This window comes from Dictyobacter alpinus (assembly GCF_003967575.1).
GTDB classification, from domain to species: Bacteria; Chloroflexota; Ktedonobacteria; order Ktedonobacterales; family Ktedonobacteraceae; genus Dictyobacter; species Dictyobacter alpinus.
In genome coordinates this window covers 519,042-634,384 of sequence record NZ_BIFT01000002.1, presented here as the reverse complement: position 1 = coordinate 634,384, position 115,343 = coordinate 519,042, and the positions used below count along the sequence as shown (strand labels likewise).

Genomic DNA, 115,343 nt, shown 5'->3' with positions numbered 1-115,343 from the left:
TCAAGCGAGACAAAAACGACTCCATCAGCAAAAGCAGGCAAAAGCTTTCTCGCGATATGCAGGGCCAGATGCGTTTTCCCTACTCCTCCCATACCCGTCACCGTCACGATCCGCTTCTCCTGCTGGCAGAGCATCTCCTCTAATTGGGCAATCTCTTGATCGCGCCCAATGAGGGAAATGAGAGGCAAAGAAATCTGGGACCCGTGAGCTATCGCTGGCACCGGAGCAGCATGCCTGTGTTCTTGCTTTCGGTCGTCAAGAGATCTGATATCAGCAAGGCGTTGCATCACGCCAGTTACGTGTTCCCACGTCAATCTCTCCGTCTTACCCAGATAGGCCGAACGCAGTTTCCCCTGCTGGCGATGATACATTTTCCAATACCAGCCACCTCGTTTTGAACCGGCACGTTCCTTACGAGCCGTGAATGAACCAGCAGCGTTCGTGATCGTAAATAACGAGGCGCTTGAGAGCCAATCGTACCACGCCTGGGTCCCAACACGCAGGAGCTGTACGCGCCCCTGCTGTTCATACAGAAGCATATCTTTAAAGAGACGTGGAGAACTCTGAGTCACGATCCTGGCTCCTCTACTTTTGACTATCTGTTACCTAACAAAAATATAGACGTTGTCAGGTAACAAAAATTGCTTATGGTTTGATGTACTTTCATCGTATCATTTCAGACGCTCAACGAGTAGAGATGGCATACTCCTGGCGCAAATAGTCATTTTTACCTATGTGAACGTGCTTGAAGATGGCTATACTCTAGTGCGCGATCGGTTCTCGCAGAAGATGGTTACCAATCTTATCCTCACCTCCATCCATTGCCCCGGTCGTGTGGGACTTTATTCCCATGCGTAGTGATTTGTTTGGCAGCAGAGATGCACAGAGCATATGAAAAGAGGAACATCTCTGCCAGCTGTCTAAAAAACAATGGAGCAAAAAACACATGAACAAAAAAGAAAATCCCCTTTACCAAGAGAACGTGCATGCAAACCATCCTTTTTCTCCTTTCATCGTCTACGTTCTTCTTTTTTATGGCCTCTGGATTGGATGGGTGTATTTCATCTATCCATCTATGCAAGGGTTGGGGTCGGCAACCCTGGTATATGCGCTCGCCAATATTGGAGTCAGATTGCTACTCTGGGTCCTCCCGGTGTTTCTTTATCTGCGCTATATTGATCATGTCAATCCCATCGTCTATTTGAAACTCAACACATACTGGAAAAGAGGCATACTCATAGGCCTCACGCTTTCCCTGCTGAATTTTTTGGGGATGGTGCTGCGCTTCGGGTGGCCGCATCTCAGTATGCAATATGTCACCTGGAATAGCATCCTCAGTACCTCCATCTTGATCGGATTGATCGAAGAAATTCCTTTCCGCGGTTTTATTTTACAGAAGCTGCAAGAAAAGGTTTCTTTCTGGCTCTCGAATCTCCTTTCATCGTTGCTCTTTCTGGGTATTCATTTGCCAGGTTGGATAATGCTGCACGCGCTGACATGGTCGAATGTGATCTCCATTTTTGTGCTTGGGGTCATTTTCGCCACCATTTTTCACTTCTCTAAAACGCTCTGGAGCAGTATTATCACCCATAGCCTCAATGATTTCCTTTCTGCGGTCCTTTTTCATATCTCATAAAGGATAGTTTGAGCTACCATACTCATGTGAAGAGCGAGCGAGCGGGCGGAAGGTGAATTTTTTATTGTTTCGATGTATCGTTCTAAATGGAAAAGAAAAATGATGACGACCCAACCTTTACTGATTCTTGTCGCAGGTCCCTACCGGTCGGGGACAAATGATGATCCTGAATTGATCAATGCGAATTTGCGCGCGATGAACGAAGCCAGTTTGCGTTTGTTCCGCGCCGGACATATCCCCATTACCGGTGAGGCAATGGCGCTACCTCTGATGGAGGTAGCTGGCTCTCAGCAGATTGGGGATGCTGCTTTTAACGAAATAATGCATCCATATGCACGCCTCCTCGTTGGACGCTGCGATGCCTGTCTGCGGATCGGTGGCCCTTCGCAGGGAGCCGATGAGATGGTCGCGCTGGCACAAGCACATGGACGAACGGTGTTCTATCACATTGAAGATGTGCCGGGTCTGTAAACGTCGCGGATAAGGTTATGAAGCCTGGTTCGATTACCGATCATTTGCTATCGAGGATCCATACATCGGGGTTCTAAAGAGAGGAAGATCCCACCAGACCAGATGGTCTGGTGGGATTACTCGTGCAATCAGCAACATCTTTCCTCGTGGCTTCATCGCCACAAGGTAGGTCTGGAGGATGGAGTTGAGCCACTGTTCATGTCCGTGTTGGACTAAGCAAAGTGCCAGACCTGGACTTTTCCGAATGCATCCCCAAAGGCGATCGTTTTCCCATCAGGAGACCAGGTAACAGATCTGATATTGCCAACATTCTCCTTATAAAGGACCAGTGAGTTTTTAGGATCGGCCACCGTCCAGGTTTGCAGTTGCTCCCCGTTAGCAATTGTACTGCCATCGGGGGACCATGCCAGGGAATAGACCAGACCCAGATCATCCTGCGTGGCCTCGACTGCTCCAGTCTGCGGATTCCAGACCTGCACAGTTTTATCTTCGCTCCCTGAGGCTAGCGCTTTGCCATCAGATGACCAGCCTATAGTGTCCACCGTCGCTTTGTGGCCTTTAAAGGTCAGTATATTCTGACCGGTAGTAGCATTCCAGACCTGGACCGTTGTATCGGCTCCCCCTGAAGCCAGACGAGTACCATCAGGGGACCAGGCGACAGTATTGACACTATCCGTGTGGTCTTTGTAGGTCGTGATCAATGAGCCGGTAGTGGCATTCCAGACCTGAACCGTTGTATCCCAGGAAGCAGAAGCCAGCTCTTTTCCGTCAGGGGACCAGGCCACGCCCTCCACGTTTCCGCTATGGCCGGTATAGCTGAGGACCTTTTCACCCGTGGTCGCCTTCCAGATCTGAACGGTCATGTCCTCACTGCCTGAGGCAATATAGGTGCTATCGGGCGACCAGGCCAGGGTGCGCACAGGATTAGTATGCCCCTTATAGAGCGTCACTTGCTTGCCTGTATGAGCGTCAAGCACCTCTACAGTATTATCACTGCTGCCTGAAGCAACATATTTGCCATCGGGCGACCAGGCAATGGTATTGACGCTATCGGTATGGTCGGTATTGATATAGAACGTGGTATGTTTGCCAAGGACGCCCCCAAGTGGAACCGTGGGAGAGGAGGAGCCGCCCGGATGAGAACCTACCGTAGGAGTTCCTGAAATTGCGCTGGCAGAGGCAGTCGCATGGATATCAGTCACTGAGGGCGTAGTCGAAGGGATTGAAACGGGCCCGTTTCCGGGACTGGCACAGGCTGTCGCGATCAGTAAAAAGCTCCACATCACAACAAAAAGGGGTATGATACGGGAACGCAGAAAAGACATAAAGATTTCTCCTGGTAGGAATGTAGGCCAAGAGCCTATGAAAGAAATGGAGCTACAAAGGTGTAGTTCCTCTGTGTTTACAGTTGATCAGCACTACAACTCGAAGCGTGTTTCAATACTCCTCTGAATGAACATATGCCAGGGGTCAGGGTTGCCAGGTGATGGGTGATGGTTGAAGCACATGGTCTTACTCTCTTTAGAGGGTGAAACCAAACACCTGTATATTCTCGAACCCCTTTTCAGGTGACACGACCATTGAAGAGTACACAATGGTTGTAAGGGAATGTGTTGCAGTACTATATTCATCTCCTTAAAGAATCCCAACACGTTTCGTATGCTCAGCATAGTCCCGAACCCCTTTTCACATAAGGTGAAAATTACTTACTATCGTGAGGGGAAGCATACTGCATAGGTGAAGTTGGAATAGTCAAAAATGACTAAAAGCAGAGGTCTCGTCAGGATTTGGAGAGAGGCGTGAGTTTGATCGATCAGTGACAAATGGGAGAGCAATGAGGAAATGAAGCGGGCAATTCTCTCTCTCTTCGGAGAAAAACTTCCGCTTCATTGTAGAGATTGAGCTTCACCTCGATCAGTGCTTGCTCGTGCATAGCCTGGACTGGAAACGTTCTAGTAATCATTTCCAGTCCAAGCTATGCGTACACAATTGACCATTCTGGGAAAGAGTGCCTCAGAGAGGAAGCGGTTTTTTCAGACGTATGAGAGAACATTTCTCTGTTTCACACTGATTTCCCAGGTTTTACCTAAAAATTGTCGAACATGCATGCTATTTACGACTTGCCTCTTGCAGCAGTTGTGCTATGGGGATGGGATGTGGTCCCAGCAGGTCGGAGAGAGTCTCCGAGAGCGTGGGAAAGCGAAACTGAAATCCGGTGGAGAGAGCCACTTGTGGCACCATGCGATGACTATCGAGAAAGAGGGCTGCCCGTTCTCCCCACACCATCTGCATCATTCCCCTGGACATGGGAAAGAGCCTGGGGCGATGAAGGGTGTGCGCGAACGTTTCGGCGAACTCGCGACTGGTCACAGGATTGGGACTGGCGCTAATAAATGGCCCTGTAATGGTTTCCTGATCCAGGGCGTGGAGGATCAAGCGAACTGCATCATTGATATGAATCCAGGAGAACCATTGTCCCCCAGGACCAAGCGTGCCGCCAAAGCCGCTACGATACACGGGGAGCAGGGCAGCTAACGTTCCTCCCTCTCGTCCCAGTACCAGGCTCTGACGCAGCAGCACCAGCCGGGCGCCTGTTTCGCGTACGTGCTGCGCTTCGGCTTCCCACACCTGGGTCAACTCTGTAAGGAAGCCTCCAGTCCCAGGGGCCGCCTGCTCATCGACCTGCCGATCTCCCGTATCGCCCGTATACTCGACGGCCGTGGAAGAAATGAAGGTGCGTCCTTCTCCCCCGATCTTGCGGATACCCTCTACGAGCGAGCGGGTCGCAAGCAGCCGTGTTTGGGTGAGCTCCTGCTTGCGTTCCGGACTCCAGGGTTTGGCAAAGATGGGATTGCCCACCAGATTGATCACTGCGTCGGCCCCATCGACTGGAGCTACCGGATCACTGGCCTGCCATCTCCGTAGCTCTACAGCAGACGTGAAGTGCTGTGCCGAAGGCTGGCGCACCAGCGCAATGACCCGATTCCCCGAAGCGTGTAGTGCCTCCACCAGATGGTGCCCAAGCATGCCGTTCGCGCCTGCGATAGCTACCGTGCGAGATTCATCAACTCTTGGTCGTGTTGTCATCGTCTCTTCCTTCCAAATTCTCCGTGTGTGAAATGCATGATTATTGATAGTGTGTAACGGTATGGCAAAACTGGCAGCATCCCATTCATTCCTAGAAAGATGATGCCAATAGGTATGAAAGATGCTAACTGGAACGTACTGGACCTGAAACCCCAGGCGTTTCTCTGTTTGTTGATTACCGTATGTACCATTGTTACGTTTGCTTCTTTTAATACTAACCTTAGGATATTTATTGACCATTGGTAAATAATGCGCAAAAAAAAGTTGTTACTGAAACGCTGTGTGCCAGGCTGCCGCGAAGCGCTCGCTAGTGGAAACAACCAGTTCCGTTCCTCGTTGCGTATCGCCAGCCAATCGGCCAGCCATAGAAAGCGAGACGAGACCATGCAGCGCAGCCCAGAACATATCAACTTCACGATTCACATCGATATGCGAAAGGTCGGCAGACTGTTCAAGAACGCGTACGACAGCCTCGCGTAGCTGGGCAAAAGACTCTCGCGCCTCAATTGGCGTCTGATCCGTCCCGAAGGGAACGCCATCCAGACCATTCATCACCTGATACAACTCAGGGTGTGTGTGCGCGAAGTTCCAGTATGCCAGGGCGACGCCCTGTAACACCTCTTCTGGCGCACCAGGAACACGTTGTGCCCTTCTTAACTCCTCTTGCAAAAGCGCGAAACCCTCGATCAAAAGCGCAAAAAGAAGCGCTTTTTTATTGTCGAAGTAGGCATAGATAGCTGCGTGGCTGTATTCAATGCGCTCTGCGACCTTGCGGACGGTGACAGCCTGCCATCCTTCCTGACTCGCTATCTCGCGTGCAGCCAGCAAAATGTGCTGGCGTAACTCTGCCCGTTCACGTTCACGTCTCTGTTTCGTTGCCACATTTTTACCTTTGTTTATTTATTTACCAATGGTTAAAATTAGTATACAAGATAAAAGCACCCCTGTCAAGGCTTTTTACCGGGGGCTGTTGCTACGTTGAGCAACTTGTAACTGGCAAGGGAGTGTAACGCCTTCTCGGCCCATGCCTTGCAACACTCCTGATGAGGAGTTCCAGGGGTAGATTCGTTGCTGCTCCTTCCTGTTTCGTTGAGGCCTATCTTTTATGGCAATTGCCTGAAATTGGGACATCTCATTCATTGAGCGCCAGGGCCACCGCTTGTTCCAGGGCTAGCTTACGGCCCTGGTCCCAGAGGGTCTGGAAGGTTGTCTTATCAAGTTGGGCATGTAGAGCGGTGATTATGCCATCAATCTCCAGTTTGTCATTGAGCTGGTGGAAAGCCCCAAACCGCTCCAAAGCACGTTCCGAAGCGCCAAGGAAACGTACTGCGTGCTGTGCCTGACCCAACGTACCAATTGCCCCTGCGAGTGCTGTCAGAGCCTTTGCCATTTCCAGTCTATTGTGCATGGTGCGTGCGAGCTCTAGCCCCTGGCGTCCCAAATCTCTGGCACGCTCAGCATCGTCTTCATGGAGAGCAATAAAGCTAAGGTTCTGGTATATATAGACAATCCGGCGTGTTTCTCCCGTCTGCTTCAATACTGCCAGGCACTCCTCATATGCGCCCCGGGCGCGATCATCATCACCACTATGACGGGCTATTTCTCCAATGATATTGAGCGCTTGAGCAATCCCTGGTTGATGCTTTAATGCGCGGAAGAGCGCCAGACTTTCTTCAACGAGAGGCAGTGCGGCTTGAGGTTCTGCTACCATCGTGTAGCCCAGAAAAGCAAGAGCCCAGGCTACCTGTTGCCTATTTCCCAGGTCACGGGCACAAGCAAGCATGCGCAGAAACAGCTGCTTTCCAGCATCGAGGTCACGCAAAAAGGCCATGTGTCCGGCACTGAGCAGGAACCAGGGATGATACACTAACGGCACGGCATCAAGTCGCGCCAAGAACCGCTGCGTCCATTGGTATCCTTCAACATGGTACCCATTGCCATACCAGAACAGACACAAGGCAGCCGCTAAGCGTACCCCTGACACCACATCCCCGCTGCCGAATGAACCTTCCAGGACCGCACGCATATTGTCCAGATCCACTTCGAACCGTCTGGCCCAATGATCGTACCCCCCCAACCGCAACTGCGGCTCGGCGCGCTCTGCCAACTCGACAAAATATTTGGCATGTCTGCGCCGCACTGTTGCCTCTTCACTGCTGGCGTTGAGCCGCTCGCGTGCGTACTCATGGATCATTTCCAGCATCAGAAAACGCGGCTCAGCACTCGGCCCCTCCTTTTGCTGCACGAGATTTTTATCGACCAGGGATGCTAGCCCGTCGAATACATCTAGCGACAGGCCCTCACTGCACACGTGCTCAATGGCTTCCAGTGTGCATCCTCCGCGAAAGATGGCCATCCTGGCCAGTAACCGTTTCTCATCTTCAACCAGCAAGTTATAGCTCCATTCAATGGAGTCGCGCAGCGTGCGCTGGCGGGGTGGCATATCCCGCGACGTGCCTGCCAGTAGACGTAAAGGTGTGTTTTCCCCCCTCCCTGCCAACCATTGTAGCAACGCCTGTGGGCTCAAGAGCTTGCTGCGAGCCGCGGCCAACTCAATCGCAAGGGGCAGTCCATGCAGTCGGGTACATATGTGTCCAATAAGCGGGGCAGTCGTCTCACTCACCTCAAAGTGAGGCAGTGTCATCTGTGCACGCCGAACAAAGAGTACCCCTGCTTCGGACGCCAGAAGGTCTTGAACAGAGACCGCCTCAGGGTCAGGCAATGAGAGCGGTGGAACCGGATATTCTTGTTCTTCAGCGAGATGCAATGGTTCCCGGCTCGTGACAAGAACCCTTAAGCGTGAAGGAGTTGCCAGCAACGCGGAGAGCAGTGGTGCCTCCGTGATGACATGCTCAAAGTTGTCAATCAGCAGCAGGAGCTCTCGTTGTGTCAGCTCTCGTTTCAACGTGTCTTTCAGCGGCTCTGAAGGATTTTCACGTATGCTGAGCGCTTCGGCGATCGTCTTTGCTACCAGGGTGTGATCCGAGAGGGGCGCCAGGTCAACGAAGCAGACACCATCTGCGAATAGCCCGGCAACCTCTGCCGCCATCTGTAATGCCAGCCGCGTTTTGCCAATTCCACCAGTGCCGGTCAGCGTCAGCAAACGTGATGTGCCCAGCAGTTGCTTCACTTCAGTAATTTCGCGGCTGCGCCCTATAAAGAGGAGGGTCTGTGCGGGAAGGTGGTACCTGGCTAATGGCAGCGACGATAGAGGTCCATCACTCACGCTTTCCGACAAAACGAGGTCTTTCACGCGTGCGATAGCTTGAGTCCGGCTTTTGACTCCCAGCTTGCTGTAAATCTGACGATTGTACCATTTGATTGTATTCAAGCTCAAGAAAAGTGCGTCCGCAATGTGCTGATCAGACAAACCAGCTGACATGCGCTGCAAAATCTCTTTTTCGCGTTCGTTCAGGAGCCCCGGTGACGTCGCCTTATTTTTCATGTGCCCATTCCCAAATAATGAGGAGCCTTATGCATGCAATGTCTTGACTACGGCTAGTCTACCCCATCCTGTGAGACATGTCTATAGCTTTTTCCATTCGTATCTCCATTCGAAAGAATGGAGATATTCACGCGCATTTTCAGTATGCTTAGAAAGAGGAAAGTGAGAGCAAGGCATCTGCAGAACGACTGAGGAGCATCCAGAGAGCAGATGACAACTGTTGCCGCAGAGACGCCGCCGAAAAAGCAATGTACCCCACCAGGTACAAGGTTTAGCAGAAGAGGAGGAGGATATATGATGGGACAAACTGCTGTCCATATCCGAACTATTGACCATGCCAGTCTTGCCGTAGGCTGGTCCGGACATCGCACGCTTACCATTGACCGCCAGACGCAGGCAGGAGGGATGGGATTGGGGTTTAGTGGAGGTGAGTTACTCTTGCTGGCCATTGGTGGATGCTATTGCAACGATCTTTTCCGTGAGGCGGTAAAACGTGGCATGGTGATTCAAAGCGTCCAGGTGGACGTGGAAGCTGAGTGGGGTGGCACACCGATTCGCGCGCAATACGTCACCCTTACTCCCCATATTGAAGCAGAGGCAGATGAAGCAGCGATCCTTGACTTGATTACCTCCACAGATCGTATGGCGGAGATCCCTAACTCATTGAGGCTGGGGACGCCGGTACAACTCCGAGATCCTCAAGCCATAACAGTGTACAAGTGAACTCAACCAGGAAATCACGCTCCTTGTCATACCAGGAAGAAAGGAAAATAATCATGACAACACAGGACAGCGTACCCGGGAAAGGTGCAAGCCAGATTGTTGCTGACGCCCGCACAACCACACCAGAAATCACCGTTGGACAGGCCAGGAAGGAGTTGGATCAGGGACATGTGAGTCTGCTGCTTGATGTCAGGGAACCTGCTGAATGGGAGAAGGCCCATATTCCAGGGGCCGTACTCGCTCCACGAGGCATGCTAGAGTGGTATGCAGACCCAACCACACCCTATGCCAAACCAGAAATCACGACGAAGCGGGATGCGTACATCATTGTCGCGTGTGCCTCTGGTGGGCGCTCGATGCTAGCAGCTCAGACACTCCAGTCAATGGGCTACACCCATGTGGTCAGTATGGCTGGTGGCTTCAATGAATGGAGCAAGCAAGGATTCCCAATTGAAGGGATACAGGAGAGATGAAATAGGTATCCTGCCAATAGAGATATTGGTGGACACAGTTGTAAGACGAAGGTGGAAGCCTCCATTTTGGAGAGCTTCTGCCTTGTACCGGGCTCCTCTTATTTGTGAGATGTTTTTGCACTACCATGATTCTGCACCAAAATGGATAGTCAATAGTGAAGATCATCTGACCGCCGTGATCGTACGACCCTCATCGCAGGGAATGCAGGTAGGAAAAAGCATTCAGGTACGTGTCGACGATCGAGCGGCGATTGGTCCATGGGTCTCGACCCTGGCTGCCCAACTTGGGTCTCCGCTGGTCGATTCCTTTGGTGCCCCGCTCGCCTATCGGTTGCGTTCGGTCTCTGGAGAGCAGACGTTGCCTCTCACCGGCCGTTTTGCGGATGTACGCTTTCCTTCTGGAAGCGCCTTTCTGCTTGAGCCAGTGCAGCCGGAGGCGTTGCTCTGCATTGCGTCTTTTTTGGCATATTAAAGGATGAGTGTGTTCAAGAAACGTTCTATGTATCGCGTGAATGAGAAAGATCAGCATTTTTTAACTATATATAAATGTATTATAATTGAATTCGTCGTCATTCGACACTAGGATATATGAGTTCGCTCCAGGCCCAGGCTGTTCAATTCCAGGAGCAAATGCCCTCGATCAATTCTTACTATGCTATTTCGGCGTTGAGTGAAGGCCTTGGCAAAACTGCCAGGCATATCAATCATGCCGAGGGCATGGGGAGAAAACAGGAGAAATATGGCGAGCTTGATTACACACTATTTGCACAGACGCTTACATCCCTTCTCTATCCCGTTGCGGCTATTACCCGTTCCTATCACCTGGAAGACGATGTGCAGCATGCCTTTCATCACAGTTATCAGCGTATGACAGAACTTGGTTTTATTTCTTCGTCAATGTAGGTGACAAGGCTTGTGGAACCTTTTGACTCCACAAGCCTTTGATGAGTTGAAAACACCATTATTCAACATCTGTCTGGAGACAGGGACGAATAAGAATGGCCGCCGACGTTGATAAGAGATGTCTATGCAGGCAAAAACATGTAAATAATAAGATCGCCCAAGTTCATGCGGTTTCTCCTCTGAATGTTGTTTAGCTTTTTCTGAGAATACCGCATGAACTTTTACTCAGGCAAGGAAACTTGCACATGGCGTTAACTGGTTACGAACCCATTCATCTTCTGGGCAGGCCACCACCAAGCAGACGCGGCTGGCGCATAAGATGAGTGGCGAGTGACCAAAGCGCAAACGAGCAGGCTGCGCCCTTACTGCCAGACAAGGTGTCCATTGACATTTGCAACGTGTAAGTTTAGATTTACTGTATTGTAATCCCACCAGATCTGATTGCTTTCCAGGCAATGAGCATTCAGATTGCCGTTGTTCGTTCCTGAAAGATAAACATCATCACAACTGCTTCCAAACCCCGATCCTCCTGCCGTCAGCGTTCCATCGACGTTGCCATAGTGGGCATCGATATTAAGGGTGCTGTAGACGAGGCTTCCATGATATGGGCGGCAATCAGCAGTCAGAGAATTGCCAGAGAGAGCTACGCTGTAACAGCTCTGCTGAAAACCACCGGTGGCAGGGATCTGTGCCTGAGAGGAGGCGGCGAACACCTGCGTGGCTGGAACTAGCAACAGCCCGAACAGGAGAAGCCCTCCGAGTGTACACATGAGTGATCGGTTCTGGAAAAATCGTTTCATGAACTTGTCCTTTCCTACTTCCATACCTGGAATGTAAACGCTCGTTGACCAGCGTGCAGCTGGATTGGCATTTGCCGGATGTTCAAAGTGGACCAGCTCATACCCATCGATCCCGGTGAGGTAGCGGACCGTGGCTGGTAAAATACTTTCGTGTCGTTGCGCGGGTGCAGCATATGACCAGGGCCGCGCAGGAACTTTATATTGCTCAACCATCGTTCAGTCAGACGATTGGACGTTTGGAAGAGGAATTGGGTGTTCCTCTCTTTGATCGTCAGGGAAGGCAGATACGGATCAACCAGTTTGGGAAAGCGTTCCTTGAGCATGTCGAGCATATTTTTGCGGAACTTGAAGACGGACAACGCAAAGTGCGAGATATGGCCGGGCTTGACCAGGGGCAAGTATCCTTGATGGTTACTGCACTGCGCTTGATGCCTGATATCCTGAATAAATTTCTTGCCCTTCATCCCGCTGTAAGCTTCCATCTTTCTCACGGTTCGATGTTACAGATGCAACACCAACTTGAACATGGAAACATTGACCTATGTATCTCCGCGCTTCCCATTGTAACTGCGGGAATTTACTGGCAACCGTTGCTGACCGAAGAAATTTTTCTGGTTGTGCCACCAGGACATCGGCTTGCCGGGCGTGGAATCGTTTTCCTGCTTGATGTCGCTGAGGAGGTGTTTGTCAGTGTGCCTGTGGGTGATGGTCTACGAGACCTGATGGACAGTTTGTGCAGGCAAGCGGGCTTTACGCCGCGTGTTCTATATGAGGGGAATGAGCCTGCTGCTATCTATGATCTTGTCGAGGCGGGTCTTGGTCTTGCATTTGCTCCGACCATTGCATGGACACAGGCGGGGGAATCAGGAGAGACATGGCTCCACATTACCAATCCCTGCTGCCATCGTACGCTTGGACTGGCGTGGCACGAAGAACGTTACTTATCAAAGGCAGCGCGCTCGTTCCGCCAGTTTATCATTGCCTACTTTGAGCAGAAGGTCGCTGGCGCAGGATGATGAGGATCGGATGAATGTGTCCATTTGTTTGGATACTCGTGGGAACTCTACAGAAGGCATTTATATTGTTACAGGAAGATATCGTCACGCCTTTATTTGCTGCTGGCTAGTTGGCTGATCCGTTGTCTTTTGCTTTTTATATTACCATTTAATGCTGGCCATACAGGAAATAAATTTCCTATACTATAATCGCCAATAAGATGAAGCAGAGAGGGAAGGAACCATGCGTCGTCTATTGATACTGGTAGCTTTTATAAATGTTGTTGTGTTAGGTTCTGGCGTCATCCTCTATGGTTTGACACATTCAGGCCAACGCGAACCAACCAAAACCGTGCTCCTGGTTGGTTTTTTCTTGATCTTTCTGATGCTTATTCCCCTATGTATTTATATGATCCGACAAATGATAGCGCAAGACAAACAACTGCGTAGATATGGCATTGCGAATATATCTACATGGCAGTTGCTCAGAATGAAATGCGATGGAACTAAACCTTACCAACGAGAAGCGAAGCTGCAGCTTATTCTATTCATAGGCTGTGCCTTCGTAGTGCTGTCTTTGCCAATAATAAGCCTGAGTTTATCCGCTATTATGCCGTATCCTGATGGTTCTGATATAGGGAAAAGTGATCAACAGCTACAAGTTGAATGGCATCAATTGCAGACATACAAGGATACATTGTCTCAAACCGAACATTTTCTAGATGCTGTCTGTTGGCTTGGTGCTCCTATCTGTGTCCTTACCTATGCATTGCTGAGCAAGGACCTTACGACATTGAAAACTGGAAAACTGACCAAAAAAGTGAAGAGAAGGAGTAATTGATGCTTAAGAATATTATTCTTGACACAAAACCAAAGGAATACTGAATTATTCCCGCTGTTCTCTCTGATATTGTTAGTATCGTTGAACAACTGATGATGCGCTATAGGTAATCACTGTATTTGCAGACCTAGCAACGTTTCTCTGTATAGACCATGGCGCCCTTTCTCTCAATCTGCGGAGAAACATCCAGCCAACGAAGATCGTTTTCGTCGCATTGATGATGAAGATAATACATGACTATATTTTACCTGCCGAATAAGGGCTGGAAGAACTAAAGGGGCTATAGATAGTCCATAGCTACTGTATTTGAGCAAAAGGGAGCATGTGTATTTTGTAATGTAAGAATATTTTTGGAGAAAAAAATGGAATATAATCGTAGTTATCTGACATTCCTTGAAGATCCTTAGGAGAAAGTAGAAAAAAGCTATGGAGTTGTTTTCGCTGTCTTGATACGTGTAAAATATAATTTGGGATGTAATAAGGCACTCGTTCAAAGGAGCTACTTATGAAATTAGAAATTGGGTACGGCCTTGAGACATATGGAACTGTTGAGAGCACAGGTAATGGCTTCAGCTATGCTGGTGAAAATCCTGATGCCTTGCGAAATTTAATTGAAAGTATGCAAGAATTGCAGAGTGCTCCTAAAGATCCAGAGGATTTTTTATTGTTTGTCAAGCAGCGTTTAATATCTCGTACCTGGGCTAAAGCTGTCTAGCATCCAGGGTAAGTATCGAGAAAGGTCTGAGCAGCTTCATGCAGAGAAGTGAAATCGTGGGCGTTCTTGACGGGTCGCTCTGGACGACCCGTCAGGGGAATGGACCGGCGTTAGTGTGTTGTCATGGTGGCCCCGGCCTGTGGGACTACCTTGCGCCAGTAGCGGAGATGATCGATGATCTCATGACAGTCTATCGGTATGATCAACGCGCTTGTGGCCGATCTACCGGAGAACCTCCCTACGACGTGGCCACGGCCGTTGCCGATCTTGAAGCCTTACGTGACCATTGGGATCTCCCGCAATGGATCGTCTTGGGACATTCCTGGGGAGCCACGTTAGCGCTTGCATATAGTCTCGCAAATCCCTCCCGCGTCCGTGCGTTGATCTATCTCTGTGGTACAGGTATTGATATGTCATGGAAGGAAGAATATCACCGCAATCAAGATGCGCTGCTCACGCCTTCCGAGCACCGTCAACTTGCCGACCTACGTGCCCAACTCTCTGTAGCGCAAGGAGCCGAGTTTGATGCAGTTGAACGAGCGTATTGTGAACTGTCCTGGTCAACTGATATTGCAGACCGCTCACGTGCAAGAGAATTAGCCCGGCAGCTTTTTGTCGATGGCCTACACATCAATTTCCATGTCAACCGGGTTCTTGGGAAAGATGGGGATCGCTTTACTCAGCAACCGACCATGATTGGGCAGCTTGCCACCTTGCGTATACCGACGCTAGTCATTCATGGTGCACTCGACCCACGTCCTGCCAGAGTAAGCCAGCATTTTGCGAAGCTGGTACCCTCTGCCAGCTATCTTGAGCTTCCTCACGTTGGGCATCTGCCATGGATAGAACGGCCGGATCTCTTGAGAGGAGCCCTCCGGCCATTTCTGACACGGCTCTTTTGAGCCGTGAAAAAGAGGAAAAGGGATATTTACTCATTGAAACGCTCAAACAACGGGGGGGGTGAGATTCGGCGAGCCGTTCCGTTGCTTGCAGATCAGCTGCATATGTCCCGTGCTTCTATCTATCACTATCTCAAGGGGATCTCATCCCCGCAGGCAGATGAAGACCAGCAAAATGACAGGTGAGCCTGCGTATGCAGACCAGAAGACAGAACACACTGGAGCGCGTCAACAGCTTAATGCCTCACCGCTATCGAGAGGGCACAAGAGCACGACAACAATGAGGGAGAAGATAGAGATGCAAACCCTTTCACATACGCAGTCAACCTCTCGTCAGCCATTGCTCGTCCCGACCCTGTTCTTTCTGGGACTTGTCTCTACGGCGGTTGGGAGCCTGGGTGCCCCACTGTTGCCGACCATTGTAAACGTCGATCATGTTTCGCTCGCAGATTCTCAATGGGCACTTACCATTTCTCTGTTGGTTGGCGCGGTAGCAACGCCGGTCATGGGGCGCTTTGGCGATGGGCGGCGACGCAGAGTGGTCATCATCGCAGGAATATTTCTTGTCCTGCTTGGGTGTGTATGCTCAGCGCTTCCCGCAGGCTTTAGCCTTTTGCTAGTCGGTAGAGGGCTGCAAGGTGTGGGATTGGGGCTCGTCCCACTCGCTATTGCTACTGCTCGTGACGCACTTCCAAAAGAAGCATCGGGATCAGCGATTGCCCTGCTGGGAGTGACAACTGCTGCGGGCATCGGCGTGGGCTATCCCGTGGCCGGGGTCATTACGCAGTATCTGGGCCTCAGTGCAGCTTTTTGGTTTGGCACCATTGTCTGTGGCCTCGCACTCGTGTCAGCTGTGCTTGTCCTGCCTGCTGGTCCAGAACGTTCCACCCGCAAAGTGGACATTCCTGGAGCCATTCTGCTCGGTGCTGCCGTGACCGGGCTCCTCCTTGTCTTGAGCGAAGGGCTAGGCTGGGGATGGACATCCATCCGCCTCCTTGCTGTTACGATAGGGTCGTTGGCGCTACTGATTGGATGGGTCATGCTCGAACTGCGTACGCCCTATCCACTTGTGGACCTGAGGCAGCTTCGCCATCAGTCGGTACTGGCTGCCAACGCAACGATGCTGCTTGTCGGTCTGGGGATCTATCCGTTGCTTTCCTTTGCTGTCCGGTTTGTCCAGACGCCTCCGAAAGCTGGCTACGGCTTCGGTGCCTCCGTGGTCGTTGCCGGGCTGATGCTGGTTCCTTTCTCGCTTGCTAGTTTTGTGGCAAGCAAGGTCGCGCTCCCGGTGGCCCGCCGCACCTCTCCAGAATTCGTCGTCGTTCTCAGCTGCGTCGTATTGCTCATCGCCATGGGAAGCTTTCTCATCGCGCGTGACACCCTCTGGGAAATTCTGCTGACAATGGGGATTGCTGGCTTCGGGGTGGGGTGCATCTTTGCTTCAAACCCACTGCAGATTGTGCGTGGTGTCACCGCTCAGGAGACAGGTAGCGCGATGAGCTTCTACCAGGTTCTTCGGTCGATCGGCTTTTCCGCAGGAAGCGCGTTAAGTGCAACAGTTCTGACTGCTTTTACCCCTGCCGGACAGGTATTGCCCACTGCTGAGGGATATAGCGTCGCCGCCCTCGTCAATATTGGTATCCTGCTGGTCGCGCTCGCACTGAGCATCGCACTTGCCCGGGTAGGAGAAAATTGATGAATTGCCCGGGCTTCCTGGGGACACTTTAGTTGTCCCCTGCTTTAGGATTGAGAAGCGCAAATATCCGTTCATCAACAAACTGATGGTCGACATATTGACGATCGCGAAGGCGTCCCTCTTCCTGAAAGCCGAGCTTTTCAAGCAAGCGTGCGGAAGCGAGATTGGGATACGCAACCTGAGCTTCAATACGATGCAAGTGGATGTGTTCGAAGCCGAACTGAATAATCGCCGTCAGGGCCTCGGTCATGATCCCTTTCTTCCAGGAGTGTTTTGAGAGAATATAGCTCAGAACTGCATAGTGGTTATCGGTATCCCATGAATATCCACAGGTGCCGATGATCTTATTCTCTCCCTTCAATACGATGCCCCAGCGTAGCGCTTCCTGTTCAGCAAAGCGCCTTCGATGACGTTCAATACTCTTTTCCGCTTGTTCGAGCCGTGTCATCGGCGCTGGATCGTAGTAGCGCATATTTTCTTCATCGGACAGAAAGAGGAAGGCATCCTGCGCATCCGTCGCTGCGAGTTGCCGTAAGATCAAACGTTCTGTATCTAAGACTGGAAAGGTGTCCAGCTGGATATGTAAGCCCATAATGATTATATTCTCCGCAAGTGTATTTTTCTATCGAAATATATGGATGGTATATAGTATCTTAAAACAGCTGTATTGGAATAGTGCGCAGGCGTTCAAAGGCACAGAGAAGCCGCGCCGCATACTCAGGTTCGCCTGGCAGTCCTTGAGCTATTGCCATTTCATGGTCACGCAATTCCTTGCGTAGTCGCCAACGGATAAAGGGAATGAAGTGTACATATTCTTCACGTGGACAGGGTCCTCCGGCTTCTCGGTAACTTTGAACAAACGCTTTGACGCGATCAGGATGCCAGTTGTCCCCCGTCAAGACCTTGCAGAATTCCCAACTTGACCAGGCGACCTCTTGCATCAGGAAGTCGCAATGAAGGGTATCCCAATCGAGCAATGCAATGAGACGCTCGCCCTGTGCCAGCAGGTTGCGTCGGTAATAATCGCCGTGGATGAGACCTTTGGTCAACGAAGGAGATATCTGCAAAAGGGTCTCGTTCCACCTGTCCAGTTCATAATCAACGAGTGCCTGGGAGTCTGAGTGAGTTGGAAGAGGTGGGGGACCAATCAGGAGATCGCGCTCAAAAGGGAGCGTATCAGGAGTATTACGGAGCAGAGCTAGATGGAGACGTGCGAGAAATGTCGCGGCTTGATGACGGAGCATGGGGTTTTCCCGATCAAATTGCGTTCCGGCTATATAAGGAAAGAGAGCAACGGACTGATTTTCATAGTAGAAAAGGGTCCTTCCATCCCGCGCTTGAAGAGGGATAACGACCTGAGGGATGGTCTTATGGAGTCCATACATGATCTGATGTATCCATGTGAGCCGTTCGGGGGAACGCCATGCAGGACTGAGCCTTATTATGATTGGACCCCGTTGCGTGAGAGCCTGCCAGATGACGCTCTCATCTCCATGCTCGATCCGACGAGGGTGCTTGAGGACGAGCCCATAGCGTTGGACAATAGTCGCCTGAAGATCGTCTGGCATGGATACTTCTGACATCTGTTCTCATTTCTTTTTTGTAGCGCCTTATGTTTTCTGCCACAAGTATACCCAATACCTGCGAAAGATACCAGTTCTTGTCGTATTCTTTGGTTCTTACCTCCTCCTCCGCATGAGATCGCTATAATGCTCGAACCATACCCTCTCTTGAAAGGGAAAAATAGCATGGCAACGAGGATAGGCGTGTCACAAGGAGCTGCACTTTTTCTAAGGAAATAAGCAGAGAGTTTCTCCTTTTATGATGATTTGAGACAACTAGAGGTTCATCTCAGTTATCGCCATCTTCTCTTTTTGACTGTATTCTAGCAATAGAACGTGTTGTAACACTTGTTCAGGAACAGGCATACAAATCGCGTCAAAAATTATGCAGGCAAAGGAGTATTACTATGACTACCACCAGTCATCCTCTCCAGGCACAAAAAAACTATGAGCCTTATTTAGTCAAAGTACAGGAGTATGTGACCTTTCATGAGCAGGGCTTTTTGATTGTCAGGGGTCTGGTTCCTCAGGATGATGTGCAGGAGATGAATGCACATATGGATGAGATTCTGTCAGGAAAAGCGCACTTTCCTGGTGTCAATCCTCCACCGCAAGAGTGGGACTCGGATAAAAAGGTCGCGTACTATCTGCGGGTGCATATGCTGCATCGGGTCCTGCCAATTCATGAGCGTTTTCTTCTTCATCCACGCATTCTCGATGTGTTGGAGGCCCTGATTGGTCCTGACGTACTGGCCCTGCAATCAATGCTCTTCTTCAAGCAACCAGGACAGCCAGGACAGGGCTATCATCAGGATTCTTACTATATTCCAACCTTTCCTGATACCCTGTGCGGGGCCTGGCTGGCCCTTGATACAGTTGATGAGGAGAATGGGTGTCTCTGGATGACGGTGGGTTCCCAAAACGAACCGGTCTATCCTGACAAAGATGGCGTTAGTGATAATGGTCAGGAGAACCTGAGCGATCTACAGCCAATCTATAACGCCAGCAATACTGATGAGAGGGCCAATGGCCTGACTCCAGTGGCCCGCAAATATGCTGGTCGCGAGGTTAAAGCAGAGGTCGAGCCTGGCGATGTGGTCTTCTTTGGTGGCCATATCTTACACCGTTCACATCGCAACACATCACAGACGCGCTCACGCCGTTCATTTGTGGGACACTACTGTAATGCACGTTCCTGGGTTCCCTGGAATAGCGGTGGATCCTACGAAGGACCTTCAGGCAACTATCTACACATCCTGGCTCGCGGTGAGACCCACCTGCCCTATGCCCAGCCCAAATTTGGTACCCCCTGCGCCGCCAATCAACTACCGGCTCCAAAGGCCAGACGCGTCAAAGAGAAACCTATGATGTCGATGATGGGCGACGATGATGGCTTGATGATCCTCGCTCCTCATGGTAATCCAGAGGATGATCACGACTAGATGGAGCCCCACGCTCTGTGTGATAAACGCCGCTTATCACACAGAGCGTGGGATATTCTTAGAATATCCCGATGTACATCTACAGGCCTCACATACATAAAGTTGTGCACGCTCCAGGCCGCTAATGGGTGCCACCATCAATATGAAAGGTTTGTCCAGTAATCCAGCTCGCCTGATCGGAGAGCAAAAAGGTGACGAGGTTGGCAATATCTTGTGGCTTACCGTAGTGCCCCAGTGCGACCATGGCTCTCGTCTGCTCTTCCTCGGAGATGGGCAGGTTAGGATTCAGGTATTGCTTCCCATAGGATGAGGCCATATCGGTCTGTACTCCACCCGGCGCAATAGCATTAATCGTGATGCCACGCGGACCCAGTTCAAGTGAGAGGTTCTTGACCATGACCTCGACCGCCCCTTTGCTGGCTGAATAGAGGGCGTGCTTCATAAATGGCTTGGTGGCGCTCACTGACGAGCTACATACAATATGCCCTCCCTCTTTCATATGCTTTACCGCATACTTCACCGCAAAATATTGTCCACGCGTATTCACCGCAAAAACACGATCAAAGTCCTCCTGGCGTACCTCTTCCAGTGATCCGAAGTACTCAATGCCCGCGTTGCTTGCGAGTAGATCAAGCTTGCCATAATGCTGTACTACTTTTTCCATCATGTGCTCAATTTGTTGTACGTCACCAGAATCGGCCTGGATAGCGATAGCGTCGACCCCCGTTCCCTGTTTTATTGCCTTGACCGTCTCTTCCGCCTTTTCGGGATGTGATGTATAGCTAATGGCTACAGATGCACCTTCCTGCGCTAATTGCAGCGCAATTCCCTGTCCTATTCCGCGACTGGCTCCTGTGACGATGGCAACTTTCCCCTCAAGCTTTGGCATAGTCTGACCCTTTCACTCTTCTCGTGGTTCATAGGAAGGAAACAGTTTTTGACGTTTCTCCTCATCACTTATCACGCTTTCCTGCCTTTTTTGTTGACTCGACGGTATGGAGTCTGACTCACAGCCAGGAGCACGGCAGGGAGAATAGCGTGTTTGCCATCGTGTTTACGACAGTATCAGCAGGGAATATGAGGGAAAAACCTGATACATGGAAGCAAAAAGCTCAAGGCACAAGGACTCAGCGTTTCTTGCTTCCATGTATCTAGTAGTGGAGTTTACTTCTTGAAGGAGCTGATCAAATGGAGCAACTGTTCCCGTTCACTCGCTTCGTCAACAATGGGCACCAGATGCAGCATCAGTTCATCCAGACCGCTCGTCAAAAGCTCCTCTAGACGATGACGCATCGTTGTTTCATTACCTCTTACCACTAACGTTCGGGCCAATGTATCTATCTCTTCCTGATCGCCGTCCACCACTTTGGGAAAGCCTGCTTTCGAGAACATATGGGCGTAAGGGCCGAAGCGTGCTGCCATTTGTACTCCCTGGCGTGCTTTTGCCTGGACTTTTGACTCATCTGTACATAGCGCAACTCGCACATGTGCAATAAGTGGCGGAGTAGGACGACCACTCGCCTCAGCTCCAGTGCGGAGCGCGGGGAGTGCCGTTGAGAGTAGATAAGGAAGTGGGCACATCCAGGAAATCGCTCCATCAGCTATCTCTCCTGCCAGTTGGAAGGCCCTGGGGCCAACCGCTGAGGTGAGTAGAGGGACCGAAGCCCTGCGCAGAGTAGTTGGTCCATAAGCATTTCGAGAGGTATGCTCCACATTGAAAAAGAGCCCATGATAGGAAATCTCTCCCTGCCCTAAAACTCCGCGCAGGATCGAGAGGTATTCTTTGAGATAGGGAAGCGGTGCCGTCTGCGAAAGGCCGTACCAGTCCTTGATGAGCATAGGGTTACCTGGGCCAATCCCTAGCCGCAAACGTCCAGGGGCAAAATCAGACACCGCAAGTGCCTGCTGTGCCATCACCAAGGGATGGCGTGGATAGGTGGGAACGATTGCCGTCCCAAGTTTGATTCGCTGGGTGTGCGTAGCAACCACTGCAAAGAGTGTCAAGAGGTCAGCGTTCCCTGCACCCTGCGCCCAGACTTGTTGAACGCCTGCCTGCTCCGCCTCTTGTATCCTGGTGAGAGCTTCCATGCTATCGGTCGCCTCAATAAACATTCCAATGCGATCAGCTATGGGACGCGCAGTAGCAGTGATTGTATGATGATCTTTCTGTTGCATCCTATGTTCTCTCCTTTTCTATGTGAGAATGCTTGCCTTTTTTTGTCCATTTCATTCGACGAGAGCGCCACTGTGGCGGCTGGACTTTCCCATCTGTCTGGGTTATTATGGAGCAACATTACTGCACAAACCAGGAGTGTGTTGTATCATAGGTGTAGAAAGTAACCGTTTTAGACATTATCAATGAGATCATTGAGGAACAGGTGACAATATGGCGGAAAACGTGCTGCGCCGAGCAGGATTGGCTGATTTTTTGCGCACTCGTCGCGCTCGCCTGCGTCCAGAACAGTTTGGATTTCCGACGAAACCTTCGCGACATACACCCGGACTCAGACGAGAAGAACTGGCCCAGTTGGTTGGCGTCGGCGTTTCCTGGTACACCTGGCTTGAACAAGGTCGCAATATTCAGGTCTCCAGTCAAGTTCTCGAACGCCTTGCGGACATCTTGCAATTGGATGAGGAGGAACGCTACCATTTGTTTACCCTGGCACGAGGCCCAAAGCCGCTGTTAGAGACAAGAGAGCATGAGATCCAAAGCTCTGCACACCAGGCAATTCTCAATGCATTGGGCAGCTGTCCGGCATATCTGGTTGATCGACGTTTGAATGTAGTCGCGTGGAATGAAAGTGCCTGCCGAGTCATAGGTGACTTTAAGAATCGCTCAGAACGAGCACGCAATGTGGTCTGGTTTACCTTTATGCTCCCTTCCTCACGAAAACGTTTCGTACATTGGGAACGTACGGCACGCAGTTGCATCGCGCATTTCCGTGCGCTGAGTGACTGGTATCCCAATGATAGATGGGTGGCGGAACTGATTGCCGATTTGCAGCAGTCCAGTCCAGAGTTTCGCGCCTGGTGGCCTCAGCACGATATCCTCTTACGGTGCAGCGGTTCTGGCGAAATCAATCACCCACTTGTTGGTTCCCTGGTGCTTCAACAAACTAGCCTTGTGGTTCCCGAGCGACCTGACTGGCGCATGGTAGTGCATACACCCCAACTGAAAGCAGATACAGCGGCCAAACTAGAAGCGGTAATGAGGGGGGATGCCCATCTCCACTGGCAAGATGAGACAATATAGTCATGCATCTTTAAGTAGGTATTGCCTTTCGTATACACGTTTCAGACTCAGCTTTGTCCGAGCGGTAGCCTGCTCTCAGGGGACCACGTCTACAACGTGTGGGCTGCCGCTCGGATGATGCTGAGAAACCTGCCATCCTTGAAGGACAGGCGTGTTACTTGTTGATGAGCGTAAAAATTTGTTCCGGCGTTAAAGATGCATCAATAAATGGAACTCCACGGTTTCTGGCATCTGTTTCTAGCCATTGACCCCAGCGAACCTCGTTCATCGCATTTTTTCGGGACGAATGCGTCAGCCGTTCTTTTTGAAGATTGGCTTCAACCTTGAGAAAGTACACTTTTTCGAACAGATCAAACATCGCTGTGACATTGCCTGATCCTCCAAAGAGATACACGTCAGGATATTGAGCTAAAAACGCTTTCAAAAACGTTCTGCTCCAAAGGAAAGAATAGTGTTTCGCAAACACCTCTTCCGCATTTTTAGGCGTAGCCACTTTCTTTCCATCTCGATCGTACCAGGAAGATAAACCTTCTATCTCATCAGCGTCAAAAGCGTTGATACCCAACGTTTTGAGTGCGGATGAGACATAGGTTTTCCCGACTCCCGCAGGACCAAAAATCAAAACTTTCATGCTACTACTATACACTCTTGAAGTGAAACACGTCCATGTTGGCATCTATTATTGCTCAATACATGTTTGCAATGGTGGCTACCCCTTGCCTGAAATATTGTTGGACGGGTAAAACAAGCAGGGAGTCATAGCACTTGGCAGAAAGACTTTATATCGTACATGCTTTTACCAAAAAGGATGCACGTTTTCTCATGATAAGATTAATTCAACTTGATTGTTACCCCCATGCCGATCTGCTTAAGAGCAGATCGACTTTTTAGGAAGAAGTATCCTGAATGTCGAAACGAACTACCTTGCCATCTTGAAAATGGAAGACATGTCCGACCATTTTATCTCGTAGCTCGTGTGCCTGGTTTTGAAGAGGCCTCCCCTCAAGATCGCGTATTGATTGTTGAACCTCTACAACAATTGAGCCATCTGCAGCCGTGTTGAATTGTACTGGCTCGACATGCGGACTGATAATAGACCATTGACGCGTCCAATATTCTCTGACAGCTTCATGGCCATGAACGTAGCCACCATCCATACCATTCGCCCAGGTGATATCATCTGAGAGCGCGACAAGCACTCCATCGATATCTCGTGCGTTGAAGCGACCATAAATGTGCTTGAGGATCTCAATATTGTTAGCTATGGATTTTCTGCTTTCTAAATTGTGGTAAAACATGTGTATCACAATCTTTGTTCCTGCATCAAAATCGGACAGGAAGCCTCCATGACTTCTCCGCTGTTTTGATCTCTTTGCAGCACACCGCACGGATCCGAGGAGTCCGTGTGTGGCCCTAGCCGGGCAAGGAACCTTGTCAAGATATTTATCGCGCTGTTTTCATCACGATCCATGACAAGTCCACATTCCACGCAACAGTAGGTCCGTTTCCACAGTGGCATTGGCTTGAGTGTATGGCACTGGGAACACATTTTTGACGTGTCGCGCTCATCTAGTATCTGAAGCTCTTTCCCAAACAATTGGCATTTATAGGTCAGCATTTCGAGAAACGTGAACAGCCCCCAATCATTATAGACCATCCGATTGAGCCGCTTGTTCTTTTGCTGATGCTCTTTCATCACCATTTGACGTTGCGAAAGATCTCCCACCACAACAGTACTTTCAACCAGTTTGTGGCTGATCAGATGCGATGCCTTATGCAGGCTATCTCGCTGTTTCTGACGCTTCTTTGCTGAAACACGCTTATGAACATGAGACAAGTATGTATAGCGTCTTGATTTCTTGGTGCACTTGTCCCGTTTGGAGCGAATACGGTCAAGTTGCTTGTTGTACCAGCGGGAACCTTTGAAGCCCCCAATGGTATAAATGCGTCCGTGCTCATTGATGCCGGTGGCCAGGATTTTGATTCCCAGATCGAAGGCAATGACACCCGTATCTTCAGAGGAGGCTTCCTGGTGTTCTGAGACAAACGACGCGTAATAGTATCCTCGGGCATCGCGACTGATTGCCACTTCTTGAAAAGCCATCGGCGGTTCTTCGGTCAGGCTGGCGAGAATATTTGGGAAACGTTTGTGCTTCCCTTTGCCTCCCGTGGGCAATTCCATAGTACCATCGTTGACCTTGAGATACATCGCGGGATAACAGAGCGTAAAAAAATCATGGCGAGGCCGAACCCTGGGAAATCCAGGTGTCTCTCCTGCTTTGGCACGCGTAAAAAAGGCCTTCATCGCCTTGTCCAGACGAAAATAGACCTCTTGTAGGAGCTTGCCATAGACAGAACAAAGCTCAGGGTCATACCGTTTGCTTTCTTGCAACGATTTTTTGGCTTCATAGAGGTTCCATCGGACTCCATTCCGTTGCTGCATCACCAGCCAGTTATAAAGCCCTCGGCATTTTCCCTGCATAAATTCCAGCGTGGCGGCATCCTGATCGGAGACCTCAATGCGGATCTTGGTGCAAAGCAGCATCTTTGATCCCCCGTTTATAAGAGCGCAATCCGTGAAGACGGGCACTAAAAACCGTTGTGATCGTGATCAAATCCTGCACCATTTCGTGCTCAGGTGAGAGTGTGTCATCGTTGAGGACAATAATGTCACAATTGTGTCGTGCGCAAAAGGCTTCAAAGTAGCTATAGCCAAAACGGACGAAGCGGTCTCGATGGGCAATGACCAGGCGTCGGACGTATCCGAGTTCAACCATTTCCATGAGACGATTAAAGCCTTTCCGCTTGTAATTGAGGCCACTCCCAATATCTTGGATCCACTCATCGATGGGGATGGAATGGGTCTGACAATAGACCTCAAGAGCTTTCACCTGGTTTTTAAGATCAGGTTTTTGTGCCACGCCCGAGACACGCGCATATCCGATCGTCTTTCCCTGTTCAACCGCTTTGAGCCCTCGGTATTCAAGGTATTGATCATGTGTGTAATAGCGGCGATTCGTGGTAGGAGTGCGGTGGGCAATCAATTTGCCTTGCCGATCCCATTTCTGTAAGGTATTGGTGGTTCTGCCAATGAGTTAGCCAAATGCTTTTGGCGAATATGTGTTTTGCATCCACACATTTTACCCTGTTTTCCTATGTTTGTAAACACTGTTGCGTATCTCCTTTCGGTAGAGGTAGAAGGCGTACTGTCCCTACCCATTTAGACCATTAAGGGACAGACTGTCACTTTCTCAAGTATAGATACGCAAAGCAAAGAAGTACAGAGAAAATCTATGCTCATAGCATACTTTTCAGCCATGAACTCAACGGGATCAGGTTTTGAATTCAGAATGGGAACGTGACGCGCATCATAAAACTTTTCTTAAACTTCGTGTAGCAGGAAGACCGCCCGCTCGAACGGTTGGAGTTGTTCCAGTAACACCAAAAATGCCAGTGAGATTGACTCCTCTGTCTCGACATGCTTTTCAGGATTTGCAGCCTCTGGAAGCTCTCCGGTGAGGATCGGCTCAGGCAACCAAGGACCCATGTACTGCTCTCGTTTCCGGCGTGCAAGCTGGAGGTGATCCAGACATAAACGCGTGAGAATGGTGGTGAGATACGCTTTGAGCGAGTGAATGATCGCAGGCTCCGTTGTCTGATAGCGCAGGTACGTCTCCTGCACAATATCCTCTTTGCCATCGCACTGCCGAGCATGCGGTAGGCGATGGCAAAGAGGTAGTGACGATAGGTTTCAAAGGACTCCACGTTGTTTCCTCACAATGATAAGGTGACTCTGTTTCCAGTTACAGGATGCTTTGCAATAAAAATACCGGATGGCCAGCAGCCACACGCTCAAACTCCTCAAAGGAAGATGTTGCGGTGACCTGATAGTAGCGTGCAAAGGGGTTGCCAGCCTTGATATCTTCTTGCAAAACGAGGGCCGCCTCTCTTTGGGGCAGTTCTCTGGCTTTGACCGTTTCAACATGACGTCCACGCGCAAGGGTGGCCTCTCCCGCTGCTTGCAGATTGCGCACCCAGGCCACGGTTCCAAACGGGGAGGCCAGATAGCGCTCCCCATTGCGCTCAATCGTGACAATCGGGACCGTACGCGGCTCTCCACTTTTGCGTCCACGCACGGTCAGCAGGTACATGGGATAGGTGCCAACGCCATTGAGTTTGACCCCCGCACGCAGCAAAGCCATCGTTAGCGTATTTCCCAACGTGACAAACCACGGAGCCTTCTGTATTTTTGCCATTTGTTTCTTTCCCTTCTCTGGATAGAGATGTTGTAACGACCACAATCTATAATCATCTGAAAGGAAGACGGGGAAGCGCTCTGATTTGGGACAGTTTTTTTGGCTGATCGTGGCTGGCACGCCCATGCATGCAGTATTGTTCTTCTTCAAGGAGACTCGCATACGCGACGAGAAACGCCATGAGATGCGAATTTGCATAGCATGACGATTCTCAGATAAAATGGAGCAGGTTTACGGTGCTTTGTCGCAAAGCTGAGCAGACAGCTTTTCGGCTCGACAAACTGGTTGATAGGATCATGCCGCTTTGGGAAAGGAAAAATCATGTCGTTATCGCCTGATGAGAAAACCTGCATACCCGCCCCATCACATCTCAACACAGCGTGGAAAGCACCTGCCGATTTGGCCCGTCCGCTGACCCCTTTCCAGGAAGCCTTCGTCCTCTCCAACTGCCCAAAGGGCACCCGCATCCTTTCAGCACGCCTTCATCGAACCGTTCAATTGCCCTGTCCCATCTGGATTGACCTGGCTTTACCCACAGGAGAACCATACAAGCTGATCCTTCGTATGAATTATATTCCACATGGAGTTGAACAGGAAGCCGCCGTCCTTCCATGGCTTGCGAAGTGCGGATTACCCGTTCCGGCTCTTCTGGCCGGGCCAGTCATTGATCCCACACAACCGGAAGCGGGAGCTATGACCATCTTGAATGTCTTGCCTGGACAAGATTTCCTGGGATGGGGAAGGACTGCGACGCCAGCGCAGATCCAGTGGGCCATTGGTCTGATTTTGCAGGGTGTTGCCATGATGCATGCCGTCACCGGGCCTCTTCTGCATACCCCCCTTGCCTCTCAGTTGCCACGTAACACGCTGGATGCTGAACTCCAGGCTATCATTCAAGCTGGAGGGCCATGGCTCACTGAACCGATCTTTTCGCAGGCAATAGAAGCCTTAGTGCCAGCTACAAGTCTGATACAGACCCCGCTGGCCTTCTCCAGCGGCGATTACAATCAAGGCAATTTTCTGTTTGAGGACAAGCGCCTAACCGGGATCATTGACTTCTCTGGGCCGTGTTTTGAAGATCCACATATCAGCATGGCGATGTATTGGGTCCACTGCTGGAATCCCTTCGATCGCGCAGGGATCGTTGAACGCTATCTGGAGCAGCAACATCTTTCATCTGCTGAGTTCGCGCCACGGGTAGCCCTGCGCTGTCTACGGACCATGCAAGAGAGACTTCCAGTGTGTGGTGGGGAAGAGATACGTGATGAATGGGACTTTGAAAGTCTGGCCCAGACACGGGAGCGGCTATTGGGATTGCTTGGGCGAATAATGGATACTATGAATCACTGATAGGACAGCGGTTAGCCAGGGTCGCAGAGAATGGATGTGCAGCAGACGTCGTAAAGGAAAAATGCGTTGTAAAAGCAGCTTTAATCTGGCTTATCAATCATGGAATAGTCGAAGGGCGTGTGACCACATTGAAGCCGATCAGGGATCACGCCGGCAGGAATTATGCCTCCCATCTGTCCGGCCTCGAACCATTGGCGTCTCCTGTTCATAAATGGAGCTTGATAACAGATAGCGCAAAAGCGTTGCTTGAATTGAAAGGAAACATGTATGGTTGCATTGCAATGGTATCAGGTGCATGGTTGGCGCCTGTCTCAACACGGCCTCTCCCCACGTTTTCCCTCACAGAATTTCATGCAGGCTGTGATGCGTCCAGCCGGGATTCAGGCACAGGTGATGTCTGCTGCCGAACTGGCGGTGTGTACCCGTGTGGAGGGATGTTCTCCCCACGATGTCCAGGCGGCTCTCTGGCGGGATCACACCCTGGTGAAGACCTGGGCTATGCGCGGCACTCTTCACTTACTCGCTGCTAGTGAACTTCCTCTCTATTTAGCGGCACGCGACTGGCAGCATACTGATAGCTGGTCGAATTATTTTGCTACGTTTGGTCTTTCAGGAGCGCAACAGGATGCCTTTCTCCTGGCTATTCCGCATGTTTTGGAGCAGGGACCACTAACACGTCTGCAGCTAGCTGATGCGGTTGCGGGACATACAGGGATGGCCCACTTGCGCGATTTGATCCTCTCTTCGGGCTGGGGAACGCCTTTGAAGCCATCAGCCTATCGTGGGGACCTCTGCTTCGGGCCCGGTCAGGGGAAGACGGTCACATTTATGAATCCCAGGAGTTGGATTGGTGCGTGGCAGACAATCGAGCCACAACTGGCACAGCAGGAGATCGCCCGTCGCTATCTGCGCGCGTATGGCCCGGCGACCTCAGACGCTTTTGCTTTCTGGTGGGGAGATGGGAAAACCAGCGCTAAAAAGACCTTCCAATCGCTGGCAGCAGAGTTGGAAGAAGTCGAGGTTGAAGGATGGCACGCTTTTGTTCTGCGTGAGACCTTGCCGCTCATGCAGTGCATTGAGCCTGCTGAGCAGATCCACCTGCTTCCTTTGTTCGATGCCTACACGATCGGAGCACCGCGTAATGGTGAACCTCTGCTCGCGCAAGCTCACAAGCGCAAGGTCTTCAATCTACAGGGTTGGACCTTTGCAGTCATTCTAGTCAATGGCACCATCCAGGGAATCTGGAGCCATACCATCCGACGACGCTCACACGTCGTTGTCAAGCTGGATATGTTCTCTCCGGCCAGCAGCGCGATTCGAACAGGGATTGAGGCAGAGGCGGAACGGCTCGGACTCTACTTCAAGAAGACGGTCGTGTTGGAATATGGCTAAGCCAGGAAGCTTTCTTCACATTGGCTTCAGCCCAGATAGCTTTAGATCCTTGGCTTGTACTGTTTTCTGGTAGGAGATGGCGGGGTCGATCCAATGGAAAGCGGTGGCGGAAAATGCGAGATCAAACGCTTCCTCTTCCAATTGCCAGGCTTCAAAATTTCGACGCATGTTTCAAGCCAGCGAGAAGTTCCGCCGCTATCCCATCCCTTCACGATCTCCACTGGCACCGATCTATCCCCGCCAATACGGACGTCACCGTGTCTGCGCACATCGCAGGCATTGAATCCACCAGGGCTGGTGTCCTGCTGACGATGCGCATGGATGGACAAGACGACATCGGTCCATTGTGGACCACCTGGATGGGATCACTCTACCGTGGAGTAGACGTCAACGGAGACGGGGATGTCCATGATGAAGTACCTGCTGTTCCCGCCCTCATGCAACGTCCTGCTGACGATCGCAGTGGGACGAGACGCATCGAAACCCGGGCGCCACATGTGTATTCCGAATGTGGACGACTCTGGAACCCCATCCATACCGATCGCGCTGTTGCACGCGCAGCCGGTCTGGCAGGCGTAATTCTCCAGCAGATGGACCTCTGGCTATGGTACTCCATGGGTTCCCCGACTGCGCGTCATCCTGGCATCAGACCGTTGATTTCCTTGGCGACCGTGGTTTCCACGCGATCGCACCGTGGCAACGAGGTTACACACCAGGTTCGCTGCCCGCTGATGGCATATATCAGAGTGGCGCGTATGTGCGGGACATCAATCGGCTGTACCAGGCCCAGGGTGGTGATACGCGCGGTCCTGATTGGACACTCGGCGGGTGGCGGCACCGCGTATGGAGTAGCCGCGATCGAGCCAGCACGTTGGAGCCGGGTCGTGACGATCTCCACGCCGCCGACTCCAGTACTCCTGCAGATGCTCACAACATACGCACAACTCCGGCGTTCATGGTACATATTCCTGTTCCAGCATCCCGCCATCGAAATGATCCTCCCACTCAACGACTTCGCGTTCCTGGATGAGCTCTGGGCCGAGTGGTCGCCTGGCTTCACACACACGGCCGAGCTCCATACGGTCAATGAAACATTGCGACATCCAGAAAATCTAAACGCGATCGTTGCCTGGTTCCGTGGGGCAGTACACCCGGAAACGGATCGACCAGAGTTGGCCACCGAGCAAGCCGCACTTGCTCAAGTACCAACGCAACCCTGGCTCTATCTCCATGGCGATCAGGACCAGTGTGTTGGCGTCGAGGCGGCCACCCTCGTTGGCGGCAATAGCGTCGTGATACGGGGCGCGGGCTACTTCCCTCACCTCGAACAGCAGGACGCGTTCCATGCGCAGCTTGTGAACTTCCTCCAACCATCCCAATAGCATACTTTCCAGCCACGCCGCCAACGTATATCTATAAACGAGGCAAGGCAGAACAAGACGGGAACACTGGCTCAACCGTTTACTGGCCGGTGTCCCGTCTTGTTCTGTTATGATCATGTGCAGCATATGACAAGAGGTATCCACACGTGTTATTTCATTGAATCACCTTCAGTCGGGTAATAAATTCATAGGCTAAAAAATAGGTTGACAGCGTAGATCAATTAGATTTCTATCTATGCGCGTCTTATCAATCTTCAGAAACGCCACGATTAGGCAGGAGTAGACAATGCGTGACCACCTGTAAGCCCGAGAGGAGGACTCCTTATGAACTGTAGCTCTTGCAATACCGAACTCCCACAGGGAGCATCCCATTGCCCTCGCTGTGGAGCCGCTACGCCATCCTTTTATGCATCATTGTCTAATCCTGATGATCCTACGGTTGTATCAGGATCAAACAATGATGCCTCAACTTCTCCTTATCAAAGTCTTGACACGCCTTCTACCATTCCCTCACCTCCACCAGGTAAGCAAACAAAGAACCGTACTGGAATGATCATCACAGGAGTTGTGCTCGTTTTGCTGATCATCGGTGGGGTGCTTGCATGGCGGGTGTATTCGACACCTGGCCAGCTTTCCCCTTCAACTGTGAGCTCAACCAACACGACACAAGCTGCCCCTCAACACTTTCCCGCGCGAGGAAGTGCGAAGCAGATCAATTATACGACAACTCATACGCAACAAGAGGGGAGCAATAAGATCGATAACCTCACACAACACTGGACCATCTCTGGTGATATTGTAGGATCGTTTACGGCTGAAGAAGTGGTGACGACTTACCAGGACAAGACGGCGAGTTTCACCGGCAAAGTGACCTGTATATGTACGGTCGCGAACAAAGCAGGGACAATCTTCTGGTCAGTGAAGGGCACGCAAAAGGCTGATGGAAACTTCCAGGGTCAATTTTTCGATGTCCTGGGAGCTGGCGATCTCGCAAAGCTGCATGGTCAGGGAACCTTTCAGGGACAGAAAAATGATTTTACTTATACCATGGATCTGTACTTTGATTTGTGAGTCCTGCCGTTCGTACATGAAACTCGCAAGCCGTTCTTCTGGGTCTTGCGGTCTTCCCCTCGCCAGATAAGCCAGTGCTTCCCTATATATGGACATATATATAGGGAAGTTGCGGATAACGGTCGTGTCCCTTCACCTGGCAGCAAACCTGAGCTGCAGCTCCTGTTGGAGGAGCTGAGGCAGGCATTGAGCCTGTTTGAGGGATCCCTTGGTCTGGTGGCTCCCCGATCTGCTTCCCTTGACAAAACCGTTTCCTTATCGTTCAAACCATCCTGCTCTTTCCGCTGCAGAGCAGAAATACGAAGACATTATCACCATGGGGTCAGCGTATCGAAAGGTGAAAACTGTACGCGAAGCCTGACATGTGTGTATCAGTGGGATGATCGAGAACGCGGAACGGAAGCTGGCTGCCCAGCGTTTCTTGCCCCTTGTTGATCCGTCCCTTCTCGTCATCACCACGGATCAACAAGGACACGTTGTCCTGTTGTGGAGTGCGTCTGCCAGGCGAGGTATGCTCACCTCCTGAGCTGTTCAGTGGCTCAAGCTATCAAGCCCTTTTTGCGCATCAGGCGGATCGCCAGCAGAGCGACCCAACACCCGCTAACAATGAGGCCAATCCGTTCAATGAGCCCGGTTGGTCCTCCGTCTAACAATTTGGCGGTGAGCACGAAGGCGACATAAGAGGCAGCGACCAACAGACCAGTGGCAACCGAATACCTGGACCAGCCGTGTCTTTCGAGTGCCGCATCGCGCCGTGCCTGCACGATGCAAGCCGCAATCAGCGAAGTGAACTGAAGCAAGCCAAAGAGGATATGAATGGTTCCGTGAATGGTTTGCGCGCTCGACGCTCCTGGTGGGTAACCAAGCTCCGGGTCGGGAAGGATAAGCCCGATGATGATGAAGGTGAGGCCATAGATGCCGAGCAGGATCGGTCCCCAGGTGGAACCACGTTCTGTACGTAGGGCACGCCTCATCCCGATGGCAAAAGCGAGCAGGAGCGCTCCGGTGACGATGTAGTTTGTGATTTGCATCCACCCACTATTCCCCAGTTCGAGGTTGCTGTCAGGGACTATCCAGGCGTTGTAGCCGGGGCGTATGGCCCCAAGGATGAGAAGGACCACATTGTTGAGCAGCGGAGCAATGACACCGCAAGCCAGTAGCAGTCTCATCGCCGCTGACTGCTCTCCAGTACTTTGTGCTGAGGTCTCCATGTGTTTTTCCCTTTGCAGTAAGATCGTATGACCATTCTCTGAAAACTGTCATACAGACTCTCTTCAAGTTTTAGGAACAGCATGTTTGGTATCGAATATGATATTCTAAAGAAAGAATACAAAGGAAAGCTCTTCCTGACAAGCACACGCCAGGGAAACCGTTCTCTACCGAACATCTGGCGCTAATTGTTTACCAAAGAAAGAGATAACATCCGTGAAACAGCAGAAAGCCGATCGCCGTTCCAACGCACGCAGCGCCTGGTAAGTTCTGCCTTTGCTGAACTTATCGGAGAAAAACCCTATGAGGAGATTCTGGTGCAGGATATTTTGGATCGGGCGGACATTGGTCGTACCACCTTCTATGCCCATTATTTCGATAAAGGTGAACGGTGATTGAAAATGCCGAAATGTACAAGGGTCCCTTGTACATTTCGAATCCTGTTGTCAGCATTCAGGCAGTGTGGGCCGTCAGCATCAGTGTTTGTGTTGACTCAAGAGAGACGTTGACCCATGTTTCCACGAGCATTTCATTCCCGACGAAATGGAATACCAGCGTGTGGAAGAATGGGGTTTCATACAGTCTGATAACCATCGTAAAGCGCTCTTCGGCTGTCCAGGCGCCACTGGCAACGACCGGTGTGGGACCAGAGAGCCAGTCGTGATGAAAGAGTGTGGTCTGTCCTGGTTGCCACATACCATACCCACAAGGGATCAGATCCATACCTGTGGCCGTTTTGCTATGAACCACCCATCCTGACGTGGTTACCTGCAAGGTAATAGTCTGCAAGTGCAGGTCATTGACATCGACAAGATAGGTTCGACCAGCAACCTGTGCCGCAATAGGAGACGTTCGCTGTCCCTGTACCGGAAGCCGTGCCAGACTGGCTACCTTCTCTGCCAGTTGATGCGCTTCTTCGCTCGCCTCGTCAAGCGCTTCCTTTTTCATGGCAGGAAGCAAAAGATCCCAGACCAGATTCAACGGTTGCTGCGCATCAAAGACATCAAGACCACCTGTGATGGCAAGGACGGCATCTTGTTCTGGCATGATGAGGCAGAACTGACCAAATACACCATCTCCTCGGTAAGCACCATGCCGACAGTGCCAGAACTGATAGCCGTAGCCCTGTGCCCAATCGCTGTGTGGATTATCTCCCGATGCAATCTGAACCGCTGTCGCTTCTGTCATCCATGCCTGCGAAAGCAGTTGTCTGCCTTGCCAGATGCCTTGTTGTACATAGAGTAGACCGAAGCGAGCGATCTCTTCAGTGGTGAGACGAAGCCCGATGCCGCCAATGGCAATCCCCTGAGGGGATTCGTCCCAGCGCGCATGTTCAATACCCAATGGCTGAAACAAGCGCGGCTCCAGATACTTGATGAGTTTGGTTCCTGTCGTCTTTTGCACGATAGCAGAGAGCATATATGTCGCCCCGGTGTTATACACAAAGTGTGTTCCTGGTGCATGCACTACCGGCACCTCAAAAAAGCCTTTAATCCAGTTGCCATCTGGTCGATCTATGAGAAAAGACCAGGTATCGATAGCGTGACCAGTTGTCATTGACAGGAGATGCCGTACACGCATCGTTGTAAGATCCATAGGTGTGTGTGCAGGTACTTCCTCTGGGAAAAAGGATAGCACCGCATCGTCGAGGGAGAAGAAGCCTTCAGCCACTGCCAGACCGACCGCCGTTGCTGTCACACTTTTGCTTAGAGAAAATACCATGTGAGGATGTTCGCGTCGATAGGGTGACCACCATCCTTCTGCGACGACACTGCCGTGCCGAAGCAGCATAAAGCTATGTAGCTCGTGAATCTGGCTGTCCAGTGCCTCGACAAAGTGAAGCAGAGCCGATGAAGCGATCCCCTGCCGTTCGGGCGAGGAGCGCGGTAAATCAGGGACAGGCATGGGTGTACCTCCACTCTCATATGGGTTGAGATTTTATCCTCAAGGTGAGCAAGATTCTCAAGATCAGGCTCTTCTCCAGTCAATGTACCATACAGATGAGTCGAATTGACAGCCATCGAGCGCTGCCAACCTCCTCGAGAGCAGCAACAGGCATGGCACCACCCGGAACAGTCACTCGGAGTTGACCGAGCCTGTGCGCGATTTCAGCACCCACTCCGCTCTCCATCGAACCGGAACGACGTTCCAACTGCTCGGAGAAGCGACGACGTTGCGGAGTGTCACAAAAGAACAACCGTACCATTATATATTCCCCTCCTGGTCAATGCTCTCCTCGCTTTTGGACGAAGAAGAAGAAGCCATTGAGATCTATGTTGACGGTCATAGTGGCCCATTGAAGAGATCAGATCGGCTGAAACGATGGGGGATTAAACTAATGGAACCTCCTGATCCGAGTTTATTGACAGGACGAACGACATATGATAAAATGGGTATATGATGCTTAAACGAATGGACAACGTCGGTATTGTGGTGGAATCCCTCGATGCCGCTATCTCTTTTTTCACTGAACTTGGTCTCGAGCTCGAAGGGCGGGCCATGGCAGAAGGCGAGTGGGCAGGACGTGTCACTGGATTGGGCGACCAACGCGTTGAGGTCGCCATGATGCGCACGCCAGACGGCCACAGCCGGCTCGAGCTCTCGCGATTTATCACGCCTCCTGTGGTCGCCGATCACCGGAACGCACCGGTGAATGCTCTGGGCTATCTACGCGTCATGTTTACCGTGGACGACATCGATGATACGCTCGTTCGGCTTCGTAAGCACGGCGCAGAGCTTGTCAGCAGCGAAGTGGTCCAGTACCAGGACGTGTATCGGCTCTGCTACATCCGCGGACCTGAAGGACTTCTCATCGGGCTAGCCCAAGAACTGGGCTGAGTCGCCACGGTTTCACATGATTTTTGAGGAAACAACATTATTTTCCTCCATGCTTCCGGCAGAGGATGCAAATCACATGTTGATCTGGTCGGACGAGAGCAAACGCGATAAATCCACTCGTATAAACCCTCCAGCTTGAGGAAACCTCCTCAGATACCTGGAGTCTTTCGACTGGCACTGATGCCTGCTCTATGATTTGTCGGGCAAGATCATCTTCTTCCTCCTGTTGGGCCATTCCTATGGGGAAAAGAAGATGTTTGAGGTGAGGGAGGTCGAGCGTTGTCTTCTGATCAGCCAATCGCAGATACGGAAGACGATGACCAACCTGCCACCGCCCCAGTCTGGTTCGCGTCTCCCAATTTCTTGTTTTCAGAATATCCTGGGCATGGGCTATTGGAATGACTTGCTCTACCAGTGTTTCGCTTCTCACCAGTTGGCGAGAAAATGCTCCGATATGACCTGCCATCCATAAAAAGCCAGAGCGCAGGGTTGCCAGAGAAACATTGGTCACTGCGAGATTCCGAAAAATGAGGGCATTGGACTGTTGGACTGCCCGTGATGCCGCTTGCTGCTCTCTAGTATAATCTTGCAGGAGAGATTCCCTCACTGAACGGCTCTGCTTGAGGAGTGCTAACCGCCATCCTAATCGCCATACTCCCAGGAGTCCGACCATCATGCCTGCACCGGCTGATGGTCCCATCGCATGGGCTGCGTCTCCTGCGAGCATCCAATGGTCTTTATGGTACGTCGTGCATTGTCCCTGTCCTAGACGAAAGGCACTGGCCCAAAGAAATCGATGCACAACCGCGTGAGGAAGGGATGTTTTGATCAAGGAAAGGACTGCCTCTTCCTGAACCATTCTGTGGCGATCTTCATCCTGGTTAATGCGATAGATCATACGCCAACACCCAGCGGAAAAGTAGAAAAAGCCGTAAGGCTGTGATGGTTCGAGCACAATGCGTGAGATTGTTTGGGGGAGACCGCACTCCATTACGGCACTGTACGTTCCATAATCCTGCCATACCTGTTCAATCTCCAGCCATTTACGGATCTGGCTTGAAGCCCCATCGCAGCCAACCGCCCAGGGAGCGGTGATGAGAAACCTTCCTCGTCTCGTCGATGCAACGCAGCATGCCTCTCACGTCGACATTAGCCTACGCGGCAGCGAAAGCGACTCTCTCTATCTACAGTAAGGGTCTGTCTAACGAAGTCGGTCTGCACGGGATACGTGTCAATTCTGTGGCTCCCGGCATGATCGAAACAGATGCCGCCAGCAGGCTGATTATGCGGTTAGCGAACGAGGCGGGAACCAACTATAATACTGCTCGGCAGAAACTTATGGATGACGCTCTGGGAGGAATTCCACTGAATCGTCCTGCTCGTCCAGAGGAGATTGCCGATCTCATTGCCTTCCTGGTATCAGAGCGGGCATCATATATCACAGGCAGTGAGTATGTCATCGATGGCGGAACCCCGCCAACCATTTGATGCTTTTAAGACGCATGTTTACAATAATTTAGTAATACCCAACACACATTGAACCCAGAGGAGGTCCTATGTCTCTTCCCGAGATTTCTGTCATTATCCGTTACTTCGAGGCCGAGGCTCATCGCAACACCAATGCCCTTGTCGCACTGTTCAGCGATGAGGCTGTGGTTGTCGATGAAAGCCAGACCTATCATGGCCCTGAAGGGATTCGAGGCTGGCGGGAAGGTGCCGCATCCATGTATCAGTACACAACCCAGGTGCTTGATACCAGGAGTTTAGATGCGAAGAGTTACCTCGTGGCGGGCCGCCTCACCGGTAACTTCCCCGGCGGGACTGCCGAGTTGCAATGGCGCTTCATCATTAACGATGGCTTGATCGATCGCCTGGAGATCGAGTAATAAAGTAGGATTGAAATTCCTGGAAACATGAGGCATCCTGAATTTTCAGGGAAGGGATTGAGAATAGAGCAAGCACTTTTCCGCTAGACGTGAAGAAGTTATTACTGAACAAATAGGCACCTGGTCAGCGAGATCTCGCTGACCAGGTGCCTATTTGTTCAGATGCGCTTATAGCTCTATTGTATTGTGATCTACTGCATCCTAAGAATGTGAAATTGGATGCAGATGAAAGGAGATTTATCAGATACACTATGATGTATATAGAGCGTGAAAATAAATAGCATGATTAAGAGATTTAGAAAGGACCAAATGAAAGTAATACCTATACCTCATTGGATTGGCCGCCTCTGTTTATTGGCCATTTTTATGATCTGCACGCTTGTCTTAAGTATACAATTTTCTACGGCAGCACATGCCATGGGTTACTGTCCTGCCGATCGTCCTTGTATAACCGGGCTTATTCAGAATGGTCATAGCGCCGAAATAAAGTGGTCGGGAGACTATGACAACTATAATATCCTGGTATTACAGGGAAGTACCCGAAACCAGAGCCATGAGGATGGTGGGAATCAGACAACTTTTTTCAATATCTCCCCTTATAAGACCTATACCTTCAGCATTGAAGGATGTTACACCAACCTCTTTGGTTCCGATTGTACGCCCTGGTCTCTCAGTGAGCAGATTACGGCGGCAGGTTCGTCTGCGGATGTGTGTATGCAGGGGTTTGTATGGCGTCAGGCCGGGCCCAAAGATTTTGTCTGTGTAACACCTTATGTGCGTTCGGAAGCGGTGTATGATAATAGTCAGGCGAGTGTGCGTCGATCTCCCAACGGAGGAGCCTATGGCTCAGCCACCTGTCTCCAGGGTTATGTCTGGCGACAAGCTTTTGCCAGTGATCTGGTGTGTGTGACTCCCCAGACCCGTTCGGAGGCGCTAGCAGATAATAAGCAGGCTCCCTACCGCGTAGTACCGCCTGTAGTATACTTCTAAAAGACCATATGACCTGTTATAAAAAGTATGTGGAAACGTGCTGCTGGTTTATCTGTCAAAGGATGATCAGCGGCAGTTCTATCGTATTATCAATAGATTGAGCAGTTTCTATAGAGTAAAAGGGCGTCCTTGGAAAGTAGTATACTTTTCGTGCTCGTATAGCTTGACAATAATATTGCAATATGTTATGTGTTTAATAGCTAATGGCTATGACAGCAGACGTATATTTTTGTCATAGATGAAATATGTTTGGCATATTTGAATAGAATAGAGGGTAAAAATAATCGACCATATGACGTAACATTTCCGAAAACAGGCGGAGTATACGGCAAGAGAAAAAATTTTAGAGTATACAAGACAACCGCAAGCTCATAGCACCTTGGGCAAAGATTCCACCTCTGATAAATGGCGGTTTTCCAGGCAAGCATCTGTCCTGGTTTCGCTTGCAGTCATGATCATAATCATCGTTGGCAGTGTTTTTGCATATCACTACTTCTTCCATTAATACATTTTCTTTTGACAATGGCAACTTTCTCAGCAAGAAATTTTGGTATCGAGGGCGAGCATGGAGATGTGGTGACACAACGGTATTTAAATGCTCTTACACGGATGTTACCTTCGCTCTCATATGAAGAATTAGCATGGCGCTTTGAGTGAGCGATTAATCTGTTGTTAGCTCATCAGGGAAAATTTCTTGTCGGAAGACTTGCTTCCAAGGATAGCATGCGTAGTTATGAACGGGCCTGGCTCATTACCTTTTTAGCTGGTGGTTTGAGCGCACCAGCAACCCATACGATCTCCTTTTGAAGTTGTATGCCAGCAGGGCCATTCCTTGCTGAATGCTATCAATGTATTTGACCATGAAACGGGTATCATCTCAAGATGAGCATGTGTTATCTACTCCTGCTATTAAAGACGGAGTACACCGGCATTCGAAACTTCCAGTTTGGCTCCTTCAACTCTTCATGAGCGAGTATGTGTTGATTGACCTTGGGGGTTGAGCACAACCAGGCAAAGTGGGAAATGCAGCAGTACGGAGTTCTCTACAATTTACACGTTATCTTGGAACGCATGCGCAGTGACATGGTGTCGCTGTAGCCTCGTATGATTCCATCCTGTCAACGTAAAGCAGAGCTCGAAGCAAAATGCTTCTTCTAACGAAAATGAATTGAAATATTCCCCAAAATTTCTTGCTGCAAAAAACCAGGATTTCTCCGATTTTTGGTGTATAATAGATGCCTCGCCACCCAGGTTCCAACCCCAGACGGTATTTCCCACTCATGCACTCAATGTAGCCTCAGCGTCTGCTTTTTTAATCTTCAATCGATGCTTTACGAATCCTTACACGTTTTGCATACCATTACGGGCTTGGCTGGTGTGGCACTCTCTACTTGTCTCTCTGCTTTCTTTCAGGAGGAAACTCGTGCTGCGTACCCCCCGATCAAATAGGATTTCTACAATGGGGAACCTCATTCGTATTATCCAGGCTTTTCGTCCGTACTGGTGGCGTGTGCTTCTGATCATCGTTATGATCCTGATAAACGCTACCTTTGGTACCGCTGTTGTCCCTGAAGTCACGAAAATGATCATTGACCAGGCTTTCCCGCGCAAAGATCTTACCCTACTGGCCTGGCTGGTCCTTGCGCTGATCACTCTGCCGATGTTTACCGGTGTGATCAGCATTGCGCTCGATTACGTGAGCGTAACATTGGCTCAGTATGTCATGCACGACCTGCGGATTGGTCTGTATGTTCGTCTTCAAGCTGTTGGCCTGCGCTTCTACACTTCAGAGCGCACTGGAGAGATCATCTCGCGCCTGACCAATGATGTCAATGGAGTAAGTGATGTACTTAGCAATGTTCTGAGTGGGACCCTTTCTAGCTCCATTGCGATGTTGACAACGCTGATTGTGATGTTAAGTTTACATGTGCCGCTGACGCTCCTTTCCCTCGGCCTGACGCCAATCTTTGTTTATCTTGCTGTGCGCGTGGGTAATGTCTTGCGAGGAGCAAGTAAAGAGAAGCAACAGACATTGGCCGATGTCTTGTCTGTACTTGAGGAAACACTCAATGTCAGTGGGACACTTCTTGTGAAGAGTTTTGGGAGGCAACGTGCCGAGACAGCACGTTTCAGTGCTATAAGTGAACGACTTGTGACCATCCAGGTCCACCAGACGATGGTCGCGCGTTGGTTCCTGTTGAGCTTCCATCTCTTTTTCAACATTGTCCCGGCCCTGGTCTACTATCTTGGAGGATTTCAGGTCATTGGTGGTCAACTCAGCCCTGGTTCACTGATCGCTTTTATCGCTCTCCAAAGCCAGTTCTTTCCTACACTGCGTCAGCTGCTTGGCATTCCTCTCGACATCCAATCAGCGCTCGCCCTCTTCGAGCGCCTTTTTGAATATCTTGATCTTCCAATCGAGATTGCCGACTGTTCCAATGCCACAACACTTGATCATATCGCCGGGCATATTCGTTTCCATCATGTGAGTTTCTGCTATCAACCAGAGCAACCAGCTCTAATTGATATAGACTTTGCGGTTCAGCCCGGACAACTTGTCGCCCTGGTTGGTCCGAGTGGCGCAGGCAAGTCCACGACAGCCTACTTATTGCCCAGATTCTACGATGTAGAGCAAGGCGCGGTAGAGATCGATGGTCATGATGTGCGCTCTGTGACGCAAGAGAGCCTGCTCCAGCATATCGGTATGGTGACACAGGAAACATACTTGCTCAACACGACGATTCGTGAGAATATCGCCTACGGGCGGCCCGACGCTGCTGACGAGGAGGTGATTGCTGCTGCGCAAACCGCTCAGATCCACGAACGCATTCTGCACCTCCCCAACGGCTACGAGACAGTGGTTGGCCCACGTGGCTATGTACTCTCAGGCGGGGAGAAGCAGCGCATAGCCATCGCCCGTGTCTTGCTCAAAAATCCGCGCATCTTGATTCTGGACGAGGCGACCAGTGCCCTCGATACGCGCTCAGAGCGCCTGATTCAAGCAGCTCTAGCGGAACTTCAGATGGGGCGCACGACTCTGGCGATTGCTCACCGTCTCTCGACGATTCTCTCCGCCGACCAGATCTTGGTAATGAACGCTGGACGCATTGTTGAGCGTGGAACGCATGCCCAACTGCTCCAGCAAGGTGGCCTCTATTCCCAATTCTACGATGAGCAGTTGAAATCGCGCTAAGACATGCCAGATGTAACAAGGCTCTTGATCTCTTGCCCACTGGTCACTGTTCCGTTTGTTCACAAATGATCGCTTCTACACAAGCGTTGCCGGCCTTTCCGTTGCCATCGCGGTTCCTGTTCTGGCTTGACGGGGTGCCTCAATTCGTCCATGTCTCGCAGATTGTGTGAAAGCCATTTGTTTCCGTGGCTTGTTGAGAGTAAGGCTGGTAGACAAGAGCAGGATAGTGCTAGAGCGCCGGTCCAGTAATAGCGATGATAGGAGACAAGCCAGCAACTACGATGGTCAAGCTATGGCAAGCCATATCTTCTGCTGAGCAGGTTTGTTCTCCTCGGCTCTATTGTACTGCCGGATCGAAGATTGTCCAACTGATGACCAGCGCCGTGGTTTCCATTGTTCCCTAGAGGACGGGAACCGACGCTGGGACCTGCACGTGTTCGCCGTAACCAACACTTTCCTTTTGATGTTGTCTACACAACGATCTGGTGTGTTTGCTGATTGTCGGGCATCAGTGGCTTCCCTTATACTTTCTACAGTGTAGCATACACTAAACTGTTGATTATGCAACAGTGTCGTGCATTCAATGACATCTGTTGAAAGAAGAAAAAGAGATGAATCTATGACAAACAGGCTTTCCGATTGGGCCAGGGAGTTTCTCCGTGGAGACCGTGTGGCAGTGGTCAGTACGTTAAACAAAGATGGGAGCCCCCACGTTACCACGATCTGGTATTGGCTTTCAAATGATGGGACACTGGTCATAACTACCCCTGGTTCCAGCCAAAAAAGCAAGAATCTGCGTGGTGATCCCCGCATTGCATTGTGTGTTGGAGATATGGGTCGTTCTATCAGCCTCTATGGACGCGTTTCCATCATCGAAGATCAGGCACTTGTCCGGCAGGATCTCGTACGCGTGATAGAACGCTATGTGAAAGATGAAGGCAGACGACCGCAAGTAGTAACGATCTTACTCCAGCGGGCTCCTGTGGCTCTGCATTTCTTCCCAGAAAAAGTTACCGAGTTTTCAGGATGGAACATGACGCACACCTAGGAATCCCGGCGCGGGTCACTCGTGAAGGCGCGGAGCGCGGAGCGAGTGACTGATTTGCGCATATGTATCAACGCGAGGGCAGGCTCAAGTCCGAGGGACGAGGTGATGGGAGCAGAGGGGAGAGGAAGACTGGAAGGCGCAGGGTTTGTGAAATTTTGGTAGAGGTAAACGTTCACATGTCCTGCCCAACATTCCAGCCAGGCGCCCCTCTGAAAGGATCAGGTCATGGCTTGTTCTGTCACTCCTCGCAAGAAGGGGATGAACATTAACCAGGTTAACACACCAAAGATGCTGAGAGTAGCCTGCAGGCCAAAGTACTGGCTGAGCAGGCCGCCAAGCACTGGACCGAGCGCCGAGCAGCCAATGGCGAACGTACGATACCCTGCGGTGACACGGCCCTGCAGCTCCGCAGGCACGCTTCGGCCCTGGAGTGCAGCCACTGCGATGGTCCACATAGGACCAACCAGACCGCCGAAGAACATGCTTGCGCCAATTAACCAGAGATTTGTGGTGAGTCCTGGAGTGGCGAACATCAAGCCATTGCCCAGGATATTGAGACCAATGGCCCAGCGGCGTCCCAGCCAGCGCTGCACAGGGATAGTGAGCGCCGCCCCCAGAACGCTGCCCACGCTGATTACTGCCAGGAGCAGACCGTAGGCAGGAGCAGCCAGATCTAAGGGACCCGGCTTGACTGCATAGAGTGCCATCACAATCAGGTCGCCACTCCAGGCAGCATTAATTACCCCTGCCATGAGGCTAATCGTCAGGATCAGCCGTGTATGCCAGAGGTAGCATAGTCCTTCCAACATCTCTGTGCCAATATGTCGATTGACAGAGCGCACATTGCGTAACGGTCCCCGTAGACAAAGCAGCGCCGCCAGTGCGATACCCGCGCAGATCCCTCCCCCACTCAACGAGAGCGCTACGCCCACGCTCACCAGAAAACCGCCCAGAGGGTCCGCTACCAATCCAAGTACATTTTGCGCGCCCACCAGCAAGGTATTGGCTCGTTCCAGCTTGGTCCGAGGGACAACCATTGGCACTACCGAGGCCAATGCAGGCTCCTCCACTGTCTCTGTCATACCCAGGATCGCGGCCAGCACATAGAGCAGCGGGAGGGAAATGTGCCAGAAGAGCACCGTTAGGAGCACCAGAGCAAAGGTGGAAACACGTATCGCGGTGGAGAGGAGCAAGATACTGCGTCGATCATAACGATCACCCAGAGCTCCAGCGCAGAGACCCAGCAACAACGCAGGCAAAAGTTGGGCGAAACCTACTCCTGAAACCAGCAGGGGCAAGCGAGTCAGCCGAATCGCCAGCAGGGGCAAAACCACCTGCATCGCCGCGTATCCAATATAATTAGCATTCGAAACGACCCAGAGCACCAGAAATTGTGCTCGTTCGTCAGTCAGGCGTTGCGCCTCCTTGCACTCAGGGGTGGCATGTTTGGGGCCAGGCGTTTTGGAGGCACAGTAAATCTCCCCTGGCTCTTCAGGAGCAGGGGGCTGGTGATAAGATCCTTGTGTAGACATCCAGAATATTCTCCGTTCACTACAAACACAGCATGGAGCCCAAAATCTCCTCAGCTGTGTGCTTCTCTCAGACGCATATGTAGTGGCGGCACCTCAAACAAAGAGGTACCGCTGAACGAAGAACAAGATCAAGATTCACCGCATCGCCTGTTGCTATCCTTTTTCTTGAGATGCAGAGAGTGTAGCACGATGCAGGGATGCAGACAAGCCTTTCTACAATGGCAGGCTTTTGATATCCTCCGCGACAAAAGACAGATCATTGTTGAATTGATGATTGCCTTTATTTTGTGTGAGGAATGAGCGTAACAATCATGTAAAACATTTAAGTTCCTTTAGAGGCTTCTCCAGGTTTTTCTTCTGCCCTCTCTTCCGTGGTCCAGGAAGCAGAGCTTAAATAGGGCGCTATCTATATCTATCGCACACACGACACGTTATCTAAGCCTCCAATTGGGCATGAGTGTTGTACAGTAGAGATGTGATGCGATTAACGCAATGAAATCAAGAAAGGACCAATACGTATGAATGAATCTGCGATCAGTCAGTATCTCACCGGGACATTTGAGGGTGTGGATGTGGTGATTGCTTCGGGCGATAGCTTCTTCTTCTACAACCCGGATAGGAACATACCGCCAGATCACCGGTTTCCGTTTGTGACACTTGTGACCAGTGATATCAATGATCCATTCTCTCACCTCAATCGTCCCTCGGTCTTTCGTTTGAACATAGGCATCGGCAAGCAGACGTTTCACTCACTCTTCGGCGATCCTGCAGCGCTCCCTTCCGTCAGCGCGGCTGACAGTGGCGAGATCTCTGGCGACTACGATTTTGCCGCCCTGAATCAGCTGATGCCCCACCCGGTGTATGGCCGAATGTTGTGGGTGTGTATCCTCAACCCTAGCGATGAGATGTTTGAAACGAACGTGCGACCACTGCTTACTGAGGCCTATGAAATGGCGGTGAACAGGCACAAGAGACGAGCCGCTCGCAATTAGGCTCCAACCAGAGAAGATAATGCAGCAGGCGTACCAAGGCGACATTCCCGATGAGCGCACGCGGGAAGGCGATCTCGTTGGCTGACCTGCGACCATTGGGCAATGCTTGCAGGAGATCGAAGAAGCCGGAGTACAGGAGGTTATTCTCTTCTTACGAGATTCTGCCCCTCTCGATTTCGTCCGACACTTTGCTAAAGTCTGTATCAGAAAATAGCACTATAGCTCTTTTCTCACCAGAAGTTGCGAGAAGTATCTCCTTGACGTGACTATTGAGTGGCAACGGTTGTAAACATTCTAGGGAAATGAAGCCTTTGGACCAAATACTCATATGCCCACGATGCCGTTGTCCTCATTTCTAGCGCTGCTTGACGTGCTTAGCAAGTACAGCTATATCTGCTCGGCAATAAATTTAGAGAGGATGAAAGGGATCTTCACTTGACAAAAGCATACCAGGCAAACTATAATTTGACCATGGAGAGTAAAAATAAACCAGATGGTCAGAAAGCACTCTCGTTTATTGAAGCGACGAGACGAGCGCAAATTATTGCTTGCGCGATCGAGACGATTGCGACGCTGGGGTATGCGCAGGCTTCTGTGGTTCAGATTGCGAAAAGAGCCGGGACAAGTAAGGGAGTGGTCTTCTATCATTTTACAGATAAGGAGACCTTAATCGAACAGGTGGTGAACGAAGTATACAGTTCTGGCACGCAGTACATGGAACCACGCATAAAAGCACAGACCACAGCGGTAGAGATGTTGAAGACATATATCCAGACCAACCTGGAGTTTATTGGATCACATCGCATGTATGCACGGGCTATAGCGGAGATTATGGCGAATTATCGTACAGAGGGCGGCAAGTTGCGATATGATGTTGTCGCTGAAGAGCCAGTGCGAGCTATACCGGAGATGATTCTGCGTAAAGGTCAGCGAGATGGACTCTTTAAAGCCTTTGATCCATTTGTGATGGCAGTCACTCTCAGGAGAGCTATTGATGCTGTCCCTGCTATGCTGGAGGCTTATCCAGAACTCGACCTGGATGCCTATACCCAAGAATTGATAACGATCTTCGATCAGGCCACCCGGAAAAACTGAGAAGTATATTACTGGTTTAGATGTGAAAAAAGCGCCGAAACATTTAAAGGACATATTAAGGATGAAAAGAATGTTTCTCCCTCGTTCAAGGAAGCAAAACCGTAATCAAGCGGCCTCACCGCCTATTTCTGAACAGGATTCCACTGTGGCTTTGCAGATCAACGGACTCTATAAGTCGTTTGGCGAGACCGTTGCTGTCAACCATCTGAACCTGAGTGTCCCGGCTGGTTCGTTCTTTGGGCTCGTTGGTCCTAATGGGGCTGGCAAGACGACAACACTCTCAATGGCAGTAGGGCTGCTGCGGCCAGATGCAGGAAGGGTCAGGATCTTTGGGCGCGATTTGTGGAAACAGCCTCTCCAAGCAAAGACACTGCTTGGGGTACTGCCAGATGGGTTGTCGCTGCCTGAGCGGCTCACAGGGCGAGAATTATTGACCTATCTCGGCCTCCTGCGAGGTTTAGATGCCCGTACTGTCCAAAGTCGCGTGGAGGAGTTACTGGATGTACTGGACCTGGCTACTGCTCAACGGACCCTCCTCATCGATTATTCAACTGGAATGCGCAAGAAGATTGGTCTGGCAAGTGCCCTGCTTCATGGCCCTCGCCTCCTTGTGCTCGATGAGCCCTTTGAGGCGGTTGATCCGCTCTCAGCCTCCACGATCAAGACGATCTTGCAGCGTTTCGTAGAGTCTTCAGGCTCGGTTCTCTTCTCAAGCCATGTCATGCCGCTGGTGGAGCAGGTATGCACACATGTCGCGGTGGTTACACGGGGAGAAGTCATAGCGGTGGGCGAGATTGGACAAGTACGGGGAGAAAGCAGCCTTGAGGCAGCATTTCTGCATCTTGTAGGTGGTAAGGCTGGTGGCAAGGAGGGGCTCACGTGGTTGGCATCGTAATCATAAAAATGAAATTGGCTATCCTGTCACATTCGTTTACTGGAAATCGAGCCATTTGGCTGGCTATCAGAGCCCTTTTAGGGCTCATGTTGGCCGGAGCAACAATCTGGCTGGCTGCCTCCTCTATGAATGAGCAGAATCAGGCCGCTGGCCTAGTCTCGCTGGCCTTTTTCTGTTGGATGATTGGTTGGTTGCTGGATGGGCTGTTACGCAGCGGAGACGAAAGCCTCCAGACTCACCACTTTACCCTGCTCCCTCTCTCTTCCTGGCAGGTCACGCTTGGCTTGTTTGGAACTGTCTGCATAGGTGTTGGTCCGGTTGTTACCTTGATAGCCTATACGTTACCACTGATCATCATTGCTACGAAGATAAGCTTGCTGGCGATCATCATCGCGCTTCCCGTCGCTCTCCTCCAATGGATAGGCACACTCTTGCTGGCAAGCATCATCACTGAGGTATTGCATGCTCAAGCAAAATCGCGGCTCGCGACAGAGATAGCCGCGATTTTGCTTGGATTGCTGCTGGCGCTGGCATTCACATGGTGGACTTTGTTTCCCCTCTTCGAGAGCATCAGCCGGATGATCTCCTCTGGTCCTGCACCACTTTTGACGAGGCTCTTTATCCTCCTGCCTTCGGGCTGGGGCCTGGTTGCGGTCAACGCAGCAGGAGCACATACCTGGCCGAGTGCATTGGGGATACTGATAGGCATGACTGTATGGTGTGGACTGCTATTTTTTGTCTGGTCAAGGTTGCTGAGGAGACAAACGAGAGCGCTGCTGGGCACCCGACCGAGTAAGAGTAAGGCAGGCTCGACACGAGAAGGATACCAGTTGCTTGCAACGCCGCTCTTTGCTGTTATAAGCAAGGAACTCATAATGTGGCGACGCGACCCCTGGCGCGCTCGCTTTCTGCGTATGGCTTTCTGGGTCGGCCTCTTTTCTGGGACCATCCCATTGATTGGTGGCTGGACCAGCTTTTTGCCGTGGATGGGCGCTTTCATGATTATCATCATAGCCATCCCGGCAGGCAACATCTACGCTTTCGATGGCAGTGCCCTCTGGCTCAACCTGGGCATTCCAGGGAGCGAACGCATTGATATACGAGGCCGACAACTCGCGTGGCTGCTGCTTGTCGCTCCCGTTACCTTGCTCCTCACACTTACGCTCACCTGGTGGAGTCAGCAGGACTGGGCCTGGCCCTGGGTCCTGGCTATCGTACCGGCACTGCTTGGTGGAACAGCAGGTCTGTTAGCTCTGGTCTCGGTTTTCTTGCTTGTTCCTCTGACTGAGCCATGGAAGAGAAATCAGAGCCCAATAGTCACCGGGCCGGATAATGGACAGATCACATTACAGATGCGCCTCATGCTGCTCCTTGTCATCGGTCTGGGACTGCCACCAGCGGTTATCGTCCTAGCCGGAACTCTGTTACATCTGCCCAACATGCAATGGTTCGGAGTCCTGGTCGGGATTGGGGAAGGGATCCTCTTCCCCTGGTGGTCTGGTCGCCTGGCTATCCAGCGATTGGAAGAGCGCGGATCGGAGCTGTTGAATGTGATGCGACATGGAAAGGCTGTGCAGATGAAGAGGGCAACGCATACACAGCATGAAGAATTGCCAAAAGGAAAAAGTGCGGTGATTGCATTGTTAATCATCTCTGGTATCCTTGCAACCATCCCTCAAGGAATTGTTGCACTGATCTTCAACCTCGCTGGCATACAGAAACGAGTTTGGTTTGCCGCCCTCTACTTGCCACCGCCGTTCCAGCTTCCAGCAAGCCTGATCTTTCTCCTGCTGGGGATAAGTGCGTTGGTCGGAGCTGGTTTGCTGCTAAAGAGTAGTAGAAAAAAACGCTAGCCTATCAAAAAACGGTACATGCTCTTAAGCCTTCTGGGGTCATCACTAATAAGACCTCTGTAGTTGCGTCGGTGAAGGGATGTATTGCTTTATATACTACAGCACAGAAGCAGTCCCTCGAGTACCCAGAGACCGCTACTGATACGCCTGAGCTTGAAGGTGAAAGAGCCAGCTTCTTATCCCGCTCATAGAGCTTCGTTGACAGGTCCCAGAAACGAGCAATAAGGAAATCACTCAAGTTAAAGAGTTGGATTTCTTTATTATAGGTATCAGTGGCCATTCATAGCATCAAGTAGCTCAAAAGGCGGCGCTTAGGCGATCTGAACCTGATGTGAGACCAACTCCTGGAGGAGAACCTGAATAGTACTACTCAAAGCCCCCAAGAAACTGGAGCAGAGTGTGATGCCAAGTTGCAAGCCAATTGGCCGCCAGATAGGGGATGCATCCTGGATGTAAATAGCCTGAATAACACTGTCAACCACCACAGCAGTAAGTGAGAGACTGATAGCCGGAATAATACCTTATAATGTGGCCTGTTCAGGCTGGTTCAACCGGCACCTGGGATGGTACCGTACGCCTGTCGCTTGCGAAGACCTGGCAGGCATCGGGGGCGAACGAAAGCAGAACGGACTGGCCGACCGTGAAACGCTTGGCGAGATAATTGGGGATATCGGCAATGAGTGTAGTATGCTCGTTGCTGTGAACGTGAAAGCGAGTGAATGGACCCAGGAAGGTGCGCAGTTTGATACTACCCATGATACGATTATCCTTTGTGTCTCCCTTACTGTGAGCAGCTTCCTCAGATGTGGCGGCTAGGAGTGAGACCTCCTCCGGGCGCACCATGATCAGAACAGGCGCCCCGTTGTTGAGGTGCGTCAGAGGTGGCGTGAAAATATCGTAGTCGCCTACCTTACATCTGCCCTGCGCCGCGGATGCAACCATGCCATCGAATTGATTGCTTGTGCCAACAAACGTCGCGGTAAAGATGCTCTGCGGATGATTGTAAATTTGCTCGGGCTGATCGATCTGCTCGATTCTGCCCTTTGTCATGATTGCGATGCGGTCGGAGATTGCCAGGGCCTCTTCTTGGTCGTGCGTGACGTAGATTGCGGTCATCATCAATTGCTGCTGAATGCGTCGGATCTCGTTGCGCAGAGAGACACGCACTATGGCGTCGAGCGCCGAGAGCGGCTCATCGAGCAGCAGCACTTTTGGTTCAACGGCCAGGGCACGTGCGATGGCGATACGCTGCTGCTGCCCGCCGGAGAGTTGGTGCGGATAGCGCGAACCCACCTCGCCGAGTCCCACAAGCTCAAGCAGTTCGGCACAGCGTTGTCGGATACGTGTGCCAGGAAGTTTTTTGATCTGCATACCGAAGGCTATGTTCTGGGACGCAGTGAGGTGCGGGAAGAGCGCGTAGGATTGAAAGATCATACCCATCGGGCGCTTGCTGGCCTGGCGGTGGGTGATATCCTCGCCATCGAGCGTAATAGTGCCCATGGTTGGTGTCTCGAAGCCGGCGATCATGCGTAGAACCGTCGTCTTGCCGCAACCGCTGGGACCCAGCAGGGTCAGAAACTCGCCTTGCTTAATCGAAAGGTCGATATGCTCCACGGCTGTGGTGGGGCCAAAGGTTTTTGTGATGTTCGCCAGGTCCAGAAAAGACATAGATAGTTCCCTCATCTCACTATTTTACCGTAACGATTTGCACCTGTTGTTGCCTGCTCGCAGATCTGCTTCTTAGAAAGAGGAGCAAGATGAGCACACACACGAGTGTAAAGAGAAAGCTCAGAATTGAGAGTGCGGCGGCCTTGCGCGCATCGCTTTGCCCTACCTGGCTCAAATAGATGGGAAAAGTATAGATGCCGAAGAGCGAGGAGAGCGTAAACTCGCCCATCGCTGTGGAGAAGGTCAGCAGCGCCGCGCTCACCACGCCAGGGAGAATGTTGGGCAGCACGATAGTCAGAAATGTGCGCCACCAGCCTCCACCGAGGCTGTACGCAGCCTCGGTCAGCACGCGCGTATTGATGGTGCGCAAGCTGCTATCAATTGGACGGTAGGTAGCGGGCAGCGACACAATGACGTAGGCACATATCAGTAACGATGGTGTACCGACAATATTAAATGGCTGACTACTCAACAGCGGCACGAGTCCCAGCGAAAGGACGGCTACGATACTGTTTGAGCCGCCGTAGACTTCATTGAGCCCCACCGCGAGTAGGATGGCGGGAAACGCAAAGGGAACGAGCGAAAGAAAATCCAACAATGGTCGAGCCTGGGGCAAGCGCAACCGCATCCAGTACACTGTAGGCGTCACAAGCACAACCGCAAGGATGGTTGCGGCGAGCGACAGTTCCAGCGAGAGCAGCAGGGTCTGCAAGAAATCCTTATCAGAAAATACCTGCTGATAGCTGCCCAGGTCCAGACCATTGCCGCTTGAGAGAGCGAAGATCAGCGTCGCACCTAAGGGAACCAGCAGGTAAACGACAAAGAGCACGACGAAAAGGGTGTCCTTTTGAAATGCCGGGCGTGCAGTTGTATTCTTCTGTATCTGCATTGTGGCTATCTTTCTTGCCAGCGGCTCACGCGCCGCAGCATGCTGGTATAGAGTGTGACCGCGAAAAGCAGGACGACGAACATCCCCACGGCGAGTGCGTTTGCCAGGCCGGGATCGATAGTGACATTGCCATTAACAGCGAAGGCAATCTGGATCGTCACCAGGTTGATATTTCCTTGCGCCAGGGCGTATGCCGTGGCGAAGGCACCTAGTGAGTTCGCGAAAAGAAGCATGGCCGCCGCGACAAGCGAAGGCAGAATGATAGGAAAGGCCACGCGTCCCCAGTAGGTTGCCCTTGATGCACCCAGGTTTGTCGCGGCCTCAAGCCATTCCGGTTTGAGTGCGTTGAAGGTTGGCATGGTCAGCAGAACCATTAGTGGTAACTGAAAATAAGTATAGGCGAGAACGAGTCCCAGAAAGCTATAGAGGCTAAAGCCTTCGTTATAAATATTTATGTGCAGCAGGCGTTGTATGAGGACGGTGATTAGTCCGGTGACACCGAGTGTTGACACAAAGGCGAACGCGAGCGGGATACCGGCGAAGTTCGCCGCAATACTCGAAAACCCGATCAATAAATTCCTGAGCCAGCTGGTGCGCGTCTTGTAGATGCCATAGGCCGCGAAAAATCCTACCACGGTACCAATGAGGGCCGTAACGAGCGAGAGTATAATGCTATTTTGGAACGCGCGCAGATAGACGGCGCTTGCAAGCAAGGCGCGAAAGTTATTCAAGGTCAATGCGCCGCTATTGCTATCTGTAAAGCTGCCCTGAATGATGATAAAGGCGGGCAGCAGTTCAAACAAGAGACAAAAAAGTAGAAAGGGAAGTAACCCCAACCAGCTTGCGAGCGAGTAGCGCAGGCGAAAGCCGCGTTGCAGCCTAACCTTTTCCCGCGTAGCCGTTGCAGTGGTGCCATTAGCTGTAGGTAATTGCATCTCATTAACTCCTCAGGAAAGGCAAGAGGGAAGGATACCTGCCGCTCCGCGAGGAGTTTCCCGGTCAGTGCGACATGCATCCCTCTGGCAGCGATTACTGGCCGAAGACAGTGGACCAGTTTTGTACCAACGTCGTCGACGCTTTGGAGAGTAGATTCAGATCGGTGACAAACTTGACATGCGCGTACTGCTCAGCCGCTGGCAGCTTGGCCGCAAGTTCCTGTGGCACCTTACCCTCGCTAACCAGTTTCTGATAACGCACTGGATGCGCGTAGCCCCTGAGGTAAGAAAGCTGGCCCTCATCGGAATAGATATGCTCTATCCACAGGCGCGCGGCGTAGGGATCTGGCGCCGTCTTATTAATGAAAGAGATATCAGGACCCGCAATCGAGCCATCCGAAGGAATAATCACTTTCAGATTGGGCTTCCCCTTCAGCTGATCACGGTAGCCCAGTCCCGCGAAATCCCACATAATGCCGATCGCCACCTCACCCTTGGTCATGTTCGCGAGCGTCGAAAAGGCTGGCGTAAAATTCCCCTTCTGCTTCAACTCCTTAAAGAAATCGATGCCAGGCTGAATATCATTCAGGCTGCCGCTCATAGCGAGCGCCGCCGAGTAAACGCCAATGAACGCATCATTGGACTGGCGAGGATCGCCATCGATGCCCACCTGATTTCTGTAATTGCCGGAGAGCAACTCTTTAAACGAGGTTGGAGGATTCTTCACGATATCGGTATTGATCACAAAGGCTTCCGTGCCATAGTACTCGGTACACCAGTAGCCATCAGGATCTTTCAGGTTCGCCGGTACATCGTCCCAGTGTGCATGCTTATAGGCCGCCACCAACCCCTGCTGTTTGGCGCGCGTACCAAATTTAAAGCCCGCATCGCTGATATCTCCGTGTGGGTGCGATTTCGAGCGCGTAAATACCTCAAGCTGTTGGGCCGAAGAGAACAGCGCCTCGGCCTGGTACTCGATGGGCACGTATTTGGCGGCAAAGGTGGCCAGGGTCTCTCTGTAATTTGCCCATTCTGGCGAAATGCCGATACCCTGAAGTTTGCCTTCCTTCTTCGCGTTGCTAATCAATGTCTGCATATCAATTGGGCCAACCTGAGAAATGCTGCCAGTAGAATTCGTCGTGTCCCCACCGCAGCCCTCCAACAATGCTGCGAGCCCCACAGAAGACACACCCAGCGCGCCTGCCTGCTGCAAAAAACGACGACGGCTATGGGGGGAAAAAATACGCTCAAACGACTCCAGATCGCGCATGGATATGGCTACCTCCGAGTTCCTATTGCTAACGGCATACATATAAATCTTATGTATGCATAGGACGCTATTGGCTGGCGCGATGGGTCAAATTTATGAGAAAGAGTGAGAGATGGTATAGCAGGAGGTGAGTATCTCTTAGTGCATGTGGCCAGGAATAGGCGATGATTTGGCGCGCCTGCTCGTCCGTACATTGGAGCAGGCGCGCGTGGCACTTCTGGCGCGTCTGGGTTAGTATGTTGCCATCATTATATTCCTTCCTTCTGTTTAAAGCTAGAAAAAAATAGCACAATGCCTGCCCTTCAGGCACTTCCTTTGGCTTTATCTTTATGCTTGATTTTACCTCTCTGCTCAATCATGTATCAAGAAAGGCCATACCCTAGGTTCGGACACAAGTCCCCGAACCTAGGGTATGGCCTTTCTTATTATTCTTCAGCAATACGATTGCTCACAGACGGGCGACGCGCAAGATCATGCGTCGATGGAAGTGCGCTAGCAGAGGGGGAATCGCCGTCAGGATGTTCTCGGTAAAGAGTTGTTGCCGTCCCAGCACGATGATTAAGAAGCCGATGCACTAGGCAGGGTTCTCCATCAACAGGTCTCAGGGAGCGTTGGGTGGCAGACAGGCGTAAATAAGTCCCTGCGTCACCAGTGAAAAAACGATTGACGACCCGGCCCTCTCGGGACTGGAGGCCGGGTCGTCGGGCGAAGTCCGAAACGCACACGTGTTGCAGAGGCCACGAGGCGTCGGAGGATACTATAAGCTTTGATCTTGGATCTCTCCGATCGCATCGCAGTGGTGATCCTTCAACCTCTGGATGGGATACAGGATTACCACTTCGTTTTGATGATCGGCTCTTATTTGATGCCGCTGGCTTGATGGAGCCGGGTCCAGAAGGCGGGGTCGTTTGGATCATAGGTTTTTTGATGCAGGCTATCATCGGGCCCGACGGCGAGCTCGTCGTTGATCGTTTTACAACTGCCTTCATAGGCACCGGTAGAAAAAATGGGGAGATTCCACTGGGTGAAGTGCAGGTAGTAGTAGGTAGCTGTACCGGCGACTTTGTCTGCTCCAGATGGACAGTCCGATGGCGGATTTGCTGATGGGAGGGTTTTGATCTTGTCATAGAGTGCGGTGACCAGTGTTTTATCCGCGACCTGGATATCTGAACGTTGGTTGTGGTCGTCTAGCTTGATGAGTAAGTGATCAGGTCGGGCTGGAGCGAAGGTGACGCTGGCCAGGAGTGATTGCCATGCTTGAGTAAACTGCTGGTTGATGCTGTAGTTGCCACCACGAGTTATATTTTTTCCTTCGATGGTGATGACATTGAGCCGGGTGGATATGCATGCCATGATGGTCTGCTTGCCTGCCTGGAAGACCAGTTGATATTCTTGTTGGCTGGTCACTGAGCAGTCATTGAATTTGGGTGATACAGGTAGAGCCTGGATAATATTGTAAAACTTCTGCACTGTGGCGGCTGTACTGATCCAGGCGGTTTGTGGCATAAATTGGTGGTTTTGGATCGCCATAGTTTGTGGTTGCGCTGGTGGTGTGGCCGCATGGATGGCCTGATCGAGTTGCTGCCAGAACTGAGCATTGGCTTGTCGTGAATGTGCCTCATTAGCAATGGTGATTGGTCCACAGCCGAAGCGGTTGGCTGTCATAGTCGCCAGGAGGTGCGTGCCCCGTTGAAACGTGAGCTTATAGGCTGGTCCCGCTTCTGCGGTACACGCTTGATTATCTGGCTGTGTCGGCAACGCTTGAATCAAGGTATAGAAATTTTCGACCCGCTTTGGGTCTCTCAAGGTGAGCATTGGCTGGTTTGGGGTAGAACCAGGTCCAAGCATTTTTATCTGCACCTGATCTGGCATTTCCCCGGACCCATTCTGGCCTCCACAACCACTCGCGAGGAGTAGAACACTTGAGAGCAGCAGACCTATGAAAAGACCTCGATAATATGTTTGCACCGTTGAAGTCTCCTTGCCTGTTTGTAAGTTTGATGAAAAATATTCATTACTTCTCTACCAGACGTTAACTATCAACGATTTGTTCCACAATGCAATGTCTCTTAACGGCTTATACTACAACGATTGTTGTTCTTTTTCATGTTGGCGAGCCAGGATTCGTGATGAGACGGTCGTTGTTCTTTTGGGTTTGGCCATCTGAAATTGCTCTATTGTGAGCATTCTCACTGTGTTTGAAGCGAAAGAATACGTCCTATTTACTGGCTTTTTCGATTGATGGTTGAGCAGTACTGTTCAGTAAGCGTTCGACGATGACGACATCGCGCCAGACGCCGTCGAGTTGACCGTGGCGTTCGTAGATGCCAACTTCACGAAATCCCAGCGAGCGAACCAGATGCCGGCTGGCCATATTTTCCACAAAAATCCGTGACAGGACTTTCCAGAAGCCTGCCTGTTCAGCTTCACGTAAGAGTGCTTGCAGGGCCAGTCGACCCACGCCTCGACCACGCCAATCCCGTTCGACATAAATCGAAAACTCCGCGATTCCCTGATAGCATTCCCGATGGCGATAGGAGGAGGTCGAGGCAAAGGCAATGATCTCTTCCTGTTGCTGGACGACCACAATTGGATGGCGGCCATCAAACCACTGCTCGATGGCCTCGGTTGTTCTTAGCTGAGTCTCAAAGGTGCCCACGCGGTCTTCGATGCCCTGGTTATAAATGCTGGCAATAGCGGGAGCGTCCGTAGGGGTGGCTAATCGTACGTACATGCTGCTGATCCTCCTTGTTCTGGTTCCTCGTGTGCTGATGCCTCGCTGTCGAGTGTGAGTAGTGCTTGCTGAAGGAGTTCAAGTGATGAGTGCACTATCTCATGCTGTGAGGCGAGAATATGTTCACCTGTCTGTTTGGTCAGGCCATTGAGCGTGGTGTTGAGGTCGGTGAGGCGCTTTCCTCCTGCTGTGGATAGTGAGAGATAAATGAGTTGCTTGTATTGTAGCTCATTCCACATTGGATGTCCATTCGTTTCGCGCGTCTGCGCTGCCTGAAGGAGGTGCTCCTCTATGTGTGTGCTGTTGCCGTAGCGAAAGTAGAAGATCAGGATGCATTCTCTCGCAATAATAATGTACATATGCCAGATTTATATGATAAAAAATCCTGCTCGTCAAGACCAATTTACAATAATTTGTATGACAAATTATTGTAAATTGGTGCTTATTGTGTGTGAAAAAATACGATAAAAGCGGCTTTTTGGTATAATTACTATAAATACTATTGACTTCTGCGAGGAAGTAATGGTATATCTACTTCAATATATGTTCTACACATTTGAATATGTGAGTGATGCTGCTGCCATCGAAACCTTACTATTTCTGATGGGTACCTCGAGTATGCGTCAGCGATTGGCATCAGACTGTTTAGTATTCTCGTGGCTCAACAGTTTTCGTGCTTTGCTTCAACCGACAATCTACCGAGGCAGTAGCTTGACGAAACATTCGAGCTGCTCTCTTCATAGAATAGGAAATGCATGATGCAAATATCATCTCATCAGCCAGCCAGACTACGGCGAAAAGAGAGTTTTCTGGGTATGCACTTCGATTTTCATGCCAGGCGAGAATCGACGGCGGTGGGCAAAGATGTCACGCCAGAAATGGTTGAATATATTATTGACATGGTCCACCCTGATTACATCCAATGCGACTGTAAAGGACATATGGGGTACTCTAGTTATCCCACCAAGGTTGGGTATCGCGCGCCTGGCATCGCCAGGGACACCCTGACTATCTGGCGCGAGGTCACAGCCAGACGCGGGGTTGCACTCTTTCTGCACTATTCGGGAATCTGGGATGATATGGCTATCAAACACCATCCCGATTGGGCGCGTGTAGATGAGCAAGGTCATGAAGATGTGCATATGGTTTCAGCTTTTGGGCCCTATGTTGATGAGCTGATGATCCCTCAACTGAAAGAGCTCAATGATCGCTATAGCGTAGACGGAGTTTGGGTCGATGGGGATTGCTGGGCTGTTCACCATGATTATCGCGCCGAAGTGATCGCCGCGTTTCAGGATCAGACCGGCATCCAGGAGATTCCCCATGCTCCAACTGATGCCTACTATTATGAGTTCACCCAGTTCTGCCGCGAGGGCTTTCGGACCTATCTGCGCCATTATATCGATACATTGCACCAGCATAATGCTGATTTTCAGATTGCCAGTAACTGGGCCTTCTCATCAAAAATGCCTGAGCCGGTCAGCGCGGATGTTGATTTTCTGTCCGGTGATTTCTGGCTACAAAATAGTGTGAACAGTGCCCGCCTTGAGGCTCGGTGTTTGCGCCATCAGGGCCTGCCCTGGGATCTTATGGCATGGAGCTTTGGTGGTCAGCATGTTCTTGGCGATAACGAAGAAGATTTTTCGACCAAATCAGTCTCACAATTACAGCGCGAGGCAGCCATCGTGCTCGCCCTGAGTGGAGGCTTTCAGCTCTATTTTCAACAGGACCGTAATGGCGCCATCTTTCCCTGGCAAATGCAGGTCGCGCGTGAGGTCGCGCAATTTTGTCGTGCTCGCCAGGATGTCTGCCATCATGCCGAGCCTATTCCACAGATCGCTTTGTACTATGCTGGCTCAACCTTCTATCACCAGGCGACCGCGCTCTTTGAGGCTCACGATGGAGCTCTGCAACCCCTCCAGGGTGTGTTGCAGATCCTCCTCGACAATCAATACTCCACCGATATCTTGATGGAACACCAGCTAAAAGGCCATATGGCGGAGTATCCAATCATCGTTGTTCCAGAATGGAGCCAGTTAGAGCCGGACCAGATTGAAAATTTGCTGGCCTATGCGCACAATGGCGGGAAGCTGTTGCTCATCGGTCCTGCTACGGCATTCCTGTTTGCCACAGCCTTACAGGTCGATTTTCTAGACGTGAGCCATGATCAGCAAGCAATATATCTGGAATACGAGGGCAGCCTGGCTAGAATGAAGACAGCGACCGCTCAGGTACAGCTTCAAGAGCCCGCACAAGCGTTCGGATGCTGGTATGCAAGTAACAATATGACGTTACCCTCCACGACCGCAGCCTCTATTACTGCGTATGGTCGAGGGAAAATCGCGGCAACCTACTTTAACGTTGGTAAGCGCTACCTGGAGGCCACGACGACTGTTGTGCGCGATTTTATCCAGGCATTGGTTCATGAACTCTTCCCGGAGCCCCTTGTCACTGTTACTGGCTCGCACCTTGTCGATGTAGCACTCAACCGTTTCGGGAGCAAACTGGCGATCAATCTCGTCAACACTGCTGGCCCGCACGCGGACATACATGTACATGTTTTCGATGAAATTCCAGCGGTCGGACCCTTGACCATTAGCATCCGTTGTGAAGAGCAACCTTCCAGGATTATGTGCCAGCCAGAAAATTTCGCTCTCCCTTTTACATGGTCAGAGGGTAGGGCCATGGTAACGCTTCCACGCCTGGATATTCATGTCGTTTTAATTGTTGAATGATACCAGCGCGACGTGTGCACTTTTCAAAAGATGACCATTTGAAAGCATGGAGGTCTCATGCCTCATTGCGCATCCCGTAGGGGAGAACGCTCTTGGACGCCTCGCCAGCCATGCGTTGCCCTACACCGTCAGTGTTTTTTGTTGATAACGACGCTCGATGAGTGTCAAAAAGTAGCGAATGCGGGTCGTGAGCTGGGTGGCTGTGTGTTCAAAGGCCTGATAGCGCTCCTCTTCTGCATCTCCTTCCTGGACCGGATCGGGGAAGCTCCAATGGATGAGTTGCGCCTCAGCCGGCCAGGTGGGGCATACCTCACGCACCCGATCACAGACCGTAATCACATAGTCAAAATGCAGATCGCTCAGCTCATCGATATGCTTGGAACGGAGGTGGGCATGATCAATATCCAGGGACGCTAACACCTGTATCGTAGCAGGGTGGACACCAGTGGGCCTGGTGCCTGCACTGGCGACCTCGACTCGTCCATTGCTCATCGGCCGCAAGAGGGCTTCAGCCAGCACGGAACGAGCGCTATTATGGGTACAGAGAAACAGCACGCGCAGTGGTCGTTCTGGGATTGGCCATTGTTGCGGATCCGACGGTACCTCCAGGCTCCCAATCGCTGGATGTAAGACGTTGCCTGCGCTCAGATAGAGCGCACGCAGCGCTTCAAGATTAAGACTATAGTACAGTGACCGCTCATCAGCGCTGCTGCGCCGTTCTGTGATCAGATGGTGCTCTCGCAGTTTCCGCAAATGATACGAGACGACATTCTGAGGTTCATGTAAGACCTGAATGATTTCATGCACGCTTCGATCACTCTGTGCCAGGGCTGTAATAATGTTCCAGCGGAGTTCATGGGCCAGTAATTTCAAGAATTCGGGGACGTGTGTTGTCGAATGGGTTGCATGCATAGTCGTCTTTTTCCCTTCTACTCGCAAGGTGTGAAGATGGAGGACCGCCTAGTTTTTTAGGGACCTGATTGCTTTGATTTCCGGTGTCGCTCGCAACCATTGATAGAGGGTAGCACTCAGGCATGTTCCAATGATGGGGGCAACAATATAAACCCATTGGTCTTGCCAGACTCCCGCAACCAATGCAGGTCCCAGGGAGCGCGCAGGATTCATCGATGCGCCGCTAATCGGGCCCCCCCACATGGCATCCAGGGCGACCGCAGCGCCGATTGCCAGCGCTGCGAGTTGTCCGACGGCTCTGGTATCAGTTGCCACAGAGATAATAACCAGCATTAAGACCGCTGAAAGCAACACTTCCAGTCCAAACGATTGCCAGACTCCTCCTGATGGTATGGTGGCTCCAAGTGCTGCAATAGGGCCAAAGAGCCCATAAAGCATCCCTGCCCCGAGCACGGCACCCAGAACCTGTGCCAAAATATAGAAGGGGACCTGCCTCCAGGGAAAATGGCGTGTGAGCGCAAAGGCAATAGTGACGGCTGGATTGAAATGCGCACCCGAGAGATGACCCGTGGCAGCGATCATGACCATAATAATCAAGCCGAAGGTGAGCGCGACACCCACATGGGTTAACGAATGCGTCAATGTATCAACCATGATGGCACCACAGCCAGCAGTAACAAGGGCAAATGTGCCCACGCATTCGGCGACTGCTTTCCGTGGTAAGGATGTTTGGAGCATCAGGTCACCTCTACGCTGGTAGGATCTTTCACCCAGGCGCGAAATTGGCGCTCGATGGCATCACGAACCTGCCGGAAAGCGGCGAGACGTTCTTCCTCTGTACCTTGAATTGCCGCAGGATCGGGGAAACTCCAATGGATGCGTGTCGCTTTTCCAGGAAATACAGGGCATTGCTCGGCCGCATGATCACAAACGGTGATCACGTAATCAAAAGGTTGATCAAGAAACTCGTTGAGATGTTTGGAGCGGTGATGGCTAATATCAATCTTGCGCTCAGTCATCGCTTGGATCGCCAGGGGATTGACCTGAGAAGGCGTGATGCCTGCACTCTCAACATCCAACTGCTCACCAGCCAGATGGCGGAGCCAGCCTTCAGCCATTTGTGAACGTGAGGAATTCCCTGTACACAGAATAAGGACCCGTTGTTTCATCGTGTTGTTCCTGTACATATCAGTATGCTAGTAACACAAAGTGGATATCATTGAACGTGTATGTAGGAAGCCGCATGGAACTGCTTCGCTACAAATTACATCAAAATATATTGATGCAAAATATTTTGATGTAATTAAAATACCAGAAAAAAGACGTCACTGCAAGGTGTAAGATCCCCCTTAGCAGGTTGGTTTATACTTTGAGTTGGAGTACATGGAGCCGCATACCATCTCGCGTGTGTTTAGAAGCTCTGCAGGATATGTAGGACACGAGGATAGTGGAGAGCTTACCGAGCAGGTGCGATGACGTTCCCTACAGCCTGATTACGTAGCAGCGTCTGGGTGGGAAGGCGCGGTTTGGTGAAATGGAAGTGTGTGGGAGCTCGAATCCTATGGGGCGGCCAATATCCTTCAGGAGATTCTGACGGTCAAGTCGGACGACGTGGTGGGTCGTGTCAAAACCTACGAGGTCATCGTAAAGGGCGAGCATAGCACGGAGCCGGGCGTGCCAGCGTCCTTCAAAGTGCTCGTCAAAGAATTTCAGAGCCTGGGCATTAATGTCGAGGTACTCAACGAAGACGAGCAGAAGATCCCATTCGTCGAAGACACCTTGAACGATGTCACGCCCGATCTCGGAATTAATCTATCTGGCTTCGAGGGTGACTAATGATGGAATAACTCCACAATAAAACTGGTGAAGCAATACAACACTCCTGGTGTCTGGTGAGCTTGCTTTCCAGGGCGATAGATACGATTTTGGTGAAGTTCTTGTGCGGCCCTACCTTCCAGGTGGGTTGTCGCCAGTTCAAGTCTTGTCCCCCGTTACCGTAGAATAAACGTTTCCTTCAGGCCTGATCTGAAGCCACTTTATAAGATGTGTGTGACGGGATCCTGAGAGGAAGGTTTGTTGCGCATATCCCTCTGAAACGGGTCCCTGTTTCGGGGGGATATGCAACAATCTGCTACAAGCAGGCATCAGATTACGGCTTGTCGGGTGCTTGCATATACCACTCAGTGAATGAGCGACATTGCCCCTCATCGGTGAAGTGGAGCACCCACAGATTGTGATATGCCCGCTTGAGCGTTTCCTGAGTCTGATCCGTATAATAGGAGGACAATCCAACAGCAATCGCCATGTTGTCCTTGATCAGCAAGGGTCGATACTCACCATGGTATGTCCCTGCTGCGTCACGGTTCTCTAGCCAGGCCGCAACGATTTGGGAGCGACCACGAGCTACATCCTCCCCCTCATCCCAGGGATGCCAACGATACTCAGCGTCGTCGGTAAACAGTGCAGCGATCTCGTCTGGATCATAGGTTGTCCAGGCACGGGTGTATGTGTTAAGCCAGCGTTGTACCATTTCAGCATTCATCTTCATGGTCCTTTCTCCTTCCTCATGAAAGGTCTTGATCGTCTTTTTCATATAGTTCATCGCCTATGTTCCTCATGCATCAATAGCAGCGCATCTCGTTCCCTATTCTACAATGTCCAAAAGCCTGCTGCCTTTTGACCCATCACGAAAGTAGACCCGGGCCTTTGGATCAGAAGGCCCATATCTTCTCATGACTGGAAATAGATGAAGTGGGCTTGATGCCTCGTAGAACGTCAGCCTTATAGGAAAATACGTGTCGCGTAGGCATTCCTATGCCTCGATCGGGAGTGTCTCCGTCCGGGCAGTTGGGAGTGTCTCCTCTGATCTCTCCTTGCTTGCGAGTGTGGGTAGGGTGCGGAGTGTACGTATACGTGGACCTACTACCCAGGCCACAGAGAAAAGTAAACCAACAGCCTGACACACGAGCGTCCAGCGCAACCCTATCAAGCCCTGCAAACCACCTGCGATAGCGCTACCAATGGGCACGGCCCCTAATATCAGCCAGAAAGTACTGGCGTTGACACGCCCCAGGAAGGCATCATCAGTGATCGACTGCCGTAGACTTGGATAGTAGATGTTCGTGCTTGCTAGCCCCATGCCATTCACCAGGAAGACTCCCACCAGACACGCAACCTTGAATACAAATGGGCCGCCGAGAAAGGGGATGAAAAGCAGAACAATTCCTTCCAGAAACGTCATCAGGATCAGAGCAGGCCCTAGTCCTATCTTCTTCGCCAGAGGATCAGCGATCAGCGCCCCGAAGAGTGCTCCAATACTGCCCATCGCCAGAATGATTCCGAGCAGGGCAGGCGAGATTTGTAAGTCGCGGGTGGCATAGACAACAAAGAGTGTCTCAAAGCCGACACCGAAGAAGTTATATGTCATGGACGCCAGGATCAGCACACGTAATATGGGATTGCGAAACACGATCATCAATCCCGCGACTATCTGACGCCAGACTGGTTCAGAGGTGGATGCTGGCTCTGGTGCGGGCTCGCGCTTCCGAATGAAGAGCAGACCAAGCGCGGACACCACGAACGATCCAGCATCTATCAAAAGCGCGAAGGGCGCAGTTACCAGTTGCACGAGGAGTCCACCGGTTCCTGGACCACCAATCTGCGCGATAGCGGCGCTCACCTGCAATTTACTATTGCCCTCCAGTAAGTGCTCGCGCCCGATCAAGGTTAAGAGATAGGGCTTGTAGGCGGTATTAAAGAAGACCGCGAACATACCGATCAAAAAGGCAATGATATACACATATTCAATCCGTAGCAGATGAAAAAAGGCTAGTCCAGGGAGCAAGATCAGGAGCGCGGCCTGCCCCAGGTTGGCAACAATGAGCAGGGGGCGACGGCGATGATTGTCCGTCCACCAACCTGCGAATATTGTGAAAATGAGGTATGGTGCCCAGATCGCAGTACTGACCAGTGCGACCTGCCCTGCAGTCGCATGTAAGGTGATGATTGCTACCAGTGGCAAGGCGAGGGTCGTCACCTGGGAGCCGAAGAGCGAAATTGATTCACCCGTCCAAAGTTTTAAGAAGTCAGGGTGTTGCCAGAGGGCGCCAAATCGTAATCGCATATGCCGTATTCCTTTACATATTCGGTATCACCTGTTTTCTTGTAACCAGCGAAGTCCCAGAACAGAGATCCATCCAACCACCACAGCGAGCAAAACATTGTGCGTCTTCACCGCGACAAGGCGTGTCACCAGAGCCGCACCCATCCCATGTCCACGAATAAAGCGCAAAACCACCAGAGAGGACATCCACGCCGGAACTATCATCACACCATCACCGAGCAGGAAGGCCGTATCCCATACCTTTCCAATTGCCCATGCGTAATGGTATAATGATGAATGATACCATTACATACAGTATACTAGCAAGTAGTGTTATAAATTAGGTCAGGAACCCCACGCATAAATGCGGGGGCTTGCTCCGGTAAGCCCAGACCTGACCAGTCTCAGTTTTGAAACAGAAACTCCGTTCGGAGTGAAATAGGTACGTCGGGGTGCTTTCCAGCCCCGACCTCTACGGCCACTGATTAAACAGGAGTACAGGGTGAATCCAGTGTCATTGGCGTTAAACCACGCACGAACATTGACGAGGAACACATTACCTACGAAAGTAGAGGCTCTTTATGAGCAAGGTTTTTGTTGTTGATACGAACTCCCAACCACTTGATCCCGTCCATCCTGCAAGAGCACGCATCCTTCTCCATGGGGGAAAAGCGTCAGTCTTTCGTATGTATCCGTTTACGATTATCTTGAAGACCGAAGTTCTTGAACCAGAAGTACAACCGTTGCGCATCAAACTGGATCCCGGTAGTCGAACCACAGGCATTGCTCTTGTCAATGATACTTCAGGAGAGGTGGTCTTCGCTGCTGAACTTGATCACCGTGGACAGACGGTAAAAGCATCTCTCGATGATCGCCGTGCCGTTCGCAGATCAAGGCGGCAACGAAAAACGCGGTATCGCAAAGCTCGATGGCAGAACCGAACACGCGCTAAGGGATGGTTCCCACCGTCACTTGAGAGTCGCCTTGCGAATGTGCTTACGTGGGTCAACCGTCTCTCACGGTATGCGCCTATCTCAGCGATCAGTATGGAGTTGGTACGATTTGACATGCAACTGATGGAGAATCCCGAAGTGTCAGGGGTGGAGTATCAGCAAGGCTCCCTGGCTGGCTACGAGATCAGAGAATACGTGCTCGAAAAGTGGCAACGGGCCTGTGCCTATTGCGAAGCAAAAGATGTTCCCTTACAAATAGAGCACATCCATCCACGAGCAAAAGGAGGAACCAATCGCGTGAGCAACCTGTGTCTGGCTTGTGAGAAGTGCAACACAGCGAAAGGAACGCAGGATATTGCGGTTTTCCTCAAGAAGAAACCAGAGGTGTTGAAAAAGATCCAGGCCCAGGCAAAAAAGCCGCTCAAGGATGCGGCGGCGGTAAACAGTACACGATGGAAACTCTTTGAACGACTCAAGGCGACAGGATTGCCAGTAGAATGCGGTTCTGGCGGTCTGACCAAGTACAACCGAACGACGCGCAACCTCCCAAAGACGCACTGGCTTGATGCAGCAAACGTCGGAACGAGTGCCCCTGTAGTTTTGATAACCAAGGGTATCAAACCATTGAAGATCAAAGCGACAGGGCATGGTAGGCGAAAAATGTGTGTGACGGACGCTTACGGGTTTCCAAAGCACCATAAAGAGCGCAAGTCATCATACATGGGGTACAGGACAGGCGATATGGTCAAGGCGATTACCCCGAAGGGCACCTATTGGGGGCGAATTGCCATCCGCCATCGTCCATCGTTTCGTCTGGGTAAAACCGACGTTCACCCCAAATATATGCGCCGTTTGCATCGGGCAGACGGCTATGAGTATACATATGAGACGAAAGGAGTGCGTGATGCTCCTCCCCATGGGTGAACCGAGGGGTCCCCGCATCACGCGAATTTAAAGATGGAGAAATGGTGAGAGTGTGATGGATATGTCCTGGCAAGTACTTATTAACACCGATTGGCACGACTATCGTGGCATAGCCAAAGACGAGGATCGACTGCTCAAACTGCTCAAGCCGGGCTGGGAGTCGCTACTACAAGACTGGTGGAATATTGAGGGGCTAGAGCAGCCTAAGCCGGAGGTTATTGGCGCATTACAACAGTTGCGTACGCTTCTGCAGCGAATCACGGGGGATATGATACGAGGGCGCGAGATCGCGAAGCACGACCTTGACGAGCTTAATAGCTACCTGAAACATGCCCCCTCGTATCTCCTCCTCACGCACGAAGAAGATTTTACGCTCCAACGTGTTCCCTGCTCCTCTGACTGGACGTGGCTTTTAGGACAGATCGCGGCCTCCTTTGCCACCCTACTGGCGAAGCATGATCTTACACGTGTCAAGCAATGTAGTAACCCCAATTGCCGCTGGATCTATTACGATGAAAGTAACAGTAAGCGTCGCAGCTGGTGTGACGACGACTGCGCCAATATGATGCGTGTGCGGCGCTTTCGTGAACGCCATCGCCTTGCCTAGAGCATCGTACTTCTTTCTTCGGAGCAAACAGATACAGGCCCTTTTTGTTCAGCTCAGGGAAGCATCAGACGGCGTTGATCTCCCAACGCTTCGATGTTTGATAGGTCTTCCCCCAGCCTCTGTGTGCCGCTCATTACGGTACTTACAACCGCAAGGCTCTGTCATTTCCTATCGCCATCCTCAGCAGAAAAGGCGGTATCTCTTGCACCCGGCATGCTCTGTTTCCAGTGATGGAAACAGAGGAGCTTTCGGAGATGAAAAACATATTTTTGCCCCGCGTATCGCAGCAGAACACAACACTATTATTCCCCCTTTATCCTGCCATGCAATACCTGTTGATTTGGTACGAATGACCTTTGCTTGCGTCTGTGGCAGAATCCCAATCCCCTTTAAGCCCTTTGCAGAAACTCAGCCGGAGCTCCTCTTGTTGTTGGGAAGGTATAAACCGCTAAGAGATTCGTTTTCTGTCGCCAGAAGTCCTCACAATGGAGAAGGCAGAGGAACGCTTGATACTGAACCTGAGTAAGATCGGTCGAGATCACTTGCAATTTTTGTATGCCTGGCAATCAATAAGAATTCTTTTCCTGGGTACTTTACATATTTTACCTCAGCAGAGGATGTGTGCCATCTTTTTTGGATAGGTAACAATTTTGTACAAAGTCGAGCTAAGCAAGAGTATGAATTGAAAAGGCAATAACTACAGTCGCTTCATGATGAAGCCAATTTTTGTATGAAAGAGTAGTGTGTTGAACGTTAGATCTATTAGAACCAACAAGATACTAAGCACTGGACAAAAAAAGAGTCATGTCAATTTTTAGACGACATAGGAATTGGAAGAGGGTATCATGGCGAATCAACAACATGTCGATTTTGTCTTCAATAAAGAACAGTGGATGCAATGGAGACAAACTTATCCCGATGTCATACCAGACTTAAGTGCTACCGATTTTTACGATATAGAAATACCGATACATGATTTACACGGAGTCAATTTGTCGTGGATATACTGGAAGAAACTCAACTTAGGGAAAACCAATTTCCGTAGAGCATTGCTCCCATATGCTACGTTTGTCTCCTGTTCATTGTTTCAAGCATCTTTCGAAGGGGCGGATATGCATCATGTTGATTTCATTAGTCAAGCGTGTGATGGTATAGATTTGTCTCATGCTAATGCACAGGAGGGACTGTTCTCATACACTATTCTAACTCATGCGCAATGTGTTGGCACCAATTTCTTTCGTGCGAATTTTCGATCTGTTCATGCCATTGAGAGCAATTTTAGCTATGCGAATTTGAGGGAAGCTGAAGCAAGTCGTGGTAATTTTTTGCATGCGAATGTGTATGGAGCTGATTTGAGTGGGATCGATTTACGCTATGCGGATGTTCGAGGAATGAACGTATTAGAAACCATGAGTGGGAAAGATCTGACAGGGATGAAATTGCGCGGGGCGATATTTGGTAATGCATATACATCTATTACTACAGATTTACGCGGGGCGAATTTGCGTTCTGTAGACTTACAGGATGCTGATATGACGGGTGTGGATTTGCGTGGTGCTGATTTGACCGGGGCAAACATGAGGGGAGTGAGATTTTACCGTACCCTGATTACTGATACACTTTTAGAGAATACGCTCTTTGATCAGCATGGCGTGGTTTTTCATGATAGTATGATAAGTTCACATGAAGGCACTCATGTACGAGACGATACTGCTCCTGTTATTGACACGCACCGAGCTCATTTTGATGGTGCTTCTTTAGACGGTGCGAAACTAAGGGGATCTGACCTCCATGATTGTAGTTTAAGCAACGTCAACCTGAGCAATGCGGATCTCAGTGTATCTCAGTTAAGTGGAGCTGACTTTAGTCATGCAAATCTCAGTGGAACTGATTTGAGGGGTTCTAATCTTGATGGGGCCATATTGAATGGGGCCAACCTGAGCAATGCTGTGCTAAAGGGGGCCTTCTTGGTAGGTGCTTGTTTAAATAATGCGAGCTTAAGAAGAGCTGACTTGAGAGGAGCTGATTTGGCCGGGGCTGATGTGATAGGATCTGACCTCAGCGGAGCAAATCTGAGTGAAGCTGATCTTTCGAATGCTGATCTCAGTCAAACTGATCTGAGTGAAGCGGATTTGGACGGAACCATTCTTTATGGCGTGAGGAATCTCGATAGCGCTCTTGGCGTAACGCAAGCACAATTGGCGCGAGCAAAAGGCATGAACAAGTAACTTTGTGTATATGGAGTAGCGCTACGTAAGTTTACATAGCGCTAAGATCCACGCGTACACACGCAGAGCACCCGATCTGACACCATTACTGCAGACACTTGCTTCCGACTCATTTATGTTGGATGCGGCGTGCGCTGGGCTGCGCTGATATTCGCTTGTCCGCCGGAACCTTGTGCAAAGTGGACAGTATGTACAGGTGGAACCATTCCTCAAAACTTGACCACTCCTGGCCTTATTTACCACATGTGAAAGAACGAAACGGTTGGTAAATTCGGCCAATCCTCGACCCAATTAAACCGAATGATCGACAATTTGGCTCAATGACGGGAATCGCGCTATGCTTAGTATGGGTAAACTGAATATAAGCGAACTCGAAAAAGCCTACAAAGGCGAATAAGAATTTAACGAGATAAATAAAGCGCACCAGAACTTCCTGGTTTCGGAAGTGGATGGTGCTCGATGTAGTGCACATCTATCGACCAGTACTCGTGGTTGCTGTTGGTACAGCCATGGCACCAACTCCATGGCTGTACCAACAGTACACCAGCCGGACTTATCTTGCGGCTTGTTCTGTTGCCTGATGTTGGCGTACCTCTGCGATAAAATCAGGCCACCACTCTTTTTGCTCAGAGTGTCCAGTGAGTTCGTCCTGGGAGGTATACCAGCGCTTCACTAGTTTTTCGTAGGCAGCAAGCAACGCGCTTCTGTTCTCAAAGTGAGGAAGTAGCCATTTGCGACCAATCTGAGCGTGCAGGACTTCATCTGCCCAATCATAATCCTGGAAGCGCGTCGATAGTACATCGTTGGCCGCGGCAGCGATCTCCCATTCCCAGCGTTTCCCAGTCTCACGCGTCATCAAACTTTGTTCAATGCCCCAGAGAATAATATGTGCCTCAAGCGGTTCATAATCTCGATTGAGCGAGTACGAGGATTTGATATTAACGGGATACCGATAAAAAGGCACGCCCTTTGCATAGAGTCCGACCGATCCCATCATGGCGTGTCGTGCTTCGTCCCAGAGTTGTCGGCTCATATCATGATAATAGTTCCAGTCCTGACCACGAGTTCTGGCAATAATTGGCCCCATCCATTCAGGAACATCTATTTCGCGTAAGCGTTTGTAGAGCAGCGCACAGACGCGCTCATCGGGAAGCCTGGTCTCATCTTGATAATAGGCATCGATGTCGGCCGAGCGATTGAAGGGATCGACGAAACGTTGATCTCGTTGTGGAGTCCAATCCGCCTGGTAGGGTGATCCATCAGAGCGTGGAGTCGGTGGCAGACTTGCAGGAACAGGCTGATCCCCGCCAATACCACCGGCGGCGGCCAGGTACCAGGAAAGATGTTCTTGCCAGACATTCGCTATCTTAATAGCGTCTGGCGTTTGTGTCAACGCCGCGATAGCCTGCCGGCCCCAGGCTACCATCTCCTCTTCTTCACCAAGGATGATACGTAGTTGACGGAGGGTAGGATGATCGATGAGTGGATTTGCGCGCTCAATGTGCTGCTTGAGGGCCGCGATCATTGCTGGCTTCACCACCGCATACACCCCAACCAGAAGCTCAAGCGTCGAATGTGAGCGTATCAGTTCCGCAAAGAAGGTTTGCAGCCTCTCATCAGGGACTTTATCCAGATAATGAGGTGGTTCACGCATCTCCATGACACGTTTGCGCAGCCAGGCACTGTGCTCAGCCTCTAGCCAGAGGTGCAGGCTAAATCCACACTTGACCTCCCATTCAGGGGTATGGGCTATGTGCGTGGCAAAGAACTCATTCAGACTCGTCTTGACATAGTTATAACGCTTGAGAAGCGCAACTGTCTCATCAACCGAGTAGCCAGGGCAACAAGCCTCATCGTAGGTACATAATCCAGCCAGGGGAGGAATACCAGGCGTGTCCAGATGGGATAACATCGTGTTTGATCTCCTTATCATCGTGCATGAAGCAGCGGTAACGATTCATTTGCTTCCAAATATACCGTGAAAAGGAGGTCAATGTATTGTCCGGGTATGAGGGAATTTTGTCAAAAACGACGATCTTCTCACCAGAAACGACGCTTCATAAGTGTGTGGCGGGGTCATCTTCGCTGTGTTTTTCACTGGCGGGTGTGCGTTGGCTACCAGGTGTGTGCCCCGTTACCTTCTTAAAGGCTTTCGCAAAGTGATGCACAGAGGCAAAACCACAATAAGAGGCAATCTGTTGTAATGAGAGCTGGGTGTGGAGGAGGAGATCCTGAGCATGCAGAACACGCAGGCGCAACAAGTAGCGATGGGGTGACATGCCAAAGCGAGCATGAAAGAGTGCGGAAAAGTGCGATGGGGAGAGATGGGCATGCCGAGCCATGTCGGAGACGGATACTGGCTCGTTGAGATGAAATGAGAGATAGGATGTGATCCAATTGAGTGATTGTAGCTCCTGAAAAGAGGTTTCCCTGGGCCAGGGCTGATCTTTGAGTAATGCAATAATCAGGGTTGTGGCGGCCTGTTGGGCTTCCAACTGGCTGATGAAATCTCGTTGCTGCCACAGGCCAACCATGCGTAAAAATGTATCTCGAAACGTTGTTGGCTGAGCAGGCTGAATTTTCACGGGCAGTGAGATCCCACGATAATCATTCAGGCGCGGCTGTAACAGGTGGAGATAAGGCTTGAGATCAACCTGGCCGGGTCGCGTTGGGAAGCTTTTCTCGCGCTCGGGATGGTAAAAGATGTCCATATGGGCAAAAGGCGTAATGGTATCGGTCATGCCTTCCAGGACCACGCAATCATTGGGTTGAATCAGGCAGAAATCGCCCGGCTCAAACCCGTACGTGATGCCATTGACCTGTATGGTACAGCGCCCTGCTTGAATATAGATCCATAAATAATCCAGCAAGCGCCTGGCTGGTATCCGCCATGGTCGACGCACAGCAAAATCACTTTCTCGAATGTAGGGCAAAATGGGTGTGTCAAAGAGTGAGCCCAGCTGGCCTTTCTGGTTATCTGACATAAATGTTATCCTTTCGCAGATACATAAAAGCAATAGTCCAGTGTACACTACTCATGATGTTTGACGCCAGAACACAATCACAGATAGGTAGTATATCCCTTGACAATCATTCCATCTTCCAGTTATACTTGCGTAAGCAACAATATTTTACGCAACATTTTTTTGAGCAACAAATTATGGCAAAAGAGCAGTGGTAGTTGTGCTACGGTGAAGGAGACAGACATGGTGCGGTCGTGGGTGAGAGGGGGGAGCCATGTCGCAGAGAGGCGACGTAGTGTAACACTGGAGGGACGGATTATGGATGCACACTGGGATCTGCAATTATTTCAGAATATCACTGTGCAGCTACTGGAAGGCAACCGACTGGTGTTGGACCCATTTCAATTGAGTTCATTGCAATATACAACGTTGTTGTTGCTTGACATGGATGAAGGATGGCGTCTGACTGACCTGAGCGAGCGGCTTCTGTGCGAGCGCAGTACCGTGACACGCATCATAGATGCCCTGGAGACACGGCAACTTGTGCGCCGTGTCCCGGATCCGGAGGATCGGCGTTCACAACGGGTAACCATCACCGACGCCGGAGCCACTATGCGTGAACAGGCGCATGCGGCCCTTGAGGCTTCACTTATACAGCGCTTTGGTTGCCTGAATGAGGATGAACGGCATCAACTCAGGCGTTTGCATGAAAAGCTGACCAATGGATTGAAGGTTGAAGGGGAAAAAACGGCAGAAACGTTTTAGTACTGGATAGCTGGAAGGGACCAGGTCTACCGCTATGCCTCTCTTCCAGACTATTTCTGCTGCTGCCAAGGCCAGCGTGCAGGCGTTTCACACGAAGGCGCATGATTTTATACCAGGAAGAGGGAGGCTTATGCCAGAGATAACGGACTTAAATAATGACATGCAGACAAGCGCAATACTGGACGAGCAGACAAGTGCTCCAGGAGATCTGCCGCTACCAGCAATTCAAGCGCGGCTGAAGCTGCAACGCGGACAATTTCGCCACGATAATATACTGGTTCCGGTCATTCCAGTGCCTGGTCAGTCGATTGAGATCTGGGCCACCACTGGCATGGATGCTACGCTTGCATGCGCGACCCTTTTTTATACAACTGATGGTCGCCAACCGGACACGTCAGCCATGACAGTTGCCATGGAAAGAGTACACACTGATTGGGATGTTCAGGCTGGGTATCTGGCACGTTGGCGTGCTATTATCCCCGGACAACCAGCGCACACACTGGTACGCTATCGTATCGGGGGATGGTCCTCATCCATGCCAGACGCGAGATCACAGACACCCGATGTCTGGGCACAGGATGGGCAGGGATTCTGGTTCCGTTATACGGGCGACCATGCCATCACTACCTTTGGCTTTACTGTCGATGAGCCAGCTCCGCTTTTTCCTACCTGGGCGCAGGAAGCGGTTGTGTACCAGATCTTCCTTGATCGCTATCGCACCAGCGCGCCAGGTGGCTTTACTCGCGATGCTTCGCAGCGTGCTTTTCACGGTGGAACATTACAGGGAGTGCGCGAGGCGTTGCCGTATCTCTCCGAACTTGGGGTCACCTGTCTATGGCTCTCGCCCATTCATCCTGCCGATACCTATGATCGCTATGGCGCGACCGATTTCTATGCCATTGATCCACGTCTGGGGACCAGTGACGATCTCAAGGCGTTGACGGAGCAGGCGCACGCCTTGGGTATGCGCGTCTTGCTTGATTTTGTCCCCAGCCATCTGTCCATGAACCATGCCGCTTTTCGCGCGGCGCAACAGGATCAGAATGCGCCCTCATTTGACTGGTTTACCTTTTATGAATGGCCGCATCGTTATCGCAACTTCCTGGAAGTGGTACCGGCCCTGGCCTCATTCAATACGGCCAGTCAGGCGGCACGCGACTACATTATTAATGCGGCATTGCTATGGATGCACGATTATGGTATTGACGGCTTTCGCCTTGATCATGCCATCGGACAAAGTATGGATTTCTGGGCAGCATTTAGGAAAGCCACCCGAGAGGTTGCCCCGGATGTTATCTCGATCGGTGAAGTCACCGATACACCGGACTCGATCGCGCGTTATGCTGGCAAACTGGATGGGATCCTGGACTTTCCTCTGGCGACCGCGTTGCGCCATACCTTTGCGCTCGGCGACTGGACGGTCCAGACATTTGAGCATTTCCTGCAAGCCTACGAGCAATTTCTTTCTCACGGCCCTGGCCGGGTCAGCTTCCTTGATAACCATGATATGAACCGCTTCCTGTTTCTGGCACGTAACGACCGTTCGCGTCTGAAAATGGCGGCCTTATGCCAGTTTACCCTGGAGGCCATCCCGGTGGTGTACTACGGGACAGAGATTGGCATGTCGCAAGCCGCTGATATCGACAACATGACAGATGGTGGAGATGCACAGGCCCGCGCCGATATGATCTGGGATCAAGAGCGCTGGGACCACGATCTGCTCGCATTTTATCGCGCGTTAATCTGGGCACGCAGCGACTATCCCGTGTTGCGTCAGGGGAAGCGGCAGATGGTGCATCTGGATGCTGCCCGGAACACTTACGCCTATGTGCGAACCCATACCACGGGACCAGAGTGGATGAAGGGTGATGTCTTTGCCATCTTTAATGTAAGTAAACAGCAGCAGGGTATACCATTGGCCGGAGCATCCACTTCCATGTCTTACCTTCCCTTGATTACCAGCGGCGAGCAACCACAGGTGCAGGTGACCGCCGATGGAATTCAGGTTGTGTTGGGTGCAATGAGTGGTGCCCTTCTCGTCGCACAATGAGTGGTCTGAACCAGTATGGTTCGGCACCAGAGGGTGTGCAGTATTTATCGTAGGAGTGATGGATTGTTAGCAGCGGAAGAAGGAGCGCCCGAGGATCTCTCCATCCTTTTGCGCTTATCCGCTTATTGAATCAGTGAGGATTGCTAATGAACACATTATTTACGCGTATGCGCCGAAGCACTTCAGTCGTTTTTATGATCATGGTTTTGTTTCTCACAGCCTGTGGAGGTGGTGGAAGTGGCACTAGCACCACCTCCTCAAACGTCAACTACCAGGGTACCATTACGCTCTGGCACAGCTGGCAAGGAAGTTATGTCCAGGCAAAACAGGCGATCGCTGATGCTTACATGAAAAAGCATCCTGGCGTAAAGGTTGTGTTGGTGCACCAGGATGACGTCGTCTCCAAGTCCACTACCGCCATTCGTAGCGGCAACGGTCCTGATATTATCGCGTATACCGATGATAACCTGGGCAAGATTGCGTTGAGCAATACCGTGCAGCCGATAGATACATATATCAGTACGGATTTTGTTAAATCTACCTACACGTCCGCTGCCGCCCAGGGGGTCATTTTTAATAATCATGTCTACGGTGTACCCGAGGCGGTAGAGACGATAACCCTCATGTATAATAAAGACCTGATATCCGAGGGTCAGTTGCCCAAAACCACGAACGAGTTGCTCGCGTTTGAGCAAAGTTATCGCAAGGCGCATCCCCAATCCTATGGAGTCGTCTGGAATACCCAGGACCCTTATAGTAACGCTCCCTGGTTTTACGGTTACGGAGCACAATATATCACTCCTGATGGAAAAGCGCACCTGGATACCCCACAAGCGATACAGGCTCTGACCTATCTCTCATCATTGCGCCCCTACCTTCCCAGGCAGCAAGATGTAAATGTCTCCTCATCGCTCTTCACAGAAGGGAAGGCCGCCGCGATCATCGATGGTCCCTGGTCGTATGCGACCTATACACAAAAAGCAAAACTACACGTTGGCTTTGCTCTGCTTCCTACCGTTTCATCGACCAACGCTCCTGCGAAGCCTTTTGTCGGTGTCAAGTCACTCTGGCTGGCCAAAAACGCCAAAAATCCAGCCCTGGCTGCTGACTTTATGAAATTCTACACGAACGCAGCCAATCAGACGGCGATGGCACAGGCTGATGGTGAGGTACCTGCCAATGCTGCTGCCGCCGATGATCCAGCGATCACCAAACTACCGGCGATCGTGGGCTACTCGGCTCAGGCCAGGCAAGGCGTGACCCTGCCAAACACTCCTTACATGTCCGCAATATGGGCTCCGATGCAGGATGCGCTCACAGTGGTGTGGAATGGAAGTCAGCAACCGACCCCGGCCTTGCATGATGCGCAATTAGCGGCCGAGAAAGGCATTCAACAGATCAACCCTTAGTTGCTGACGCACAGGCCATCTCTTCTGCCAGACAGCAGAGATGGCCACCTGTATCACCGCACCTCTATGCTGTGCTGCCGCCCGGACGACGTATTGTCCATAGAAAGGTGGCTCCACTGGAAAGGACAAGCATATGATCACGGTAAAGCGAAGCATCTTGATGGTCTTTTTGTTTCCCATGTTCCTGACCATCGCTGTCATTTCGTTGTGGCCGATTCTGTACACGATCTATCTCTCGACCACTAATTACACCCAGTTTAACGCGGATACCTACCATTTTATCGGATTAGGCAATTATGCCCAACTGATCTTCTCACCTACTAGTGATCTGCCCGGCGTGATTGCGCAGACGTTGCTGTATGTGCTTGTCTGCCTGGCGATTTACCTCGCGTTGGGGGTGCTTACGGCGCTGGCGCTCAACAACACACGGGTGAAAGCGTTAGGATTCTGGCGCATGCTCCTCCTGCTACCATGGGCTGCTCCATCGGGTGTCACCGCCTTGATCTGGAAATTTCTCTTTAACTATGACTTTGGCCCTATCAACCAGATTGGACGTGTGTTCTTTGGTCAGCAATTTGGCATTCCCTGGACTGTCAGTCCCTGGTGGGCGTTTATTGCCGTTGTGATCGTCAACGTCTGGCTGACCTATCCCTTTTTCACGGTTGTCACACTAGGTGCGTTGCAAAGTATTCCGCTAGAATTGCACGAGGCCGCGCGTATAGATGGAGCGAACGCCTGGCACCGTTTCACTGGGATTGTGCTACCCCTGTTGCGACCAGCACTATTGCCAGTCACCATCCTGAGCGCAATCTCCACCTTTCAGATGTTTAACACCGTCTATCTCATTACGCAGGGCGGGCCAATTACCAGTCCCAACAAGCCAGGCTTTACTGAATTTGTCATGATCTACATGTACAAACGCATTCTGGGAAGCGATGTCGCTAATCCACACTTTGGCTTTATCGCGGCCTTCGCGATTACCCTGTTTATTATTCTGGCCCTGTTTACCTTTCTGGCAACAGGTGTAGCAACGGATCGTGGAAAGGAGGCACTCAGATGAAAGAGCACGCGAAAGCGGCCATCATAGGCCCTTCAACTGATCAAACAGCACAAGCGGGAGTACAGAGGGCGCAGCCGTTAGCTGGTCGTAGCGCAAAGAAAACGCAGTCTGGCTCAAACATCCTGCTGATCCTGACCTATCTCTTCTTGATTGCGATGGGAATCTTTGCCGTATTTCCCCTGTATTATACTGTGCAGGCCTCGCTGGCCGGAGGGCAAAATCTCTACACAACGGACTTGCACCTGTTGCCGGCGCAGCCAACGCTGGATAATTATGGCTACGTCTTTACGCAACTGCCCATTTTCAACTGGATTGGCAACACTGTTCTGGTTGCGGGTTTAACGACAATACTTGGTGTGATATTTTCGACCTCTGGAGCCTATGCGATTTCGCGTTTCCGTTTTACCGGTCGTCAGCTATCGCTACGCGGATTGTTGGCCTTGCAAGCTTTCCCTGGATTGCTGGCGCTGCCCGCTTACTATATACTGTTGAATGCGCTTGGACTAGTCGATAACCTGTTGGGACTGGTCCTTATCTATGCGGCAGGTTCACTGGTCTTTTGTTGCTGGAATACCAAGACCTACTTTGATACCCTGCCGATTGAGCTTGAGTGGGCTGCCATGCTGGATGGAGCCAACCATTTCCAGGCATTCTGGAGCATCATTTTGCCGCTGGCGCTACCCGCACTGGTGGTATCCGCGCTTTTCTCCTTCCTGGGCGGTTGGAGTGAGTTCGCGTTGGCCAACCTGGTGCTCAACTCCAACGGAACCGGGAGCAATCTGACCTTTATTCTGGGTCTCTACAGCTTGCAAAGCAACTTCAACACGCCATGGGGAATTTTTGCTGCAGCCTCGGTGGTTATCTCGGTGCCGTTGATGATACTCTTCTTATATGCCCAGCGTTTCTTCCGATCAGGTTTGACCCTGGGAAGTCTCTCGAATTAAACAGGAGCAAGTAAAGCAGCTATGGAAACTATGGTCAAGCGTCGTACTCCCTTTATTGATGGCGGGCATGCCACCTTTATCTGGCGCGGAGAGCACGCTCCTGAACTTATTGGCGATTTTACCAATTGGGAGACACAGAGCCGCTCGATTGTGTTGCAGCAGATGGAGCCAGGAGTGTGGGGCACAACGCTCTCCTTACCCCGCGATGCCTATATCGAATATTGTTTTGTGCTCAATGGTCAACAGGTGGCCGATCCGCTGAATCCACGCGTGCTAAAGAGTGGCATCAGTTCTCAGAATAATTATTTCTGGATGCCTGATGGCAGCGATACCTCCCTTATGCAAACGCATGAGGGACGGCCGCGGGGCCGAATGAGCGAGCACATGGTATCTGGAGAACGTCTGACCAGTACTCCAGAGCGGCAGGTCTGTCTGTATCAGCCGGCGGTTGATGAACTCTGTCCGCTGGTGGTGGTGCTAGATGGTCATGACTATCTATACCAGGCCCACCTTGCCACCATGGTTGATAACCTGATTGCTGAACAGCGCATTCGACCCATTGCGCTGGCCTTTGTCTCGAATGGGGGAAGCGCGCGTACTGTCGAATATGCCTGTAGTGATGCCACACTCGCATTTTTGCTTGATCGCGTTCTGCCCCTGGCGCAGGACCAGTTGCATGTGCTCGATATCCAGGCTTCCCCGGGGACTTATGGTATTCTGGGAGCCTCAATGGGTGGTCTGATGGGATTGTATGCGGGTCTACGGATGCCCCACATCTTTGGGCGCGTGCTCTGTGAATCTGGAGCATTTGGCGGGCACCAGCCTGCCTATCGTCTCTATTATCGCTCTGTCATCGAAGATCTGCTCGCCTTGCACCCGGCGCCCGACCTCAAGCTCTGGATGGATGTTGGACGCTATGAATGGTTTTTGGAGCCCAATCGCCAGATGTATGCCCGCCTACGCGAACAGGGTTATGATGTCACGTATAAAGAACACAATAGTGGGCATAATTATCCATCGTGGCGCAACATTGTGTGGGAAGGACTGGAGCATCTCTTTGGTCGCTCCACGTAGCGAACAGTTTTGGAGAGCGGATACATGCTCAATAAGTGAAACGTTTGAGAGGAACAAAATGCAAGAATTAGATAGAGGGGGATTGAGGATCGCCCTTGGACAGATGTCTATTGTTATGGGAAACAAGCAAGAGAACATCCAGACGATGGTTCGTATGATTGTTGCCGCAAGTGAGCAGAGGTGTGACCTCATCGTCTTACCCGAATGCTCGCTCACCGGTTGGCTCGCCGAGGCTGCCAGGTGTGAGGCTGAACCGATTCCAGGTCCCTTTACCGAGTACCTGAGTGCTCTGGCTATGCGGTATCGCCTCGCGATAGTCGTAGGAATGGAAGAGCAGGAGGGCGAGACAATCTATAACACTGCCCTGTTCATTGATCGACACGGTCATATTGTGGCGAAACATCGCAAGATCAACGAACTGGACATTGGACTTCAACTGTATAGCAGAGGGAATTCATTGCAGGTCGTTGATTTTGAAGGAAGGAAAGTGGCACTTGATATCTGTGCAGATAGCTGGACGCCACATCTGACTGAAAGTCTCTCTTTGATGGGTGCACAGATCATTTTTTCACCCTGTGCCTGGGCGTGCGAACCCGGGCAAGAGCAGCAGAATATTGCCTGGATCGGTCAGCAATATCAAGCCCGTACAGAGGGCAAACCTTTATGGATTGTTGCTACCAATAGTGTTGGCATGGTCACTGAGGGCGTCTGGCAGGGACGCATCTTGCAGGGAGAGAGCCTGATCGTTGGGCCCGGTGGAAAAGAGTTGCTGCATGGACCGGTCAATACGCCTGCTCTCCTGCACTATACTTTTTCTTGATTTTGAGGTAGAGCAGTCGTCAAACTCGCCCAAAGGCAGGCTATCGTACCAATTCCAGGCATGCGCTCTAAGACATCCTGCATGGGATGAGGATGGCTTTCCCAGGAGAACACTCGCTTCATTATATCAATGGCGACGAGCGCTGTTCTCGCTGGAGCTAGTCGAGGTTGTTGCTTGATGATGATAGGAGAAGTCCCTATTTTTTTAATGATTTTATATTCAGGTTGTTCGGGAGCGCTATGGTGCATGAATGAGTGGAAATGTTGTGTACAGCTTCGGTGGAAGTGATATGGGCCAGCAACTTCGCTGGCATCTCCTATTCCTCAGCCAGGGGTTTTGCGGCGCATTCGTTGATAAAGCGATACCAGACCAAAGGGCTTCTGCTTGCTCTATGATAAGCAAGCAAGAGCCCTGTGTATGCTGCTCTTATGCCAAAGGCGAAATCAACGTTCTATCATTCCAGAGAGACATCATCAAGGATGGCCCAGCCATCGACCGGATGTGCGTAATACCAGACGGTAATCTTTTGCCCTGCATTGACAGAAAAGGTGGTCGTATATTTCTGATAGCCAGTACTACTGGGAAGAATATCGATATTTCTTACCTGTTGACCATCAACATCGGCCCCAAATTGCACATTCTGTGAACTGACGTTCGCATATCCTGTCAGTGTATAGGTTCGCGTTTCCGGCGCGGTGATGGTCTGGGTAAGAGAGACATCCTGTATAGCTGAAGGATAGAGATAGGCGTCATAGCTACCCGAATGAGGAGACGTCGCCTCTACACCTGCATTCCCTGTTTTATTCCATGGACCCAGGTTCCCGCTCTCAAAGCCTGCGTTGTTGAGCAGATTGGTTTCAGGAGTAGGGGTTGGCGTTGGTGTGGCAGTGCTCCCGTCCCCCTTGGGAAGAACAATCATCGTCATGGAATTGGCCGGAAACGTAGCTGTCAGAGAATTGTTACTGACGGCCAGATCGGGCTGCCGCACGATTGCGTTGAGATTCGCACCGCTATAGGTATACATCTGAGCACTGGAACCCGCAGCAAAATTGTTGATCGCGAGATTGCTGGTGAGATCATTGCCTGTTTTGTTTATCACCACCATCGTTGTGGCATTATCGCTACTACGCTGTGCTCCATAGATTGATAACTTGCCCTGATCGGTACTACTTGCCTGGAACGACGTGTCGCCGAAACGTCCACCATTCCCATCATAGTTAAGGAACAGGCGATAGGTATAGGCAGTTGGGTCCGTTGCCGTGGGAGTATTCCACAGGTTCGCTGAGTCAAGCCCCTCACGCCCAAAGATGCCCAGCACGTCTGCCTGTGTTAACGCTCCATTGAGCGTTTTGTGCGCCCCAAAGTCATATTCAGAGATGCTCAATTTGGTGCCTGGATAATACTGGTTGATCCAATTCTTCAACGCCTGAATCTGACCCACTTTCTGTGGGGGTGAGAGGTACTGTCCAAGTGAGTTCGGACCATTATAGGTCGGATCCCAGAGCGCGCGCGTCGAGTCGAGACGAGCAGCATTGGTCGTGGCATTATCGTCGTTGCTGGATTGATCACCGTAATAATGAACATCCAGGTAGTCTAGCAGACGCGTGCCGTGTTGTTGCTCGTAGTTCTTCATCTGCTGAAGATAGTAGGGGATCCAGGGCATGCCGTTGTGGGAGGTGATGCCATCGCCTGGCTTATCTTGTAAATCCAGATGGACATACGCATACGAATAGCCATCTGAAGGTCCCATCGTTTGTGCAGTGGGATCAGTCGCCTTGATCATTTGCGCATACTTGATGGTATCGTTGGTGAGCTCATCGTATCCCGTTGGCTCAGGATGAATGTCCGTATGAACGATTCTCCAGTTGCCCGGTTCATTATCCAGCTCATACGTGATACCACTGGTGGCTGAATTCCCATGTGTCTGGACGAGATGCTGAATCCATGCCTGCATCCAGGTTGGGTCAACCTGAAGATAGTTCCTCGATAGATCCGTATCAGGGATCTGGTTGCCCTGGCTATCTTTGCCGTTGCCGCACTGGTCCCCATTGGCTAAGGTGACATAGGGCCAGACGACTTGTTGTCCAGGGTAAGCGGAGGTCGGATAACTACAATTCCATTGTGAACTCTTGTTGACATAGCCAATAATGGGAACCGTCACCAGACTATGCCCCCCCACTGCCAGCTGATCATTTACCAACTGGTCTACGCTTGCACCAGCAACAGGATTCGCCGTATTATTGCCTCCAATATAGTAGAAGTCGTTGCCATAGTTTGTTGAATCCTGGAGCCAGTTGTAATTGGTACCGCCATCGCCACCCTCACGTTGCATGGGAAGCTTAATATCTTTCTGCAGCGTGCTATCAGGGCCTTCCATACCATAAATGTCACTGCTAATACTGTGGCGTCCTGCCGCGACGTCAATAACGAGGCCTGGACCACCGGTTGCCGCATGAGCATGCATTGACCAGTAGACACTGGTAAGAGCCGTTGTAAGGCACATCACAGTGACAACAGCGATCAATGAAACTCGTCTTATAGGATTTCCTTGCATATTCATGCCTCCTAAATACATCATAGCCATTGAATGTAGAACAACGTTGTCTTATCCTCTTCTCCTTACAAGAACAGATCTTTGTTCCCGCCAAAGAAAAGAAAAATCATCACTCATTCAAAAAAAATCGGCAGGTATATATTAACATAATGCTAGCAAAAATGCTTGCTTCCCAACAGCAGTCATGACTATTGGACAAACGAAATGTGCAAATATGCCAATATGAGTTCAGGGAGGCAGAGAAGTAACAAAAAAAGAGGATTTTTATATGTTAATATACACAACTTCCTGGCGTGTCTTCGATCGCACGGTGCTGGAGCGTGGGATGGCGCGAGAGGAAGTGAGAAAGGATAGCCTTATCGCTTTCGTCGCTGATTTACTCAGCCGCACCTGCCGCTCACCAGTGAAGAGGACGAACTGGGGGCGGAAATCGAAATGTAGCTGTCGGTGAACCAGGTTGACAAAAAGTAGGGCTTGACTTTGCCGTTATATTTTGCCCGCGAGATTTCTCCTTGTTTATTTCCCACTGCGGTATGCTGCTCTTCTTGAATCACCGCTTGATAGGCAATCCAGAAATCGGTAAAACAGCAGCTTGCTCGGTATGTTGCTGGAATGGCCTCCCACAATCGGCGGCAGGTCGTTTGGCTGCGATCTCCAATGGCGTAGGCGACGACGTTCGCAACCAGACATGACCGACATCAACAGGGCCGACTTCCTAAAGAGCGACCCGTCCGGTTTTCCATGTGATGTTCTGTTCTTTTGCGGAGAACATCATCGATGCATCAGTGTAGATAGACATCGTGAGCTGATCATTTTCCGCATGCCAAAGGAGATCGGGCATTATTGTTTCTCTTTCTCACATCCACGATGTTCGAGCTATGCGTGGATTTTTTTCAATATCTTTGCCATTGCCCTACCGTCATAGCAGCGAGCACAGGTTTCTTGCAGTGGTGTATGATCAGTAGCGATGTGTATGTAACCACTCTTTGACTACATTGCATCAGCATAGCCTGAAGCTCCAGGCTGTTCGGAGTGGAGTTTCTGACTATGGCGTTGGTTTTTCCAATAGATGGTGACTGGAACTTGATATCGTATCTGTTGAGATTGAACGTGTTGATTCACGTTCGACGAGTGAAACCCCAATAATGGTGTGGCGTGAGGGCATATCTGGATTGGTGATGCGCTCAACCAGTTGCCACAAGCCCTGTGCCCCCATCCATTCTTTTTCGACTTTAATGGTTGTCAATGGTGGTGTGGTATAGCGTGCAAGTTGAATATCGTCAAAGCCGATGATTGAGCAGTCCTGCGGCACACTGAGGCCGCGGGCGGTGATGGCATTCATGGCACCAATTGCCATTTCATCATTGCAGCAAAAAACGGCGGTTGGTGGTTGGGGGAGATCCAGCAGGGCGAGCATCTCGCTATAGCCAGTATTGACCGTCATATCGCCGTGGCGTACATAGCTACTCTGATAAGGAAGTCCAGCTTCGGCCAGGGCACGTCGGTAGCCGGCAAAGCGTTCACGCACATGGAAGAGATATTCGGGGCCAGTCAGGATTGCCGGGGCTGGCTGGCGGTGGCCATGGTCGATCAAATGCTGAGTGGCCAGATACCCACCGCGTTCATCTTCGCAGACCACACTATCAGGACGTAAGCTGTCGACATGATGGTGAATCATTACAAAGGGTTGTTGTTGCCGTCTGAGAAGCAAGTAGAAATCGTCGGCAAAATAGCCGACCAGGAGCAGTCCCTGTACCTGCTCACGTTGTACCATCACTGGAAGTGCCTCAAAGGTCGTAGCATCTTCATCTACGCGACCATACATTAGACTAATATTATGCTCCTCGCAGGCACCCTGGACACCATGAATGACATAGGAATAGAAAGGATGCGTCAGGAGTGGTAGCGGCTTGCGTAAGACGACGCCGAGCGTTGTTACTGCTGAGCGATGAATAATTTCTTGACGTGGACGCGGTTGATACTTCAATTCTGTCGCAGCTGCTAACACTGCGTTGCGGGTCTCCTCTGAAATCGCGACTCCTGGTTTATCCGCAAAAACGTTTGAAGCGGTACTCAATGAGACCCCTGCCCGTTGCGCGACCTGACGCAAGCCAACGCGTCGTGTTGAGCCATCCTCTTTTTTACTCATGCGTGTTTCTACTTTGTTTAATAAAAAATTTATGAAATCGATTGTAGCTACTATCATAATCGGAAGTCTTTGCGCTGTCAAGAGGCATAATTGCTCCAAATACCACTTGACATGCGCTTATATCTTGACTATACTTTGAAAAAATATATAAATGTTTTATAAAACGTTTTAATAAACACTCCGTCAATAGACCCAGAAAACCATCCCTGGCATACCGAACTGGTAACGCACAAACCGTTTCCTGACCCGTTTCATCTTCCCGGCTTGTGGAGGCGCATGATCACACTCTCTTGAACATGTCCTCCCCATGTCTTTCTATACATTTTCATTTGACTGCATTGGTGATTAAAGGAGAAAACCATGTCCGAGGAAACTATTTTAGAGCAGAGAGTGCCATCGGCGGCACTCTCATCCCCGGCACCTACCCTTACACGGAGACAAATGTTACGCAACATGGCAGCAACCGGTGCGACAATTGGAGGTCTCGCGTTAACCGGAGGAAGCATTCTGACCGCCTGTGGAGGCACAACTGAGAGCACGTCAACCTCACCCGTGACCCTGTTGACCGGCGATTGGCCATTCAAGCCGATTCCTTCCATGGCAAAGAAAGGTGAGACGGATCCTGTTAATAAAGCAGAAGTCGCGGTTTTGCAGAACTGGTTGAATAAAAATAAAAATGTGACGCTAAAGTATACCGCGATTGACCTGTCAACTTCTCAAAAATTGATTGCAGCGGTCGCTGCCCGTACGGCTCCCGATTGGTATGGGGGGTTGGGAACTGGCTCGACCCCCTCGCAAAATCATTTTGCCGGTACGCTTGGTCTGGCCGCTGATACCACGAAGATCTTACAAAAGTACAAAGTAGACACATTACTGGCCGATTATGCCAAGCCGCTCTGGCAGGCCCAGTCGAACGTTGATGGCAAGTATTATGGCTTACCTTCTGATGTGGTAAGCGCAGGCTCAGGACTCTTTTACCGCCGTGATCTGGCCAAACAAAAAGGCCTTGCTGATCCAAAATTGGGCTGGAGCTGGGAAGATTTTAGGACCTTTGCCAAGGCCATGGCGAGCCCCGGTAAACCTGCCATGGGTGCGCCTAAATACATGCTTGGTTATTTAACCAACTCGAATCTCTTGGATACGACGGAACATGGTGGCGTGTTAGGCAATATTCCTGTGCCGAGTGCCGGCTGGCATCAGCAAGTGAAACTGGATCCCTGGGTTAATGCCTGGAAAGATCGTGTCTCACTCTACCGTACGATGGTCTTTGATGATAAATTAATTCGTCAGAATGCGACCGCGTATACCTGGGAGGGAGATGCCGTGGCGCAGATGGCCAATGGCAGTTTTCCAATGGCCCCGGGCTTTTCCCTGCTGCTCGCAATTTCTGGGTACGCACCGGTAACCATTCCAGATATGCCCAAGAAATATGGCAAACCCCTGGATGAGTTAATTGGGTATGTTCCCTATCCTAATGGTTCAAATGGAGCCTTTAGCTCATCCACTTCTCCATCGTATGGCCAGGTCATGCTCAATCCCCATCTGAAGAACGATGCATTGGATAAAGCTTCCGATCTCTGGTTCTATATGTTCTTTGGTGATGGCTATATAGATTCCAGAGCTATGCGCTATGATCTGACTAAAGATCCACATTCTGCCTATGATTACATCGCACCAGGCAATCGTTACCAGAAGAATCCCAAGGTGCCAGCTGACGTGACGGTGGAAAAGGTCTTTGGGGCTAAAATCGTGGCAGATTATATGGCGCTGATCAATATTCCGCTGATACCATCGGATAGCCTTTTCTATAAACCTGATAAACAGGTCGCGCCAAGTGCGGATTCACATGATGATATGTTGCAGCAGTTGAGTTCAACCCGTCAGGACATTGAACCAATTCTCAAGAAATTCCAGGATACGTATAATCAGCAGGCGCGTTCGCTCTCTTCCAGTTTGTCCGCAGCAGAATTTAAAGACGGCTCGAACAAATACTATACCGCTTTAAATAGCTTCTTTCAAAAGAATATGCCGAACTTCTACTCAGGTGACTGGGGTGCCTTCTACAACAATGAGGTACTTCCTGCCCTTAAATAACAATGTTGTTATCCTGCACAAGGATGGATGGTGGGGCCAGCGCTTCCACCATCCCATCGCTGCCTATTGTGCTTACACGACGTATAGAGGAAGCTTGCTATGTCTAGATCATCGACTGAGATCAAAGCGGTAGATGCGGATGCATCGGCTGCAACTCCTGCACCAAAATTGCGGCGACGTAGCCGGATTGAAGCCTGGCTTTTTATCATTGTTGCCCTCATTTTTCAATTAGCCTGGGGCTGGTATCCACTGGTGGCAGGCATTATCATTAGTTTTACTGATGGACAGGTAATTCAGCCCAGTGAGTATGTTGGGTTTGCGAATTATGTGCATATCCTGAGCGATCCATTGGTTGGCAGTGCTTTCTCCATCACGATTATCTACTCTGTCTTGACGATTGGGTTGACCTTCTTTTTGCCAATCGTTGCCTCTCTTTTCCTGTTAGAGATGCCCAGGAAAGTCACCTATTGGATGATGTTTCTCTGGTTTTTACCGCTAAGTGGCATTACGAGCATTATGTTGTTGCGCTATTTCTATGATCGCGATTATGGACTCTTCCAATTTGTGGCGACGAATATCTTACACCTCTCGCCACAATTATTTCTGGACGATCCGCAGCTTGTGTTGTTCTGGCTGGCCGTGCCGGGCGCGCTCTTCTTTGCTCCTGGCTTGTTATATCTGGCCTCGCTCCAAAGTATTCCTACCTCGTACTATGAAGCAGCCGAGGTTGAAGGGGCCAGTTTCTGGCGCAAAATCTGGACGATCTCTTTGCCGCGTATTCGACCGGTGATCGCGTTGATCCTGTTACTCAGCATTATTACTTCATTGCAGACCTTTGATGGCCCCAAAATTTTGACTGAGGGTGGACCATCTGGAAGCAGCCGAACGGTGATGATCTATGTGTACGATATGATCAGCAGTATCCGCTATGGTGATGCATCGGCACTGGCCTGCGTGCTGTTTGTGGTTACCCTGGTCGCCACAATTATTTCGCGCATGGTGATTAAAGAAGATCCAGACGCTTAGAGATGCGTGATGGTAATGAAGACATGGCTTAAGAGAATGGAGTAATGATATGGCTCTTTTTCCAGTGGTTGGACGCAAACAACCACATGTACGTTTCTCCTGGTGGCTGGTAGTGGCTTTCCTGGTGGTTGGTATTCTCCTACACCTGATTCCTTTTTACTTTATGTTAATTACCTCCTTTAAGTCAGGTTCAGAAACCTTACAGACCCCACCGACATTATGGCCGGTCAATTTCACCCTGAATGCCTGGAAACTGGCTATCACCATTGTTAATGGAGAGCAACTGAGTAGTGGTGGGCAGAATAGCGCGAACTTCTTTACCTACTTTGGCAATTCGCTCCTGATGACTGGTGGAACCCTGCTGATCTCCACCCCGGTTACCGCGCTAGCGGCCTATGCGAATAGTAAATTACAGCGCGGGCCTCTGGCACGCTGGACCTTTCTGTTCTTTATTGGCACGATGTTGTTGCCCGCAGTCGTCATGCTTGTTCCAAGCTATCTGTTGATCCAGCATTTTCCGTTCCCCTTTTCCTATGTGCCTGAACTGCCCTCCGGTGATCCTTATCCATCCCTGCAACTGGGTGATACGCTCTGGGCCGTGATTGTCCCTGCCATATTCAATGCCTATGGCTTTCTCTACTTTAAAGCCTTTTTTGATACGATCCCCAACTCGATTTTGCAGGCTGCTCGGGTCGATGGTGGGTCAGAGTTCAATATCTTCCGGCGGATTGTGTTGCCGATGAGTGTTCCGGTCTTTGCGGTCGTCATGTCAATGCAATTTTCAAGTGTCTGGGATGGTTTCCTCTGGCCTTCGCTGGTGATCTCCAGTCCACAAAACTTACCTATCTCGGTGGCGGTCTATAAGTTAGTGAACGCTTTTACTTCCACCGGTGCGACCAATGCAGAGCAGGCGATGAATAACTCGACGAGTGCCGCTCATCTGGCGCAGCAGGGTCTGACCTGGAACGGCATTATGGTGTTGAGTATCCTTCAATCGCTGCCAATCTTTCTGATCTTCCTGGTCAGTTTTCGCTACTTGCTGCAAGGCATTCGTATTCGGGGCCTGAAATAGGTGGCTCAACTGGAGAGGAAGAGATATGGTTAAGGTGAAACTCGACGCCGTGGTCAAGCAGTATGATGCTATGGATGAGGTCACGCTGGTAGGCTACAAACATGGTCCTGCTCTGGACCATGTTGATCTGGAGATTCACAGTGGAGAGACCCTGAGTGTCGTTGGTCCGTCAGGATGTGGCAAAAGTACGTTGCTCAAAGTGGTGGCGGGATTAGAATATGCGGATGCGGGCCATGTTTTCTACGATACGTATGATATGACCCAGATCAAACCACAGGATCGTGGGGTGGGGATGATTTTTCAGGATTATGCGCTCTATCCAACAATGAAAGGGAAAGGCAATCTTGCCTATTACTTTGAGCAGCATTCCCATTCTGAAGAGGAGATGGAGGCGCGGGTACAGCAGGTAGCCGATCGCCTGGGTGTTGATTTTAATCTGTTACTGGGGCGTATGCCTGATACCCTTTCGGGAGGTGAGAAGCAGCGTGTGGCGATCGCGCGCTGTATTGTGCGCGATCCCGTGGTTTTCTTGATGGATGAGCCCATTGTGAACCTTGATGCCAAGCGGCGTGAGAAGACGCGTATCGAGATCAAAAAATTGTTGCGCCAATTCGCGATTACGGCGCTGTACGTGACTCACGATCAGCAAGAGGCGATCTTTATGGGGGACCGTATTGCGGTCATGCGTAGTGGCCATATTGAGCAGGTTGGGACCTTTGATGAACTGTATTACACCCCCCAGAATCTGTTTGTCGCCACCTTTATTGGCACACCTCCTATTGCCGTGATACCAGTCGTTCTCTCCAGTGCCGAGATTCGCATCGTGGAAACTGCCTGGCCACTACCGCTGGAACTGGCTGAACATAGTCAGCAAGGTGCCGCCAGCCTTGGGGTGCGGCCCTCTGATTGGCAGATGGATCAAGCCGACGGTATCGAGTTAGCGATTCGTCATATCGAGCGTATCCCAACTGAGCAGGCGACATTTATACATGGTGTGTTGCCAGGAGACATTCACCTTACCGTCATTGCCCCGCTGGATTTTCCTACCCGGCAAGCGGTGAAGATTACGCCAAACTGGGAGCACGTCTCACTTTTCGAGGCGCAGGGAGAGGCCGTCCTGCATACGCCGGGTATCCCTGATCTGTTCGATTGACCGATAGGTTGCAGAATAAATAGTAGGCATGTAAGCACAAAGGAGTGGAGTCGATGAGCGCAATTGCTGCCCAACATCTTGTGAAGCGTTTCAAAGAAAAAGTTGCTGTTGACGACATCAGTTTTGAGGTCCCGGAAGGGCATATGCTGGTTCTGGTCGGTCCATCTGGCTGTGGTAAGACCACCACGTTACGTATGCTGGCTGGGCTGGAACCAGTCTCCAGTGGTGCCATTCGTTTTGGGGAGCGGGACATGACTGAGATTCGTCCACGTGATCGCAATCTTGCCATGGTCTTCCAGGACTATGCTATTTTTCCGCATATGACGGTGTACGAGAATATCGCGTATGGGTTACGCTCTCGCCATGCGCCGGGTGCGCTGATCAAACAACGCGTTCCGGACGCCGCTCGCCTCTTTCATATTGACCCGTTCCTGAAAAGGAAACCGCGTCAGTTGAGTGGCGGTGAGCGTCAGCGGGTCGCCCTGGCACGCGCGTTGGTACGTGATGCAACCCTCTATCTTTACGATGAGCCGCTCGCTAATCTGGATGCTCAGTTGCGCCTGGAAGCGCGCGAAGATATCTTGCTCTTGCATCGGCAAAAAGGCATGCCGAGCATTTATGTGACCCATGACCAATCAGAAGCGATGGCCCTGGGTGATACGATCGCTGTCATGCGTGATGGCCAGATCCAGCAAATGGGCAGTGGCCAGGATCTCTATGAGCGCCCAATAAATGAGTTTGTGGCCTTTTTTATTGGCACACCCAGCATTAATCTGTTTGATGTGGATCTGGTGGCTGATGGCGAGGATATCTGGGCGCGGAACGCTGGCATGGATCTTTTACTGCCAGCAGAATTGCGTGAGAAGGTTGCCAGTTACGTTGGTAAGCAGGTGAGATTAGGGATTCGACCAGAAGATTATCATGTGCCGAAAAAAGCTCCGTTTCCGGTTGGGGAAGAGAATACGGTGCAGGGCTATGTCAATGTGATCGAGCCAACCTCAGTGGGGAGCACGGTGTACTGCACGAGTTTGGAGGAAGAGGCAAAGGACTTTACCGTGACGTTCAAGTTACGTTTGCCTGCTTCCTATATCGGGAAGGAGATTCCATTGGCGATCAACACGCGCAAACTGCACCTTTTTGATAAAGAGACCGGCGCATCGCTTATCCACAGCGTGAAGGTACCAATAGCGCTCAGCGAGAAAGCAGGTTGAAGATGGCTTTTTATGACGATATTGATGGTGAAGAAGAGGTTCTGCGCAACCCGATCTGGAGTAGTTTTACGCTGGCAAAAAATAACATTGAAGTCCTGATTGCCATTAATCTGGTCTGGGCCATAACTTTGTTACCAGTGCTGGTTGCGCTTGGTTTCGGGACCTGGCCTCTGTGGCTGCGGCTCCCCCTCTTAGGGATCGGCGTAGTCGCTCTGGCAGCCTCTTCAGGTGTTGTTTTTGGGTTGGTCGCGAAGATCTGTGGGGGTGAACCATTAACCATGGGATTGCTCCAGGAGACCATTCGCGGGTGCGCGCTGGATAGTATCCGCCGCCTGGCCCCGCTCTATGGCATCTTTGGAGCAGGATTCCTTGTCATTGGGCTGACTGCTCTCACGCATATCTCAATTGTAGAGATACTGGTGCAGTTTGTGCTCTTATGGCTCTTGTTCTGCTCACTCTACTGGGGCCCACTTTTCGCTGATCTACCTGCTGCCACCTCCTGGACATTGCTCTCTACTTCATTGCGCCTGATCCTACGCTCTCCTGCGCAATCCTTACGTACAGCATTCATTGTGCTGGCATTGGTCATCCTGGGTGTTGTTTCCCTGGCAGGTATTCTCCTCATTGTGCCGGTACTGGTCGCGTTGATCCAAACCTACCAGTATCGGCAACTGGTTGCCCATCACAGAAACCATTTTGTTATTGCTGGTTGAGTGCAACGTGAAAGGATGTACGCGCTATGCACGGATTAGAAGTACGGAACCTGGTCAAAAAATATCAAAATACGCTGGTGGTGGATGATATCAGCTTCCAGGTTGCTGATGGAGAATTCTTTGTGTTGCTGGGTCCCTCCGGTGGGGGAAAATCGACCATTCTGCGTTTGATCAGTGGCCTGGAGGCTCCTGATGCCGGTCAGGTTTTTATGTCTGGGCGGGACATTACCACGGCCACTCCCCGGGAGCGTAATCTGGGGATGGTCTTCCAGGATTATGGCATCTATCCCAATATGAATGTGTTCGACAACATTGCGTATGGACTCCAGGCGCGGAAGATGGGGCGGGCAGAGATTGAGAAGCGTATCAAGATTACTGCCGATAAACTTGGTCTGGCAGAATATTTGCCCAAGCTGGCGATTGATCTTTCAGGTGGTGAGCAACAACGTGTGGCGCTGGCACGTGCGATGGTCAAAGATGCTGATACCTATCTTTTCGATGAGCCACTGGCCAATCTGGATCCCAAGTTACGCTATCGTGCCCGTCGCGATATTCAAAGCCTGCACCGGCAGAAGCAGAAACCGAGCATTTATGTGACCCATGATCAAAGTGAGGCCTTCGCGATGGCAGATCGTATTGCCGTCATCGCCAAAGGTCGGCTCCAGCAAGTCGGCACGCCAGATGAGATCCTGCAAAGTCCGGCCAACACGTTTATGGCCCGCTTTATTGGCACACCACCAATGAATGTTCTGGAGGGGGAGTGTGTGTATGAGGATGATCGCTATCAGGTGAAGGTGGCTGATCTGCGTTTCTCACTAGATCCAACCTGGAAACATGTCTTGCAGGCAACTGATGCCTCTCACCTACTGGTGGGTCTTAATCCCGCGGCCTTTATTCCTGCATGGGAGCTTGCCGATTATCCTGATGCGATGGTGCATCATGCCCAGATCGAAGATGTTGAACCTTTGATTGGAGAAGTTGTGCTGACCTTGCGCCTGACGGATGGCAGCTATCTGCGTGTCCTGTGTGAGGATAGTGGGGTCGCGCTACCCGAGGTGGGACACATCTTTGCGTTTGCGCTGGATGAGGCACGCATCTGCCTCTTTGATATTCTCACCGAAAAGGCGCTTCAGCCTGCATTTTGAGTCATAACAAGGGGGAGGTAGAGATGAGCAAACTTGTGACGCCAGATGTACAGCCAGCGCTCGTGCAAGCACCACTGGCACTCAAAAAACTTCTGCGTGGATTTGAAAAATTCAGCACCCTGTTGGCCGTGACACTTGGGCCAACCAAAGGGACGGTCCTGCATGCGCGTAGCACCTCGGAGCCAGAACTCCTGCTGGATTCTGCGACGATTGCCACGCGGGTCATTGCGTTGCCACAACGAGCGGAAAACATTGGCGCCATGATGGTTCGTTCGATGGTGATGGATGTTCATGAGCGCTATGGTGATGGAGCCGCGACCGCCGCAGTCCTGTCTGTGGCGGCTCTGCGTGAAGCCGTCAAGCGTATTACCGCTGGAGCCAATCCTGCATTACTCAGACGCGGTATGGAGCAAGGACTGGCTATTGCGCGCGCGGCCCTACTTGTCCAGGCCCGTTCAGTGACAGGACAGGATGAATTGACCGGTATTGCCATCGGTGTCACCAATGATCGGGCTATGGGGATCATTGTAGGTGAGCTCTCAGCGCTGCTGGGCGAACATGCTGCCTTTGTGATCGAAGAATCCTATGCTCCGCACCTTGATCGCGAATATGTGAGTGGTGGTCAATGGGATGTCCACCTGGCTGATACCTCTTTTTTGCCGGAAGGGAAGGCTGGTCTGGAACTGTATCAGCCATTGATCATGATTGCCGATGAGAACGTGAGTAAACTTGAGCAGGTGCAAACAGCGCTTGAACTTGCCGTTCAGCATCCGGACAAGCCTCCGCTGGTGCTGATAGCAAATGTGATTGAGCAGGAGGCGCTCAAAACGCTCCTGCTCAATCATCATCGTGGTGTCCTGACGGTGGCCCCTGCGGTGGTAACCTCTGGTCTGACCAGCAGCGACTTGAGCGATATGGCTGTCCTGGTGGGTGCGCAAGTGTTGCAGACAGAGCAAGGTTGTCCCTCACAATCTATGCGACAGGAATACTTCGGGCGCGCGCGTAAAGTGACCCTGACCCGTAACGGCCTGGCGATTGTTGGTGGACAGGGTGCGCCTGTCAGCATCCGACAGCATCTTATTGGTATCCAAAGACAACTCCAGCAGTTAGATCATGGTCATAAAGAGCGCTCGACCCTCAAGATGCGTCAGGCTCGATTGTCAGGTGGTATCGGTGTGATCAAACTGGGTGCGTATAGTGAGCACGAGCGTGAACTCAAAAAAGAGAGCATCGAAAAGGCGTTCTTAGTACTAGAAGCCGTTCAGACGCATGGCGTTGTGCCCGGTGGTGGAATTGCTTATCTGGCCTGCCAGGCCGCAGTGCAGGACGCGCTGCAGGAATCGATACATGAGGATATACGGAGTGGTTTGCAGGTTGTTGCCAGAGCGCTAGAAGCACCGTTTATCCAACTGATCAAGAATCATGGTCTGCTCTCACCTGCAGTGGTGTTACAAGAGATTCAGGACCGTGGAAGCGGCTATGGTTTTGATGTGCAGCAAGGATGCTATGTTCAGGTGCGAGCAAGCGGCATTATCGATAGCACATTGGTGACCTGTGGTGTGTTAGAGGCAGCCATCAGTACCGCCATCATGGCGATGACCACCGATACTATTGTACATAACGTCTAAAGAGGATGACAAGAAGAGGAGAAGCATATGCAGGCTGTACAACGACGACAGCAGGATGCACATGGATTGTCCAGCGGGCTGGTGACACCGGTGTTGGCCCTGGCCTGTGCTCCGGGTGAACTCTGGGCTGGCGGTAGTGGTGGCATCGCGTATCAGGTTTTGGGCACACCCTGGCGGTCCCGTACGACCAATCTACCCTTGACTGGTATTACGGTCCTCACTCACTGTGGTGACCGCTTAATCGCAGGTGGGACCGACGGGGTCGCATATTCCTATAATGGTGGCCATACCTGGCAACGTGGTGCGCTGCAAGAAGGTCGTGCCTCCGTGACTGCACTGGTAAGCTCACCGTGTTTTAGCTATGATCATGTTGCTCTGGTGGGTACACTGGAGAGCGGGATCCTCCGAAGTGATGATGGGGGGTCCACCTGGCGCAGTGCCCAGTTCGGGTTACAAAGCTTTGAGATTACCGCCTTACTGTGGGTGGACCATGATAATGTACTGGCTGGCACTCCCGATGGCCTGTATCGTTCACCAAATGCTGGCCGTGCCTGGCAGCTTGTGCCCGATATGCTGGACCTGCCAATTGCAGCCCTGGCGCGTTCCCCAGCTCACCAGTTGATCGCTGCGACCGAAGAGGGCACCTTGCATATGTCGTCCGACAACGGACTGCACTGGGAACCTTATCCTATTATCCCTGCGGACCTGCAACCAACGGCACTGCATATAACCAATCAAGACACCCGACTGCTTGGGTGTGCCACACAGGGCCTTCTGCGCCAGGATCCAGCGTCATGTGCCTGGTCGCAAGTCCTCCCTGTGACGCCCCTCGTCATTGTCCAGCAAGATAGCCTGCTCTGGGTTGGCAGCAGTGAGGGTATATGGATGAGTATGGATGATGGTCTGAACTGGCAACCCATGCAACCCCCTCCCATTGCAGATCTGTCTCAGTTGCTGGTGTATAAGGACACGTTGCTCAGTGCAGGTGTGCAGTCCGGTCTGTACCGCTATGGACCCGGTCATGGTTGGCAACCATTATTGCAGGGTCTACCCATCCTGAGCGTCGCCAGCCTTGCTGAGCAAGGCTGGCTCCTGGCTGCCACTCCCCATGGACTCTACAGAGGAGACGAGGCAAAAGAGAACTGGCAGCAGTCCTCAGAAAATGAACTGACGCACCTGAGTTTTTGTGCCGATGGGTTTGGCCTGGGCATTATCGCGCATTCCTCACATCTTGTGCGCACCTATACCGCTGGAGAGGAGTGGGAGGAGATAGCCACGCCCTTTGGAATTCTCCCGGTGGCTGCATTAATTGTGCACAAACAGATTGCGTTTGTTGTGACCTATGACCCCAGGCTCTATCAAGCGCGTATCTGGCATTCTATGGATTGCGGAGAGACCTGGACTGCTGGCATTGAGATTTCCTCCATCTGGGCTACCGTGGCTAGCTGTCAGGAGCCATTGCTGCTGGCAATTGGTAACACACTTCTGGTGCATAGACAGCGTGGTGAGTGGCAGCGCATGCGCTGCGAAGCCAGAGGCGAGGTACGACGGATGCTCTGGCTGCAAGAACACCTTTTGCTTTTGACGACCAGCGGACTCTTCAGTGTCTCTCTTGCTGCCCAGACCTGGGTGTGTATCAGTGAGCAAGCATTGCTTGATATCGCAGTGCTTGACCAACAATGCTATGGTCTGTTACCCGGAGGAACAGTGATCCGCGTATTTTGAGGCAGCAGACAGGAAGCCTGGTCATGAACTCAGGCTTCCTGCTCACTGGAAATTACTCTGGGCGTTCGGGTGCGGCGTACCCTAATGTGCGTAGCCATTTAACGCATGGGACCCCCCAGCGATCGACCAGCCCATAGCCATGATCGCCGAGATGTTCACGCACATATTCATAGGGAATACCAGCTCTTTTCAGAGCCGCAGCATAGAGATCGGAGTTCATCACTGGTACACCAACATCATGGATACAGTGGGCTAAGAAAGCCGGGGGCGTTTGGGCGTTAACATGACGCTCGGTACAGAACATGTGAATGATTTCATGAGGAGGGTTATCACCAAGAATATTCCACCAGACGCCAAAATTTGGACTGAGCGTAATCACAGGATAGACAAGTATCTGCGCATTCGGGCGCGCTGAGACGCGTTCGACCGGATCTTTGTCATTGGGATTGCCCTCTTCAATATGGGTTGCTGTCATGCTTACCAGATGTCCGCCCGCTGAGAAACCTAGTACCCCGATCCGTTCGGGATCGAGGTTCCAGTCACTTGCATGTGCACGTACATAACGGATAGAACGTTTGGCATCTATGAATGGAATCGGATGTTGATACGTCCAGGCCAGCCGATAGCGCAATACAAAGCCCGTAATTCCTTGAGCCGCCAACCATTGGGCGACAGGGGCGCCCTCATGCTCGGCATGTCCCACATAGCCGCCACCGGGCATCACGATTATCGCGGCTCCTGTGGCGATCTCAGGATCAGGCAGAAAGATTTCTAGGGTCGGGATATCATCTATTGCCTTACCTTTTGCTCCCGGTGCCTTCTTTGGCCAGAGGGGAACGGTCGTTGTCTTGAGCTTTTGCATTGTGCGGTACTCCTTATTCTCAGACGTCTGATTTTTAAACGTTTCTTTAAACGTTTTCAGGGAACTCATTATTGAGTATAAAGAAAGAAGCATAAAAGTCAAGATTTCTTCGCTAGAGTCAGCAATTTGAGCAAATACATATTACGCTCATATTTTTTATGTGTAGAGAGATTTAAGCGTACCTTGTTCTCTGAATGTGTGCTATATCCCATTTTTTGACGTGCATTTTTCTCCATAAAATAAAAGAAGAATTTTAAAATTTTATAAAACGTTTGACAAAACGTTTTTGTGCTGTTACACTTTTATTGGAGAGCACTCGTCCACTGTCAAGCTATTTTAGCAAGATGAGCGTGCATACGGGCATAGAGACACGTGCTAGCGGGCACGATGGTCTGCAGAGAAGCGACCATCCTTTTGTGGAAACATGCGAAGAAAGGAATCCCGGTACATGTTAGCAATCAGAGGGAAACGCCACGGTGAACGGTTGAAGCCGTTGGAGCGCATTGTTCTTGAAGTGGCGGAAGAGGGTATTGTGACCGTGGTGGATGGGCAAGGACGCCACTATTATCGTCAGCCGGCGCAGGCTACATTGGAACTGATCATTGGAGGTTCAGCAGGTTATCATCATATTACACTGGAAGATGCTGCTGGACATCAGCTTCATCACCTGCAATTTATGGTGGACGTCGAGACAACTATCCAGGAGCAGCAAGGCGATATGGCTGAATTGCTGCAAATGTTACTCTTTACGATGCTTACGCAGGGGGGAGATGATTGGGGCGCAGCTTCCTATGTGCGCTATCAGGGACGCATCTACAGCTTTTTTGTGCGCTGGTTACGTGATCATGTACACGTATTAAAGGGCATGAAATATTTTTCACCGGTTCTCAAGGATGGCATTGAACTCTATCGTGATAGCCAGCGTGCGGATGGAATGATCTGGGATAACGTCTATCCACGAGGAGAGCAGCCCAGTTATTGGGACACTCGTTTTGCCGAAGGTGATTTTATTCGGCCTTTTGAAGATGGACTGAGTGAATTTAAACGTATTCCAGTTGAAGCCGATGTAGAATATTTGTTTGTGGAAGGGTTGTACTATACCTGGAAGGCGGTCAACGATGATGGCTGGCTTTCTGATAGCCTTGATGCTGCTATAAAGGCGCTGGAGTATTGTATGAGCGATAGGTATCGTTGGTCAACGAAATATCAGCTCATCAAGCGGGGGTATACCATTGACACCTGGGATTTCCAATCTGAAGAGGATGCTCGCGTCTTGCATGATGCCATGCGGATTGATCCAGACAAGACTCATTTTGGGATTATGTTTGGGGATAACACCGGATATATCGCATCTTGCGGCTATCTGGCTGAAATGTTGGAGCATGTGGGACGGCTTGAAGAGGCGGCGCGTTATCGCGAGCGAGCCAGTGAGATGAAAGAGCGACTGGATGCCTTAAGCTGGAATGGTCATTTTTATACCCATCATGTTGCTGAACATCCCGAGTGCCGAAGACACCTGGGGGTAGATGAGGCCAGTCAGGTCTCGCTCTCCAACGCCTATTCACTCAATCGTCGTCTAAGTCATGAGCAATGTGTTGAAATTATTCGAACTTACCAGCATATCCGGCGTACCTTGCCAGAAGGATCTCCTGGTGAGTGGTATACGATTTATCCCCCATTTCAAACTGGTTTTAGCAACCACGATAGCACCTGGCAGTACATGAATGGTGGTGTGACCACCATTGTGGCGGGCGAGCTGGCCCATGGCGCCTTTGCTCATGGCTTTGAGCGCTATGCGATAGATATTTTACAGCGTGTGCATGCGTTAGGCAAACAGCATCGCGACGTTATTTATAGCACCTATACCGGAGCCTCCCTCCAGCAGCCGGCACGCCAGTTTACGCCAATTGATCTGGCGGATTATGCGAATATTGATATTTCAGGTGCGTCAGATAGTGAGCGTGGGAAGGTACGAGGGTGGTTTGAGAATAGCGACAATGACCTGCATGAACTGCCTTATGGCCTGCAAACCATGGCGGATATTCCTTTTGCCATTGTAGATCCCACCATCAACGGACGGAAAGTTGGTCTGGCAGTAAGTACCCATGCAGGCTATGCACAACACATTGCGATCCCGCTCTCGCAATACGCGGCCTCTGTCTATTTCCTGCACACGACGTCCAAGACAGGTGCCACCGGCATTGGGGGAAGTATTACCCTGCATTATAATGACGGCACAACCTACACCCGTTATGTGGTTCGTGGGAAAAATGTGTCCAGCTGGTGGTTTCCGGAAGAGCCTGTACCTGAAGACGGAAAAAAAGTAGCCACCGTCGCCTGGCGTGGAAAAAATGACCACTGTCCCAATCTTGGTGTGATTGCCTATGGGTTGGACAATCCACATCCCGAGCGCCGTATTGAAAATATCATCCTGAGTGCCTCCGACGAACCTGCCTACTGGGCCATCCTGGGCATAACCTTGAGCGATCAACCTGTCTACTTCCCACCCAATACCGTCTCCTTTGGCATTCCTGATAGTTGGGGGGCTGCTGCCGTTGTCTATGCCATGATCGAAGGGTTGGCTGGTGTGGTTGATCAGGGTCAAGCGTACGAGCATGTGCTTCTTTCACCACGCTGGAGCGCCACCGCCAGTCAGCAAGCTTCAGTCAGTGTAGCCTATCCTGCTTCGCAGGGCTATATTGCCTATACCTATCAGCACAATCAGGAAGAGCAACTGCTCACGCTAGAACTCACAGGGAGTGGCACAATCTGTGATTGCCATCTCTTGCTGCCTGAAGAAGCGCAAAAGGTCCTGAAGATTAATAACCAGGGGAAGCTCCTCTCATTTGTCGAATCGTCTCTTGAACAGTCTCACTATGTCGATTTCCGTATGACATTACCCGGCCCACACGTCGTGCAGATATATTATCTCGAGCGTGCTTAGCTGCCGAATGTCTTTTAAAGGAACGAGCAGCAATCAGGTCTGGTCCAATCTATGGGTTTGATCGTCTCTTGAAAATGTATCCCATCACTGAATTGAACCAGACCAACCGGACAGTGCTATATGCTCTGTCCACACATTCTAACGAGAGGAGGACAATGCTGACTTTTTACCAGTGAAGACCTTTTATCAGGAAGATGATCCGGGATGTTTGCGTTGTTGCAAACACGTTTTTAACAAGAAAGGATTCTTGCGATGCTGTATCACAGACATACGGCAACGATTGAGCCAGTCGCTCATAGAGGATTGATCCACGGCTCGATCACCCGTTGTGCACTTCTCGGTTTCTTGCTGTTTTCAGTACTGGCAGGCTCGGTGGGCCTGTATCTCACTAGTCATACCGCTCCTCTAGCCCATGCGGCCTCGGCGCCTTCCATGGGACTTAACCTTGACTTCAACGAACAGTCACTGGTCGATATGGTTCAGAATGAGCCACGTTTTCAGGAAGTCAGCGGGACAGCCCTGACACAGGACACCAATGGCTGGCCCACCAGCGACTTTGCCTGGATTGTCGACAATCGTTATAACTATGCCTGGGTATCAGGAGCCGTCAATATTGATCCGTTAAAGAAATCGACAGATATCAGTGGAACGTACAAGCTTTCCTTTACCGGTCAGGCTACCCTGACAAGTACCGGCGATGATCCGGCTCATGGTGGGACGACCATTACCAATCAGGTTTATAATACTGACACCAACACCACTACTGCGGATGTCAATGTTCCGAATCCTGATGGCGGAGTGCTGGTTGATATCGAGTTTCGTCAGACAAAGCGTCAGGCTAGTGATAACGCCGGGACTGGCTTAACCAATATCAAAGCTATTCGACCTGGTTATGCGGCTGATACGACGCAGGTCTTTACAAATGAATGGCTGAGCACATTGACCAATCATAACTGGGCTGCGTTCCGCTGGATGGGAGCGCTTGGCACCAACGACTATGCAGACCCTACCACAGATGGCCATCCTAACAACGAACTCTATCCCATTCGTCTGCAATGGCCCACAGATCGGCGTTTGCCAACGGCCGGTCCCCTGTATGGAGCCATGCATCCAGGTGTCCATGGAGTTCCCTGGGAATATGTGGTGCTGATCGCGCAATTAACCCACAAAGATCAGTGGATTAATATTCCCGTAAATGCCTCCGACGATTATGTTACCCAGGTTGCGACCCTCCTCAAAAATGGCAATGCATTTACGGGCAATCAGGGCGTGCCTGCTGATGTCAACATCTATGTGGAGTATAGCAATGAGATGTGGCATTATGGCTTCCATCAGGGGCCCTGGAACAATCAGGCGGCCCAGGATGAAGTTGCGGCTGGCGGTTCGAATTTAAACTACGACAATATCAATAACGCAGGGGATCAGTGGCGTTTCCGACGTATGGCAAAACGCACCTTAGAGATTGGGGATCAATTCAAAAACGTGTTCAATGACAATGGCACGCGTATCCGACCGGTTGTCGATAATGCATTTACCGACTATGATAGCGATATGCTGACCTATGTGAAGAACAACTATGGGGGCACCGTTAGCGACAAGCTCTATGGTATTGCTCAAACGGCCTATTATGGAAGTTCCGATAAGTCGTCGGTGGATGCCATTATCGCTGGCGAACAGGCTGCCAGCGACGTCAATGCAGCAGGATATCAAACCAGCCACACGATCGCCACACAGTTTGGTCTTCATTCCCTGGTCTATGAAGGTGGCCAGGATGAAGAAGGAAACAAGACGCCTATATCGCCTGTCGATACCACGCTGGCGAACCAGTTTGGAGCCGCTCGCGATCCTCGTATGAAGGATGTCGAGCTGCACGATTGGGCCAACTGGACGGCTTCAGGTGGCGATCTGTATATGCAGTTCGCGCACGTTGGTCGCTACAGTACCTATGGTATGTGGGGTTTATCGGAAGATGTGAATGTACACAATACCGGCAAATGGCTTGGTGTGGATACCATCCTGGGTGGGAATGTCCCTCCACCACCCACCCCAACTCCTGGTGGAACTCCGACGCCGACCCCCACACCTGGAGATAGTAACTTGCCGGCTCCATGGCAGACGAGCGATATCGGTAACGTTGGTCAGTCTGGCTCTGGCTCTTTCCTGAGTAGCTTCTTTACCTTATCGGGCTCTGGCTCGGATATCTGGAATGTCAATGATGGCTTCCGCTATGTCTATCAACCTTTACATGGAGACGGTACCATTATTGCTCGCGTGGCAAACGTTCAGAACACCGATGGTTGGGCCAAAGCTGGTGTGATGATCCGCGAGTCACTCAACGACAACTCAACGCATGCCTTTGTGGCTCTAACCCCTGGCAATGGAGCCGTCTTCCAATGCCGTACCAGTACAGGTGGAAGCAGTGATAATACATCTGGCCCTTCTGTGGCTGCTCCCTACTGGGTCAAGTTGGTGCGTGCGGGTACTACCTTTACCGGGTTCGCCTCCAGCGATGGAGCAAACTGGACCCAGATTGGGACCGTGGATATCACTATGGGCAACGATGTCTATATAGGTCTGGCACTGACCTCACACAATAATAGTACCCTGAATACCTCTACCTTCGCCAATGTCAGTGTAAATATCTGATATTCGGCGCTGGAATGAGGTTTGCGTGGACTATCCACCTGACCAGGCATGTCTTCTCTCGTCGGGTCGCGAGCATGCTCGCGACCCGGTTTATTGTTTTCTCTTCGAGCCGGTGTCTGCCCTGCGATTCGAAGCAACAAATGGGCGAGCCGTTTTGCATGTACCTCCTGGTAAAAATTTCACTTCTGCATAGAGACGTGAAGCATTGACAGCTCTAGGTGCCTTCGTTATAATTGCCCTACAGAGCAAGCTCATCAGATAAAGGGCAGGAGTACTCCTTCGTGACATTACCACAGAAAGATACAAAACTGGATGTATTATGTAATAAGCTGCGTGAACTTGCTACTGAGTTAGGTCCTGATGCACAACTTCCCAATGTGCGTACGCTCTGTCGTCAGCTCGGAACCACACGTGTCACGCTGTCTGAGGCGATGCATGTGCTGGAAGAGCAGAATGTTCTCTACAGTATTGAACGCAAGGGAACGTTTGTATCACCAAAAATTCATCATACCTTTATTCATATCATCTTTGATAATTCTTTTATTAACAATACCCCCGTAACTCTCTTCTGGAATATATTGTGGAATTATTTTGCAAAAGAGGCGCAACGGCGAGCTGAGATCAAGCAAGAGACCTGTACGTTCCAACTCCTTTTCCCCGCTCCTAATCAGGCGAATTCTCTCCCTGACGAAACGATGCAGCTGTTGAGGTCCAAGCATTTCGATGGTTTACTGGTGGTTGGTTTGAATATTTATTCGGAAGATTGGATCAAACATCAACCCTTACCCAGTGTTGTCTTTGCTGGTGCCGGAAATTATATGGTGACATTAGACAACCAGACATTAGTTCATTTAGGGGTAGAGAGCTTGATTCAGCAAGGATGTAAAAAAATAGGCTTCTGGTTTCCGCTCCACGATTATCTTACGCCAACGGCTATGGAAGAGAGCCCAGATTATCAAGCCTTTTGTCAGGAGTTGAGCGAGCATCAATTGCCTGTGTATCGCGAACTGATTCGACGCCCTGCTTCCAGTGTCCTACACGGAGATAACAAGCTTCTCAACAACAATCAAGAACGAGGGTACACCTTAGCGAAAGAGATCTTTTCCCCACAGAATCAGGATCGTCCTGATGGTCTCTTGATTGCTGAGGATATGCTGACAAGTGGGGCATTAATTGCTTTGCAGGAAGCTGGATTGCGTGTCGGGAAAGATATTAAAATTGCGACCCACTCCAATGCCGATTCGCCGCTCCTGTTTGGGCATGGAAAAAATATGACTATTATAGAATTTGATCCCATGGAAATAGTCCAAACCATGTTTGCAACCCTGGACATATTGATGGCGGGCCAGCAGCCTCCTCAAGCACGTATCCTTGTTCCTCCTCATGTAAGAGCCTGAGCTTCTCTTGCTTGCAGGCACCAGCACTGCATGTGCAGTAGCTGAGAAGACTCATGGCACAATACCTTCACCAGGGCATTTTCCCCCTGATAGAAAAAGAAAAAATACAAACCTTTTCTAGCCAGCAATACGTTATTGCTGGCTAGATGGGTGACATTGAACGCTAAGCAGAAGCCTGGGTATCCTTCTGTTTTTATTTAACTGCCCCGGACACGGCATCGACAAAGTAGCGCTGTAATAGGATGTAGATCAGGATAATCGGAGCCAGGGTAATCACTGAACCTGCACAAAGATACGTCCACTGGGTTGAGTTCTCGCCGATAAAAGCATATAAGCCGACGGCCAGGGTACGCTGCGATTCATCGCCCAGTGTAAAGATTAAGGGGGTTTGGAAATTATTCCATGAGCTCATGAAGGTGAGCAAGGCAACGGTGGCTGCTATCGGTCTGGCCAGAGGGAACATGACATTCCAGAAAAGCTGATGAAACCCTGCTCCATCAACGCGTGCAGCCTCCTCAACCTCATGATCCATGGTCAGGAAATAGCCCATAAACAGGATAGTATTAAAAGGCACGCCGCCCGCGATCTGGAGGATGACCACGGCCCAGATGGTATCGATCAAATTGAGTCGCTGGAGCAGATCAAAGGTTGGCACGACTCCATAGCCACCTGGAATGAAGTAGAGGATGGCAAAAAGACCGAGCAGCAAGCGCTTGCCAGGAAAAGCAGTGCGTGCCAGCGCGTAGCCAGCCATCGAGGCGAGCCCTACAACAGCGACGACCGTTAAGACAGTAATCACTATCGTATTGAAGAAATATTGGCCAAATGAGGCCTCATTCCAGGCGTTGACAAAATTTTCCCAATGAAACTCTTTCGGGATAAAGCTGAGTCCCTCATCAAAAAAGCCGGTATTACTCTTGAAGGCACTGCCAGCGACCCACAGAAAAGGATAGACCCACAATATGCCGATGATCAATAGCCAGAGGTGGGTAAACCACTGGGATGTTGGTCCTTGTTTGCGGGAAGAGGATCGCCGGTTATAGGAATTATGTGTTGGACGTTTGCGTCTCTCGTTGTACGTTGTTGCCACGATGCTCATTTTCTCTCTTTCGTGAATGCCAGGGACAGTATGATTCTATTTGTGTGCTCACAGGCGTAAGGCTGCCCGTTGACGGCGCATCTGTACAAAGACATAGGCTTGTCCAAGCGAGAATACGAGTAAGATAAGGCCATAAAACAGTGAGGCTGCAGAGGCAAAACCAACGTTGGGTTGCACAGACTGTCCACCTGCATCGCCAAAGGCCTGGTGGTAAATATAGGTATTGACTACCTCTGTCCCAAAGTAGGGACCACCACGGGTAATGGTTTGTACAATATCAAAGACCTGCATGCTTCCATAGATGGCCAGGAACACAATCATAATGCCAACGGCTCGGAGCATTGGAAGGGTAATCGAAAAGAGGCGCACCAGCGTGTTCGCTCCATCAATGCGCGCCGCCTCATAGAGTTCAGCTGGAATCGTTTGCAGTCCAGCTAGAAAGAAGACCAGGTTATAGCCAAAGCTTTGCCAGATACCAACGATAATAATGGTGCCCATGGCAATAGTTGGGTCGCCGAGCCAATCAACTGGAGTGGAGAAGAGATGCGCTTTGATGAGGAGATCATTAACATTGGGGCCAAAGTTCGCCAGGACCAGCTGAACGATGACACCGATGACCGCAGGTGAGGTGACGACCGGCAAGAAATAGATGGTCCGATAAAAAGTTGAGCCGCGTAGTTTGGGATTGTTGAGCACCAGTGCGAGCAGCAAGGCTAAGGTTAATTGAATGGGGACCAGGATCACGGTATAGATCCCAGAATGGAGAAAAGATCCCCAAAAGATACTGTCTCCAATCACCCGTTTAAAATTATCCAGGCCAACAAACGCGCTAGGATCACCAATGCCGTTCCATTGATAGAGCGTAAAACCGATCGATGCAAACAATGGATAGACGCTAAAGACAAGATATAGAATGAACATCGGTGCGACATACAGATAGGAGCCACGATGGCGTACCATCTTCTGCCAAACTGTTTCTTTTTTTGTTTTTTCTTTATGGTATGGTTGCCTGGGAACATGAGAATTCATAGGACGTGTCTGTACGTACATAACCAGCATTTCTCCTCTGAAATACGCATGGATTCAAGATTGAAGTCTATTGATTGTCGAGGGCATAGGCGGAACAACAGCAAAGGAAATGATGGCCATCCCCTTCGCTGTTGGAGAGAGCTTATTTTTGGATATAGTCCTTTGTTGGGTCCCAATCAGGAAAGGTAAAATCAGCGATGCTGACCTTATACCCTTGCTGGTTTGCCGCCTTGATCGCGCGCGCACGTTCAGTTTCCCAACGCGCATCTAAAGCCTGCAATGCACCTTTGATATCTTTAATCTGGCCCGTAAAGATACCCTGCAATACATCACCAATATCTGGTGTAACGCCATTAACGGTGACCTTGGCCGTTTGCGGATTTTTGACAATCGCGGCAGGACGGATGCGTGTCAGTTTTGTGGTTTCCAGAAATTGAGCAAACTGACGGTCTTTTGCATTGGCTGGATTATTATTTTGTGGATAGATCGAGGCATCCTCTCCCATATCCACCCAGCGTTTGCCAGCGGCAGGGCTATACAGCCAATCGATCCAGGCCCAGGATTCATCGGGATATTTGGTTTTCGCGGAAATAGTAAATTCGGAGCCAGCATTGGTGCGGCCATAATAGGCCTTTGGATTGGTACTGGGAGAGACAAGAGCGGAGAGGCTATAGTTTGTAAACCCATCCTGTTTCCAGGTTGGTTGTGCCCAGACGCCATTGGTGACCATACCAATTTTGCCTTGAGAGAAGAAACGGCGCTGTACCTCGTCTTTTGTGCTCATGACATTGGAATAGATAAAGCCACGCTTTTTCCAGTCCAATAGAAGCTCGATGAAATCGGTATAATTGCGATCGGTACTAAACGTATATTTGCCAACGCGATCATCCGCGCCAAAGGCCCCTTGAGGCGTGCCTGCTCCCACGACAAAGACATGCAGCATAAAGGCAAACCAGACTGGTCCCTCGCCGCCGCTAAAGGCAAAGCCGGCGACCTGCCCAGTACTCTTTTTGGTAATGGCTTCTGCCGCCCGTGTCACATCGTCCCAGGTACGGGGAAGCATGGCTGAGCCATCCTTATTGACCAGACCCGCATCTTTAAAGATCTTATTGTTCGAGTACAATTGGACAAAGGGTGCGCTACTATTGAGTTGAGCAGAATAGATCTTCCCGTTAAAAACGTTGGTACCCTCTAAGAAAGACTGTGATGGGAAGTGCGTTTTCCATGAGTTCGTGGCCCATTTATTCCAATCCAGGTACCAGCCTTTTTGGACCTGGGTGGCCAGTGGATCTGGACCGGGAATCATACTGACATCAGGTGTTTTGCCGCTGCGCACAGCTAAAGAATAAATAGTGTTGAATGTACCGCCTACCTGTGTTCTCTTCTTGATTTTAATTGAGGGGTGGGCCTGCTCAAAAAGCTTAATCTCTTGATCTACCCATGCAGCCTGGCTCACAAAGGTATCCCAATATTGAAGCGTGACCGTTTTTCCTGTTGAGGTGTTTGCGTCTCCACAGGCGGATAAAATAGCTGGAAATGATGCGGCACCTGCGGTGGCGGCAGCGGCAGTTTGTAGAAAGCGTCGACGATTAAGCGGCTGTGAAAGGGTGTCTGACATTGACATGGTTTCATTCCTCCTTGCATATCCCTGCATGCGGATTGAACATCATCGCTCATGGAGCATTCATACGATCCCTATGATGAAGTGACTGATAATGACCACCCAGCTATTTAGGTATGATGTACTGACCTGCGGTTGAGCGCCTTTGAATGTAGATTTTGATACGGCTTATACAAAAGGCAGTGCTTCCTGGGAAAAGAGTGTATGTGACCGAAAATAGGTAACAGCCGGGTTAGGATGTGCTATGAAGTGTTTCGCCAGGGTTCTCCCACTTCATTGGACTAGTCCAATGAAGTGATAGTGATCTTATACCATATCCCATCTTTTGTTGTCAAGATCTTTTTCTGCTAATGAAATTTTTCCATAAACGGTACTGCATCAATGCCGTCAGGACAGAAAGGATGACAAGATAGTGTCCTGCTGTTCATGCTTATGTGTGCTTTTATCCTTGTTTTCTGATGAGAACGTGCGTATTCTCTACGCGTGGAAAAAGATAGAGCAGAGCATGTCTTTTTCCACGCGTAGAGAACACATGTGAGAACACCTTATGGCGCGACTCCCTCATGGACAGAGAACGCCCATGCGGTAGAACGCCCAATGATGGTTGCTTATTGGCCCTGTAGGGGGCGTTGTATCTGCTCTGGCTCGCTTTTTCTCCCACGCGAGGTTGATGCACGAACGATCAGACGGCCTGAGAGGAGGATTCGTTGTTGTGAAATGCTTCGTTCGTGCATCTGTCGCCAGAGAATACGAATCACCTCTTCACCCAGTTCTTCGATAGGGGGCCGGATCGAGGTGATACCCAGTTCGGTGGCGAGCGGATGATCATCAAAACCGATCAAGCCAAAATCTTTGCCAACTACTTTTCCCGCTACCTGAGCTGCGCGCAGAAATCCAGCTGCGGTAAAGTCATTTTGAGCGATAATGCCGATAGGACGTGTTTGTTGCTCACTCGTAAGGATGCCTTGAGCAATCCATTTCTGGCTGGCCTGGTACGCGAGTGTTTCTGTATCGTCTCCTTCAGTGGTTTTCATCTCCGAGCGGATGAGGAGTTGATCTGGAGCGACGCCAAAGTCCTGCAGCGCTTGTCTCGCCCCCTCAATACGTTTGTCCACCCAGGAACGATCATCAATTTGAAGAAAGAGCAAGGGTGCATGTCCTACGCGTAATAGATGCAGTGCGGCTCTATAGCCCGCTTCGACATCATCAATGCAGACGGATGAACAAGGACTCACAATTGCTTCCCAGGAAACAAGGACGACAGGGACGTGTTTCAGGTCAAGCAGGGCCTGTACGGTTTGACTGATGGAGCGCACATCAAAAATACTAATGACAATGGCATCAATGCCATGGTCAAGCAACAGTGTGATCGCCTCCTTCATCGTGGTACGCTCAGAGGTGTACCCAATCTCCTGGATCAGCCGAACCTGTCCACCAGCTTGTGTAAACTGCTGCTGGAGTGATTGCATCAGGAAATACGTCCATTGACCCGGATCAAGCCCAATTTGGGGCTGAGTTTTTTCTTCCGCCAGATCGATATGGGGTGCTTGTGCGATAATGCCGAGGGTAGGACGAGGCTTTTCGGGGGACATGTAAGGGAAAGCACCTGTTGGGAGCAAAGGGAGTGATGGTGGCGGAAATGGTGTGGATAAGGGGAGCGTCTGAGAGACAAAGGTTCCTCGTTTGGATTCCGCACGCAACGTACCATCCGCGATTAAAATCCCGATGGCCTGTTCTAGCGTTGGTATGCTGACACCATATATTTTGGCAAGATTGGCTCGACCTGGCAGCATTGAGCCGGTAGGCCATTCTCCCTGCTGGATTTTATGGCGAATATCTCGTTCAATCTGTTTATACATAAGCATATCTTTCGCTTGTCCTGGCTTTTTGAGAGATTCTTTTTTCATAGACATCCTTCGAGCTTACACTATACTACATAGTTGTTTTTATTATAAAAGCTGGCTTGTCGTCAGTCAAGCAAGCATCTATTTCTGAATTTCTGCATTCAGGGCTTATTTCTAGCATCTCTTGACAGACGTATTTTCGTCGTGTATGCTTACATACATGAACAACTACATAGTATACTTATATAGTTGTTAGTTATATAGATAGCTGATATTTTTACTCGCCTTCGCCTTTTCCCGGTCGTCTCACAATCTGTTACCTCATCAAAGCCTGGAGGCTTTCAGTACCAAGCGCATGTCCTTTTTTTTGGTTGAGTCGCTTTGCCGCATAGGCAGGTGATTCTAGACGAATATGTATGCTAGTATGGCAGGATGTCATGTTGGCATACTGTTTTGATTTCATTGTTGAAGTTGGCGTATTCCAAAGGAGTATTGCAAGGATGGTACATTGGCTGAAACGACCAGTACTACGAAGTACCTGGTCAGGAAAACGGATTTTCCGTCTGGCTCTCTCGTTAAGTTGTCTCTTATTACTCGTAAGTAGTATTGCTGCCACATTTTCTCTTCAACTCTTTCCCACGCAGGTTGCGCATGCCGAGACGCCATCGCAGCGACCAGCGATGGGCATCAATCTAGGTGAACCCGATCCGGGCACCTTTACCGATGCCATGAAAACGTCTGGTGGATTGCTGGCCGATGATGGCAAAACTGATGCTACCGTTGATAGTAATGGCTGGCCTACTACTGATTTCCAGTTCTATTTGTGGCAGGGACTCAGTCACAATGATGGCACCTATCAGGTAATCTTTCATGGACAGGCAGATGTCTCGGTTGGATTGGGCTATGCGGCCTTCTCGAACCAGCAGTATGATGCGGGCACCAATACTACCACGGTGAGTATGGTGGTCACTGATCCTGGCAGTCAAAACTTCTATATGTACTTTAAGAATACGAAGCGTACTGCTACCAGTGCTACCAATACCGGTATCACCGATCTCAAGATCTTGAAACCTGTCTCTGAAGGATCAAGCACCTCCTATGATCCATCGGTCATTTTCACCCCTTATGTCGCGCAAGCGGTTGCGCCGTATGCCTATATACGCTTTATGTTTGGGACCAACTGGAATAAGTCGGCGAATTGGTCTGATCGCACCACCGTTGATTATGCGACCCAGCATAAGCTTTTGCCTGGTGAAAATGCCTTTGAAGGCAATCAGATGGCCTTTGAATACATGGTCAAGATTGCCAATGACAACAACAAAGACCTGTATATTGTAGTGCCTGATCGTGCGAATAATGACTACATCACGAAACTGGCCCAACTTCTGTTGTATGGAAGTGATGGTGTCAACCCCTATACCAGTACGCAGGCCAATCCTGTCTGGGCACCCCTGAAGTCCAATCTGAAGTTATATGTTGAGTACACCAATGAGGCCTGGAATTTCCAATTTGACCAGGCGCATGATCTCTATGATGGTCCGGTTGGCTACCAACAAGAGATTCAGAATAATCCTAATTCGCCCCTGAATTTTGATGGCAAGACCGATGGAAATCTGCTCTGGCATCGCAATTATGCCAATCGCGCACTCAATGTGAGCAAGATCTTCCGTGGTGTTTTCGGTGATGACGCCATGGGCTCACGCGTACGGCCTTTGCTCTTCTGGCAGTATAACAATCTGAACAATACGTCCCAGGACGAGCTTGAGTTCCTGCACGACTATTATAATAATGGCGATGGCATTCAGCATGTGACGGATCCTCATCCAGTCAACTACTACTTCTGGGGTGGTGGTGGCGCTGTTTACTTTAATAGTAATAATGATAGCGCGACCAGCGTCGATGATCTCTTTGCATCTGGTATTCCCCAATCCGGGTATCAGAGTACGCTGGACAATGAGGGAACCTGGGCTCGTTCTTACGGCTTACACTTCATGTCCTATGAGGGAAGTTGGGGCATTGAAGGTGCAGTAGGAGATCAAGGGCGCGTTGATCAACGCGCGAAACAGGCTCTGGTCACCTCCTTTAATGATTTTGTGAAGGCAGGTGGTGAAAACTATACGGCTGGAACCTTTGGTCAGTGGGATGATTTTACTACAGCTGCCACCTACCCTCTGGTCCAGGCTGCCGCACAGGTCAATGCCTCTGACTATCAGCTACCAGCAGTCGAACTGGGAACACCTGTGTCAGGGAACAGTACCACGACAATTCCAGGGACTGGCTATGCGCTGACGATTGGTGGCTATAATGGTGCAACGTCAAACGTTGGACAAAATGCCTCCTATCTGCTGCGCATCGGGAACTCGGATAGTTATAAGGTCTATCTCAGTCTGGCCAATGATGCCGATGGTGGCAAATTCAACGTCTATGCCGATAGTGAACTGGTTACCACAGTTACCGTGCCCAATACAGGGAGCAAGAGTACCTATCAGGTTGTTTCGGTCGGAAGTGTTTCCTTCTCGCCTGGGCTGCATAGTTTGTTGTTGCGACCTTCAGCCAATGCATCCAATGGGACCGCTGGCAATGTTGATGCGCTCTTTGTCCAGCCCTCGGCTCTTTCAAGCACACCTGAGCCACGTTCGGCACCCAATGGTGTTCCTTCCTATCTTCAGGATAAAGACATTGGTGGTCCAGCACTGCCAGGATCAGTCAATACTGATAATGGAACTTTCACGGTCAATGCATCCGGATATGACATCTGGAATAGTGTAGATGCTTTCCACTATGTGTATCAGCCTGTGAATGGAGATACCACCGTTATTGCTCGTGTCGTTTCCCTGAGCAATTCTTCCCCTTATGCAAAGGCAGGGGTGATGATTCGGAAGTCCTTGGATAGTGGCGCAGCCAATGCAGCAGCCTTATTCTCGGCTGAACCTTCAACCTACTTTGAGGATCGAACAACTGATGCTGGTAATACTGGCCATCCTGCATCGAAACCTGTCAATGCTCCATATTGGGTGAAACTGGTGCGTGCTGGTAATACCTTCACCGGATATGGCTCAACAGATGGGACAAACTGGACACAATTGGGTTCAGATACGATCGCTATGGATACTACCGTGTATGTTGGGTTGGCCTTGACTTCTCATAATGATGGGACGCTGGGGTCGGCTACCTTTGACAATGTTTCAGTCAATGGAACAGCCTGGACAGGGAGTGGTGCTAACGGCACCACTCCAACCCCAACCCCAACCCCTGGCTCAACCCCAACTCCGACTCCAACTGGCAATGGCGCTAATCTGGCTTTGAACAAAGCCGCGACCGCCTCTTCTATTGAGCACGATGGATTGGAAGCAGGCAATGCCGTTGATGGAGACCTCTCCACGCGCTGGTCAAGTTCCTTTAGTGATCCACAGTGGTTCCAGGTGGATTTAGGGGCAACGCATACTATTACTGGTGTGAAATTGTCCTGGGAAACAGCCTATGGGAAAGCCTATACCATCCAGGTCTCGGACGATGGAAGTAGCTGGACCACCATTTATACCCAGAATAATGGCGCAGGAGGTAATGAGAATCTGACCGGTCTATCCGGGAGTGGACGCTATATCCGCCTCAACGGAACGCAACGTGGAACCTCCTGGGGGTACTCCCTCTACGAATTTCAGGTCTTTGGTAATTAGTTTATTGAGGTCATCATCGTATATATTTTTTTGAAGAAAAGGGACGAAAACATACATGTGTTTTCGTCCCTTTTCTCACTATTGGGGGGGCCTTTTGAGGCCATGATATGGCAAGGGCTAGGAACGACCAACGATGGGAGGGTGGAAGGTCAGATCGGCATCTGATTGTGGAATGAGAAAATCAAAGTCGCAGCCCTCATCCGGTTGCAGGACATGTTCGGCGTAAAGACGCGGATAACCACGGCTATGGATGCGCTGAGGAGGTGTCCAATCACGTTGACGCCGATCGAGCTCTTCTGGTGAGACAAGCAGCGAGAGCGTACGGTTTTCTACGTCAAGCTCAATCAGATCTCCATTCTGTACGAGTGCCAGTAGACCGCCAATGGCCGCCTCGGGTGTGATATGGAGCACAACCGTCCCATAACTTGTGCCGCTCATACGTGAATCACTGATACGCACGATATCTTGCACCCCCTGACGTAACAGTTTCTTGGGAATGGGGATCGAACCCCATTCGGGGAGGCCCGGGACCCCGACGGCGCCGGCATTACGCAGCACCAGGACTGACTCTGCCGTGACCGGCAAGTTTGGATCATCAATACGTGTGAGCATGTCCTGGTAGGTATCAAAGACGATGGCTGGTCCACGGTGTGTTTCTAACTGTGTGGACGCTGTTGTGGTCCGGATAACGGCGCCGCGTGGGGCAAGATTGCCATGCAGAATGGCAATCGCGCCAGATGGAGCCAGGGGGTGATCGCGTGAAGAGATCACCGAGCTATCCCGGTAGGG

At 50.8% G+C, this 115,343-nt stretch carries 96 protein-coding genes and 3 pseudogenes (2 of these 99 cut by a window edge); 54 read left to right on the top strand and 45 right to left on the bottom strand.

Annotated features, from left to right (window positions below; genetic code table 11):
- A protein-coding gene (locus tag EL633_RS24895; protein ID WP_126629984.1) for a LuxR C-terminal-related transcriptional regulator crosses the window boundary here: on the bottom strand, window positions 1-572 show its 5' portion. 2,248 nt of this gene lie to the left of the window's left edge; the window shows 572 of its 2,820 coding nt (coding positions 1-572); its start codon is at window positions 570-572; its stop codon lies beyond the left edge, outside the window.
- A 374-nt stretch (window positions 573-946) separates the two neighbouring features.
- Here EL633_RS24895 and EL633_RS24890 point away from each other — a divergent pair, with 374 nt between their 5' ends.
- Together EL633_RS24890 and EL633_RS24885 are read left to right on the top strand one after the other, a co-directional pair.
- Window positions 947-1,636, top strand: a complete 690-nt coding sequence (locus tag EL633_RS24890) for a CPBP family intramembrane glutamic endopeptidase (protein ID WP_126629983.1) — start codon at window positions 947-949, stop codon at window positions 1,634-1,636.
- Window positions 1,637-1,735: 99 nt separating this feature from the next.
- Entirely contained in the window at window positions 1,736-2,107 is a 372-nt protein-coding gene (locus EL633_RS24885) for a DUF4406 domain-containing protein (protein ID WP_126629982.1), read from the top strand.
- A gap of 212 nt (window positions 2,108-2,319) precedes the next feature.
- Here EL633_RS24885 and EL633_RS24880 read toward each other — a convergent pair whose 3' ends face one another.
- From EL633_RS24880 to EL633_RS24865, 4 genes are all read right to left on the bottom strand, one after another.
- A complete protein-coding gene (locus EL633_RS24880) occupies window positions 2,320-3,432 on the bottom strand; it encodes a WD40 repeat domain-containing protein (RefSeq protein WP_126629981.1) in 1,113 nt (370 codons plus the stop codon).
- Between the two features lie 784 nt (window positions 3,433-4,216).
- The gene (locus EL633_RS24875) at window positions 4,217-5,194 is read right to left on the bottom strand and encodes a TIGR01777 family oxidoreductase (protein ID WP_161982414.1); all 978 of its coding nucleotides are present in this window, start codon (window positions 5,192-5,194) and stop codon (window positions 4,217-4,219) included.
- A gap of 267 nt (window positions 5,195-5,461) precedes the next feature.
- A complete protein-coding gene (locus EL633_RS24870) occupies window positions 5,462-6,076 on the bottom strand; it encodes a TetR/AcrR family transcriptional regulator (RefSeq protein WP_126629979.1) in 615 nt (204 codons plus the stop codon).
- 250 nt (window positions 6,077-6,326) lie between these two features.
- Window positions 6,327-8,639: a LuxR C-terminal-related transcriptional regulator gene (locus tag EL633_RS24865; protein ID WP_126629978.1), complete on the bottom strand. Its 2,313-nt coding sequence runs from the start codon at window positions 8,637-8,639 to the stop codon at window positions 6,327-6,329.
- 294 nt (window positions 8,640-8,933) lie between these two features.
- Between EL633_RS24865 and EL633_RS24860 the strand changes: the two genes are divergently transcribed.
- The 4 genes from EL633_RS24860 to EL633_RS24845 all read left to right on the top strand — a co-directional run bounded on the left by EL633_RS24860 (window position 8,934) and on the right by EL633_RS24845 (window position 10,738).
- Window positions 8,934-9,362, top strand: coding sequence for an OsmC family protein (locus EL633_RS24860; RefSeq protein WP_161982413.1), 429 nt, complete (start codon window positions 8,934-8,936; stop codon window positions 9,360-9,362).
- A gap of 53 nt (window positions 9,363-9,415) precedes the next feature.
- Window positions 9,416-9,835, top strand: coding sequence for a rhodanese-like domain-containing protein (locus tag EL633_RS24855; protein ID WP_126629976.1), 420 nt, complete (start codon window positions 9,416-9,418; stop codon window positions 9,833-9,835).
- Between the two features lie 115 nt (window positions 9,836-9,950).
- Window positions 9,951-10,307, top strand: a complete 357-nt coding sequence (locus tag EL633_RS24850; protein WP_126629975.1) for a hypothetical protein — start codon at window positions 9,951-9,953, stop codon at window positions 10,305-10,307.
- Window positions 10,308-10,423: 116 nt separating this feature from the next.
- Window positions 10,424-10,738: a hypothetical protein gene (locus tag EL633_RS24845; RefSeq protein ID WP_126629974.1), complete on the top strand. Its 315-nt coding sequence runs from the start codon at window positions 10,424-10,426 to the stop codon at window positions 10,736-10,738.
- 362 nt (window positions 10,739-11,100) lie between these two features.
- Here the strand turns inward: EL633_RS24845 and EL633_RS24840 are convergent, their stop codons facing one another.
- On the bottom strand, window positions 11,101-11,751 hold the full coding sequence (locus EL633_RS24840; protein ID WP_126629973.1) for a CVNH domain-containing protein: 651 nt from the start codon (window positions 11,749-11,751) through the stop codon (window positions 11,101-11,103).
- Here EL633_RS24840 and EL633_RS24835 point away from each other — a divergent pair.
- The 6 genes from EL633_RS24835 to EL633_RS24815 all read left to right on the top strand — a co-directional run bounded on the left by EL633_RS24835 (window position 11,712) and on the right by EL633_RS24815 (window position 16,684).
- Window positions 11,712-12,554, top strand: a complete 843-nt coding sequence (locus EL633_RS24835; protein ID WP_126629972.1) for a LysR family transcriptional regulator — start codon at window positions 11,712-11,714, stop codon at window positions 12,552-12,554. The genes EL633_RS24840 and EL633_RS24835 overlap by 40 nt on opposite strands.
- Before the next feature lie 223 nt (window positions 12,555-12,777).
- Window positions 12,778-13,374 (top strand): hypothetical protein, encoded by a 597-nt coding sequence (locus EL633_RS24830; RefSeq protein WP_126629971.1) that lies wholly within the window; start codon window positions 12,778-12,780, stop codon window positions 13,372-13,374.
- A gap of 505 nt (window positions 13,375-13,879) precedes the next feature.
- A complete protein-coding gene (locus EL633_RS24825) occupies window positions 13,880-14,089 on the top strand; it encodes a hypothetical protein (protein ID WP_126629970.1) in 210 nt (69 codons plus the stop codon).
- A 38-nt stretch (window positions 14,090-14,127) separates the two neighbouring features.
- The gene (locus EL633_RS24820) at window positions 14,128-14,991 is read left to right on the top strand and encodes an alpha/beta fold hydrolase (protein WP_126629969.1); all 864 of its coding nucleotides are present in this window, start codon (window positions 14,128-14,130) and stop codon (window positions 14,989-14,991) included.
- Window positions 14,992-14,994: 3 nt separating this feature from the next.
- Window positions 14,995-15,174 carry a helix-turn-helix domain-containing protein gene (locus EL633_RS38300; RefSeq protein WP_371865575.1) on the top strand — a complete coding sequence of 60 codons (180 nt, stop codon included), beginning with the start codon at window positions 14,995-14,997 and terminating at the stop codon, window positions 15,172-15,174.
- A gap of 112 nt (window positions 15,175-15,286) precedes the next feature.
- On the top strand, window positions 15,287-16,684 hold the full coding sequence (locus EL633_RS24815) for an MFS transporter (protein WP_126629968.1): 1,398 nt from the start codon (window positions 15,287-15,289) through the stop codon (window positions 16,682-16,684).
- Between the two features lie 28 nt (window positions 16,685-16,712).
- Here the strand turns inward: EL633_RS24815 and EL633_RS24810 are convergent, their stop codons facing one another.
- Entirely contained in the window at window positions 16,713-17,276 is a 564-nt protein-coding gene (locus EL633_RS24810) for a GNAT family N-acetyltransferase (protein WP_126629967.1), read from the bottom strand.
- Window positions 17,277-17,337: 61 nt separating this feature from the next.
- A complete protein-coding gene (locus EL633_RS24805; protein WP_126629966.1) occupies window positions 17,338-18,267 on the bottom strand; it encodes a phosphotransferase enzyme family protein in 930 nt (309 codons plus the stop codon).
- Between the two features lie 386 nt (window positions 18,268-18,653).
- On the opposite strand from EL633_RS24805, the gene EL633_RS24800 reads away from it, so the two are divergent.
- Window positions 18,654-19,688, top strand: coding sequence for a phytanoyl-CoA dioxygenase family protein (locus tag EL633_RS24800; protein ID WP_126629965.1), 1,035 nt, complete (start codon window positions 18,654-18,656; stop codon window positions 19,686-19,688).
- Between the two features lie 121 nt (window positions 19,689-19,809).
- Here EL633_RS24800 and EL633_RS24795 read toward each other — a convergent pair whose 3' ends face one another.
- Window positions 19,810-20,577, bottom strand: coding sequence for an SDR family NAD(P)-dependent oxidoreductase (locus EL633_RS24795; protein ID WP_126629964.1), 768 nt, complete (start codon window positions 20,575-20,577; stop codon window positions 19,810-19,812).
- A gap of 275 nt (window positions 20,578-20,852) precedes the next feature.
- Window positions 20,853-21,863 carry an LLM class flavin-dependent oxidoreductase gene (locus EL633_RS24790; protein WP_126629963.1) on the bottom strand — a complete coding sequence of 337 codons (1,011 nt, stop codon included), beginning with the start codon at window positions 21,861-21,863 and terminating at the stop codon, window positions 20,853-20,855.
- A gap of 211 nt (window positions 21,864-22,074) precedes the next feature.
- Here EL633_RS24790 and EL633_RS24785 point away from each other — a divergent pair, with 211 nt between their 5' ends.
- Complete coding sequence (locus tag EL633_RS24785; RefSeq protein ID WP_126629962.1) at window positions 22,075-22,941, top strand: helix-turn-helix transcriptional regulator; 867 nt, start codon at window positions 22,075-22,077, stop codon at window positions 22,939-22,941.
- 154 nt (window positions 22,942-23,095) lie between these two features.
- Here EL633_RS24785 and EL633_RS24780 read toward each other — a convergent pair whose 3' ends face one another.
- The 6 genes from EL633_RS24780 to EL633_RS24755 all read right to left on the bottom strand — a co-directional run bounded on the left by EL633_RS24780 (window position 23,096) and on the right by EL633_RS24755 (window position 27,197).
- Window positions 23,096-23,572, bottom strand: a complete 477-nt coding sequence (locus EL633_RS24780; protein WP_126629961.1) for a hypothetical protein — start codon at window positions 23,570-23,572, stop codon at window positions 23,096-23,098.
- A 256-nt stretch (window positions 23,573-23,828) separates the two neighbouring features.
- A complete protein-coding gene (locus EL633_RS24775; RefSeq protein ID WP_218027572.1) occupies window positions 23,829-24,239 on the bottom strand; it encodes a nuclear transport factor 2 family protein in 411 nt (136 codons plus the stop codon).
- Between the two features lie 5 nt (window positions 24,240-24,244).
- The gene (locus EL633_RS24770) at window positions 24,245-25,486 is read right to left on the bottom strand and encodes an RNA-guided endonuclease InsQ/TnpB family protein (protein ID WP_126629960.1); all 1,242 of its coding nucleotides are present in this window, start codon (window positions 25,484-25,486) and stop codon (window positions 24,245-24,247) included.
- Entirely contained in the window at window positions 25,458-26,033 is a 576-nt protein-coding gene (locus EL633_RS24765) for an IS607 family transposase (RefSeq protein WP_246039334.1), read from the bottom strand. The genes EL633_RS24770 and EL633_RS24765 overlap by 29 nt, the downstream gene beginning before the upstream one ends.
- Window positions 26,034-26,323: 290 nt before the next feature.
- On the bottom strand, window positions 26,324-26,623 hold the full coding sequence (locus EL633_RS24760; RefSeq protein WP_161982411.1) for a sigma-70 family RNA polymerase sigma factor family protein: 300 nt from the start codon (window positions 26,621-26,623) through the stop codon (window positions 26,324-26,326).
- A gap of 121 nt (window positions 26,624-26,744) precedes the next feature.
- Entirely contained in the window at window positions 26,745-27,197 is a 453-nt protein-coding gene (locus EL633_RS24755) for a nitroreductase family deazaflavin-dependent oxidoreductase (protein WP_126629958.1), read from the bottom strand.
- Window positions 27,198-27,518: 321 nt separating this feature from the next.
- Between EL633_RS24755 and EL633_RS24750 the strand changes: the two genes are divergently transcribed.
- From EL633_RS24750 to EL633_RS24735, 4 genes are all read left to right on the top strand, one after another.
- On the top strand, window positions 27,519-28,547 hold the full coding sequence (locus EL633_RS24750) for a phosphotransferase family protein (protein WP_126629957.1): 1,029 nt from the start codon (window positions 27,519-27,521) through the stop codon (window positions 28,545-28,547).
- Between the two features lie 267 nt (window positions 28,548-28,814).
- On the top strand, window positions 28,815-29,939 hold the full coding sequence (locus EL633_RS24745) for a winged helix DNA-binding domain-containing protein (RefSeq protein ID WP_126629956.1): 1,125 nt from the start codon (window positions 28,815-28,817) through the stop codon (window positions 29,937-29,939).
- Window positions 29,940-30,052: 113 nt separating this feature from the next.
- Window positions 30,053-31,321, top strand: a complete 1,269-nt coding sequence (locus tag EL633_RS24740) for an alpha/beta fold hydrolase (RefSeq protein WP_126629955.1) — start codon at window positions 30,053-30,055, stop codon at window positions 31,319-31,321.
- Window positions 31,322-31,645: 324 nt separating this feature from the next.
- Window positions 31,646-32,392, top strand: coding sequence for a DUF3224 domain-containing protein (locus EL633_RS24735; RefSeq protein ID WP_126629954.1), 747 nt, complete (start codon window positions 31,646-31,648; stop codon window positions 32,390-32,392).
- Window positions 32,393-32,931: 539 nt separating this feature from the next.
- Here EL633_RS24735 and EL633_RS24730 read toward each other — a convergent pair.
- On the bottom strand, window positions 32,932-33,603 hold the full coding sequence (locus EL633_RS24730) for a DUF998 domain-containing protein (RefSeq protein ID WP_126629953.1): 672 nt from the start codon (window positions 33,601-33,603) through the stop codon (window positions 32,932-32,934).
- 186 nt (window positions 33,604-33,789) lie between these two features.
- Between EL633_RS24730 and EL633_RS24725 the strand changes: the two genes are divergently transcribed.
- On the top strand, window positions 33,790-33,996 hold the full coding sequence (locus EL633_RS24725; protein ID WP_126629952.1) for a TetR/AcrR family transcriptional regulator: 207 nt from the start codon (window positions 33,790-33,792) through the stop codon (window positions 33,994-33,996).
- A gap of 58 nt (window positions 33,997-34,054) precedes the next feature.
- Here the strand turns inward: EL633_RS24725 and EL633_RS24720 are convergent, their stop codons facing one another.
- Window positions 34,055-35,506 carry a serine hydrolase domain-containing protein gene (locus tag EL633_RS24720; protein ID WP_126629951.1) on the bottom strand — a complete coding sequence of 484 codons (1,452 nt, stop codon included), beginning with the start codon at window positions 35,504-35,506 and terminating at the stop codon, window positions 34,055-34,057.
- A gap of 79 nt (window positions 35,507-35,585) precedes the next feature.
- Complete coding sequence (locus tag EL633_RS24715; RefSeq protein ID WP_126629950.1) at window positions 35,586-35,807, bottom strand: hypothetical protein; 222 nt, start codon at window positions 35,805-35,807, stop codon at window positions 35,586-35,588.
- 191 nt (window positions 35,808-35,998) lie between these two features.
- Between EL633_RS24715 and EL633_RS24710 the strand changes: the two genes are divergently transcribed.
- On the top strand, window positions 35,999-36,439 hold the full coding sequence (locus EL633_RS24710) for a VOC family protein (protein ID WP_126629949.1): 441 nt from the start codon (window positions 35,999-36,001) through the stop codon (window positions 36,437-36,439).
- Window positions 36,440-36,476: 37 nt separating this feature from the next.
- Here the strand turns inward: EL633_RS24710 and EL633_RS24705 are convergent, their stop codons facing one another.
- Window positions 36,477-37,535 carry an FAD-dependent oxidoreductase gene (locus EL633_RS24705; RefSeq protein WP_126629948.1) on the bottom strand — a complete coding sequence of 353 codons (1,059 nt, stop codon included), beginning with the start codon at window positions 37,533-37,535 and terminating at the stop codon, window positions 36,477-36,479.
- Between the two features lie 14 nt (window positions 37,536-37,549).
- Here EL633_RS24705 and EL633_RS24700 point away from each other — a divergent pair.
- The 5 genes and pseudogenes from EL633_RS24700 to EL633_RS24680 all read left to right on the top strand — a co-directional run.
- Window positions 37,550-37,927, top strand: a pseudogene (locus EL633_RS24700) (SDR family oxidoreductase); the annotation flags it as partial.
- 68 nt (window positions 37,928-37,995) lie between these two features.
- The gene (locus tag EL633_RS24695; RefSeq protein WP_126629946.1) at window positions 37,996-38,325 is read left to right on the top strand and encodes a nuclear transport factor 2 family protein; all 330 of its coding nucleotides are present in this window, start codon (window positions 37,996-37,998) and stop codon (window positions 38,323-38,325) included.
- Window positions 38,326-38,634: 309 nt separating this feature from the next.
- Window positions 38,635-39,315 (top strand): hypothetical protein, encoded by a 681-nt coding sequence (locus EL633_RS24690; protein WP_126629945.1) that lies wholly within the window; start codon window positions 38,635-38,637, stop codon window positions 39,313-39,315.
- A gap of 1,450 nt (window positions 39,316-40,765) precedes the next feature.
- Entirely contained in the window at window positions 40,766-42,508 is a 1,743-nt protein-coding gene (locus EL633_RS24685; RefSeq protein ID WP_443090072.1) for an ABC transporter ATP-binding protein, read from the top strand.
- A 619-nt stretch (window positions 42,509-43,127) separates the two neighbouring features.
- Window positions 43,128-43,556 carry a pyridoxamine 5'-phosphate oxidase family protein gene (locus EL633_RS24680; RefSeq protein WP_161982410.1) on the top strand — a complete coding sequence of 143 codons (429 nt, stop codon included), beginning with the start codon at window positions 43,128-43,130 and terminating at the stop codon, window positions 43,554-43,556.
- A 218-nt stretch (window positions 43,557-43,774) separates the two neighbouring features.
- On the opposite strand, the gene EL633_RS24675 is transcribed toward EL633_RS24680, so the two are convergent.
- Window positions 43,775-45,088: an MFS transporter gene (locus EL633_RS24675; protein WP_126629942.1), complete on the bottom strand. Its 1,314-nt coding sequence runs from the start codon at window positions 45,086-45,088 to the stop codon at window positions 43,775-43,777.
- A gap of 518 nt (window positions 45,089-45,606) precedes the next feature.
- Here EL633_RS24675 and EL633_RS24670 point away from each other — a divergent pair.
- The 4 genes from EL633_RS24670 to EL633_RS24655 all read left to right on the top strand — a co-directional run bounded on the left by EL633_RS24670 (window position 45,607) and on the right by EL633_RS24655 (window position 49,923).
- On the top strand, window positions 45,607-46,080 hold the full coding sequence (locus EL633_RS24670; RefSeq protein ID WP_126629941.1) for a DUF6194 family protein: 474 nt from the start codon (window positions 45,607-45,609) through the stop codon (window positions 46,078-46,080).
- A 435-nt stretch (window positions 46,081-46,515) separates the two neighbouring features.
- Window positions 46,516-47,175 carry a TetR/AcrR family transcriptional regulator gene (locus EL633_RS24665; RefSeq protein WP_126629940.1) on the top strand — a complete coding sequence of 220 codons (660 nt, stop codon included), beginning with the start codon at window positions 46,516-46,518 and terminating at the stop codon, window positions 47,173-47,175.
- A 70-nt stretch (window positions 47,176-47,245) separates the two neighbouring features.
- A complete protein-coding gene (locus EL633_RS24660) occupies window positions 47,246-48,070 on the top strand; it encodes an ABC transporter ATP-binding protein (protein WP_126631877.1) in 825 nt (274 codons plus the stop codon).
- Complete coding sequence (locus tag EL633_RS24655) at window positions 48,055-49,923, top strand: hypothetical protein (protein WP_126629939.1); 1,869 nt, start codon at window positions 48,055-48,057, stop codon at window positions 49,921-49,923. Before EL633_RS24660 ends, EL633_RS24655 begins: the two co-directional genes overlap by 16 nt.
- A 537-nt stretch (window positions 49,924-50,460) precedes the next feature.
- On the opposite strand, the gene EL633_RS24650 is transcribed toward EL633_RS24655, so the two are convergent.
- The 8 genes and pseudogenes from EL633_RS24650 to EL633_RS24620 form a co-directional block, all read right to left on the bottom strand.
- Entirely contained in the window at window positions 50,461-51,591 is a 1,131-nt protein-coding gene (locus EL633_RS24650) for an ABC transporter ATP-binding protein (protein ID WP_126629938.1), read from the bottom strand.
- A gap of 19 nt (window positions 51,592-51,610) precedes the next feature.
- Window positions 51,611-52,480: an ABC transporter permease gene (locus EL633_RS24645; protein ID WP_126629937.1), complete on the bottom strand. Its 870-nt coding sequence runs from the start codon at window positions 52,478-52,480 to the stop codon at window positions 51,611-51,613.
- Between the two features lie 5 nt (window positions 52,481-52,485).
- Complete coding sequence (locus EL633_RS24640; RefSeq protein ID WP_126629936.1) at window positions 52,486-53,415, bottom strand: ABC transporter permease; 930 nt, start codon at window positions 53,413-53,415, stop codon at window positions 52,486-52,488.
- Window positions 53,416-53,509: 94 nt separating this feature from the next.
- Entirely contained in the window at window positions 53,510-54,685 is a 1,176-nt protein-coding gene (locus EL633_RS24635; protein WP_161982409.1) for an extracellular solute-binding protein, read from the bottom strand.
- 451 nt (window positions 54,686-55,136) lie between these two features.
- Window positions 55,137-55,256 (bottom strand): annotated as a pseudogene (locus tag EL633_RS38295) (formate/nitrite transporter family protein); the annotation flags it as partial.
- A gap of 287 nt (window positions 55,257-55,543) precedes the next feature.
- Window positions 55,544-56,653 carry a hypothetical protein gene (locus EL633_RS24630; RefSeq protein ID WP_126629934.1) on the bottom strand — a complete coding sequence of 370 codons (1,110 nt, stop codon included), beginning with the start codon at window positions 56,651-56,653 and terminating at the stop codon, window positions 55,544-55,546.
- Between the two features lie 250 nt (window positions 56,654-56,903).
- A complete protein-coding gene (locus EL633_RS24625) occupies window positions 56,904-57,419 on the bottom strand; it encodes an arsinothricin resistance N-acetyltransferase ArsN1 family A (RefSeq protein ID WP_126629933.1) in 516 nt (171 codons plus the stop codon).
- Window positions 57,404-57,778, bottom strand: coding sequence for a hypothetical protein (locus EL633_RS24620; protein WP_126629932.1), 375 nt, complete (start codon window positions 57,776-57,778; stop codon window positions 57,404-57,406). The genes EL633_RS24625 and EL633_RS24620 overlap by 16 nt, the downstream gene beginning before the upstream one ends.
- 396 nt (window positions 57,779-58,174) lie before the next feature.
- On the opposite strand from EL633_RS24620, the gene EL633_RS24615 reads away from it, so the two are divergent.
- Window positions 58,175-60,154 carry an alpha-amylase family protein gene (locus EL633_RS24615; protein WP_126629931.1) on the top strand — a complete coding sequence of 660 codons (1,980 nt, stop codon included), beginning with the start codon at window positions 58,175-58,177 and terminating at the stop codon, window positions 60,152-60,154.
- A gap of 120 nt (window positions 60,155-60,274) precedes the next feature.
- Here the strand turns inward: EL633_RS24615 and EL633_RS24610 are convergent, their stop codons facing one another.
- From EL633_RS24610 to EL633_RS24600, 3 genes are read right to left on the bottom strand one after another with little or no spacing between them, the layout of a single operon-like run.
- Window positions 60,275-61,066: an arsenate reductase/protein-tyrosine-phosphatase family protein gene (locus EL633_RS24610; RefSeq protein ID WP_126629930.1), complete on the bottom strand. Its 792-nt coding sequence runs from the start codon at window positions 61,064-61,066 to the stop codon at window positions 60,275-60,277.
- 48 nt (window positions 61,067-61,114) lie between these two features.
- A complete protein-coding gene (locus EL633_RS24605) occupies window positions 61,115-61,804 on the bottom strand; it encodes an MIP family channel protein (RefSeq protein WP_126629929.1) in 690 nt (229 codons plus the stop codon).
- A complete protein-coding gene (locus EL633_RS24600) occupies window positions 61,804-62,235 on the bottom strand; it encodes an arsenate reductase ArsC (RefSeq protein ID WP_126629928.1) in 432 nt (143 codons plus the stop codon). Before EL633_RS24600 ends, EL633_RS24605 begins: the two co-directional genes overlap by 1 nt.
- 311 nt (window positions 62,236-62,546) lie before the next feature.
- On the opposite strand from EL633_RS24600, the pseudogene EL633_RS24595 reads away from it, so the two are divergent.
- Window positions 62,547-62,902: pseudogene (locus EL633_RS24595) on the top strand (DNA-directed RNA polymerase subunit beta); the annotation flags it as partial.
- Between the two features lie 313 nt (window positions 62,903-63,215).
- On the opposite strand, the gene EL633_RS24590 reads toward EL633_RS24595, so the two are convergent.
- The 3 genes from EL633_RS24590 to EL633_RS36730 all read right to left on the bottom strand — a co-directional run bounded on the left by EL633_RS24590 (window position 63,216) and on the right by EL633_RS36730 (window position 65,393).
- Window positions 63,216-63,668 carry a nuclear transport factor 2 family protein gene (locus EL633_RS24590; protein ID WP_126629927.1) on the bottom strand — a complete coding sequence of 151 codons (453 nt, stop codon included), beginning with the start codon at window positions 63,666-63,668 and terminating at the stop codon, window positions 63,216-63,218.
- A gap of 210 nt (window positions 63,669-63,878) precedes the next feature.
- Window positions 63,879-65,189, bottom strand: a complete 1,311-nt coding sequence (locus EL633_RS24585) for an MFS transporter (RefSeq protein ID WP_126629926.1) — start codon at window positions 65,187-65,189, stop codon at window positions 63,879-63,881.
- 27 nt (window positions 65,190-65,216) lie between these two features.
- Window positions 65,217-65,393 (bottom strand): hypothetical protein, encoded by a 177-nt coding sequence (locus EL633_RS36730; protein WP_161982408.1) that lies wholly within the window; start codon window positions 65,391-65,393, stop codon window positions 65,217-65,219.
- A gap of 356 nt (window positions 65,394-65,749) precedes the next feature.
- On the opposite strand from EL633_RS36730, the gene iscB reads away from it, so the two are divergent.
- The 3 genes from iscB (at window position 65,750) to EL633_RS24570 (ending at window position 69,880) form a co-directional block, all read left to right on the top strand.
- Entirely contained in the window at window positions 65,750-67,045 is a 1,296-nt protein-coding gene (iscB, locus tag EL633_RS24580; RefSeq protein ID WP_126629925.1) for an RNA-guided endonuclease IscB, read from the top strand.
- A 55-nt stretch (window positions 67,046-67,100) separates the two neighbouring features.
- Window positions 67,101-67,652, top strand: coding sequence for a CGNR zinc finger domain-containing protein (locus EL633_RS24575; RefSeq protein WP_126629924.1), 552 nt, complete (start codon window positions 67,101-67,103; stop codon window positions 67,650-67,652).
- Between the two features lie 845 nt (window positions 67,653-68,497).
- Window positions 68,498-69,880 (top strand): pentapeptide repeat-containing protein, encoded by a 1,383-nt coding sequence (locus EL633_RS24570; protein ID WP_126629923.1) that lies wholly within the window; start codon window positions 68,498-68,500, stop codon window positions 69,878-69,880.
- Between the two features lie 553 nt (window positions 69,881-70,433).
- On the opposite strand, the gene EL633_RS24565 is transcribed toward EL633_RS24570, so the two are convergent.
- Both EL633_RS24565 and EL633_RS24560 read right to left on the bottom strand, forming a co-directional pair.
- On the bottom strand, window positions 70,434-71,792 hold the full coding sequence (locus EL633_RS24565) for a hypothetical protein (protein WP_126629922.1): 1,359 nt from the start codon (window positions 71,790-71,792) through the stop codon (window positions 70,434-70,436).
- 145 nt (window positions 71,793-71,937) lie between these two features.
- The gene (locus EL633_RS24560; protein ID WP_126629921.1) at window positions 71,938-72,864 is read right to left on the bottom strand and encodes a helix-turn-helix domain-containing protein; all 927 of its coding nucleotides are present in this window, start codon (window positions 72,862-72,864) and stop codon (window positions 71,938-71,940) included.
- Between the two features lie 222 nt (window positions 72,865-73,086).
- On the opposite strand from EL633_RS24560, the gene EL633_RS24555 reads away from it, so the two are divergent.
- The 7 genes from EL633_RS24555 to EL633_RS24525 all read left to right on the top strand — a co-directional run bounded on the left by EL633_RS24555 (window position 73,087) and on the right by EL633_RS24525 (window position 80,965).
- Window positions 73,087-73,608, top strand: coding sequence for a MarR family winged helix-turn-helix transcriptional regulator (locus tag EL633_RS24555; protein ID WP_126629920.1), 522 nt, complete (start codon window positions 73,087-73,089; stop codon window positions 73,606-73,608).
- A gap of 130 nt (window positions 73,609-73,738) precedes the next feature.
- Complete coding sequence (locus tag EL633_RS24550) at window positions 73,739-75,658, top strand: alpha-amylase family glycosyl hydrolase (protein WP_161982407.1); 1,920 nt, start codon at window positions 73,739-73,741, stop codon at window positions 75,656-75,658.
- 146 nt (window positions 75,659-75,804) lie between these two features.
- Window positions 75,805-77,067: a sugar ABC transporter substrate-binding protein gene (locus tag EL633_RS24545; protein ID WP_126629918.1), complete on the top strand. Its 1,263-nt coding sequence runs from the start codon at window positions 75,805-75,807 to the stop codon at window positions 77,065-77,067.
- Window positions 77,068-77,200: 133 nt separating this feature from the next.
- Window positions 77,201-78,127 (top strand): carbohydrate ABC transporter permease, encoded by a 927-nt coding sequence (locus tag EL633_RS24540; RefSeq protein WP_126629917.1) that lies wholly within the window; start codon window positions 77,201-77,203, stop codon window positions 78,125-78,127.
- Window positions 78,124-79,071, top strand: coding sequence for a sugar ABC transporter permease (locus EL633_RS24535; RefSeq protein ID WP_126629916.1), 948 nt, complete (start codon window positions 78,124-78,126; stop codon window positions 79,069-79,071). Before EL633_RS24540 ends, EL633_RS24535 begins: the two co-directional genes overlap by 4 nt.
- Window positions 79,072-79,092: 21 nt before the next feature.
- On the top strand, window positions 79,093-80,145 hold the full coding sequence (locus EL633_RS24530; protein ID WP_126629915.1) for an alpha/beta hydrolase-fold protein: 1,053 nt from the start codon (window positions 79,093-79,095) through the stop codon (window positions 80,143-80,145).
- 58 nt (window positions 80,146-80,203) lie between these two features.
- Window positions 80,204-80,965 carry a carbon-nitrogen hydrolase family protein gene (locus EL633_RS24525; RefSeq protein WP_161982406.1) on the top strand — a complete coding sequence of 254 codons (762 nt, stop codon included), beginning with the start codon at window positions 80,204-80,206 and terminating at the stop codon, window positions 80,963-80,965.
- Between the two features lie 454 nt (window positions 80,966-81,419).
- On the opposite strand, the gene EL633_RS24520 is transcribed toward EL633_RS24525, so the two are convergent.
- Window positions 81,420-83,519 carry a glycoside hydrolase family 44 protein gene (locus EL633_RS24520; RefSeq protein ID WP_161982405.1) on the bottom strand — a complete coding sequence of 700 codons (2,100 nt, stop codon included), beginning with the start codon at window positions 83,517-83,519 and terminating at the stop codon, window positions 81,420-81,422.
- Window positions 83,520-84,564: 1,045 nt separating this feature from the next.
- Window positions 84,565-85,668, bottom strand: coding sequence for a LacI family DNA-binding transcriptional regulator (locus EL633_RS24510; protein ID WP_161982404.1), 1,104 nt, complete (start codon window positions 85,666-85,668; stop codon window positions 84,565-84,567).
- Between the two features lie 360 nt (window positions 85,669-86,028).
- On the opposite strand from EL633_RS24510, the gene EL633_RS24505 reads away from it, so the two are divergent.
- The 9 genes from EL633_RS24505 to EL633_RS24465 all read left to right on the top strand — a co-directional run bounded on the left by EL633_RS24505 (window position 86,029) and on the right by EL633_RS24465 (window position 97,435).
- The gene (locus tag EL633_RS24505) at window positions 86,029-87,762 is read left to right on the top strand and encodes an ABC transporter substrate-binding protein (protein ID WP_126629911.1); all 1,734 of its coding nucleotides are present in this window, start codon (window positions 86,029-86,031) and stop codon (window positions 87,760-87,762) included.
- A 99-nt stretch (window positions 87,763-87,861) separates the two neighbouring features.
- Window positions 87,862-88,788, top strand: coding sequence for a carbohydrate ABC transporter permease (locus EL633_RS24500; protein ID WP_126629910.1), 927 nt, complete (start codon window positions 87,862-87,864; stop codon window positions 88,786-88,788).
- A gap of 49 nt (window positions 88,789-88,837) precedes the next feature.
- A complete protein-coding gene (locus tag EL633_RS24495; RefSeq protein WP_126629909.1) occupies window positions 88,838-89,860 on the top strand; it encodes a carbohydrate ABC transporter permease in 1,023 nt (340 codons plus the stop codon).
- A 25-nt stretch (window positions 89,861-89,885) separates the two neighbouring features.
- The gene (locus EL633_RS24490) at window positions 89,886-91,013 is read left to right on the top strand and encodes an ABC transporter ATP-binding protein (protein WP_126629908.1); all 1,128 of its coding nucleotides are present in this window, start codon (window positions 89,886-89,888) and stop codon (window positions 91,011-91,013) included.
- Between the two features lie 53 nt (window positions 91,014-91,066).
- On the top strand, window positions 91,067-92,224 hold the full coding sequence (locus tag EL633_RS24485; protein ID WP_126629907.1) for an ABC transporter ATP-binding protein: 1,158 nt from the start codon (window positions 91,067-91,069) through the stop codon (window positions 92,222-92,224).
- A 2-nt stretch (window positions 92,225-92,226) separates the two neighbouring features.
- Entirely contained in the window at window positions 92,227-92,937 is a 711-nt protein-coding gene (locus EL633_RS24480) for a hypothetical protein (RefSeq protein WP_126629906.1), read from the top strand.
- Window positions 92,938-92,963: 26 nt separating this feature from the next.
- Window positions 92,964-94,082, top strand: a complete 1,119-nt coding sequence (locus EL633_RS24475; RefSeq protein ID WP_126629905.1) for an ABC transporter ATP-binding protein — start codon at window positions 92,964-92,966, stop codon at window positions 94,080-94,082.
- Between the two features lie 23 nt (window positions 94,083-94,105).
- Window positions 94,106-95,710 (top strand): TCP-1/cpn60 chaperonin family protein, encoded by a 1,605-nt coding sequence (locus EL633_RS24470; protein WP_126629904.1) that lies wholly within the window; start codon window positions 94,106-94,108, stop codon window positions 95,708-95,710.
- Between the two features lie 27 nt (window positions 95,711-95,737).
- The gene (locus EL633_RS24465; RefSeq protein ID WP_126629903.1) at window positions 95,738-97,435 is read left to right on the top strand and encodes a beta propeller repeat protein; all 1,698 of its coding nucleotides are present in this window, start codon (window positions 95,738-95,740) and stop codon (window positions 97,433-97,435) included.
- A gap of 52 nt (window positions 97,436-97,487) precedes the next feature.
- Here the strand turns inward: EL633_RS24465 and EL633_RS24460 are convergent, their stop codons facing one another.
- Window positions 97,488-98,297, bottom strand: a complete 810-nt coding sequence (locus tag EL633_RS24460; RefSeq protein ID WP_161982403.1) for an alpha/beta hydrolase — start codon at window positions 98,295-98,297, stop codon at window positions 97,488-97,490.
- A 448-nt stretch (window positions 98,298-98,745) separates the two neighbouring features.
- Here EL633_RS24460 and EL633_RS24455 point away from each other — a divergent pair, with 448 nt between their 5' ends.
- From EL633_RS24455 to EL633_RS24445, 3 genes are all read left to right on the top strand, one after another.
- Window positions 98,746-101,241: a glucosidase family protein gene (locus tag EL633_RS24455; RefSeq protein ID WP_126629901.1), complete on the top strand. Its 2,496-nt coding sequence runs from the start codon at window positions 98,746-98,748 to the stop codon at window positions 101,239-101,241.
- Between the two features lie 252 nt (window positions 101,242-101,493).
- On the top strand, window positions 101,494-103,887 hold the full coding sequence (locus tag EL633_RS24450; protein WP_126629900.1) for a DUF1349 domain-containing protein: 2,394 nt from the start codon (window positions 101,494-101,496) through the stop codon (window positions 103,885-103,887).
- A gap of 281 nt (window positions 103,888-104,168) precedes the next feature.
- Complete coding sequence (locus tag EL633_RS24445) at window positions 104,169-105,284, top strand: GntR family transcriptional regulator (RefSeq protein ID WP_161982402.1); 1,116 nt, start codon at window positions 104,169-104,171, stop codon at window positions 105,282-105,284.
- Between the two features lie 193 nt (window positions 105,285-105,477).
- On the opposite strand, the gene EL633_RS24440 is transcribed toward EL633_RS24445, so the two are convergent.
- The 4 genes from EL633_RS24440 to EL633_RS24425 all read right to left on the bottom strand — a co-directional run bounded on the left by EL633_RS24440 (window position 105,478) and on the right by EL633_RS24425 (window position 110,940).
- Window positions 105,478-106,383, bottom strand: a complete 906-nt coding sequence (locus EL633_RS24440) for a carbohydrate ABC transporter permease (RefSeq protein ID WP_126629898.1) — start codon at window positions 106,381-106,383, stop codon at window positions 105,478-105,480.
- A 48-nt stretch (window positions 106,384-106,431) separates the two neighbouring features.
- A complete protein-coding gene (locus EL633_RS24435; RefSeq protein WP_246039248.1) occupies window positions 106,432-107,433 on the bottom strand; it encodes a carbohydrate ABC transporter permease in 1,002 nt (333 codons plus the stop codon).
- A gap of 121 nt (window positions 107,434-107,554) precedes the next feature.
- Window positions 107,555-109,036: an ABC transporter substrate-binding protein gene (locus EL633_RS24430; RefSeq protein WP_246039247.1), complete on the bottom strand. Its 1,482-nt coding sequence runs from the start codon at window positions 109,034-109,036 to the stop codon at window positions 107,555-107,557.
- Between the two features lie 605 nt (window positions 109,037-109,641).
- On the bottom strand, window positions 109,642-110,940 hold the full coding sequence (locus EL633_RS24425; protein ID WP_161982401.1) for a substrate-binding domain-containing protein: 1,299 nt from the start codon (window positions 110,938-110,940) through the stop codon (window positions 109,642-109,644).
- A 437-nt stretch (window positions 110,941-111,377) separates the two neighbouring features.
- On the opposite strand from EL633_RS24425, the gene EL633_RS24420 reads away from it, so the two are divergent.
- Window positions 111,378-114,554, top strand: coding sequence for a discoidin domain-containing protein (locus EL633_RS24420; RefSeq protein ID WP_161982400.1), 3,177 nt, complete (start codon window positions 111,378-111,380; stop codon window positions 114,552-114,554).
- A gap of 117 nt (window positions 114,555-114,671) precedes the next feature.
- Here the strand turns inward: EL633_RS24420 and EL633_RS24415 are convergent, their stop codons facing one another.
- On the bottom strand, window positions 114,672-115,343 hold the 3' portion of the coding sequence (locus EL633_RS24415) for a dihydroxy-acid dehydratase (protein WP_126629895.1). Its footprint extends 1,089 nt past the window's final position; the window shows 672 of its 1,761 coding nt (coding positions 1,090-1,761); its start codon lies off the right edge, out of view; it ends in the stop codon at window positions 114,672-114,674.

What these genes read in the sequence shown, in the direction of transcription:
- EL633_RS24570 (WP_126629923.1), top strand. Translation starts at nt 68,498, where the DNA reads ATGGCGAATCAACAACATGTCGATTTTGTCTTCAATAAAGAACAGTGG.
- EL633_RS24750 (WP_126629957.1), top strand. Translation starts at nt 27,519, where the DNA reads ATGTCGTTATCGCCTGATGAGAAAACCTGCATACCCGCCCCATCACAT.
- EL633_RS24520 (WP_161982405.1), bottom strand. Translation starts at nt 83,519, where the DNA reads ATGCAAGGAAATCCTATAAGACGAGTTTCATTGATCGCTGTTGTCACT.
- EL633_RS24550 (WP_161982407.1), top strand. Translation starts at nt 73,739, where the DNA reads ATGCCAGAGATAACGGACTTAAATAATGACATGCAGACAAGCGCAATA.
- EL633_RS24860 (WP_161982413.1), top strand. Translation starts at nt 8,934, where the DNA reads ATGATGGGACAAACTGCTGTCCATATCCGAACTATTGACCATGCCAGT.
- EL633_RS24495 (WP_126629909.1), top strand. Translation starts at nt 88,838, where the DNA reads ATGGCTCTTTTTCCAGTGGTTGGACGCAAACAACCACATGTACGTTTC.
- EL633_RS24845 (WP_126629974.1), top strand. Translation starts at nt 10,424, where the DNA reads ATGAGTTCGCTCCAGGCCCAGGCTGTTCAATTCCAGGAGCAAATGCCC.
- EL633_RS24565 (WP_126629922.1), bottom strand. Translation starts at nt 71,792, where the DNA reads ATGTTATCCCATCTGGACACGCCTGGTATTCCTCCCCTGGCTGGATTA.
- EL633_RS24575 (WP_126629924.1), top strand. Translation starts at nt 67,101, where the DNA reads ATGGATATGTCCTGGCAAGTACTTATTAACACCGATTGGCACGACTAT.
- EL633_RS24820 (WP_126629969.1), top strand. Translation starts at nt 14,128, where the DNA reads ATGCAGAGAAGTGAAATCGTGGGCGTTCTTGACGGGTCGCTCTGGACG.
- EL633_RS24490 (WP_126629908.1), top strand. Translation starts at nt 89,886, where the DNA reads ATGGTTAAGGTGAAACTCGACGCCGTGGTCAAGCAGTATGATGCTATG.
- EL633_RS24590 (WP_126629927.1), bottom strand. Translation starts at nt 63,668, where the DNA reads ATGAACTATATGAAAAAGACGATCAAGACCTTTCATGAGGAAGGAGAA.
- EL633_RS24680 (WP_161982410.1), top strand. Translation starts at nt 43,128, where the DNA reads ATGACAAACAGGCTTTCCGATTGGGCCAGGGAGTTTCTCCGTGGAGAC.
- EL633_RS24710 (WP_126629949.1), top strand. Translation starts at nt 35,999, where the DNA reads ATGATGCTTAAACGAATGGACAACGTCGGTATTGTGGTGGAATCCCTC.
- EL633_RS24585 (WP_126629926.1), bottom strand. Translation starts at nt 65,189, where the DNA reads ATGCGATTACGATTTGGCGCCCTCTGGCAACACCCTGACTTCTTAAAA.
- EL633_RS24780 (WP_126629961.1), bottom strand. Translation starts at nt 23,572, where the DNA reads ATGAAAGTTTTGATTTTTGGTCCTGCGGGAGTCGGGAAAACCTATGTC.
- EL633_RS24435 (WP_246039248.1), bottom strand. Translation starts at nt 107,433, where the DNA reads ATGTACGTACAGACACGTCCTATGAATTCTCATGTTCCCAGGCAACCA.
- EL633_RS24865 (WP_126629978.1), bottom strand. Translation starts at nt 8,639, where the DNA reads ATGAAAAATAAGGCGACGTCACCGGGGCTCCTGAACGAACGCGAAAAA.
- EL633_RS24695 (WP_126629946.1), top strand. Translation starts at nt 37,996, where the DNA reads ATGTCTCTTCCCGAGATTTCTGTCATTATCCGTTACTTCGAGGCCGAG.
- EL633_RS24620 (WP_126629932.1), bottom strand. Translation starts at nt 57,778, where the DNA reads ATGTACATTATTATTGCGAGAGAATGCATCCTGATCTTCTACTTTCGC.
- EL633_RS24835 (WP_126629972.1), top strand. Translation starts at nt 11,712, where the DNA reads ATGACCAGGGCCGCGCAGGAACTTTATATTGCTCAACCATCGTTCAGT.
- EL633_RS24810 (WP_126629967.1), bottom strand. Translation starts at nt 17,276, where the DNA reads ATGGGCTTACATATCCAGCTGGACACCTTTCCAGTCTTAGATACAGAA.
- EL633_RS24645 (WP_126629937.1), bottom strand. Translation starts at nt 52,480, where the DNA reads ATGCAGATACAGAAGAATACAACTGCACGCCCGGCATTTCAAAAGGAC.
- EL633_RS24740 (WP_126629955.1), top strand. Translation starts at nt 30,053, where the DNA reads ATGCGAGATCAAACGCTTCCTCTTCCAATTGCCAGGCTTCAAAATTTC.
- EL633_RS24420 (WP_161982400.1), top strand. Translation starts at nt 111,378, where the DNA reads ATGGTACATTGGCTGAAACGACCAGTACTACGAAGTACCTGGTCAGGA.
- EL633_RS24605 (WP_126629929.1), bottom strand. Translation starts at nt 61,804, where the DNA reads ATGCTCCAAACATCCTTACCACGGAAAGCAGTCGCCGAATGCGTGGGC.
- EL633_RS24525 (WP_161982406.1), top strand. Translation starts at nt 80,204, where the DNA reads ATGCAAGAATTAGATAGAGGGGGATTGAGGATCGCCCTTGGACAGATG.
- EL633_RS24430 (WP_246039247.1), bottom strand. Translation starts at nt 109,036, where the DNA reads ATGTCAATGTCAGACACCCTTTCACAGCCGCTTAATCGTCGACGCTTT.
- EL633_RS24890 (WP_126629983.1), top strand. Translation starts at nt 947, where the DNA reads ATGAACAAAAAAGAAAATCCCCTTTACCAAGAGAACGTGCATGCAAAC.
- EL633_RS24540 (WP_126629917.1), top strand. Translation starts at nt 77,201, where the DNA reads ATGATCACGGTAAAGCGAAGCATCTTGATGGTCTTTTTGTTTCCCATG.
- EL633_RS24805 (WP_126629966.1), bottom strand. Translation starts at nt 18,267, where the DNA reads ATGTCAGAAGTATCCATGCCAGACGATCTTCAGGCGACTATTGTCCAA.
- EL633_RS24690 (WP_126629945.1), top strand. Translation starts at nt 38,635, where the DNA reads ATGAAAGTAATACCTATACCTCATTGGATTGGCCGCCTCTGTTTATTG.
- EL633_RS24640 (WP_126629936.1), bottom strand. Translation starts at nt 53,415, where the DNA reads ATGCAATTACCTACAGCTAATGGCACCACTGCAACGGCTACGCGGGAA.
- EL633_RS24610 (WP_126629930.1), bottom strand. Translation starts at nt 61,066, where the DNA reads ATGCATGCAACCCATTCGACAACACACGTCCCCGAATTCTTGAAATTA.
- EL633_RS24470 (WP_126629904.1), top strand. Translation starts at nt 94,106, where the DNA reads ATGAGCAAACTTGTGACGCCAGATGTACAGCCAGCGCTCGTGCAAGCA.
- EL633_RS24465 (WP_126629903.1), top strand. Translation starts at nt 95,738, where the DNA reads ATGCAGGCTGTACAACGACGACAGCAGGATGCACATGGATTGTCCAGC.
- EL633_RS24720 (WP_126629951.1), bottom strand. Translation starts at nt 35,506, where the DNA reads ATGCCTGTCCCTGATTTACCGCGCTCCTCGCCCGAACGGCAGGGGATC.
- EL633_RS24885 (WP_126629982.1), top strand. Translation starts at nt 1,736, where the DNA reads ATGATGACGACCCAACCTTTACTGATTCTTGTCGCAGGTCCCTACCGG.
- EL633_RS24830 (WP_126629971.1), top strand. Translation starts at nt 12,778, where the DNA reads ATGCGTCGTCTATTGATACTGGTAGCTTTTATAAATGTTGTTGTGTTA.
- EL633_RS24450 (WP_126629900.1), top strand. Translation starts at nt 101,494, where the DNA reads ATGCTGTATCACAGACATACGGCAACGATTGAGCCAGTCGCTCATAGA.
- EL633_RS36730 (WP_161982408.1), bottom strand. Translation starts at nt 65,393, where the DNA reads ATGATAGTTCCGGCGTGGATGTCCTCTCTGGTGGTTTTGCGCTTTATT.
- iscB (WP_126629925.1), top strand. Translation starts at nt 65,750, where the DNA reads ATGAGCAAGGTTTTTGTTGTTGATACGAACTCCCAACCACTTGATCCC.
- EL633_RS24730 (WP_126629953.1), bottom strand. Translation starts at nt 33,603, where the DNA reads ATGGAGACCTCAGCACAAAGTACTGGAGAGCAGTCAGCGGCGATGAGA.
- EL633_RS24650 (WP_126629938.1), bottom strand. Translation starts at nt 51,591, where the DNA reads ATGTCTTTTCTGGACCTGGCGAACATCACAAAAACCTTTGGCCCCACC.
- EL633_RS24790 (WP_126629963.1), bottom strand. Translation starts at nt 21,863, where the DNA reads ATGCAACAGAAAGATCATCATACAATCACTGCTACTGCGCGTCCCATA.
- EL633_RS24635 (WP_161982409.1), bottom strand. Translation starts at nt 54,685, where the DNA reads ATGCGCGATCTGGAGTCGTTTGAGCGTATTTTTTCCCCCCATAGCCGT.
- EL633_RS24425 (WP_161982401.1), bottom strand. Translation starts at nt 110,940, where the DNA reads ATGAAAAAAGAATCTCTCAAAAAGCCAGGACAAGCGAAAGATATGCTT.
- EL633_RS24775 (WP_218027572.1), bottom strand. Translation starts at nt 24,239, where the DNA reads ATGTTTTACCACAATTTAGAAAGCAGAAAATCCATAGCTAACAATATT.
- EL633_RS24855 (WP_126629976.1), top strand. Translation starts at nt 9,416, where the DNA reads ATGACAACACAGGACAGCGTACCCGGGAAAGGTGCAAGCCAGATTGTT.
- EL633_RS24475 (WP_126629905.1), top strand. Translation starts at nt 92,964, where the DNA reads ATGCACGGATTAGAAGTACGGAACCTGGTCAAAAAATATCAAAATACG.
- EL633_RS24555 (WP_126629920.1), top strand. Translation starts at nt 73,087, where the DNA reads ATGGTGCGGTCGTGGGTGAGAGGGGGGAGCCATGTCGCAGAGAGGCGA.
- EL633_RS24770 (WP_126629960.1), bottom strand. Translation starts at nt 25,486, where the DNA reads ATGCTGCTTTGCACCAAGATCCGCATTGAGGTCTCCGATCAGGATGCC.
- EL633_RS24455 (WP_126629901.1), top strand. Translation starts at nt 98,746, where the DNA reads ATGTTAGCAATCAGAGGGAAACGCCACGGTGAACGGTTGAAGCCGTTG.
- EL633_RS24795 (WP_126629964.1), bottom strand. Translation starts at nt 20,577, where the DNA reads ATGCCAAAGCTTGAGGGGAAAGTTGCCATCGTCACAGGAGCCAGTCGC.
- EL633_RS24825 (WP_126629970.1), top strand. Translation starts at nt 13,880, where the DNA reads ATGAAATTAGAAATTGGGTACGGCCTTGAGACATATGGAACTGTTGAG.
- EL633_RS24800 (WP_126629965.1), top strand. Translation starts at nt 18,654, where the DNA reads ATGACTACCACCAGTCATCCTCTCCAGGCACAAAAAAACTATGAGCCT.
- EL633_RS24535 (WP_126629916.1), top strand. Translation starts at nt 78,124, where the DNA reads ATGAAAGAGCACGCGAAAGCGGCCATCATAGGCCCTTCAACTGATCAA.
- EL633_RS24785 (WP_126629962.1), top strand. Translation starts at nt 22,075, where the DNA reads ATGGCGGAAAACGTGCTGCGCCGAGCAGGATTGGCTGATTTTTTGCGC.
- EL633_RS24735 (WP_126629954.1), top strand. Translation starts at nt 31,646, where the DNA reads ATGAACTGTAGCTCTTGCAATACCGAACTCCCACAGGGAGCATCCCAT.
- EL633_RS24600 (WP_126629928.1), bottom strand. Translation starts at nt 62,235, where the DNA reads ATGAAACAACGGGTCCTTATTCTGTGTACAGGGAATTCCTCACGTTCA.
- EL633_RS24675 (WP_126629942.1), bottom strand. Translation starts at nt 45,088, where the DNA reads ATGTCTACACAAGGATCTTATCACCAGCCCCCTGCTCCTGAAGAGCCA.
- EL633_RS24715 (WP_126629950.1), bottom strand. Translation starts at nt 35,807, where the DNA reads ATGGTACGGTTGTTCTTTTGTGACACTCCGCAACGTCGTCGCTTCTCC.
- EL633_RS24460 (WP_161982403.1), bottom strand. Translation starts at nt 98,297, where the DNA reads ATGCAAAAGCTCAAGACAACGACCGTTCCCCTCTGGCCAAAGAAGGCA.
- EL633_RS24615 (WP_126629931.1), top strand. Translation starts at nt 58,175, where the DNA reads ATGATGCAAATATCATCTCATCAGCCAGCCAGACTACGGCGAAAAGAG.
- EL633_RS24875 (WP_161982414.1), bottom strand. Translation starts at nt 5,194, where the DNA reads ATGACAACACGACCAAGAGTTGATGAATCTCGCACGGTAGCTATCGCA.
- EL633_RS24440 (WP_126629898.1), bottom strand. Translation starts at nt 106,383, where the DNA reads ATGAGCATCGTGGCAACAACGTACAACGAGAGACGCAAACGTCCAACA.
- EL633_RS24485 (WP_126629907.1), top strand. Translation starts at nt 91,067, where the DNA reads ATGAGCGCAATTGCTGCCCAACATCTTGTGAAGCGTTTCAAAGAAAAA.
- EL633_RS24545 (WP_126629918.1), top strand. Translation starts at nt 75,805, where the DNA reads ATGAACACATTATTTACGCGTATGCGCCGAAGCACTTCAGTCGTTTTT.
- EL633_RS24745 (WP_126629956.1), top strand. Translation starts at nt 28,815, where the DNA reads ATGGTTGCATTGCAATGGTATCAGGTGCATGGTTGGCGCCTGTCTCAA.
- EL633_RS24505 (WP_126629911.1), top strand. Translation starts at nt 86,029, where the DNA reads ATGTCCGAGGAAACTATTTTAGAGCAGAGAGTGCCATCGGCGGCACTC.
- EL633_RS24755 (WP_126629958.1), bottom strand. Translation starts at nt 27,197, where the DNA reads ATGGCAAAAATACAGAAGGCTCCGTGGTTTGTCACGTTGGGAAATACG.
- EL633_RS24660 (WP_126631877.1), top strand. Translation starts at nt 47,246, where the DNA reads ATGTTTCTCCCTCGTTCAAGGAAGCAAAACCGTAATCAAGCGGCCTCA.
- EL633_RS24815 (WP_126629968.1), top strand. Translation starts at nt 15,287, where the DNA reads ATGCAAACCCTTTCACATACGCAGTCAACCTCTCGTCAGCCATTGCTC.
- EL633_RS24480 (WP_126629906.1), top strand. Translation starts at nt 92,227, where the DNA reads ATGGCTTTTTATGACGATATTGATGGTGAAGAAGAGGTTCTGCGCAAC.
- EL633_RS24500 (WP_126629910.1), top strand. Translation starts at nt 87,862, where the DNA reads ATGTCTAGATCATCGACTGAGATCAAAGCGGTAGATGCGGATGCATCG.
- EL633_RS24560 (WP_126629921.1), bottom strand. Translation starts at nt 72,864, where the DNA reads ATGTCAGATAACCAGAAAGGCCAGCTGGGCTCACTCTTTGACACACCC.
- EL633_RS24840 (WP_126629973.1), bottom strand. Translation starts at nt 11,751, where the DNA reads ATGGTTGAGCAATATAAAGTTCCTGCGCGGCCCTGGTCATATGCTGCA.
- EL633_RS24670 (WP_126629941.1), top strand. Translation starts at nt 45,607, where the DNA reads ATGAATGAATCTGCGATCAGTCAGTATCTCACCGGGACATTTGAGGGT.
- EL633_RS24530 (WP_126629915.1), top strand. Translation starts at nt 79,093, where the DNA reads ATGGAAACTATGGTCAAGCGTCGTACTCCCTTTATTGATGGCGGGCAT.
- EL633_RS24880 (WP_126629981.1), bottom strand. Translation starts at nt 3,432, where the DNA reads ATGTCTTTTCTGCGTTCCCGTATCATACCCCTTTTTGTTGTGATGTGG.
- EL633_RS24510 (WP_161982404.1), bottom strand. Translation starts at nt 85,668, where the DNA reads ATGAGTAAAAAAGAGGATGGCTCAACACGACGCGTTGGCTTGCGTCAG.
- EL633_RS24625 (WP_126629933.1), bottom strand. Translation starts at nt 57,419, where the DNA reads ATGTACGTACGATTAGCCACCCCTACGGACGCTCCCGCTATTGCCAGC.